Annotated in this window: 93 protein-coding genes and 1 other RNA gene (1 of these 94 running past the window's edge); 28 read left to right on the top strand and 66 right to left on the bottom strand. The window is 56.4% G+C overall.

The genetic code is table 11. The features are described from left to right. The 5 genes from ACODS3_RS20455 to gloB all read right to left on the bottom strand — a co-directional run. On the bottom strand, positions 1-755 hold the 5' portion of the coding sequence (locus ACODS3_RS20455; protein ID WP_201019790.1) for a microcin C ABC transporter permease YejB. It extends 319 nt beyond the left edge of the window; only the first 755 of its 1,074 coding nucleotides appear in the window; it begins with the start codon at positions 753-755; its stop codon lies beyond the left edge, outside the window. 1 nt (position 756) lies between these two features. Beyond that, positions 757-2,613 carry an extracellular solute-binding protein gene (locus tag ACODS3_RS20450; protein ID WP_489036009.1) on the bottom strand — a complete coding sequence of 619 codons (1,857 nt, stop codon included), beginning with the start codon at positions 2,611-2,613 and terminating at the stop codon, positions 757-759. Then, positions 2,610-4,439, bottom strand: a complete 1,830-nt coding sequence (locus ACODS3_RS20445; RefSeq protein WP_201019885.1) for an extracellular solute-binding protein — start codon at positions 4,437-4,439, stop codon at positions 2,610-2,612. The genes ACODS3_RS20450 and ACODS3_RS20445 overlap by 4 nt, the downstream gene beginning before the upstream one ends. Positions 4,440-4,576: 137 nt before the next feature. Further along, the gene (locus ACODS3_RS20440; protein WP_201019788.1) at positions 4,577-6,160 is read right to left on the bottom strand and encodes a lytic transglycosylase; all 1,584 of its coding nucleotides are present in this window, start codon (positions 6,158-6,160) and stop codon (positions 4,577-4,579) included. Positions 6,161-6,258: 98 nt separating this feature from the next. Further along, positions 6,259-7,038 carry a hydroxyacylglutathione hydrolase gene (gloB, locus tag ACODS3_RS20435; protein WP_201019787.1) on the bottom strand — a complete coding sequence of 260 codons (780 nt, stop codon included), beginning with the start codon at positions 7,036-7,038 and terminating at the stop codon, positions 6,259-6,261. An 80-nt stretch (positions 7,039-7,118) separates the two neighbouring features. On the opposite strand from gloB, the gene ACODS3_RS20430 reads away from it, so the two are divergent. From ACODS3_RS20430 to ACODS3_RS20415, 4 genes are all read left to right on the top strand, one after another. Then, positions 7,119-7,877 (top strand): class I SAM-dependent methyltransferase, encoded by a 759-nt coding sequence (locus tag ACODS3_RS20430; RefSeq protein ID WP_489036006.1) that lies wholly within the window; start codon positions 7,119-7,121, stop codon positions 7,875-7,877. 53 nt (positions 7,878-7,930) lie between these two features. Beyond that, a complete protein-coding gene (gene rnhA / locus ACODS3_RS20425; protein ID WP_025259238.1) occupies positions 7,931-8,383 on the top strand; it encodes a ribonuclease HI in 453 nt (150 codons plus the stop codon). Between the two features lie 79 nt (positions 8,384-8,462). Continuing rightward, positions 8,463-9,239 (top strand): DNA polymerase III subunit epsilon, encoded by a 777-nt coding sequence (dnaQ, locus tag ACODS3_RS20420; protein WP_489036004.1) that lies wholly within the window; start codon positions 8,463-8,465, stop codon positions 9,237-9,239. 36 nt (positions 9,240-9,275) lie between these two features. Then, on the top strand, positions 9,276-9,827 hold the full coding sequence (locus ACODS3_RS20415; protein ID WP_489036002.1) for a GNAT family N-acetyltransferase: 552 nt from the start codon (positions 9,276-9,278) through the stop codon (positions 9,825-9,827). 60 nt (positions 9,828-9,887) lie between these two features. On the opposite strand, the gene ACODS3_RS20410 is transcribed toward ACODS3_RS20415, so the two are convergent. Further along, positions 9,888-10,100 (bottom strand): hypothetical protein, encoded by a 213-nt coding sequence (locus ACODS3_RS20410; RefSeq protein ID WP_025259241.1) that lies wholly within the window; start codon positions 10,098-10,100, stop codon positions 9,888-9,890. A gap of 181 nt (positions 10,101-10,281) precedes the next feature. Here ACODS3_RS20410 and ACODS3_RS20405 point away from each other — a divergent pair, with 181 nt between their 5' ends. Beyond that, positions 10,282-10,851 carry an NADPH-dependent FMN reductase gene (locus ACODS3_RS20405; protein WP_304575238.1) on the top strand — a complete coding sequence of 190 codons (570 nt, stop codon included), beginning with the start codon at positions 10,282-10,284 and terminating at the stop codon, positions 10,849-10,851. Positions 10,852-10,996: 145 nt separating this feature from the next. Further along, entirely contained in the window at positions 10,997-16,177 is a 5,181-nt protein-coding gene (locus ACODS3_RS20400) for a dermonecrotic toxin domain-containing protein (protein ID WP_489035999.1), read from the top strand. Positions 16,178-16,186: 9 nt separating this feature from the next. Here ACODS3_RS20400 and ACODS3_RS20395 read toward each other — a convergent pair whose 3' ends face one another. Together ACODS3_RS20395 and ACODS3_RS20390 are read right to left on the bottom strand one after the other, a co-directional pair. Next, a complete protein-coding gene (locus ACODS3_RS20395; RefSeq protein WP_489035997.1) occupies positions 16,187-17,338 on the bottom strand; it encodes an acyl-CoA dehydrogenase family protein in 1,152 nt (383 codons plus the stop codon). A 3-nt stretch (positions 17,339-17,341) separates the two neighbouring features. Beyond that, positions 17,342-18,436 (bottom strand): enoyl-CoA hydratase/isomerase family protein, encoded by a 1,095-nt coding sequence (locus ACODS3_RS20390; RefSeq protein ID WP_201019782.1) that lies wholly within the window; start codon positions 18,434-18,436, stop codon positions 17,342-17,344. A 210-nt stretch (positions 18,437-18,646) separates the two neighbouring features. Here ACODS3_RS20390 and ACODS3_RS20385 point away from each other — a divergent pair, with 210 nt between their 5' ends. Together ACODS3_RS20385 and ACODS3_RS20380 are read left to right on the top strand one after the other, a co-directional pair. Continuing rightward, positions 18,647-20,326 (top strand): MFS transporter, encoded by a 1,680-nt coding sequence (locus ACODS3_RS20385; RefSeq protein WP_489035995.1) that lies wholly within the window; start codon positions 18,647-18,649, stop codon positions 20,324-20,326. Next, entirely contained in the window at positions 20,323-21,504 is a 1,182-nt protein-coding gene (locus tag ACODS3_RS20380) for an HlyD family secretion protein (protein ID WP_489035993.1), read from the top strand. Before ACODS3_RS20385 ends, ACODS3_RS20380 begins: the two co-directional genes overlap by 4 nt. Here the strand turns inward: ACODS3_RS20380 and ACODS3_RS20375 are convergent. The 3 genes from ACODS3_RS20375 to ACODS3_RS20365 form a co-directional block, all read right to left on the bottom strand. Further along, a complete protein-coding gene (locus ACODS3_RS20375; RefSeq protein ID WP_201019779.1) occupies positions 21,498-22,514 on the bottom strand; it encodes a transporter in 1,017 nt (338 codons plus the stop codon). The two genes, ACODS3_RS20380 and ACODS3_RS20375, sit on opposite strands and share 7 nt — an antisense overlap. A gap of 111 nt (positions 22,515-22,625) precedes the next feature. After that, entirely contained in the window at positions 22,626-23,447 is an 822-nt protein-coding gene (locus ACODS3_RS20370; RefSeq protein ID WP_304575244.1) for an aldo/keto reductase, read from the bottom strand. Positions 23,448-23,527: 80 nt separating this feature from the next. Further along, the gene (locus tag ACODS3_RS20365; protein WP_201004287.1) at positions 23,528-25,159 is read right to left on the bottom strand and encodes a methyl-accepting chemotaxis protein; all 1,632 of its coding nucleotides are present in this window, start codon (positions 25,157-25,159) and stop codon (positions 23,528-23,530) included. Positions 25,160-25,952: 793 nt separating this feature from the next. Here ACODS3_RS20365 and ACODS3_RS20360 point away from each other — a divergent pair. Then, positions 25,953-26,165 carry a DUF6124 family protein gene (locus tag ACODS3_RS20360; RefSeq protein WP_489035990.1) on the top strand — a complete coding sequence of 71 codons (213 nt, stop codon included), beginning with the start codon at positions 25,953-25,955 and terminating at the stop codon, positions 26,163-26,165. A 194-nt stretch (positions 26,166-26,359) separates the two neighbouring features. On the opposite strand, the gene ACODS3_RS20355 is transcribed toward ACODS3_RS20360, so the two are convergent. From ACODS3_RS20355 to ACODS3_RS20325, 7 genes are all read right to left on the bottom strand, one after another. After that, entirely contained in the window at positions 26,360-26,830 is a 471-nt protein-coding gene (locus ACODS3_RS20355; protein WP_489035988.1) for a hypothetical protein, read from the bottom strand. Further along, a complete protein-coding gene (locus ACODS3_RS20350; protein ID WP_489035986.1) occupies positions 26,827-31,809 on the bottom strand; it encodes an RHS repeat-associated core domain-containing protein in 4,983 nt (1,660 codons plus the stop codon). The genes ACODS3_RS20355 and ACODS3_RS20350 overlap by 4 nt, the downstream gene beginning before the upstream one ends. Next, positions 31,806-32,549, bottom strand: coding sequence for a DUF4123 domain-containing protein (locus ACODS3_RS20345; protein ID WP_489035985.1), 744 nt, complete (start codon positions 32,547-32,549; stop codon positions 31,806-31,808). The genes ACODS3_RS20350 and ACODS3_RS20345 overlap by 4 nt, the downstream gene beginning before the upstream one ends. Beyond that, positions 32,539-34,581: a type VI secretion system Vgr family protein gene (locus ACODS3_RS20340; protein WP_489035983.1), complete on the bottom strand. Its 2,043-nt coding sequence runs from the start codon at positions 34,579-34,581 to the stop codon at positions 32,539-32,541. The genes ACODS3_RS20345 and ACODS3_RS20340 overlap by 11 nt, the downstream gene beginning before the upstream one ends. Before the next feature lie 79 nt (positions 34,582-34,660). After that, on the bottom strand, positions 34,661-35,176 hold the full coding sequence (locus ACODS3_RS20335) for an Hcp family type VI secretion system effector (RefSeq protein WP_201007432.1): 516 nt from the start codon (positions 35,174-35,176) through the stop codon (positions 34,661-34,663). A gap of 512 nt (positions 35,177-35,688) precedes the next feature. Then, the gene (locus ACODS3_RS20330) at positions 35,689-36,294 is read right to left on the bottom strand and encodes a TetR/AcrR family transcriptional regulator (RefSeq protein ID WP_201019983.1); all 606 of its coding nucleotides are present in this window, start codon (positions 36,292-36,294) and stop codon (positions 35,689-35,691) included. Positions 36,295-36,423: 129 nt separating this feature from the next. Continuing rightward, positions 36,424-37,440 (bottom strand): 1-aminocyclopropane-1-carboxylate deaminase, encoded by a 1,017-nt coding sequence (locus tag ACODS3_RS20325; RefSeq protein WP_201019982.1) that lies wholly within the window; start codon positions 37,438-37,440, stop codon positions 36,424-36,426. 153 nt (positions 37,441-37,593) lie between these two features. On the opposite strand from ACODS3_RS20325, the gene ACODS3_RS20320 reads away from it, so the two are divergent. Further along, positions 37,594-38,100, top strand: coding sequence for an Lrp/AsnC family transcriptional regulator (locus ACODS3_RS20320; protein ID WP_201007386.1), 507 nt, complete (start codon positions 37,594-37,596; stop codon positions 38,098-38,100). A gap of 6 nt (positions 38,101-38,106) precedes the next feature. Here the strand turns inward: ACODS3_RS20320 and ACODS3_RS20315 are convergent, their stop codons facing one another. Continuing rightward, positions 38,107-38,586 (bottom strand): transketolase, encoded by a 480-nt coding sequence (locus ACODS3_RS20315; protein ID WP_201019981.1) that lies wholly within the window; start codon positions 38,584-38,586, stop codon positions 38,107-38,109. 224 nt (positions 38,587-38,810) lie between these two features. Here ACODS3_RS20315 and ACODS3_RS20310 point away from each other — a divergent pair, with 224 nt between their 5' ends. Beyond that, positions 38,811-39,611, top strand: a complete 801-nt coding sequence (locus tag ACODS3_RS20310; protein WP_201019980.1) for an AraC family transcriptional regulator — start codon at positions 38,811-38,813, stop codon at positions 39,609-39,611. Here ACODS3_RS20310 and ACODS3_RS20305 read toward each other — a convergent pair. Together ACODS3_RS20305 and ACODS3_RS20300 are read right to left on the bottom strand one after the other, a co-directional pair. Further along, positions 39,564-40,214: a LysE family translocator gene (locus ACODS3_RS20305; protein ID WP_201019979.1), complete on the bottom strand. Its 651-nt coding sequence runs from the start codon at positions 40,212-40,214 to the stop codon at positions 39,564-39,566. The two genes, ACODS3_RS20310 and ACODS3_RS20305, sit on opposite strands and share 48 nt — an antisense overlap. Further along, positions 40,215-41,504 (bottom strand): DUF8614 domain-containing protein, encoded by a 1,290-nt coding sequence (locus tag ACODS3_RS20300; protein WP_201019978.1) that lies wholly within the window; start codon positions 41,502-41,504, stop codon positions 40,215-40,217. It lies immediately after the preceding gene. 213 nt (positions 41,505-41,717) lie between these two features. Between ACODS3_RS20300 and ACODS3_RS20295 the strand changes: the two genes are divergently transcribed. Further along, positions 41,718-42,626: a DUF808 domain-containing protein gene (locus ACODS3_RS20295; RefSeq protein WP_201019977.1), complete on the top strand. Its 909-nt coding sequence runs from the start codon at positions 41,718-41,720 to the stop codon at positions 42,624-42,626. On the opposite strand, the gene ACODS3_RS20290 is transcribed toward ACODS3_RS20295, so the two are convergent. The 8 genes from ACODS3_RS20290 to puuE form a co-directional block, all read right to left on the bottom strand. Then, positions 42,556-43,392, bottom strand: a complete 837-nt coding sequence (locus tag ACODS3_RS20290) for a phosphatase PAP2 family protein (RefSeq protein ID WP_489036021.1) — start codon at positions 43,390-43,392, stop codon at positions 42,556-42,558. The two genes, ACODS3_RS20295 and ACODS3_RS20290, sit on opposite strands and share 71 nt — an antisense overlap. Before the next feature lie 51 nt (positions 43,393-43,443). Beyond that, complete coding sequence (gene pmrG, locus ACODS3_RS20285) at positions 43,444-44,133, bottom strand: lipopolysaccharide core heptose(II)-phosphate phosphatase PmrG (protein ID WP_489035977.1); 690 nt, start codon at positions 44,131-44,133, stop codon at positions 43,444-43,446. Positions 44,134-44,288: 155 nt separating this feature from the next. Beyond that, positions 44,289-45,074, bottom strand: coding sequence for an outer membrane protein OmpK (locus tag ACODS3_RS20280; protein WP_304575993.1), 786 nt, complete (start codon positions 45,072-45,074; stop codon positions 44,289-44,291). 506 nt (positions 45,075-45,580) lie between these two features. Beyond that, positions 45,581-46,876, bottom strand: a complete 1,296-nt coding sequence (locus tag ACODS3_RS20275; RefSeq protein ID WP_489035974.1) for a urate hydroxylase PuuD — start codon at positions 46,874-46,876, stop codon at positions 45,581-45,583. Between the two features lie 32 nt (positions 46,877-46,908). Beyond that, a complete protein-coding gene (locus ACODS3_RS20270; protein ID WP_025259262.1) occupies positions 46,909-47,412 on the bottom strand; it encodes an ureidoglycolate lyase in 504 nt (167 codons plus the stop codon). 89 nt (positions 47,413-47,501) lie between these two features. After that, positions 47,502-48,497 carry an allantoicase gene (gene alc, locus ACODS3_RS20265; protein ID WP_201019972.1) on the bottom strand — a complete coding sequence of 332 codons (996 nt, stop codon included), beginning with the start codon at positions 48,495-48,497 and terminating at the stop codon, positions 47,502-47,504. A gap of 52 nt (positions 48,498-48,549) precedes the next feature. Next, positions 48,550-49,065, bottom strand: coding sequence for a 2-oxo-4-hydroxy-4-carboxy-5-ureidoimidazoline decarboxylase (gene uraD, locus ACODS3_RS20260; RefSeq protein WP_489035971.1), 516 nt, complete (start codon positions 49,063-49,065; stop codon positions 48,550-48,552). Further along, positions 49,062-49,985 carry an allantoinase PuuE gene (gene puuE / locus ACODS3_RS20255; RefSeq protein WP_201019970.1) on the bottom strand — a complete coding sequence of 308 codons (924 nt, stop codon included), beginning with the start codon at positions 49,983-49,985 and terminating at the stop codon, positions 49,062-49,064. Before puuE ends, uraD begins: the two co-directional genes overlap by 4 nt. 367 nt (positions 49,986-50,352) lie before the next feature. On the opposite strand from puuE, the gene uraH reads away from it, so the two are divergent. Both uraH and ACODS3_RS20245 read left to right on the top strand, forming a co-directional pair. Continuing rightward, positions 50,353-50,706, top strand: a complete 354-nt coding sequence (gene uraH / locus ACODS3_RS20250) for a hydroxyisourate hydrolase (protein ID WP_201006107.1) — start codon at positions 50,353-50,355, stop codon at positions 50,704-50,706. 87 nt (positions 50,707-50,793) lie between these two features. Continuing rightward, positions 50,794-51,546 (top strand): GntR family transcriptional regulator, encoded by a 753-nt coding sequence (locus ACODS3_RS20245; protein WP_201019969.1) that lies wholly within the window; start codon positions 50,794-50,796, stop codon positions 51,544-51,546. A 129-nt stretch (positions 51,547-51,675) separates the two neighbouring features. On the opposite strand, the gene guaD is transcribed toward ACODS3_RS20245, so the two are convergent. From guaD to xdhA, 4 genes are all read right to left on the bottom strand, one after another. Further along, positions 51,676-52,995: a guanine deaminase gene (guaD, locus tag ACODS3_RS20240; RefSeq protein WP_489035969.1), complete on the bottom strand. Its 1,320-nt coding sequence runs from the start codon at positions 52,993-52,995 to the stop codon at positions 51,676-51,678. Positions 52,996-53,002: 7 nt separating this feature from the next. Continuing rightward, positions 53,003-53,842, bottom strand: a complete 840-nt coding sequence (gene xdhC, locus ACODS3_RS20235; RefSeq protein WP_489035967.1) for a xanthine dehydrogenase accessory protein XdhC — start codon at positions 53,840-53,842, stop codon at positions 53,003-53,005. Positions 53,843-53,963: 121 nt separating this feature from the next. Then, a complete protein-coding gene (gene xdhB / locus ACODS3_RS20230; RefSeq protein ID WP_489035965.1) occupies positions 53,964-56,318 on the bottom strand; it encodes a xanthine dehydrogenase molybdopterin binding subunit in 2,355 nt (784 codons plus the stop codon). Then, complete coding sequence (gene xdhA / locus ACODS3_RS20225) at positions 56,311-57,765, bottom strand: xanthine dehydrogenase small subunit (RefSeq protein ID WP_201019965.1); 1,455 nt, start codon at positions 57,763-57,765, stop codon at positions 56,311-56,313. Before xdhA ends, xdhB begins: the two co-directional genes overlap by 8 nt. Before the next feature lie 263 nt (positions 57,766-58,028). Between xdhA and ACODS3_RS20220 the strand changes: the two genes are divergently transcribed. The 5 genes from ACODS3_RS20220 (at position 58,029) to ACODS3_RS20200 (ending at position 67,194) form a co-directional block, all read left to right on the top strand. Beyond that, positions 58,029-58,688: a GntR family transcriptional regulator gene (locus tag ACODS3_RS20220; RefSeq protein WP_201019964.1), complete on the top strand. Its 660-nt coding sequence runs from the start codon at positions 58,029-58,031 to the stop codon at positions 58,686-58,688. 4 nt (positions 58,689-58,692) lie between these two features. Continuing rightward, entirely contained in the window at positions 58,693-62,181 is a 3,489-nt protein-coding gene (smc, locus tag ACODS3_RS20215) for a chromosome segregation protein SMC (RefSeq protein WP_489035962.1), read from the top strand. A 251-nt stretch (positions 62,182-62,432) separates the two neighbouring features. After that, positions 62,433-63,281 carry a cell division protein ZipA gene (zipA, locus tag ACODS3_RS20210; RefSeq protein WP_122320733.1) on the top strand — a complete coding sequence of 283 codons (849 nt, stop codon included), beginning with the start codon at positions 62,433-62,435 and terminating at the stop codon, positions 63,279-63,281. Positions 63,282-63,549: 268 nt separating this feature from the next. Continuing rightward, entirely contained in the window at positions 63,550-65,913 is a 2,364-nt protein-coding gene (ligA, locus tag ACODS3_RS20205; protein ID WP_489035959.1) for an NAD-dependent DNA ligase LigA, read from the top strand. A gap of 141 nt (positions 65,914-66,054) precedes the next feature. Further along, the gene (locus ACODS3_RS20200) at positions 66,055-67,194 is read left to right on the top strand and encodes a zinc-binding metallopeptidase family protein (RefSeq protein ID WP_489035957.1); all 1,140 of its coding nucleotides are present in this window, start codon (positions 66,055-66,057) and stop codon (positions 67,192-67,194) included. A 104-nt stretch (positions 67,195-67,298) separates the two neighbouring features. On the opposite strand, the gene ACODS3_RS20195 is transcribed toward ACODS3_RS20200, so the two are convergent. Beyond that, positions 67,299-67,574 (bottom strand): hypothetical protein, encoded by a 276-nt coding sequence (locus ACODS3_RS20195; RefSeq protein WP_122320727.1) that lies wholly within the window; start codon positions 67,572-67,574, stop codon positions 67,299-67,301. Between the two features lie 457 nt (positions 67,575-68,031). On the opposite strand from ACODS3_RS20195, the gene ffs reads away from it, so the two are divergent. The 3 genes from ffs to ACODS3_RS20180 all read left to right on the top strand — a co-directional run bounded on the left by ffs (position 68,032) and on the right by ACODS3_RS20180 (position 70,753). After that, an RNA gene (ffs, locus tag ACODS3_RS20190) (signal recognition particle sRNA small type) lies at positions 68,032-68,128 on the top strand. Between the two features lie 316 nt (positions 68,129-68,444). Beyond that, the gene (locus tag ACODS3_RS20185) at positions 68,445-69,710 is read left to right on the top strand and encodes a hypothetical protein (protein ID WP_463530999.1); all 1,266 of its coding nucleotides are present in this window, start codon (positions 68,445-68,447) and stop codon (positions 69,708-69,710) included. Further along, positions 69,710-70,753 (top strand): hypothetical protein, encoded by a 1,044-nt coding sequence (locus tag ACODS3_RS20180; protein ID WP_463530998.1) that lies wholly within the window; start codon positions 69,710-69,712, stop codon positions 70,751-70,753. The genes ACODS3_RS20185 and ACODS3_RS20180 overlap by 1 nt, the downstream gene beginning before the upstream one ends. Before the next feature lie 351 nt (positions 70,754-71,104). Here ACODS3_RS20180 and ACODS3_RS20175 read toward each other — a convergent pair whose 3' ends face one another. From ACODS3_RS20175 to ACODS3_RS20145, 7 genes are all read right to left on the bottom strand, one after another. After that, positions 71,105-71,626, bottom strand: a complete 522-nt coding sequence (locus ACODS3_RS20175; protein WP_463530997.1) for a hypothetical protein — start codon at positions 71,624-71,626, stop codon at positions 71,105-71,107. Between the two features lie 46 nt (positions 71,627-71,672). Continuing rightward, a complete protein-coding gene (locus ACODS3_RS20170; RefSeq protein ID WP_489035954.1) occupies positions 71,673-72,194 on the bottom strand; it encodes a hypothetical protein in 522 nt (173 codons plus the stop codon). A gap of 106 nt (positions 72,195-72,300) precedes the next feature. Continuing rightward, positions 72,301-72,825: a hypothetical protein gene (locus ACODS3_RS20165; RefSeq protein ID WP_025259281.1), complete on the bottom strand. Its 525-nt coding sequence runs from the start codon at positions 72,823-72,825 to the stop codon at positions 72,301-72,303. Next, positions 72,822-73,568, bottom strand: a complete 747-nt coding sequence (locus ACODS3_RS20160) for an alpha/beta hydrolase (RefSeq protein ID WP_489035951.1) — start codon at positions 73,566-73,568, stop codon at positions 72,822-72,824. The genes ACODS3_RS20165 and ACODS3_RS20160 overlap by 4 nt, the downstream gene beginning before the upstream one ends. Positions 73,569-73,570: 2 nt before the next feature. Then, positions 73,571-74,068 (bottom strand): PAAR domain-containing protein, encoded by a 498-nt coding sequence (locus ACODS3_RS20155; RefSeq protein WP_489035949.1) that lies wholly within the window; start codon positions 74,066-74,068, stop codon positions 73,571-73,573. Positions 74,069-74,359: 291 nt separating this feature from the next. Continuing rightward, the gene (locus ACODS3_RS20150; protein WP_147471842.1) at positions 74,360-76,162 is read right to left on the bottom strand and encodes a glycosyltransferase; all 1,803 of its coding nucleotides are present in this window, start codon (positions 76,160-76,162) and stop codon (positions 74,360-74,362) included. Between the two features lie 455 nt (positions 76,163-76,617). Then, a complete protein-coding gene (locus tag ACODS3_RS20145; protein WP_025259285.1) occupies positions 76,618-77,091 on the bottom strand; it encodes a hypothetical protein in 474 nt (157 codons plus the stop codon). A gap of 155 nt (positions 77,092-77,246) precedes the next feature. On the opposite strand from ACODS3_RS20145, the gene ACODS3_RS20140 reads away from it, so the two are divergent. Continuing rightward, positions 77,247-78,233 (top strand): helix-turn-helix domain-containing protein, encoded by a 987-nt coding sequence (locus tag ACODS3_RS20140; protein ID WP_489035945.1) that lies wholly within the window; start codon positions 77,247-77,249, stop codon positions 78,231-78,233. 289 nt (positions 78,234-78,522) lie between these two features. Here ACODS3_RS20140 and ACODS3_RS20135 read toward each other — a convergent pair whose 3' ends face one another. The 16 genes from ACODS3_RS20135 to ACODS3_RS20060 all read right to left on the bottom strand — a co-directional run bounded on the left by ACODS3_RS20135 (position 78,523) and on the right by ACODS3_RS20060 (position 100,309). Then, positions 78,523-81,849, bottom strand: a complete 3,327-nt coding sequence (locus ACODS3_RS20135) for a glycosyl hydrolase (protein WP_489035943.1) — start codon at positions 81,847-81,849, stop codon at positions 78,523-78,525. A 323-nt stretch (positions 81,850-82,172) separates the two neighbouring features. Then, entirely contained in the window at positions 82,173-82,646 is a 474-nt protein-coding gene (locus ACODS3_RS20130) for a hypothetical protein (protein WP_025259288.1), read from the bottom strand. Positions 82,647-83,121: 475 nt separating this feature from the next. Next, on the bottom strand, positions 83,122-84,492 hold the full coding sequence (locus ACODS3_RS20125) for a lipocalin/fatty acid-binding family protein (RefSeq protein WP_489035941.1): 1,371 nt from the start codon (positions 84,490-84,492) through the stop codon (positions 83,122-83,124). A 48-nt stretch (positions 84,493-84,540) separates the two neighbouring features. Beyond that, positions 84,541-85,566, bottom strand: coding sequence for an NAD-dependent epimerase/dehydratase family protein (locus ACODS3_RS20120; RefSeq protein ID WP_025259290.1), 1,026 nt, complete (start codon positions 85,564-85,566; stop codon positions 84,541-84,543). Next, entirely contained in the window at positions 85,563-86,738 is a 1,176-nt protein-coding gene (locus tag ACODS3_RS20115; protein WP_489035938.1) for a DegT/DnrJ/EryC1/StrS family aminotransferase, read from the bottom strand. Before ACODS3_RS20115 ends, ACODS3_RS20120 begins: the two co-directional genes overlap by 4 nt. Positions 86,739-86,790: 52 nt before the next feature. Further along, complete coding sequence (locus ACODS3_RS20110) at positions 86,791-88,671, bottom strand: glycosyltransferase family 2 protein (protein WP_489035936.1); 1,881 nt, start codon at positions 88,669-88,671, stop codon at positions 86,791-86,793. A gap of 64 nt (positions 88,672-88,735) precedes the next feature. Further along, complete coding sequence (locus ACODS3_RS20105) at positions 88,736-89,941, bottom strand: DUF1501 domain-containing protein (protein WP_489035934.1); 1,206 nt, start codon at positions 89,939-89,941, stop codon at positions 88,736-88,738. 14 nt (positions 89,942-89,955) lie between these two features. Continuing rightward, the gene (locus ACODS3_RS20100) at positions 89,956-91,878 is read right to left on the bottom strand and encodes a DUF1800 domain-containing protein (protein WP_025259292.1); all 1,923 of its coding nucleotides are present in this window, start codon (positions 91,876-91,878) and stop codon (positions 89,956-89,958) included. 636 nt (positions 91,879-92,514) lie between these two features. Then, the gene (argE, locus tag ACODS3_RS20095) at positions 92,515-93,663 is read right to left on the bottom strand and encodes an acetylornithine deacetylase (RefSeq protein WP_489035932.1); all 1,149 of its coding nucleotides are present in this window, start codon (positions 93,661-93,663) and stop codon (positions 92,515-92,517) included. Further along, positions 93,660-94,337: a DUF1028 domain-containing protein gene (locus tag ACODS3_RS20090; RefSeq protein ID WP_489035930.1), complete on the bottom strand. Its 678-nt coding sequence runs from the start codon at positions 94,335-94,337 to the stop codon at positions 93,660-93,662. The genes argE and ACODS3_RS20090 overlap by 4 nt, the downstream gene beginning before the upstream one ends. Before the next feature lie 11 nt (positions 94,338-94,348). Next, on the bottom strand, positions 94,349-94,765 hold the full coding sequence (locus ACODS3_RS20085) for a RidA family protein (RefSeq protein WP_025259295.1): 417 nt from the start codon (positions 94,763-94,765) through the stop codon (positions 94,349-94,351). Between the two features lie 40 nt (positions 94,766-94,805). Next, positions 94,806-96,107: a flavin-containing monooxygenase gene (locus tag ACODS3_RS20080; protein ID WP_489035927.1), complete on the bottom strand. Its 1,302-nt coding sequence runs from the start codon at positions 96,105-96,107 to the stop codon at positions 94,806-94,808. A 126-nt stretch (positions 96,108-96,233) separates the two neighbouring features. Then, positions 96,234-96,965 carry a class II aldolase and adducin N-terminal domain-containing protein gene (locus ACODS3_RS20075; RefSeq protein WP_025259297.1) on the bottom strand — a complete coding sequence of 244 codons (732 nt, stop codon included), beginning with the start codon at positions 96,963-96,965 and terminating at the stop codon, positions 96,234-96,236. A 58-nt stretch (positions 96,966-97,023) separates the two neighbouring features. After that, on the bottom strand, positions 97,024-97,857 hold the full coding sequence (locus ACODS3_RS20070; RefSeq protein ID WP_025259298.1) for a transporter substrate-binding domain-containing protein: 834 nt from the start codon (positions 97,855-97,857) through the stop codon (positions 97,024-97,026). A 27-nt stretch (positions 97,858-97,884) separates the two neighbouring features. Further along, positions 97,885-98,757 carry a phytanoyl-CoA dioxygenase family protein gene (locus ACODS3_RS20065; protein WP_025259299.1) on the bottom strand — a complete coding sequence of 291 codons (873 nt, stop codon included), beginning with the start codon at positions 98,755-98,757 and terminating at the stop codon, positions 97,885-97,887. A 31-nt stretch (positions 98,758-98,788) separates the two neighbouring features. Next, positions 98,789-100,309: an amino acid ABC transporter permease/ATP-binding protein gene (locus ACODS3_RS20060; protein WP_489035925.1), complete on the bottom strand. Its 1,521-nt coding sequence runs from the start codon at positions 100,307-100,309 to the stop codon at positions 98,789-98,791. Positions 100,310-100,828: 519 nt separating this feature from the next. Here ACODS3_RS20060 and ACODS3_RS20055 point away from each other — a divergent pair. Continuing rightward, positions 100,829-101,722: a LysR family transcriptional regulator gene (locus ACODS3_RS20055; RefSeq protein WP_256590479.1), complete on the top strand. Its 894-nt coding sequence runs from the start codon at positions 100,829-100,831 to the stop codon at positions 101,720-101,722. A 50-nt stretch (positions 101,723-101,772) separates the two neighbouring features. Here the strand turns inward: ACODS3_RS20055 and ACODS3_RS20050 are convergent, their stop codons facing one another. The 3 genes from ACODS3_RS20050 to ACODS3_RS20040 form a co-directional block, all read right to left on the bottom strand. Next, positions 101,773-102,270: an N-acetylmuramoyl-L-alanine amidase gene (locus tag ACODS3_RS20050; protein ID WP_304576146.1), complete on the bottom strand. Its 498-nt coding sequence runs from the start codon at positions 102,268-102,270 to the stop codon at positions 101,773-101,775. A 105-nt stretch (positions 102,271-102,375) separates the two neighbouring features. Further along, entirely contained in the window at positions 102,376-104,052 is a 1,677-nt protein-coding gene (locus tag ACODS3_RS20045) for an acid phosphatase (protein ID WP_489035922.1), read from the bottom strand. Positions 104,053-104,161: 109 nt separating this feature from the next. Continuing rightward, positions 104,162-104,914 (bottom strand): substrate-binding periplasmic protein, encoded by a 753-nt coding sequence (locus tag ACODS3_RS20040; RefSeq protein WP_489035920.1) that lies wholly within the window; start codon positions 104,912-104,914, stop codon positions 104,162-104,164. A 151-nt stretch (positions 104,915-105,065) separates the two neighbouring features. On the opposite strand from ACODS3_RS20040, the gene dnaX reads away from it, so the two are divergent. From dnaX to recR, 3 genes are all read left to right on the top strand, one after another. Then, on the top strand, positions 105,066-107,195 hold the full coding sequence (gene dnaX / locus ACODS3_RS20035; protein ID WP_201019952.1) for a DNA polymerase III subunit gamma/tau: 2,130 nt from the start codon (positions 105,066-105,068) through the stop codon (positions 107,193-107,195). A gap of 61 nt (positions 107,196-107,256) precedes the next feature. Further along, positions 107,257-107,583, top strand: coding sequence for a YbaB/EbfC family nucleoid-associated protein (locus tag ACODS3_RS20030; protein ID WP_025259308.1), 327 nt, complete (start codon positions 107,257-107,259; stop codon positions 107,581-107,583). A 200-nt stretch (positions 107,584-107,783) separates the two neighbouring features. Then, positions 107,784-108,386: a recombination mediator RecR gene (recR, locus tag ACODS3_RS20025; RefSeq protein WP_025259309.1), complete on the top strand. Its 603-nt coding sequence runs from the start codon at positions 107,784-107,786 to the stop codon at positions 108,384-108,386. Positions 108,387-108,447: 61 nt separating this feature from the next. Here the strand turns inward: recR and ACODS3_RS20020 are convergent, their stop codons facing one another. Both ACODS3_RS20020 and fnr read right to left on the bottom strand, forming a co-directional pair. Continuing rightward, a complete protein-coding gene (locus ACODS3_RS20020; RefSeq protein ID WP_201006163.1) occupies positions 108,448-108,996 on the bottom strand; it encodes an adenine phosphoribosyltransferase in 549 nt (182 codons plus the stop codon). 62 nt (positions 108,997-109,058) lie between these two features. Then, positions 109,059-109,793, bottom strand: a complete 735-nt coding sequence (gene fnr, locus ACODS3_RS20015; RefSeq protein WP_201006166.1) for a fumarate/nitrate reduction transcriptional regulator Fnr — start codon at positions 109,791-109,793, stop codon at positions 109,059-109,061. A gap of 151 nt (positions 109,794-109,944) precedes the next feature. On the opposite strand from fnr, the gene ACODS3_RS20010 reads away from it, so the two are divergent. After that, complete coding sequence (locus tag ACODS3_RS20010) at positions 109,945-110,409, top strand: chemotaxis protein (RefSeq protein WP_201006275.1); 465 nt, start codon at positions 109,945-109,947, stop codon at positions 110,407-110,409. A gap of 14 nt (positions 110,410-110,423) precedes the next feature. Here ACODS3_RS20010 and hemN read toward each other — a convergent pair whose 3' ends face one another. The 4 genes from hemN to ACODS3_RS19990 form a co-directional block, all read right to left on the bottom strand. Then, positions 110,424-111,806: an oxygen-independent coproporphyrinogen III oxidase gene (gene hemN, locus ACODS3_RS20005; RefSeq protein ID WP_489035915.1), complete on the bottom strand. Its 1,383-nt coding sequence runs from the start codon at positions 111,804-111,806 to the stop codon at positions 110,424-110,426. A gap of 130 nt (positions 111,807-111,936) precedes the next feature. Then, positions 111,937-112,620, bottom strand: coding sequence for a sulfite exporter TauE/SafE family protein (locus tag ACODS3_RS20000; protein ID WP_489035913.1), 684 nt, complete (start codon positions 112,618-112,620; stop codon positions 111,937-111,939). After that, positions 112,613-112,834, bottom strand: coding sequence for a cbb3-type cytochrome oxidase assembly protein CcoS (ccoS, locus tag ACODS3_RS19995; protein WP_201006172.1), 222 nt, complete (start codon positions 112,832-112,834; stop codon positions 112,613-112,615). The genes ACODS3_RS20000 and ccoS overlap by 8 nt, the downstream gene beginning before the upstream one ends. Next, a complete protein-coding gene (locus ACODS3_RS19990) occupies positions 112,813-115,278 on the bottom strand; it encodes a heavy metal translocating P-type ATPase (RefSeq protein WP_489035911.1) in 2,466 nt (821 codons plus the stop codon). Before ACODS3_RS19990 ends, ccoS begins: the two co-directional genes overlap by 22 nt. Positions 115,279-115,343 lie beyond the last annotated feature (65 nt).

Below are 115,343 nucleotides of genomic sequence, written 5' to 3'. Positions count from 1 at the left end.
ACTACGTATTGCTTGCTGATTTCGTCCAGGAAGCTGTTCTTGGTCAGCAGGGTCATGGTGGCGAAGTTGCCGATCACCAGCGCTGTCACCGGCAGCACCAGATGCCAGAAGTAATCGCCTATCTTGCCCAGCGTGCTCATCTCGTCGAAGCCATTGGACGTCAGGCCGCGCAGCGGGAACCAGTTGAAATAACTGCCACCGGCAAATACCACGATCAACAGGATGGCGAACAGGAACGCGGGAATTGCATAACCGACGATGATTGCCGAACTGGTCCAGACATCGAAATGGCTGCCATGGCGAGTGGCCTTGGCGATACCCAGCGGGATCGACACCAGATACATGATCAGGGTGCTCCATAGCCCGAGGGATATGGACACCGGCATCTTCTCGACAATCAGGTCGATCACTTTTGCATCGCGGAAGAAACTGTCACCGAAATCCAGCTGCGCGTAGTTCTTGATCATGATCCACAAGCGCTCCGGTGCCGACTTGTCGAAGCCGTACATGCGCTCGATTTCCTTGATCAGCGCCGGGTCCAGGCCCTGTGCGCCGCGGTAGTTGGAGCCTGCCACCGCGACTTCCGAGCCACCACCGGCGATGCGGCTGGTGGCACCGTCGAAACCTTCGATCTTGGCGATCATCTGTTCCACAGGTCCGCCGGGAGCGGCCTGGATGATGATGAAGTTGATGATCAGGATGCCGAACAGGGTCGGGATAATCAGCAGCAAGCGCCGGAGAATATAAGCCAGCATGTTATTGCTCCGTACTCGCAGGTTCAGCTTGCCCGTTGGCAGGCTGTGCGGGAATCGCCGGTTTTGCGTCCGGTTTCATCCACCAGGTCATGACGCCTATGTCCGACAGTGGCGGGGCCTTGGGGTGCGCGATATGGTCCCAGTAGGCCACGCGCCAGGTCTTGATGTGCCAGTTGGGCACCACATAGAAGCCCCACAGCAGGACGCGGTCCATGGCCTTGGTATGGGTGATCAGGTTCTGACGCGAGTCGGCATTGATCAGACCGTCCACCAAGGTATCGATGGCCGGGTCCTTGAGGCCCATGAAGTTGCGGCTGCCAGGGTTGTCGGCGCTGGAGGAGTGGAAGTAGATCCGCTGTTCGTTGCCCGGCGAGCTGGATTGCGGGTAGCTGCTGACGATCATCTCGTAGTCCCGCGAGCGCAGGCGGTTGATGTACTCCGAGACGTCCACCCGGCGAATGCTCAGCTCGATACCCAGATCGTTCAGGTTGCGCTTGTAGGGCAGCAGGACACGCTCAAATTCGGTCTGGGCCAGCAGAAACTCCAGTTTGACCGGGTTGCCCTGGGTATCCACCATCTTGTCGTTGACGATTTTCCAGCCCGCTTCCTGCAATAACTGGAAGGCGCGGCGCAATTGAGGACGGATCATGCCGCTGCCGTCGTTGACCGGCAGTTTGTATTCTTCGCTGAAGACCCGATCAGGGATCTTGCCGCGCAATGGTTCCAGGATGGCAAGTTCCTGTGCCGAAGGCAGGCCGCTGGAGCCCATTTCGGAGTTGTCGAAGTAGCTTTTGGTCCGGCTATAGGAGCCGTTGAACAGTTGCTTGTTGGTCCACTCGAAATCCAGCAGCAGAGTCAGGGCTTCACGGACCCTTATGTCCTGAAAGACCGGTTTGCGCAGGTTGAAGACGAAGCCCTGCATGCCGGTCGGGTTGCCGTTGGGCAACTCTTCCTTGATCAGGCGGCCATCGCGCACGGCGGGTGTGTTGTAGGCCGTGGCCCAGTTCTTGGCGCTGGTTTCCAGCCAGTAATCGAACTGCCCGGCCTTGCCGGCTTCCAGCGCGACCGTGTTGTCACGGTAATAATCAGTGGTCAGGAAGTCGAAGTTGTAGAGCCCTTTGTTGATCGCCAGATCCTTGGCCCAGTAATCCTTGACCCGCTCATAACGCACCGAGCGCCCGGCCTTGACCTCGGCCACCTTGTAAGGGCCGCTACCCAGCGGGACTTCCAGATTGCTCTTGCTGAAGTCGCGAGTGGCCCAGAAATGCTTGGGCAGTACCGGCAACTGGCCAATGATCAACGGCATTTCACGGTTGTTCTTGTGCTTGAACTTGAACAGAACGCGCAAAGGGTCTTCGGCAATCACCTGATCCACATCGGCGTAGTAGCCGCGATACATGGGCGAGCCATGTTTCATCAGGGTTTCAAAGCTGAACACCACGTCCTCGGCACGTATCGGATGCCCGTCATGGAAGCGCGCTTCAGGTCGCAGGTAGAAACGCACCCAGTCATTGTCCGGCGACTTTTCGATCTTGCCGGCGATCAGTCCGTACTCGGTGAAGGGTTCATCCAGGCTACGGCTGGTGAGGGTGTCGTAGATCAGGCTGACATCGTCAGCGGCCACGCCCTTGTTGATGAACGGGTTGAGGCTGTCGAAACTGCCGAAGCCTGCCTGACGAAATGTCCCGCCCTTGGGCGCGTCGGGGTTCACGTAATCGAAATGCTTGAAGTTGGCCGGGTATTTCGGGGCTTCGTCATACAGCGTCACGGCATGCTGGGGAGCCGCCTGGGCCGTGCAGACGATACCGGCCAGCAACAGGCCGCCAGCCTGCATGAACAGGGAACGCAGTGGGGTCATCGGGTCTTCTCCGGAGTCTTGAGCCACCACGCACGCAACCCCATGGTATAGGGCGGGGTGGTGACCATGGCGAATCGATTGCGATAGGCCAGGCGATGATTGTTCAGGTACCAGTTCGGAATGCTGTAATGCTGGGACAGCAATACGCGATCAAGTGCGCGTGCGGTTGCGACTTGTTCATCATGCGTCTGTGCGGCCAGCAGCTTGTTGAGCAGGCTGTCGACCACAGGATTGGCGACGCCCGCGTAGTTCTTGCTGCCATTGACCGTGGCCTGGCTGGAGTGGAAATACTGCCACTGTTCAAGGCCGGGGCTGAGTGTCTGTTGCAGGGTCATGAGGATCATGTCGAAGTCGAAATGATCAAGCCGCTGTTTGTACTGGGCGCGGTCCACCGTGCGCAGGCTCGCTTCGATCCCTATGCGGCGCAGGTCTTCTATGTAGGGTTGCAGGATGCGTTCGAGATTGGGGTTCACCAGCAGAATCTCGAAATGCAGCGGTTGTTGGTCCGCATTGAGCAGGCCTCGCTCCGACAGCGTCCAGCCTGCCTTGGCAAGCAGGCCCAGTGCCTTGCGCAGGGTTTCACGCGGAATGCCGCGGGCATCGGTCTTCGATGGGCTGAAGGGGGCGGTGAACAGGCTGGCGGGTAACTGGTCCCGGTAAGGCTCCAGCAGGGCCAGCTCGCGGCCGGTGGGCAGATCCGTCGCGGAAAACTCGCTGTTGGGGTAATAGCTGGTAGAGCGTGAGTAGGCATCACTGAACAGTGCGCGGTTGGTCCACTCGAAATTGAACATCAGCCCCAGTGCTTCACGCACCCGGATATCGGCAAAGGTGCCGCGCCGGGTATTCATGAACAGCCCCTGAGTCTGAGTCGGGATCTTGTGCGGGATCTGCGCCTTGATCACCTGCCCATTGGCGACCGCCGGGAAGTTGTAGCCATTGGCCCAGTTCTTGGCCTGATGTTCGATATAAATGTCGAATTCACCGGCCTTGAAGGCTTCAAACGCCACATCGCTGTCGCGGTAGAACTCCACTTCGACGCGATCGAAGTTGTATTTGCCGCGATTGACCGGCAAGTCCTTGCCCCAGTAATCCTTGACCCGCTCGAACACCAGTTGGCGTCCGGGCTGTACGCGGGTAATGCGATAGGGGCCGCTGCCCAGTGGCGGCTCGAAAGTCGTGGCCTTGAAGTCGCGGTCTTTCCAGTAATGCTGCGGCAGTACCGGCAGCTCACCCAGGCGCAGGATCAGTAGCGGATTGCCTGAGCGTTTGAAGACAAAGCGGATGCGATGGCGATTGAGAATGTCGACTCGCTGCACTTCCTGCAAGGCCGTGCGGTATTGCGGGTGACCGTCCTTGAGCAGTGTGCGATAGGAGAAGGCCACGTCATAGGCCGTGATCGGCTTGCCATCGTGAAAGCGCGCCTGGGGACGAAGATTGAACACCACCCAGCTGCGGTCCTCGCTGAACTCCACCGACTGTGCGATCAGCCCGTAACTGGATGTGGGCTCGTCGCCGGACGGGTCGTACTGGCCGGTGCCGACCATCAGGGGTTCGTTCAGCTCATTGACGCCGTATTGCAGGAAGTTGCCTGTCGACACAGGGCTGGTGCCCTTGAAGGTGTAAGGGTTGAGCGTGTCGAACGTGCCGAAGGCCATGATTCGCAAGGTGCCACCTTTCGGCGCCTCGGGATTGACCCAGTCGAAATGAGTGAAACTGGCCGGGTACTTGAGAACGCCAAATTGCGCATAGCCATTGCTTTCGCTGATGGCAGCGTTGGCACAGAAGCTCAAGACCAGACAGATGACTAGCAGGAAGGGACGTATCACGATCCAGACGGCTTGGGCTTTCGGGTCGCTAACAGTAACAGCTTGTCCCGGCTGGAAAAAGACCGCTGGCAATGCAGGATGGGTGGTCTGGACGACCACTTGCCCCGAGGTTGCTTCAGGGCAGGTGGCCGACGTCATCAATGAGGCAGGTAGACAGTCAGGGTCTGGCCGGGTTTAAGGGCCTGACCGGTACGTGGATTCCAGCGCTTGAGATGCTTCATCTCGACGTTGAAGCGCTTGGCGACCAGATACATCGAGTCGCCTTTCTGGATCTTGTACTGCATGGATTTCTTTTCGGGCTCGGCGCTGGCCGTTGCAGTGGCTGCTTTCTCGGCCTTGCCGCCCTGAACGATCAGCGTCTGGCCAATCTTGAGCTTGTTGCCGGACAGCTTGTTCCAGCGCTGCAACTCTTCGACATCAACCTTGTGGGCCTGAGCGATGCTCGACAGGTTGTCGCCATTCCTGACCTTGTAGCTGCGGCTGGTGGCCGGTTTGTCGTTGCTGGCCAGCTCCTCGAACACAGGCTGCGAAGACTTCATGCCCGGCTGGACCGGAATGCTCAAGGACTGACCGGCCTTGAGTTTGTTGCCAGCCAGCCTGTTGTTGCTCTTGATCGAGCTGACCGGCACCTGATAACGGCTGGCAAGGCTTTCGAGCGTATCGCCACGACGTACGCGGTAGGGTTGCCATGCGGTCAGTTCTTCGGACTTCATGGCCGACAGGCTTGCTGTCAGTATGTGCGCCTTTGAAGTCGGCACCAGCAAATGCTGAGGGCCATCAATGGTCAGGCGCTTCTTGAAGGCCGGGTTGAGCTGGATGAGTTCGTCTTCGTCGATATTGGCCAGGCTTGCGACCTTGGACAGATCGACACGCTTGTTGAGCTCGACGACTTCGAAATAGGGTTCGTTGGCAATCGGGTTCAGGTTGACGCCATAGGCATCCGGCGACAGAACCACCTGGGAAAGTGCCAGCAGCTTGGGCACATAGTCGCGTGTTTCCTGAGGCAGCGGCAGGTTCCAGTAGTCCGTTGGCAGGCCGAGCTTCTCGTTGCGTTCGATGGCGCGGCTGACTGTGCCTTCGCCCGCATTGTAGGCCGCCAGTGCCAACAGCCAGTCGCCGTTGAACATGTCATGCAGTTTGGTCAGGTAATCCATTGCCGCCACGGTGGACGCCTGGATATCGCGTCGACCGTCATAGAAGCTGGTCTGGCGCAGATTGAAGTAGCGCCCCGTGGACGGGATGAACTGCCACAGGCCTACAGCCTGGCTGCGGGAGATCGCCATCGGGTTGTAGGCGCTTTCGATCACTGGCAGCAGGGCCAGCTCAAGCGGCATGTTGCGTTCTTCCAGGCGCTCGACGATGTAGTGCATATAGAGGCTGCCGCGCTCGCCCGCGTTTTCAAGAAAGGACGGGTTGTTGGCGAACCACAGGCGCTGCTGATCGATACGGGGGTTCTGGTCGTTGTTCTGTTGCAACTGGAAACCCTGGCGCATCCGGTCCCAGATATCCTGGGGCGGGGCCGACTGGTTTGGCGTCTGGGTAATGAAGATGGGTTTTTGCTTGATGCCGGTGGACAGGTTGGGCGTGCGGTAAGTGCTGCTTGGCTCCACATGACTTGTGGTCTGGCAGCCTGCCAGTAGCGCACTCGCTGCTACAGCCACAGCCTGAGCCAACCGAGTCAATGCGTCCGAATTTAGGTGTTTGCGTGTAAGTGACGACATTGGCTGGGGGGGACTTCCAGGCGAAAATGTCGGGCGATTCTAGAAAGCGTCCCCCCAACGGTCAACCTTTCAGAATTTTCGTGCCGATTCCACGCGCTTTAGAACGTATCTTTCCAAGCCCTCAAGCTAGCAAAAACCTCGCTCGGCGAGCTGTTTTCACGGCCGGTCCGTTCGTCCGCTTTTTCTTTAACAGATGTTTCCCGGACCCTGAGGAAGGGGTTTGTGCGTCGTTCCAGAGCTAGATTGGAAGGCAGGCTGATACGATTTTCACTGCGCCATTGGCTGACTTGCGCCAGACGTTCGGCAATATCCCGATTTTCGGGTTCCACGGCCTGGGCGAAACGCAGGTTGCTTAGTGTGTATTCATGGGCGCAGTAGATCAGCGTGCTGTCGGGTAAGGCCGCCAGTCGGCTCAGGGAATCATGCATCTGCTGCGGCGTCCCTTCAAAAAGGCGTCCGCAGCCAGCGGCAAACAGGGTATCGCCACTGAACAGCACGGGAGCCGTCGCGTCATCGTGATAAAAGGCGATATGGCCAAGGGTATGGCCCGGGACGGCATGGACCGCGAAATCCAGGCCCAGAACGGATACCCTGTCGTTGTCCACCAGCGCGATGTCACGGGCGGGGATGTTTTCCGTGGCCGGGCCGAGCACTCTGGCGCCAGTGGCCTGCTTGAGCTGCACGACACCACCGACATGGTCGTTGTGATGATGAGTGATCAGGATATCGGTCAGTTGCCAGCCGGGATTGTGCTCCAGCCAGTCGAGTACTGGCTGCGCATCACCCGGATCGACCACTGCGCAGCGTTGAGTGGAAAGGTCTTGTAACAACCAGATGTAGTTATCGTTGAAAGCGTGCAGGGCGTGGATCTGTATCATGGCGCAGTTCGCACATCGGGAAACAATGGTGCATCTTAGTCTTTGATACGGCTGCAAGCGAACCCCCAAGGAGACCTCAAATGACCGATGAAGCGTTCGCCCAGGCCGATCCTGAATGGCTTGCTTTGATCCAGGCCGCCCGCAAGTGGCTGTCCGGGCCGTTGGGACAACTCCTGCTTGAGGAGGAGCGTCGGATTCTCGAAGACGAACTGGGGCGTTATTTCGGTGGTTATCTTGTGCATTACGGGCCATCTGCCGAAAACCCGCCCGTGGCGAAGCAGGTACAACGCAATGTCAGGCTTGGCGCGCCGCTGCCCGGCGTAGAGATCGTCTGCGAAGAAGAAGCCTGGCCATTGAGCGAGCATGCCGCCGATGTGGTGGTCCTGCAGCATGGCCTGGATTTCTGCCTTTCGCCCCATGGCCTGCTGCGCGAAGCCGCCAGCAGCGTCAGGCCGGGCGGGCACCTGCTGATTATCGGTATCAACCCCTGGAGCACCTGGGGTTTACGGCATGTCTTCGCTCGCGATGCCTTGCGCAAGGCGCGCTGCATTTCACCGTCCCGTGTCGCCGACTGGCTGAACCTGCTGGGGTTCGCACTGGAGAAGCGGCGCTTCGGGTGTTATCGTCCGCCCCTTTCTTCGGCAGCATGGCAGGCACGCCTCAGCGGTCTGGAAAGCCTCGGTGAGGGGCGGCAAAGTCCGGGCGGCGGCTTCTATCTATTGGTGGCGCGCAAACTGGTGGTTGGCTTGCGTCCCTTGCGTCAGGTCCGTCGCGAGCCGATGGGCAAGCTGATTCCGTTGCCGATGGCCAAGGTCAACCGCAACACGCCGCAACCTTGATGGTCTGGCCTGTCGTCCTGCCCGAATAATCCCTTGATTCTGGAACGGTCGTAATGAGCGAAAGCGTTGAACTCTTCACTGATGGCGCCTGCAAGGGCAACCCTGGCCCCGGCGGCTGGGGTGCATTGCTCATCTACAAGGGCGTCGAAAAGGAATTGTGGGGCGGCGAGGCCAATACCACCAATAACCGCATGGAGCTGACCGGTGCCATTCGCGGCCTGGAAGAACTCAAGCGTCCTTGCGAAGTGACCCTGGTGACGGACTCGCAATACGTCATGAAAGGCATCACCGAATGGATGGTCAACTGGAAGAAGCGCGGCTGGAAAACCGCTGCCAAGGAGCCGGTCAAGAATGCCGACCTCTGGCAGCAACTGGACGAACAGGTCAGCCGTCATACCGTGAAGTGGCAGTGGGTGCGTGGCCATATCGGCCATCCCGGCAACGAGCGTGCCGACCAGTTGGCCAACCGTGGTGTGGATGAGGTGCGCGGCATCAAGCAGGGCTGACCGTTTGCCCGATGAGCTGAACGGCTCATCCGGCCTTGCAGCGTGCTAATATCGCGGCCTGTAGACGAGGCAACAGTCAATGGCAGTGCAAAACACAGATAACAGGTCCGTAGTACTCGATACCGAAACCACCGGTATGCCTGTCACCGACGGGCACCGCATCATCGAGATCGGTTGCGTCGAGTTGATCGGCCGCCGCCTGACCGGGCGGCATTTTCACGTCTATCTGCAACCTGATCGCGAGAGCGATGAAGGTGCGATTGGCGTTCACGGTATCACCAACGAATTTCTGGTTGGCAAACCGCGCTTCAATGAAGTCGCCGAAGAATTCTTCGAGTTCATCAAGGGCGCCCGGCTGATCATCCATAACGCGGCGTTCGACGTTGGCTTCATCAACAACGAATTCGCGTTGATGGGCGCGCACGACAAGGCCGATATCACCCAGCATTGCTCGGTGCTCGATACGCTGTTGATGGCCCGTGAGCGTCACCCGGGCCAGCGCAACAGCCTCGATGCCTTGTGCAAACGCTATGGCGTAGACAACTCGGGCCGTGAGCTGCACGGCGCATTGCTCGACTCCGAGATCCTGGCCGATGTCTATCTGGCCATGACTGGTGGGCAGACCAGCCTGTCTCTGGCCGGTAACGCGAGCGATGACAATGGCTCCAGCGGCGGGAGTGCCAACCGCGGCAGCGAGATTCGCCGCCTGTCAGGCCGCCAGCCGTCGCGCATCATTCGTGCGACCGAAAGTGAACTGGCAGAGCACGAAGCACGCCTGGCCATTATTGCCAAGGCGGCCGGCGCGCCAGCGTTGTGGGCTCAGATGCAAGAGGCCAAGGCTCAGGCCCAGTCCTGACCGGGCAACGGTTTGCACCAACAGGGCAGTGGTGAAATGACTGTAGCGAACCCGTCACTGAGCATTCGTGTCGCAGACGAATGCTTCGAGGACTATATCCTCAACAGCGAGTTCACCTTTACGGTCCATGGCTACGCCCGGGTGGTCGTGGGGGAGAGTGTCGAGTCCTGGGTCATCGATTCGGTAGAGCCTTATCTCAAGAACTACGGCATCGACTCACAGGAATTCTGCGATTACCGCGACGCTGCCGACAGTACGGTGCTGGTTGCCTGGCTGGGAGAGCAGGCGGTCGGGCATATCGTGCTCAGTACCCACTGGAATGGTTTTGCCCATATCGATGAGCTGGCGGTCGACGAGTCGGCACGTCGTTGCGGGGTTGCCCGATCCTTGCTGGATGTGGCGCAGTTCTGGAGCCGCCAGCGCAATCTGCCGGGGATAATGCTCGAAACCCAGAACAATAATCTGGCGGCTTGCAGGCTGTATGAGCGGTGCGGGTATGTGGTGGGTGGTTTCGATCACATGCGTTACCGCAGCATCGACCCGCAGACTCGTGAGACAGCGATTTTCTGGTATCTGATATTTCCCTGAAGGGTGGGAGCGAAGAAATATCTTCCCGGATAAATCCGGTCCCACACCTGCACACGGATGTTATGGGATTCGGGTCATCTTCACGCCGGACTGGATCACTTCAAAATCATCCCCGCCCAAATGGTTGACCCTGTCTCCGATAGCCAGACGATACGTTTTGACAGGCTCCTTGCCGTCAGCCTCATCAGGCTGTGATTCCTGGAATTCATGCACCGGGTAGATACGGCCTGCCGCATCTCTTGCATGAAACTGTCCGACGAGAACTGAAGCCATCTGCTTTGTAACCTCTGAAACTGAAGATAACCGTTGGATTAAGAATCCACCGAGGCTTGTAGACCACTGATTCATAGGTGAGTTTGGCGGGCACGAAAAAATAGTGGGCTATTCCATTCGCCTCTTGAACATGACTTGGGCTATACCTGATGGTTCCTTGAATCAGATGACGGATATCTCCATGAGCCAGGTTCACTCCATCGCTGTATTGGTCGGCAGTCTGAGAAAAGACTCCATCAACCGTAAGATCGCGCTCGCATTGGCTGATCTGGCCCCTGACACACTGAAGCTGAACATCGTCGAGATCGGTGACCTGCCGCTGTACAACGAAGACATTGATGGCGCTTCGGCCCCGCAGGCCTACACGAGATTTCGCGAACAGCTTGCAGCCGCAGACGGCCTGTTGTTCGTTACCCCGGAATATAACCGTTCAGTGCCAGGCGCCCTGAAGAATGCCATTGACGTGGGCTCGCGGCCTTATGGCAAAAGTGCTTTCAGTGGCAAGCCGGGCGCGGTGATCAGTGCTTCACCCGGCGCGATCGGTGGTTTTGGTGCCAATCACCATTTGCGCCAGTCACTGGTGTTTCTGGACGTTCCTTGCCTGCAACAGCCCGAAGCCTATCTGGGCAATGCAGGTACCTTTTTCGACGAGGCCGGTACGCTGTCGGAGAAGACCCGGCCGTTCCTGCAAACCTTCATCAATGCCTACGCTGTCTGGGTAGAGAAAAACAGCAAGGTCACCGCCAACTGACATTGCTCGAGGCTTCATTTCAATATCCGGCAATCAATTGCTTTATGTAACGCAGCCATTTCGACGCCCTCCATAAGCTGTTTCTTTTCCTTGCCTGCGCCGGTCATCCGGCGTGTGGCGAGATTTCATGAAAAGGAAATGGCACATGTCATCACCCCCGTATTTTTTCAGCGAGTCGCTCAAAGTGCGATTCGAGCAGAGTATCAAGGCGGCAATCGACACATCCCGTATCCGGGGCGACGAGGGCAGATGGCTACAGCGACTGGTGGGCGAAACCGGCAAGTCGGACGTGCCTCCTCCCCGTGTCGACAGGCTGGTCATGGATGATGGCTCCACGCCCAACGCTGAGCTGGCCGGCGCATTATTGATAAGCGATACGCAGGACAGCAAAGCTCCGGTGTTCCTGAGTACCTTGTTGTTCGGTATCGAGCGTTTCAAGAGCAGGGCTGCGTTGCTCGTCAGCCTCAAGAAAAGGTTCGACGAGATCCGGGAAATGTCGCTGGAGGTCGATGCGCGCTTGATCGATGGCCCGCTGTTCGAGGTTCAGATGCAGTCTGTTGTCCAGCAACAGGTGCAGCATCTTGACCGGTTGTCCGAACGACTGCACGGCATGCCGTTCCTGCAGACTGCGCTCGGTAAAGCCTTGCAGCAAAGGCTTGCACAGCTTCTGCCCGGCAATGATATCGATGTCTTCCACCATCCCGTGCAAATCGTCGAGGAACGCTCATCCGAAAGCGTCATGACGACCAGTCTGGTGGCATGCACCCAGACACTGGTCGAGGTCGCGACCCATAAATATGCGGGTGAAGAGCCTGGAAAAGGGCTTGTCCTGAGATTTCTGGATGCTCAAGGCCGGATTCTGACCCCGGTCCAGGCGCAGCCATACGTCCAGGCGCTCGATGAGTTGAGGTCTATCGTCACCGATACGTACGAGCAGTTGCTGGATGAGTACTGGAGTCAGGTTACGAATGATGGCCGCACGCTACGAGATGTTGTCGCCCATGCCCTGGCCGAGTCCTTGCGCCAGACCTTGTTGACCGGTACAGAGCAAGGGGCACTGACGGTACACGAATGCCGCCATCTGAGTTCACTGCTGCCGTATCCCGGTGCGCCTGAGGATTTGAAATCGGTCACGGTCAGCAGGCTGGCTGTCAGTATCGGTGATCAGGAGCCGGTCAAGCTGGTCGGTGTATTCCTGATCGAGTTTCGGGTCGAGCAGTTACCGGTGCTGTATCTGTTTTCATCGTTGTACGGGTTCAGGCATTACGTTGACAGGAAGCAGATCAGCGAGCATTTCTCCAGTGTTCAGGGGCGAGCCGAACTGCTGAGTTTTTCCTCGCTGGACGATCACTCCCTGATCGACATGCAAGGCACGCTCAAGCTGCGTGTCGATGCACTGACTGTTCCGTGGTTTCCCGAGTTCATCAGGTCGATCATCGGCTTGCAGAAGCGAAATGTTCGCTATGCGCTGGGCCTGCCGGCAATCGCTTATCAAAAGGCATCGGTCCGGGTCGACGATGCACTCGATGTGCGTGGCTTGCTGGATGCCCGGTTGTTGCGCCTGCGTGATTCAGGACGCTGGCAGGCCGGGCAGATTGAATTCGAGCCGCTCTGGGATCACTTGCCTTCGGTCCCGACGGTCGATCAAGGGGATCACGATTACCCCGTACTGCAAGCCTGGGCTGACAGAATGATCAGCCTCGATGCGCGAATGGAGCGTCTGGCCACGCTGCATTCGGGAGTGGAGACGTGCATGCGTCATGCACTTGATCGCTATCTGGCACTGATCGGCGGTGAACCTCTGGATGCGCGTGAACTCTGGGTCGTGAGGGCCAGCTCCGGCGAGCCCGCGATTCGACTGGTTTCGCTGGCTCTTCAACGGGTCAGTCAACCAGGCCTTGTACCGCTCCTGGACGGGACGGTGGTGAAAGGGCAGGCCGCTGCGCTTCAGAATCAACCCGAGATCCGTTTGCCGCTGACGTTATTCGAGTCGATGCTCAAATGGATACTGCCCGATTTTGCAGAGCGTTATGACCGCCAGCAGCGAGACTTCTATTCTCTGCCGACTCGTCGACTCGATACGCAAATACACCCTGGCGTATGGGCGACTCATTCCCGTGAAGACGCTCTACGTCTGGAACTCTCTCTGGAACGGCATCTGGAAGTATTCGATACGAAGGTCCTGGATATGCTCCAGCAAGTGCTGGACAGACCGCTGCCGCACCTGCGCGAGGTACTGGGCGATGAGCGGGTCGAGGTCTGCATGCTGTCATTGCATTACGAGCCGGATCTGCCACCGATTCCACTGGCGAATGCTTTCGTGCTCTACAACCCCCGGCAACCCGGCTCCAATGTTCTGTGGACAATGTTGAACGGTCTGACGAAATTCGATTCTCGCCAGGCACTGGCAGACAATTTGCTGGCCTGCCTGAGACGTGTGGACAGGATCGATAATGTGCTTGAACTCTTGTCCGGGGCGGACAGGCATGCATTGCTCAAGTACCTTGAGCGACCTGGCGAATTGGGTATCCGTGTCATGTTCCAGGTGATTGAGGGGCATCTGGTTCACGCGCTACAGGAGGCTGAAAACCAGCGACAGCGGATGACCGTGAATTTTATCTACAACCGGGCGCAGACCTGGGGCCTGACCCCCGATCTGTTTGGCAAAGCGCTCGCGGTTACCGAGCGCGACGATGGAACCCGTCAGGCAGTGAATGATCTGGGCGCGGCTCTTCAGGTGTTGATCTATAAAGCCATTGCGCCGACCTGGGTGACCGAATCTTCGTTTGATGACCTGATTACGCTTACCAATCTGGTGCAGCGTTTTTATATCTCCAGCAGTACGCACGAAGATTTCCTGTTTGATATTCCCGATATTCGTGACCATGCAAAGGAAAAGCTGAGCGAGAGGCTTTCGGTCGATTTTCCGGGCGCGAATCTGGACTCCGATCAACTGATCGTGACCCTGACGCACTATGTACCCGCGATTGTTGCGACCGGCCAGACACCCCAAGGCATACCCGCAGCAACCCAGAAAATAAGCGAAACGCTCACCGATTTTTCCATCAACCGCTTTTCATCCATACAGGATGGCGTCATTTCCATTGCGCACAAGGACGGCAGCCCTTTGAGCGCGTCGTTGACCCCCGAATACATTCGAGACTTGTTGCAGTCGCTGGATGTCGCTACCGACTATCGGCAACTGGTCGATTCGGCGCTCGATAACCGTAGCCCTTCCCATCTTGTGCGCAAGAGTAACTTTGCCGAGCAGATTCCGGTTACAGAGGTCTTGAAGGCATTTGTACTCAAACTCAGGAACAAGCTGTCGGCTGAGGCATATGACTTTATCGAGTCTGTATTCAATATGCCTGACGGTATTGCCCGCTTGCCGGTCCGTGGGTGGGACGTGGTGCTGAGTCCCTTGCTGATCCTGCCCGCTCCCAAAGGCTGGGAGCCGACTCCGGTTCTTGGCGTTTACGTGATTACTCCTAAAGCTTCGCAGCAGCCGGGGCCCTGGGTGATCTATGCGCCGCTGTGCGAGCAGTGGACATTCAGAGAGTATGCCGACCAGGCAGCTCTGGTGACCGACCTGTGTACTTCCGGCAGTCTCCAGACGTATGTCCTTGACCGCATTGACCCGACCATGCGCCACATCTATGACCATGGTGGCTTTCACGAGCCACATCTGCCTTTCAGCATTGAAGACTCGATGGGCCTTCCCTTTGAGCGCCCGCTGCCGGTGACTTTCATGCTGGAGCCCTGCGAGGGGAATGCGCTGGAGTATCTGTTACCGGGGGTTCTTGAGGCTTTCAAGTTCGATATACGTCAGCAAAGCGTTACCAATGACGAGAACCGGCGCACCTCGTCAAAGTACTTGTTCGGCCTTGCGGTTGAACAAGTACTGGCATTCGTGCCGGGGCGTCTCGGTGCGTTGGTCGGTGTATGGCAGAGCCGCGATCTGTTTCACTCTTCGGCTGTTTCCATTGGCGAGCAGAGGTGGGGCAAGGCCGTATCGGAACTTGCAGCAGGTTTGAGCGTGCTGATTTCATCCCGGCAAGAACCACATAAAGGTCTTTTATCCGAAGAGGAGGTGACAGTCGGGTCTGCAGAGTCCACGTCCTTCCCTGAGTTTTCCTGGAGCACCAATGCGCTTACCGAGGAATTACGCAGCCGCCTGAGTGCGTTCGAGGTACATGACGTCGCTCTGAACGCGCTCCGCAAGGATGAAGTGCTCAACGTTTCCAGGGATGAGAATACGGGCAGGCAGTACGCCGCCGTCAATGGCAAGGTCTATCAGGTCCAGTCCAGCAAGGACGGTTGGTTTATCGTCATGCAGGACAAGGTCGGACCTTCCATCAAGCTTGATACTAACCAGCACTGGGCACTGCAATTGCAGGGTGGCCTCAAGGGCGGCGGTGGCGTTGTTACCCGCATGAAAAACAACCTGGTGGAAATGGAAGTCAGTGAGAGTCTGGTCGTCGATGCCCGCGGCATACACGAGATTCGTCAGATCTACCGTGACAGGGCGCAATGTATCGAGCAGGGGCATACTCAGGCTCGTCGTTACCTGGAAAACTGCCTTGATAATCTTAACCGGCGCTCTGCAGAGGGCACGCTCGATCCTCGTGTCGAACATATTGTCGCCAGCTTCTTTGATGCCAGGCATCCGGATACGCGCCTGTACGATGCGGTCAAGCAAGTCGTGACACCCATCTACGAAGAGCTGATTTCCCCGTCATTGTCGCCCATCAATTCGCAGCGTTATATCGTCGGATTCAATAAAAGAGGGAATGAGACATCCAGTGCCTTTGTCTTTTCCAAAGACCCTTTGAAAAGGATTTTTCTGACCGAGCAGTTTTTTCGTTTGCCCCGCTATCGCTTCAAGGTCAAGGTCATCAGGTCGGGCAGTTTCAACTATGGCGACCATTACCGTGCGACGATTCTGATTCATGAATTGTCCCATCTGGTTGCAGGTACCGAAGATATTGCCTACGTGGATTCCTATGCCCCCTTTGTCGACTTGCTGGAAGATGCTCCGGGCTATCGGCTACGCATCAAGAACGAACAGATCATCCAGCAACAGAAATCCCTGTCCTACCAGACCGATCGCAGCCAGTTGTTCAAGCAGATTGAAAATGATGACTGGAAGGATCTGAGGCGAGGGGATGCAAAGAACGCGATCCTGCGTATAACCGGCAAGAGAACCCTGGAGGAGGCCAGGGAAGTGTTCTATGCCGATATCCAGAAACGCACCGATGTCATGCTCAGTAATGCCGACTCGGTTACCTTGCTGATCTCCTTGCTGGGGCGACAGCGGTTCACCTGAGCGCCAGGCCTAAACCAGATAATGACGCAGCTCCCTGGCAATCAACAGGCGCTGAATTTCACTTGAACCTTCATAGATCTGGGTAATGCGGGCATCCCGGTAATAGCGCTCCACGGGATAGTCCTCCAGATAGCCATAGCCACCATGAACCTGTATCGCCTTGGAGCAGACCCACTCGGCCATTTCCGAGGCGAACAGCTTGGCCTGCGAGGCTTCGGACAGGCAGGGCAGACCTGCACTGCGCAAGCGGGCAGCATGCAGGACCAGCAGTCGTGTCGCGTTGATGTGTGTGTGCATGTCGGCGAGCATGTTTGACACGCTTTGATGCTCGATAATCGGTTTGTCGAACTGCACCCGCTCCCGGGCATAAGCCAGCGCGGCCTCGAATGCGGCGCGGGCTATCCCCAATGCCTGCGCGGCAATTCCGATACGCCCGCCTTCCAGGTTCGACAAGGCAATGGCCAGGCCCTTGCCGCGTTCGCCCAGCAGGTTGGCAGCGGGAATCCGGCAATCGTTGAGTGTCACGGCGCAGGTGTCCGAGGCGCGAATGCCCATCTTGTGTTCGCTGCGATCAACCACGAAGCCCGGGTTATCTGTGGGCACCAGAAAGGCTGACAGACCTTTCTTGCCCAGTTCGGGATTGGTTACGGCAAACACGATTGCCAGTTGCGCACGCTTGCCGTTGCTGACGAACTGCTTGGCACCGTTGATGACCCAGTGATCACCCTGCAACTCGGCGCGGGTGCGCAGGTTATGCGCTTCGGAACCGGCGTGGGGTTCGGTCAGGCAGAAACAACCGATAGCCTTGCCGCTGGCCAGTTTCGCCAGCCAGGTCTGCTTCTGTTCTTCATTGCCGTAATTGAGGATCGGGCCGCAGCCCACCGAACTGTGAACACTCATCAGCGTGCCGGTGGCGGCATCGGCGGCGGAGATTTCTTCGACCGCAAGGGCATAAGCCACGTAATCGATATAAGTCCCGCCCCATTGTTCGGGCACGATCATACCCAGCAAGCCCAGTTCTCCGAGCTTTTCGACCAGAGCATTGTCTATCCAGCCGGCCTTTTCCCAGGCCTGGGCATGTGGCGCTATCTCGTTTCGGGCGAAGTCTCGCGCCATGTCGCGGATCATCACCTGCTCTTCAGTGAGTTCGATATCGTGCATGATTCACGCCTCCAGACTGCTGAAGAAACCCTGCACATGCTCGGGATTCAGACCCTGCACGCTGGAAGGGTTCCATTGCGGCCTCCTGTCCTTGTCGATGATCAGGGCGCGTACGCCTTCGATCAGGTCTCCATGCTTGAACCACAGTCGATCCAGATGCAGCTCCATGGCAAAGCAGGATTGCAGTGACAGATGCCGACCGCGGCGGATCATCTCCAGGGTCACGGCCATCGCCAGGGGAGAGTGGTTCTGCATCAGCCGGACGGTTTCCAGTGCCCACTGATGAGTGTTGGCGACCGTAACCTGCTGCAATTGCTCGATGATGCTCGGTAAATCCGGCAATCCAAAGAAGTGGTCGATGGCTGGCCGCAAGGCTTCCAGTGGCGGAGAAGGCAGGCGCTGAGTGGCCAGCTTTGCCATGGCGCCCTGCAGATCCTTGAGAGGCGTGGACTTCCATTTCAGGTGGTCGAGCATATGGTCCAGTCGAGGCAGCATTTCGCTTTTCATGGACCAGTCGGCAAGGCCGCAATACAAGGCGTCGGCCGCTCCGATCTGGGTGCCGGTAAGCCCCAGGTAAGTCCCCAGCTCGCCGGGAAGGCGGGGCAGAAAATAACTGCCGCCGACGTCCGGAAAATAACCGATGGCCACTTCCGGCATGCCCAGCCGGCTGCGCTCGGTAACCACCCGCAGGTCGGCCCCCTGAACCAGCCCCATGCCACCGCCCAGTACCAGGCCATCCATCAGGGCCAGTACCGGTTTTCGGTAATCATGGATCGCCAGATCCAGCGCATACTCTTCGACGAAAAATGTCTGGTGCTGGTTCTGTCCGCTCTTGTAACTTTCATACAGCGAGCGGATATCTCCACCGGCACAAAACGCCTTGCTGCCCGCGCCACGCAATACCACGGCATATACCGTGGGGTCTTCGGCCCAGGTATCGAGCTGGCGTTGCAGGGTGCGAATCATTTCCAGGTCAATGGCGTTCAGGCTGGCGGGACGATTCAGAGTGAGATGGCCGATATGATTGCGCACCTCGACCAGAATCGGTTTCTGGCTGGGCTTGCGAACCGAGAGAGCGGGTGACACCTGTGAACTCATTCTGAACTCCTTGTTCGTTTGCTCTTCTTCTACTTATTATTTTTAGCGTGAAGCAGATCCTAACAGCGCCAATGAGCAAAACAAAATTGCGCTTAAGCATAGTCTGAAGCAGCAATTTGCCAGCTGTTGTTTGGACCTTTCGCGAATAAATTCGCTCCTACAGTGCTTGAACGGGCGCGAATTCATTCGCGAAACCCCAGAAAGGAATCCATGAACGATAAATACGCTCCCCGCCAATGGCAGCCCCATGAGCGGCCGACCATGCCGGGCTCGCCTTCCACGCCCCTGCACTCCACGCGCAGGCGTTGGGCCTTCGCACTGGTGGGTGTCATCGTTGCCCTGACCGGCGGACTGGGCAATGCGCTAGTGGTCGCCAACCTGCCTTATCTGCAAGGCGCACTGGGCGCTACTTCAGCGGACATTGCCTGGTTACCGGCGGCCTACGTCATGACCAACGTGTCCATGAACCTGCTGCTGGTGAAGTTTCGTCAGCAGTTTGGCCTGCGCGCCTTCACCGAGTTGTTCCTGGTGCTCTATTCGCTGGTGACTCTGGCCCACTTGTTCGTCAATGACATCGAGTCGGCGGTTGCGGTGCGTGCGGCCCATGGAATGGTGGGTGCCGCGCTCAGCACTCTCGGGCTGTATTACATGATCCAGGCCTTCCCCCAGAAGTGGCGGCTCAAGGCATTGGTACTCGGGCTCGGTACAGCGCAACTGGCGACGCCGCTGGCGCGACTGGTGTCCGAAGACCTGTTACAGATTGCCGAGTGGCGAGGTTTGTACCTGTTCGAGCTGGGCATGGCGCTGTTGTCGCTGGGCTGTGTGTTGATGCTCAAACTGCCGCCCGGTGATCGCTTCAAGGCGTTCGAGAAACTCGACTTCCTGACCTTTGGCCTGCTGGCCAGCGGTTTTGCCCTGTTGTGTGCGGTGCTGTCATTGGGGCGGATCGAGTGGTGGCTGGAAGCGCCCTGGATAGGCATCGCCTCTGCTGCTTCCATCGCGCTGATCTGTGCGGGGCTGGCCATCGAGCATAATCGCAGCAACCCTTTGCTGATTACCCGCTGGCTGGGCAGTGGCGCGATTCTGCGCCTGGGGTTGGCGGTGATCCTGTTTCGCATCGTGCTGTCGGAGCAGTCCACGGGGGCCGTGGGTTTCCTGCAGACGCTGAACATGGGCAGCGAGCAGTTGCATACCCTTTATCTGGTCATGCTACTGGGCAGCATTGCCGGTCTGGCGGTCAGCGCCCTGACCATCAACCCTGCACACCTGATCAAGCCGCTGCTGATTTCCCTGGCCATGATGGCGGTGGGAGCCTGGATGGACAGCGGCTCCACCAGCCTGACCCGGCAATCGAACATGTACCTCAGCCAGTTTCTGCTGGCGTTCGGCGGGACGTTTTTCCTGGGACCGACACTGGTGCTGGGCATCAGTGGCGTCATTGCCAACCCGCGCAACATGGTGAGTTTTTCCGTGCTGTTCGGGATCACCCAGAACATTGGCGGGCTGATCGGGTCTGCTGCTCTGGGCACTTTCCAGATCGTGCGCGAGAAATTCCATTCCAGCCATCTGGTCGAGCACCTGACCCTGATCGACCCGCTGGTGCAGTCCCGCCTGCAAAGCGCCGCTGCCGGTTATGCTTCGACAATTGCCGACCCCGCGTTGCGCACGACCCAGGGGATTCGCTCACTTTCGACACTGGCGACCCGCGAAGCCAATGTCCTGGCCTATAACGATGTATTCATGTTGATTGCAGTGATCGCCGTGCTGACGATGATCTGGATTTCAGCCCGCATGCTGTGGCTGAAAATGACCACCCGACCCATTGCACCGACGCCTGCTGCACCTGTCATTCCACCTTCCGTCCCTAGCCGTGGCGCCAACCTTTCATGAATGAACCGACCCAGCCAAAAGCACCGTCCCCCAACTCTCAGGACAATGATGAGGCCATTCAGGCGCCCGATACTCCGCCGCCTCCGGTAACCACGCCACCCACCACCGAACCGCGCTCAAGGCGCAAGCGCATCATCTCGTCGGCGATCTTTGCCGGCATCGCGTTGGCGGGCGTTCTGATCGTGCTGTATGCCTGGGAACTGCCGCCGTTCAAAAGCCCGATCCAGAGCACCGAAAACGCTCTGGTTCGCGGCCAGACGACCATCATCGGTCCGCAGTTGAGCGGTTATGTGCATGAAGTGCCGGTGCAGGACTTCCAGTTCGTCAAGGCAGGCGACTTGCTGGTGCGCCTGGATGACCGCATCTATCGCCGTAATCTGGAACAGGCCATGGCGCAACTGGCGGTGCAGAAAGCCGCATTGGCCAATAACCTGCAACAACGGCGCAGTGCCGAAGCGACCATTGCCCAGCGTCAGGCGGCCTTGCAGAGCAGCATCGCCCAAGGCAGCAAGAGCGCGGCGGACCTTCGTCGCAATCAGGCGCTGGTGACTGACGGCTCGGTATCGCGCAGCGAACTGGACGTCACCCGTGCTGCCGATGCCCAGGCCATTGCGGCAGTGGCCGAGGCCAGGGCCGCGTTGCAGATATCACGTGAGGACCTGCAAACAGTGATCGTCAATCGCGACTCGTTGCAGGCCTCGGTGGAAAGCGCCCAGGCAGCCATCGAGCTGGCGCGTATCGATCTGGACAATACCCGCATCCTGGCCCCCCGAGACGGGCAATTGGGGCAGATTGGCGTGCGTCTGGGCGCTTATGTGAACTCGGGTGCGCAATTGATGGCGCTGGTCCCCAACCGGTTGTGGATCATCGCCAACATGAAGGAAACCCAGATGGCCAATGTGCGTCTCGGCCAGTCGGTGAACTTTACCGTCGATGCCTTGAACAACACCCGGCTCACCGGGCGTGTACAACGTATCTCGCCTGCGGCCGGCTCGGAATTCAGCCTGCTGCCCGCCGACAACGCCACGGGCAACTTCGTGAAAATCTCCCAGCGCATACCGGTACGTATCATTGTCGACCCCGATCAACCAGCGGCCGAACGCCTGAGGCCGGGGATGTCGGTGGTGGTCAGTATCGATACCCAATCGCAAGGCGAGGTGCCAGCGGACCCTCAGTAATCCCCGCGCTTGCGAAAGGCCCAGCGACCGGCAATCAGGGTAAAGGTCGCAACCAGCGCCACCAGTATCCAGAATCCTTCTGGGTCCGAGGCCAGCGGGATACCGCCGACGTTCATGCCGAAGAAACCGGCGACGATGTTGATCGGCAAGGCCAGCACTGTGACCACGGTCAGGGTGAAGAGGGTGCGGCTGCTTTGCTCGTTGAGGTTGGCGGCGATCTCTTCCTGCAACAGTTTGATGCGCTCGCCCAGGGCCGTCAGGTCGCTGATGACCAGGGCCGACTCTTCCGTGGATTGACGCAACGCCTGCATGTCCTCTTCGCGCAGCCAGTGGGGAGGGCGGTGCAGCAGGCGCATCAGCGAACCGGGTTCCAGCGCCAGCAGACGTTGCAGACGCACCAGCACCCGGCGCATCGCTCCGAGTTCGGAGCGGTTGTTGCTCAGGCGCTGGGACAGCAATTGGTCTTCGATCTTGTCCACGCTGATGCTGGTCTTGCGCAGGAACTGGGTCAGCACCTCGCCCTGATCGCTCAGCAGATGGGCCAGCAACTCCAGTGGTGAGTGAAATTGCTCGCCACGCTTGACTGCGGAACGCAGCTTGTCGACGGAGCGCAAGGGTTGCAGGCGCGCTGTAATCATCAAGTGACTGCGGGTACAGACCCATAAGGTCGAGATATCGGTCGACAGCATGTTGAAGTCGAACACCACATCGTTGACCACCGCCAGCAGCGCTGAATCGATATGTTCGATCCGGGTCGAGCGCGAGCCTTCGTTCAACGCCTCGAAGAACTCGTCCGGCAGCTCCAGATGGGTTTTCATCCAGCGCTCGCAGGCCGCGTGAGACAGGTTCAGGTGCAGCCAGATGAAGTCGTCGTTGTCCGGGGTGTTTTGCAGGTAATCCATGACAGCGGCAGAATCGATTTCCCGACCCCGTTCACCCGGACAAAAACGAAAGCCATAGAGCAGGCCGAAAAGGTCTGAATCCTGATGCCGCGCAATGCTGTGGTTCATGGCTTTCCACGTGCAAGCCTGCCCGGAGCGGGGAGGTGAAGCGCGCATCATGACAAGCCGGTATTACATATTTGTGACGGAATATTGCTGGCTGTTTCCGGGGCTCTACGTCTAAACCATCGCCAATGGCCGCTTGCGGGTCGGCGTTGGCCAGGCCCTGTCCAGGTCGGCCAGATCCTGTGGCGTCAGGACGATTTTTTCGGCCTCGATATTCAGGCGAATGTGCTCAGGATTGGTCGCCTTGGGAATGGCAATCATGTTCGGCTGGCGCAGCACCCAGGCCAGGCTGATCTGTGCTGGCGTGGCGCTGTGACGATTGGCGACTTCGTGCAGTGCAGGGTGATAGAGCAGGTCGCCCGCCTGACCGATCGGGCAGTACGCCATGATCGGCAAATGCCGGTCATTGGCCCAGGGCAAAAGGTCGAACTCGATACCACGTTGCTCGGGGTTGTAGAGCACCTGATTGGTGGCGCAGCGTGGGTTGTCCAATTCCATCATGTCCGACACATCGAAGTTGGAAACGCCCCAACTGCCGATCTTGCCAGCCTCGCGCAGCCGCTCGAAAGCCTCGACGGTTTCGCCCAGCGGGTATTCGCCCGGCCAATGCAGCAGGTAGAGGTCGATGTAATCGGTATTCATTCGCCTGAGGCTGGCTTCGCAAGCCTTGGGAATGCCTTGGCGGCTGGCATTGAACGGGTAGACCTTGCTGACCACGAATACCTTGTCGCGTTGCCCGGCAATCGCTTGCCTGACCACTTCTTCGGCGCCGCCGTCGGCATACATCTCTGCCGTGTCGATCAGGGTCATGCCTTGCTCGATCCCCATGCACAGCGCAGCGATTTCCGCCGAGCGTTGATGGCTGACTTCGCCCATGTGCCAAGTGCCTTGACCCAGTACGGGGACGCTTTGACCTGCCAGTTCCAGTGTGCGCATACGACCCCCTGCAATAAATGGACAGGCCTCAGGCAACAAAGGCTGCACGAGGTTCCGTGCAGCCTGTCGAACACAACGAGTTAAACGCGGAATTGTTTCAGCAAGCCATTCAACTGTTCGCTCAATCCTCTCAGATGCTGGCTGGCAGCAGTGGACTGTTCAGCGGCAAGGGCCGTGCCTTGGGAGAGTTGCGCGGCTTGAGTGACGTTCTGGTTGATGTCATCGACCACATGGGATTGCTGCAGGGTGGCGCTGGCAATCGAGGCATTGAGGCTGTTGAGGTTGCGCAAGGCCTGGCTGATGGAGGTCAGGCTCTGGCCGGCCTGATTGGCCTGCTCGATGGTCAGTTGCGAGGAGCGGCTGCTGTCGCCGATCACCTTGACCGCTGCGTCGGAGTGACGTTGCAGGCGTTCGATCATGCCCTGAATCTCGGCTGTGGACTTCTGGGTCCGCTGGGCCAGCAGCCGCACTTCGTCTGCCACCACGGCAAAACCACGGCCCTGTTCCCCGGCCCGTGCGGCTTCAATGGCCGCGTTGAGTGCCAGCAGGTTGGTCTGCTCGGCAATCGAGCTGATGACTTCCAGCACGCCGCCAATCTGTGTGCTTTCGCTGGCCAGGGTTTGCATCACTTCCACGGCCTGGCCGATGGTGCCGGACAGATGGTCGATCTGGCGCAGGCTGTTGTCGATGTTGACCTGGCCCTGTTGCGCCTGGGACTCGGCATCGCGCATTTCGCTGGCCGCGTGCTCGGCGTTCTTGGCCACGTCCTGCACGCCATAGGTCACTTCATTGACGGCGGTGGCTACCAGATCCATTTGCTGGGATTGCTGCTGGCTACGCTCCTGAGCCTGCTCGGCACTGTGGCCGAGGTCTGTGGAGGCCTGGCCCAGCCCTACAGCCGAAGACTGCAACTCGATGACCACGCTGCGCAGCTTGGCGGTGAAAGCATTGAAGTGTTTGCCCAACTGGGTGATTTCATCGTTGCCCTGGGTTTCCAGAGTGCGGGTCAGGTCGCTTTCCCCGCTGGCGATGTTGGCCATGGCGCTGACAGTCAAGCGCAATGGCAGGACGATGCTGCGCAGAATCAGCGTCACCAGCAGCGTCAGGACCAGCACAATGCCTGCGCTGAACAGAACGGCATTCCACATTTGTTGCTTGAACTCGGCAGCCACGTCATCGACATACACGCCCGAGCCGATGATCCAGCCCCATGGCTGGAACAGTTGCACGTAAGAAGTCTTCTTCACCGGCTCGCTGGCACCCGGTTTTGGCCAGCGATAATGGATCAGGCCGGCACCCTTGCTCTTGGCCACTGCCACCATTTCATTGAACAGCGCAAAACCGTCCGGGTCTTTCACGCCCGACAGATCCTGGCCATCAAGCTTGGGGTTGGCGGGGTGCATGACCATTACCGGGCGCAGATCGTTGATCCAGAAATAATCGTTCTGGCCATAACGCAGGGCCTTGATGGTACTGAGAGCCTGCTGCTGCGCGGCTTCACGAGTCAGGGTGCCAGCGGCTTCCAGCCCCTGGTAGTAAGTGAGAATGCCGCTGGCTGTCTGGACCACATGCGTGGTTTTCTCGGCCTTGGCCAGATAGAGATCGTCATGGATCTGCTTGAGCATGGCGGCCGCGAGCACAAAGAGCATCAGCACAGAGACAATGAGAATCAGCCATAGACGGCGGCTGATAGATAAGCTGCGCATATTCATGATGTTCACCCTAATTCGTTGTTTTTTCTTTTTTTATGAGTCATCAGGCAGATCCTTGCACTGACTCTCAACGCTATCTTCATGATGTCGGCTTAACATGACTAAATCTGAGACAACAGTCACGCTTTTTTAGACGTCGGCGCCATATAGCCAAAGGCTTACACGAACAGGCGCGATTGGCTCTATCCCCAGCGTCGTGGCAAATGTAGGATCCAATTCAACAACTGCAGCGAAGGATCGATGCAGCGATAAGGGAAGATCGGCCATTGCCAGGAGGCTACTGACAGGATGTCGGGATGGTATTGTGTGCAAAACGACCCGCTTCGGCGGGTTTTTTGCTTTCTGGAGAACAGGATTGCGCCGCACGCCCGCTATGAATACACGTCTGTGGGAGGGGCCTTGGCCGCGACGACGGCATTGATGACGGTAAAGATCCATGGGGTGTACCGACCCCTCGCAAAATTTACGTCCGCTAACGAAAATCCTGTCACCTGACACCAAATCCGACACCCTTTTCCCTTTCCTCTGCATGAAGTTTCCGAGAAAATCCCGAGGCCTTGCGCATGTGAATTCCGACCTCTAGGCTGCGTCGGTCACTGGATATCAGTGATCGGGTTTAGCAGCCTGTCGCAGAGCACATATAGCGCAAGCTCCGTTTATGGCGGCTTTGCGTGGGGCATCTTCGGGTGCGCCGGGTCTTGTGTTCTCTACCGGTCTGCTAACCCGCGTCAAAGCTGCCACCTTTCATTCGTTTAGCAGCGAATCCTGGTGGCCTCAATACAGAGAGAACATCATGATCAATTCAACACCAGCTCCACCCCATCACCCTCTTGAAAAGTCACTGCTGCATGTGAGCGAGCTATTACGTTGTGCTGCCGCTACGGCCTATGAAACTGGAGATACCCTCAACGGCCCAAAACGTGATCTGGCTTTTTCGGTTGTGCATCTGATCGGCATGGCCAAAGCCGAGCTGGATCGGTCTTTGGAGCTTGTGGAAGTACGTTGATATCCCGTTCGGGCGGCGTGAATGTGCGGGTGAGCTCTGGCTTGCTCGCACATATTCTGGTCCTCAGACGTTGCTGGCAGATGCGACCACTCTGTCTTTCTTTTTGGCCGACAGGTTGGCCAACGAAATCCAGAGCGCTTTTCTCTATCGGGAGAATCACTCAGTACGACAACATTAGGTAAATGCGTAGTACTCTAAAGATTCTCTATGTCTTTAGGGCCACCATCGCCGATCAATTTTTCCATGTCTTGATTGAAAAGTTCTATCCCCTGAGTGTTGTTGGATCTGGTTAGCTCTTGTTTTAAAAATCGTATAGATTCGGATATTTTTCGACGTTGTGCGCTTGGTAAATTAAGAACTAAGTCAAATCCGTTTACGGATAAGGCGGGGACTTTTTTGCGCATGTAATAATAGCAGCCTATGTTTTCAAATAGATCTTCTGCATCTTTCAAACTGGTGGTCACTGTATCTAGATATTTGCTGAAAGCATTATTCAATATTAGGTCGGGCGTTTTGTGTGTTTTGAGAAAGCTGCAGAGTCCCGCCCAGTTTCTAATGTGCATTTGCGTGCCCCAGTCGGGATCTCCCTTGAAATAAACTCCAGACCCTCTGAAATACTCTGGGAACTCGTCTCTATTTAACGCTGTTTCAAAATTAGTTTTCACTGTAGTTGCTCCCAATCATCAAATTGGCTCAAGAGTTTGTTCATGTCTTTGCCGTGATCGATGCTTTCTGAACCAATGAGTGCTGCTTCTTTTGTTCCGCTTTTTGTTTCGCCGCCGGGTACCCACTCTTTCGGATAAGCTCCTGCTTCATTACCATTTGGGATCTCATATTTGAACCTAGGGTCGCCAGGCTTAATGTTAACCAGATAGATTTTGAAATCAGATAGGTCGTCGTCGCCAAGGTTTAACTCTCTGTTTAGCACCTCCCAGTTATTGCCGCTCGCTTTGTATTTGGCGATTACGGCATTCATTTCGGACGGTAGACCTACAAATTTTCTTGGCGGGAATGTCGGGTATTTAGATTTTTCAATCCATGAGTCGATAACAACAAACGAGCCTCCCTGCTGCTTGAAGGCTTCCTCGTGCAGATTCACATATTGTTCTGGCAGATATTCGCGAGTATCAGGGGGCCTATTTCCTCTTTCAAGGTTGATTACCTCATCGTATTTTTCCTGAGACATGGGTATATGATCAGGCTTCGTCGCATTTGCAGAGTTATTGGGACGCTTGGGTGTTGCACCGGGGCAGTCGACCGGAACGGTCGCCAACCCCAACGGATCCACCCACCCCGTAGGGTTAGGCACATACCGATAGTTATTCAACCCACCCGCCAGCTTGATCGGGTCTGGCGTCAAAAACCGTCCAGTCCCCGGATTGTAGTAGCGATGCCGGTTGTAATGTAAGCCCGTCTCCGCATCGAAATACTGACCTTGAAACCGCAGCGGGTTGTCGATTTCGGCGACGTCCAGCGTGGCGAGGTTGCCGTAGGCGCGGTATTTGGCGGACCACATGATCTCGCCGCTGTAGTCGGTGAGTTCCTGCGGGGTGCCGAGGTGGTCGAGCTGGTAGTAGAACGGCGTGGCCTTGCGTGGGCCTTCGCCGTCGAGCATGGCCAGTGGGCGGAAGCTGCCGGGTTCGTAGATGTAGCTGCGATAACGGTTGTCGGCGCTTTCGGCGACGAGGCGTTCGCCTTGCCAGAGGAATTCGGTGGTGTGGCCGTCGACGGTCTTGGCGATGCGGCGGCCAAAGGCGTCGTATTTGTAGCTGGCAGTGCTGCCGCCCGGCAGGCTGACGCCGATCAGGCGATGTTGGGCGTCGTAGCGGTATTCGGTGACGAGTTTCTGCCCGGCACCGCGGCGTTCGCGGATCTGGTTGCCGTAGGCGTCGTAGTCGTAATGGCGGTCGCCCTGCATCAGCAGGCGGTTGCCTTTGACGTTGGCCAGGTTGGCGGTTGGTAGATCGCCTTGGCCCAGCAGGTTACCGGCCGGGTCGTGGGCGAAGCTTTCCGGCGTGGCACCACGGACGTTGATCAGGCGGTCCAGCGGGTCGTAGTGAAAGCTGCGATTGCCCTTGCGGCTGTCATCGATCCCCGCCAGGTTGCCGTTGGCATCGTAGGCGTAGCGACGATGGAACAGGCTGCGATCCTGCTGGCTGACGCTGTGTGCCTGCAATCGACCTTGTTCGTCGTACTGATACTGGCTGAGCAACAGACCTTGCTGACGCTGCCGCTCCCGACCGCCACTGAACTGGTGAGCGGTCAGGCGCGAGCCGTTGAGGTCGATGCTGCTCAACTGACCGCCGCGCTGATGGTGGTAATCCAGCGTGCTGCCGTCGGGCAGGCGGCAGTGTTTGAGCTGGCCGACGCTGTCGTACTCGTAGCGCAGGGTGCCCCAGCCCTGGTGCTCGGTGATGAGGCGGTCTTGCAGGTCGTATTCGTAAGCCAGCGGCCAGTTGCCGTCGTCGACGTTGACCAGACGGCCAAGGGCGTCGTAGCTGTAGTGAATCTCTTCGCCGTCGGGCAGGGTCTTGACCAGCAGGCGGCCTGCGGCATCGCGCTGGTACTCGGTCACTAACTCGCTTTCGTCATCGCCGAATTCGGTTTTCTTCAGCAACTGGCCGTTGAGGTCGTACTCGTACGCGGTGCGACGACCGTCGAAGCCGGTTTCCTGCTGGATCAGGCCGTTGGCGTAGTAATCGAGGTGGTAATGCTCGCCACGTTCGTTCTCGATCTCGGTGAGCAGCAGGCGCGAGTTGTCGTAGCGGTAGCGCAACTGGCTGCCGTCGGGATTGATGCGGCGGCTGACCAGATGCAGGTTGTCGGCGTATTCGTAACGGGTGATGCGGCCCAGTTCATCGCGTTCGGCGGTGACGCGACCATACGGGTTGTAAGTGAAGGCGCGAGTGGCGCCGCCGGGCAGGGTGACCTGACTCAGGCGATTGACCGCGTCCCATTGGTAATGAGTGATGGCACCGGTTTCGTCCTGGCGGGTGATCTGCCGACCCAAGGCGTCATAACGGTACTTGCGCTGGCCGCCGTCAGGCAGACGTTCTTCCAGCAATTGGCCCAGACCGTTCCAGCCCAGTTGATGGAGGCTGCCATCGGGATGGCGGATTTCCAGCAGACGGCCCTGACGGTCGTAGCGGTAATGGGTTTCGTTGCCCTGAGGGTCGATCTGCTGAGTGATATCGCCTTGTTCATTGCGATCATATTGCCAGCGAGCCTTGCCACGCTTGACCTCGATCAGTTGCCCGTCGAAGTAGTTGTAACGGGTCGGTTCGTCTTCCGGCGGGATCACGGCCACCAGTCGCCCGGCTTCGCTGTACTGGTACTCGGTAATGGCCCCCAGCGGATCTTTTACGGCAATCAGGCGGCCTTTATCGTCATAGGCTTTCTGGGTTTCTGCGCCATCGGGAGTGGTTTCGCTGATCAGACGTGCATTTTCGTCATGCACATAGACCTGCTCGCTACCGTCAGCGTTATGGACGGTGACCGTGCCCTTGTCGTCCCACTCATAACGCGCTTCGAGTTGTGAGTAGTTGGCCCAGTGGCGCACGCACCGCGAGAACTTGCCTTCACGCTCCCATTCCCAGAAGAAGCTCGCACCACCGGCCATTTGCCGCTTCAGAATGACGTGCTGGTCGTTGTAGCGGTAATACTCGGTTTCACCGACCGCATTGGTTGCAGACACGAGTTGGTGAAGGGCGTTGTAGTCGTAGGTAACAAGGGTCTGGATGGTCAGCCACGGGTCCTGGCGCTCGCCACGCTCGTTATATTCCGGGCGTTGTTGCTGGTGATCCACGGCAACGATATGGCGGTCGTCGTAGCGCAGGAGCAGGGCGCGGCCAGCTCCGTTGTCGATGCGCTGAATACGGTCAACCAGGTCGTAAGTGATGTGAACCTGGTTTTCATACGGGTCGCTGATGGTGGTCAAGCGACCGGCCCGGAAATGATAGAAGCGTGCTTTTGGCCCGGCCTGGGTGAGGATCAGTTCGCCAGGAGCATCGCCCAGGTAAATGGCGGCCTGGGCAAGGCTGTTAGTGATGGCCGGACGTTGCTCGGTCGGCAGCGGGAAGCGGGTCTGACGGTTTTCATTGTCAGTCCAGAGCACGCCTTCGTCGTCCAGTTGCAGACGATGGGACAGGGAATGGCTCCAGCCGTAGCCAAGACGGCTATCGATTTCGACCGCACTGCTGCGGTACAGGCGCGTCCACTCCAGCGGCAGCAAACCACCGAGTTCGCCGTCGGTCAGGGTCAGCAGTTCTTCACCGGTCACCATCGATACCGGTTCACCGTTGGTGCAGGTCTTGTCTGCGCACTGGGCGGGCTGCTTGGCAGGAGTTTGCGATTGCTTGGCTGCGTCGTCGGTCTTTTCCGCCTGTTCGAGGCGCGTTGCGTTTTCCGTCTTGGCCCGTGCGCTAATCTGCGCATCCGTTTCAACGGTACCGCCTGTAATGGGCGGCTTGCGCTTGGGGGCCGTCGCGGTTTCGGCAGGTTTCGGAGGGGCTATTTCAACGCTGGTCTTGCGCGCCGGGTTCATTGGCGAGTTGCCATTGAGCAGCAGAGGCTTGGCGGTTTCTGCGTGACCGGTCGCGTTCTTCTTGCTGATATTCATCAGCATGGAGGTGAAGTCTTCGATCAGCTTGATGACCTTGCCGCCGTTTTTGGCGGCATTGAGGCCCTTGGCGCTAACCCGCACGGCCAGGCCGATGCCGCCCGTCAGGACGATACCGATCAGGATGTTCAGCAGGACTTCGGTGGTCAGTTCCGCCAGCACTTCCGTGCAGGTCTGCGGCGGCAGCATCTTGACCCAGGCCACGATGGCCGCGACGTAAATCCACATCAGTGGCTCATCACTGGCGATCAACAGAGCCGTCTGGATGGCTTCCTTGGAGGCGTTATAGATCTTCTTGATCTGTTCCTCGGTGAAGAACTTTTTCAGCTTTTCGTAGTTTTCACGAGGGTGAGCAACCAGGTCGTAGAGGTTCTTGATATCCCCCCACAAGCCCATGATCGCCTTGAGAAAGCCTTTCCAGGCAGACTCCAGTTGTTGCATCGCTTTGCCGGCCATGGAAGCGTTGGTGTGCGCTTGCCACAGAGGCAGGAAGTCGGTGCTCCATTCGGTTTGCAGCCAGCCGCTCAGATCACCGATGACGCCCTGGTAGGAGTTGAACAGACTGTCGATCTGCGCACGGGTAGGGTTCGGGAAAAAGGTGATCTTGTATTGCTGATTGGGCTTGAGGCCTGGAACCTCCAGAATCCCGCTTGGGCCGATTTTCAGATCAATTGCCTGGCCGACTTCGTTTTTGCCAAAGGCAAAACCATCTTCCACGGGCACCAGACGCACCGGCGTGTTGCCAATCGGCACAAAGCGCGCCGACTCGAAGCTGTGTACAAGCTTGAGCTTGCCGTTGGCCGGACAGTTGGCGTAAAGGGTGTTTTGCTGTTTGCTGTCCTTGTCCGCAGTGCCGACCTCGTCGCCCACTTTGAACTGTTGTTCGGCATCCAGCACGCCGCCGTACCAGGCTTCGGCATGCTCGCGATAATCCGCCAGGCACTTCTTGAAGTCGTTGATGATGGCCTGAGCATCAGGCTGTTTTGCCGTGAGGGCTCCGGTGATTCCGCCCATCAAAATGCTCATGCCGCCACCTCATTTTCCAGATAGGCCTTCAACAGCCCGGTAAAGTTTTCTTCCGTGAGCGGTGTACGCTTTACGAAACGCGCCACTTTTTCTTGCAGGTTGGATTCAGGGAACGAGAAGTACAGGTCGGCATGTTCATCCCGCAGCCACTGCATCATGTTGCCGATCACCGTGGATGGATTTTCAGCCATCAAACTCTCCAGCAAGTCCTTGGGCACCTCCCACCATGGCCAGTCCTTCGCTTTCGGCACTGTTCTTTGCCCGACTTCCAGAGTTCGGCCATTGATCAGGTAGCGCTCGAACATCGGCATCAGTTCACCCGCCGACTCGCCCAGCCCCTCAAGAATCGGGTAGATATGCCGCCCGTCCCAGAACCGGAAAAACACTTCGGCCCCGTCGGGCATCTTCACTTGCGTCAGGCTGCGCAGATGCTCGAACACGGTATTGGGCTCCGAGCGCGATACCGCGAGCCAGCCCCAGTCGAGTGCATCGGTTTCGGCGATCCATTGCAGAAAACCCGCAGTGGGTGTCAGCACGGAAAGATAGGGCATCACGGGCTGCCAGTCGGCGTAAGGTGTGCCACCCCAGATCGGAATCAGTTGCGGCGCCTGGCTTTGCTGGTAAAAGGCCTTGAGAGGTTCGGCGTCGCTGGCTGCACTGATGATCAGGTACAGGTGCTCGCCTTGTTGCAACGGCTGTTGTTCCAGCCAGGCCTGAGGGCTCAAAAGATCAGATCGCACAGGCACCGTCCTTGCACTTCTCGCACTCTTCACAGAAAGGCGCGTTGCGTTTAAGCGTATTGATTTGTGCCGGTGTCAGAACCGCACCGGCTCTGGCGGCATCGGCCTGTTTCAACAATCCGGGCAGCAACGCCGCTATGCCTGTCCCGACGCCTGGGCTGCCGCCTGTATTGACGTTGACCGCAGGGCCGCTCATTGTCACGCCGCCCGCGTCGATCTTGACGAAGCTGCCACCGGCCTTGAGGGTCAGTTCTGCGCCGGCTTCGAGCACGATTTTCAAACCGCTGCTCAGGTGGATTTCCTGACCCGCTTCGATGAACTGGCCAGTGCCTATCTTGACGTGTTGGGTTACGCCAACGCTCAGGTGGTCATCGGCGCGGGCTTCGACTTTGCGGTCGGCATAGACCGTACGATGCTCCTCAGCCTTGAACTCGCTGTAGCTGTTCTGCTCGACGGTGTCATGGCGTTCGTTGCCGACACGGATCTTCTGGTCGTTTTCGACGTTCTCGTCCCAGTCGCGTTGGGCGTGGAGGTAGATCTGTTCCTGGCCTTTCTTGTCTTCGATGCGCAACTCGTTGTAGCCGCCACCGCCCGGTGAGCTGAGGGTCTTGAAGGTGCTGCGGGTCTTGTTCGCAGGCAGCTCGTAGGGGACGACGTTTTCCTTGTGGTACAGGCAGCCGGTGATCAGCGGTTGGTCGGGGTCGCCTTCCAGGAAGGTGACGAGCACTTCCATGCCGATGCGCGGGATGGCGATGCCGCCGTACTGGGCTCCGGCCCAGGCGGAGGAGACGCGCAGCCAGCAACTGGTCTTGTCGTCGGCCTGGCCTTCACGGTCCCAATGGAACTGGACTTTGACGCGGCCGTATTGGTCGCAGTGGATCTCTTCACCCTTTGGCCCGGTGACCACGGCGCTCTGGCTGCCGAGGATGCGCGGCTTGGGGTGGCTCAGCGGCGGGCGGTTCGGCACGTCCCAGGGCGTGGCCTGGAAACGGTTGCGATAGCCCTGATGGAAGTCGTCCTTGAGCGTTGTCGTGTCACTGCTGACCGACTCTTCCAGCACTTGCGGCTGTTTGCCTTCGTGGAAGATTTCCGTCAGCAGCCACAGGTCGTTCCATTTGGCCTTGGGGTGTTGGGTCAGGGCAAGGAAGTGGCCGCTGACCAGCAGCGGCTGATCGCTTTTGCCTTCGGCGAGCTGGTAGTCGCTGCGATGCCTTTCGAGGGCGCGCCTGGCCAGGTGTTTACCACGCTCGCGGTCCACGAAACGGCCCGGATAGTCGTAGTCTTCAAGGTCGGGCAGGGCGTCGCCACGGTTTTCGCTTTCCAGCGTCAGGCGTGGTTTTTCAAAGTCGTAGTCGCGGCGGGTGGTGCGCGATGTGCGGGTTTCCAGGCGCATGTCGAAGCGCTTGATCACCGGGTCGTTGGCGACCATGCCGGAGTCTTGCTGATAGGCCACTGGCGCGAGTTTCGGGAACACCGTCTGGTCATCGCCGAACACTAGCTTGTGGCCCGTGCTGCTGTGCTGGAAGTGGTAGTGAATCCCTTCTTCCTCGCACAGGCGCTGGATGAAGTGCAGGTCCGATTCATCGTATTGAACGCAGTAGATGCGCTCGGGATAAACCGACCCGACTGTGAATGCGTAGGCGTTGCTCTGGATGCCATGCTCTTCAAGGACCTGGGCGATGATTTTCGGCACGCTGAGGTTCTGGAAGATACGTTGGTTGATGCGGTGCGCCAGGTAGGATAACTGCGGGCGCAGGGTCACCGAGTAGCGGGTCAGGCGTTTGCCGGAGTCACCCTGGGCGGCGCGGTAGACCTGGCCGTGAATGCCACTGCCGTCAGGCGAAAGTTGCAGGAAGGCAGGTTTGTGCAGGAGCGTTTCGAGGTCCAGGGACGGCTGCTCACTGACCAGTTCGACGTCGAACACGAACGGTTGGCTGATGGCTTCCCGGCCGGTGAGGGACAGGACCTGCAGGTCGCTGTTGAGTCCTTCTACGGTCAGGCTGAAGTGAGTCTGATTGGCCGGCGCGAACATCCCTTGTTCCTCAATTCTGGAAGAGCGTAAACAACATCGACCAGCAGAAGCTGGTCGATGCTTGAAGCGTCAGCCGTTATCAGGCGACAGGCGAGCGCCAGTCATCGGAGCCCGAAGTGCCGGAGACTTCGTGGGTCCAGGTGATTTTGCGGTAGGTCATTTCGATGTCTTCCAGGTGCGTGAAATGCGCGTTCGCAGGGTCCTGGCAGTTGTGCATGTAGTCCTTGGAGCTGACGAGGATGGCGTCTTCCAGAACGGTGGTGTAGTAGTGCTCTTGAGTACCTTGAGCGGAAGTGCGGAACCATTTGATTTCGACTTTGCTCAGGCGCTCGCCGGAAGTCAGGGCCGCTTGCAGCAGAGGCGAGGACTTGTCGAACACTTTGGTGATTTTCACCGGTTTGTGAACGCGCTGGCCGGTAGGCTGGCCGGACTGAGGGTCACGCGGGATGATCACGTCGTGATGGAAAGCCTGGACCATTACTTCGTCTTCGTGGCCTTCCTGATAGGTGTTGCCCACGGAGTCGGCGGTGAATGCGCCGGCAGTGATCAGGCCTTGTTTTTCGCCGGTGATGGACATGTACGCGGGTGTAGCCATGGGGGTGCTCTCCTTGCTGAAACATTGAGTGTCCCGGGAGGCGAATTCGCCAGGTGGGTGGCGATTACAGATCAAGCTTCGTGCCAGATAATATATTTACTATATAAATCAGATAGATAGGTGTTTTGTTGTCGGGTTTTCATGATTTTCACATGGAAAACCCCTTAAAAGTGCGCAAGAAGTTGCGCAGTGGTGCGCAACTTCTTGCGCACTCGTCTGTGAGCTTTTAATTACAAGGGTTGTAGAGGTCTATCCACAGGATATGCACAAAAAAGTGCGCAACTTCTTGCGCATAATGGCTATGTGGCATGCCTTCGCAGAAGACGGGATTTGACTGCTCTGAATGGCTGCCTGATGAGTTGATGCTCATCAGTCAAGGCACACACACTTGCAGGAGGCAGCTTGCTGGCGAAAATACCTGAAACCCGGCAGATATTCTGTGTCTGTACGCTGAAGTCACCAGCAAGCTGGCTCCCACAGAGTGATTCTGAGCGGCATTTCAGATCACGCGATCAATCCGGTTCGCAACCTTTGAGTACCAGCCTCAGGATGGTTTGCGTCGCCGCTTCGTAGTCGCTGTCTTCAAGCTTGTCCTTGCCGGTGACGGTAGATATCTGCCAGTCGAAGTCGGCATAGGTCTGGGTCGCGGCCCAGATGGTGAACATCAGGTGATGAGGGTCCAGGGGCGCAATCTGGCCACTGTCGATCCAGGCCTGGATGCACTCGATATTGTGTCTGGCCTGGCCGTTTAGCTGCTCGATCTGTTCGGGCGTCAGGTGCGGTGCGCCGTGCATTATTTCGCTGGCGAACACTTTCGAGGCGAAGGGCAGTTCGCGGGAAATCTGGATTTTCGAGCGGATGTAACTGCTGAGCACTTCCGTGGGAACGCCTTGGGGATTGAAGGGCGTCGAGGCACGCAGGATCGGCTCGATGATGCTTTCCAGCACCTCGCGATAGAGGTTTTCCTTGGACTTGAAGTAGTAATAGACGTTGGGCTTGGGCAGCCCGGCCTTGGCGGCGATGTCGCCGGTCTTGGTCGCGGCAAAACCCTTGTCGGCGAATTCTTCACTGGCGGCGCGCAGGATAAGTTCTTTGTTGCGCTCGCGAATACTGCTCATGACCAGATTCCTGCACGGCGGGTGCGCATGGTAGCACTGAGCTCGCGCAAGGCTCAATGATGAGCCTGGGACGGCGTAGGAGCGAATTCATTCGCGAATGAATTCGCTCCTACGATAAGTCATGTGCGATCAACCATCCTTGAACAGGAAGCTGTAGGCATTGAGTGCCGGTACGCCGCCCAGGTGTGCGTAAAGCACTTTCGAGCCCTCGGGGAATTCGCCGTTGCGGACCATGTCGATCATGCCGTGCATGGATTTGCCTTCGTAGACCGGGTCGGTCAGCACGCCTTCCAGACGGGCGCAGGTGCGGATCGCATCCAGGGTGCCTTCGTTTGGCAGGCCGTATTCCGGGTACGCATAACGAGTATCGAGGACCACGTCATCGGCGGTGATTTCACGGCCCAGATCCACCAGTTTTGCGGTGTTCTGAGCAATGCGCAGCACTTGCTCGCGGGTCTGATCCGGTTTTGCCGAGGCATCGATACCGATCACCCGCTGAGCACGGCCATCGGCAGCGAAACCGACCACCATCCCGGCGTGGGTACTGCCGGTGACCGAGCAGACGACGATGTAATCGAACTTGAAGCCCAGTTCTTCTTCCTGTTGGCGCACTTCATCGGCAAACCGCACGAAGCCCAGGCCGCCATAAGGGTGTTCCGAGCAGCCTGCCGGAATCGGGAACGGCTTGCCGCCACTCTCGACCACATCGGCCATGGCTTTTTCCCAGCTCGGGCGGATACCGATATCGAAGCCTGCGGAATCCAGACGCACATCAGCTCCCATGATGCGGGACATCTCGATATTGCCCACACGGTCGTACACCGCATCGGAGTAGTTCACCCAGTTCTCCTGGACCAGCACGCACTTCATGCCCAGGTGAGCGGCGACGGCTGCTACCTGACGAGTCTGGTTCGACTGGATACCGCCGATGGACACCAGGGTGTCATAACCGCCTTCGATGGCTTCGGGGATGAGGTATTCAAGCTTGCGCGTCTTGTTCCCGCCAAATGCCAGACCGCTGTTGCAGTCTTCGCGCTTGGCATACAGCTCGACCTTGCCGCCCAGATGCTCGCTGAGACGCTTGAGCGGAGTGATAGGCGAAGGGCCGAATGTCAGGGGATAGCGCTTGAATTTGGTCAGGTTCATATCGAGTCTCCAATGAGAGGAATCATTAACGTGCTGCGATGGGACCTATCATAGAAAATCGATCAATAATCGTGGTTGCAAAGAATTGTCTATTTAGGAAATGAAAGTTAGTCTCTGGAAATTGAAAATTAATTTTATTTCTAGAAAGTCCATATGAAAGCAATAAATGAACGAGGCAAAAAGCCGGACGCCGATATCACGCCGCTGCTCGACAGGATCGACCGGGCCATCCTCAAGACGTTGCAGCGTGATGCGTCCATTTCCAACGTGGCGCTGGCCGAAAAGGTCAAACTGAGCCCGCCGGCCTGCCTGAGGCGTGTCGAGCGGCTCAAGGACGCGGGTGTCATAAAAGGCGTGGTGGCGCTGCTCAACGGCGAAGCGCTGGAAGCGGGGATGGTGGTACTGATCGGCGTGGTACTGGATCGCTCGACCCCGGACTCATTCGCCCAGTTCGAGGAGGCTGCGCAGAAGGTTTCCGGCTGCATGGAGTTTCATGTGGTGACCGGGGAGTTCGACTATTTCATGTTGCTGCGCACCAAAGACAGCCAGAGCTTCAACCGGCTGCACGCCGAGCAACTGCTTTATCTGCCGGGCGTCAGGCAGATCCGCTCCTTCATGGGCTTGCGTCAGGTGCTTTCAACCACCCAGATCCCCATGTAGGCACGGTCAGGAGGGCGACATGAAATGATCCTGCAGGTAGTTCTTCACCAGATGCCGGGTCGCCGCCAGTATTTCTTCTACCTGTGAGTCCATCGAGGCCTTGGACGGGGTCTGTTCTTCCAGCTTCTCCAGCTCGAAAAAGTGCAGCTTGTGCCCGCACACCGAACCCAGCCAGGACAGATGCGCCCGATGGCTGGCTTCCACATCCAGCAGATGGCAGGTCTTGGGGATTGAACTCAGCAAGCCATTGGCTTCGCAGCTCGAAGGTTTTTGCGCACTGAAGGCCCGGTTTTCAGCATCGAGCCATTCCTCTTCCAGTTGGGTCGATTGCTTGATGACCAGATAAGCCACCTGTTCCCAGTCACTGATTTCGGTATTGAGTGTGTCGATGATGTATTGAGGCAGGTTTGCATTGGAAACGATGATGACGCCCGTCTCTTGAGAGGTCGGTTTCAACCATTGCGCTCGTTGCGAATCAGTGTGCATGACAGCCCCTTGTTGTTGGTGCAGCGATCAATAATCGGGTTTCGTGATGCAACACTCACGCCACAAGTCGGGAAGGGGGAGTTGCTCGCTTGAACCCCTGATACAAAAACGATACTGTGCGTTTGTAGGACAATCTCACTCAAGCGCCTGTATTTACTCGGCCGGCGCGGGCTCGATCTGGAGATCGGGGCAGGGACTTTCAGAGCAGTTAACGGAATAACACTATGACGCCGATCATCGAAGCCCTTTCAAAACGCCCGTTTGCCGAGTGCTCTCTGGTTTCAGCATGCAACGCTGAGTTTCCTCGCCATACCCATGAAGAATATGTGATCAGCGCCAATCTTTCCGGTCGCGAACGTATCTGGTATGACGGCCGCTCTCAGGAAGTGCTGCCCGGTCAGGTCACCCTCTATAACCCGATGACGGTCCAGTCTTCCCGATTCTGCTCGGCAGGTGCCAGGTTCATCAGTGTTCACCTGGATGCCGCTCACGTGGCGTCGGTCTTTGGCGATACCCAGGGGCCGCTGTTTGACGAAGGCGCGTTCATCGACGGTGCCCTGTTCAAGGCCATCGCTGCGCTGCACGCGGCCAATGACTCTTCCCGCCGCGAAGAGGCACCTTATGAACTGTTGGCCGAACTCTCCAGGTTTCGGGATCAAGGCAGCGTTATCGTCGAACTTGATGTGGTTTCCCGAGTTGTGGAATTCATGCTCGACAACCTTTACGAAGACATCGACCTGCAAGATATCAGTGCCATGGCAGGGCTCTCGAAGTTTCATCTGGTGCGCAGTTTCAAGATGGTGAAGTCTCTGGCGCCTATGCAGTTCCTGAAGCAGCTCAGGCTGATCGAAGTGCGCAAGAGACTTCGCCGGGGCGATGCGGCGGCAAGGGTTGCCACTGAACTGTACTTTTATGACCAGGGCCACATGTGCAATTCGTTCCGCCGGGTGATGGGCATATCCCCTAATCGCTATGCATCAATGTTCAATAACGGGCTGCGCACTGACGAACTCCATATAGCCTGAAATGACGACGTACAGGGTGAAGTAGGCAAATATCAGCGCCGATGCGATGTAGGTCCATCTGAGCATCTTTTCACCCAGCAGCTGGCCACCGTGGTAGGCCAGGGTACACAGCACCAGTGCCCAGAAAATACCTGCGCTGAAAAAGCCCGAGAGGAAGAGAACCGAGCTGTTCAGGTCCACGCCCTGTTTGGCGATGATTGCGCCGCCTACCGCAGCAAACCACAGGATCGCGCTGGGCGAGGACATCGCCAGAAAGATGCCCTTGGAGAAAAGCGCGAAATTCGTGTTGCCCCACTGCATTTCCGATCCGCTGACCCCAGCCTTGACCCGCATGGCGCTGGCAACCATCTTGAAGCACAGGTAAGCCAGTACCGCCGAGCCACCCAGCCATAGCGCCCAGCGAACCGCCTCGTACTGAAGCAGCACCGCCATGCCCGCCAGAGCGAGAATGGCGTAGACCAGGTCGCCGATGCAGGTGCCTACGCCCAGCCAGACGCCCTGTCTGAACCCGCGCTGCATCGACAACGTGATCATGGCCATGTTGGCCAGACCGATCTCCAGGCACAGTGAAAGGCTCAATAGAAAGCCGTTGTAAAACTCCACTTATGTGTTCTCCAGCAAGGACTGTTCATAGAAAAGGGTGGTTTCACAGACGGGCAGCCCGAACAGCAGATCCGCGCCTTGGGCAAGGTGGGCGCCATAGTTTTTCAGGAAGCCGTCGAAAGCCTGGATATCATCGGACATGACTGCGGTGAGCAGCGTGCGGGTGATATGGGCCATGGCCTGCGGGAACGCTTCGGAGTCTATGGCGATGGTGCCCGGTTTGAGCACCGACAAGACGCCGGCTTCTTCCAGCATTTTCAGTTGGACGTAAGCGGCGCCAGCGTCCGGGAACTGCTCTGGCCCGCGCCGCAGGTAACGGAACAGCTCCAGCACATAGAGCCGCATCATCATGACCGGGTCCAGTTCAAGCCTTTCAGCAATCGCCGGGTCCATTGCCAACATGAAACCAAACACATCGGCCACGGTTTCCTGGGCAATCATCGAGCCCCAGCGGTCATGGCGACTCAGCTTTCGGTAATCGGTGTTCTTGAGCACGATCGAGTGGCCAAGGTCATGCCCGCGGAACCAGCCGATCAGGTAACGCTCGGCGTCCTGTTCTGCTGGCAGATCAGCATCCGTCCAGCCAAAGATACCCTTCTGCTCCAGCGCGATTTGCCGGTAGAGGTTCAGGTACGTGTTGGCGAACACCACCGTGCGCTTGAACGGCGCGTATTTGATGCCCTGATCTTCGGGCATGAAATAAGCGAAATGCTTGGGGAAGGTATCGGCCTCACCGGCAATCGCACACAGATCGATGATCTTGTAAGAACAGGCTGGCAGCCGCTGAAGTTCGACGTCAAAACGCTCGGAAAGCCTGGCCACGCTGCTCTCGAAGTGATGGTCGATCACATCCGAGACCGCCTGGAGCTTCTGGTTCGGCGTTCCGAAAAATGCCGAAAACCCTGTTTCCCGTGACTTGCCCAGCCATGTCGACAGCGGCCCGACGTAACCCACCAGTTCATTCTCATTCAGTGCTGCCAGCGCGGGGCCGGCATTTTCGAGAGCCATGCACCCCATCAGCCCTTCTGCAAGCAGGCCCATGGCTTGTCTTGAAGCTTCATCCGTCAGTTGGCCGGAGGCGGTCGCCAGATGATTGGCAATCGACAGCACGATGTTTTTCACCAGCACTGAGTCTTTGCTGCCAGCGCGTTCGAGCTCCCGGATGGCATTGGACATTCGAGTGATGTTTTTCAAGGAGTCGAGCAGTTCGGGTGGGAACGTGTCGGGCTTGGCAAGCTGGACGGATCGGATCAGGTGCTGTTTTCGCCTAGGCCAGAAAATGCTGTTCATGATGGCTCCCGGTGGATGAGGGGGCCAATCAAAGCAGTCGGGACGGAGCGGGTATTGGAAATAATTGCTGTTGTGTGACAGTCGTGAATGTGGGCAAAACGTTGTGAGTCGGCGCGGGTCAGATGATTCTGAAGCATAGGGTCATACGATTGACTGTAGCCTGTGATTCAATAAGCGCCGTTTTGTTTTTCTATTTGTTCAAGGATATTGATTGTGGCTGCTGGAAGCTTGCTGACCCTGCTCGATGACATTGCAACCCTGCTCGACGATGTGGCACTGGCCACCAAAAAGACGGCGGGTGTGCTGGGCGATGACCTGGCCCTCAATGCGCAACAAGTCACGGGCGTCTCGGCCGACCGGGAGTTGCCGGTAGTGTGGGCGGTGGCCAAGGGCTCATTGCTCAACAAGGCGATTCTGGTGCCTGCCGCATTGCTTATCAGCGCCTTTGCGCCATGGGCGATCCTGCCTTTGCTGATGATCGGCGGTGCCTACCTGTGTTTCGAGGGGGCTGAAAAGATTGTCCACAAATGGCTGCATTCCGATGCAGGTCAAGAACACGAAGAGCGTAAACAGGCTGCTGGCGATGCATCAGTGGACATGGTTGCGTTCGAGAAGGAACGGATCAAAGGCGCCATCCGCACGGACTTCATCCTTTCGGCAGAAATCATCGTCCTGGCACTGGGCGTGGTTTCAAGCCGGCCGTTCCTTGATCAGGTTGGCGTACTGGTGATAGTCGCGGTGCTGATTACAGTCGGCGTATATGGTTTGGTGGCCGGTATCGTGAAACTCGACGACCTGGGCCTGCACCTGAAAAAGAGCGCCAGCTCCGCTTCGCAAAGCATAGGCAATGGCTTGCTCTGGCTGGCTCCGGTCTTGATGAAAGCGCTGTCTATCCTTGGCACCGCCGCCATGTTCATGGTCGGCGGCGGCATTCTGGTGCATGGCTTGCCGTTCGCCCATCACTGGGTCGATGGCATCACCGAAAGCGCGACCAGTGCTGTCGGCGGCTTCTCCATCGTAGTCCCGACCCTGATGGATGCCATTGCCGGAATCATTGCCGGTGCGGCACTGGTGGTCGTGGTGACGCTGGCGGGTAAGGTGTGGAAGTCGGCAAGGGGTTGAGCCTGTCGTTGCCCGGCTCAAGTGATGCCTGAAGTGCTGGTCGTCCATAGAAGAACAGGGCGGTCAGCAGTATCGTTAGCCATACCAGAATCCCGGACCAGAAGGTGTGGGACATGAAGTGCCAGCCTTGCAGGACGCGGGTCGTGCCATACACCATGCCCAGCAGCATAACCCAGCCCAACAGCTTGCGAGCATGTCGCCAGCGGTAGCGGCGGGCGACGAAGTACAGCGCCAACAGGGTAAAACCGCTTGAGGCGTGACCACCGGGCCAGCAGCGTCCTTTTCCGGCTTCATGCAGCAGGTTGAAGTTCTCGAACCATTCTTTCTTTTCCTGAGTACCGCCATACAGGGTTGTTTCGACCGGGCAGTAAACACTGGTGTGGCTTTTGAAGTAATGAACCATGCCAGTGGTTATCGCGAAGGCAACGACAACGAAGATAAAGTCACGGCGGTGACGGGCAAGAAACTTGAGCGCCCTGGCGATACGAAGTCTTTCCAGAGTGGCAATCAGGCGCTGATGTTTGTCGGCCTTCAACCTGGGCCATACAAATGAAAGCACTGCTCCGATGATTGCCAGCTCACCTGTCCAGTCCGGAATGATCCGTGGCCAGCGATGTGTCAGGTTTTCAAAAAGCCTGTCGTGCTGGAACGGGAATACCTGGGTAACAGGGTCGTACAACAGATTGCTGAGGGTGACATCCAGTTCGGTCAGGTCGAAGACGACAAAGACCAGAGCCGCCAGCAATAAAGGTATGCCGACATTCATCAAGTAGAAGCGATTTTTTAGAGTATTCACGCGGCCGGGTTTCCTGATGGCTTATGGATGTTGCGGCATGACGGACTTCCAGTCCTGGGCATCGAGAAAGCCCAGAATCCTGGTGCTGTGATCTTTGGGGTTAACAGCCACGAACAGGGCGCTGCCATAGTCGGGCACGGTGCGTGCCGAAACTTTCAGCGACTTCTCCAGTTGGTTGAAACACTCGCTGTGAGTGACCAGCACCATGTTGCGTTGATCGACTTTGTGCTGCTGCATGTCTTCCAGCATCGTGTGGCGACAGTTGCCCAACCAGTCCTGAGGAATGCTTGCGCCTTTGAACGCAAAGCCTGCGGTCTGGGCCGTACGCAGCAGGGGGCTGTTGAAAATGTCCGTGTGGCTCAGATCAAGGGCTCTGAACGAATTGCCCAGTTCCTGTGCTACTAACTGACCTTTACGGGTAATGCCGTCGGGTGGTCCAAGACAGGGATTGGTCGAGTGATCGCAACGCTCGGCATGGCGCACCAGAATGACCAGATCACCTTCGGCCCAGTGGGCAAGCACGCCGGCCTTGCGCAGGTTGTGGCCCAGTGAGAGATCGAGTGGGCCAGAGGGCGTCAACAGCGAGGTGCCCAGCCATATAGCGGCCAGCATCAGCGGCAGTAGCCACAGCGCTTTTGGATAATGGGTAAGGTTTCTGTAGCCAGCGTGACTGGCAATGGCCAACTGGTCGTAGAGCGATTGGGTATTCAAGGCTGGTCGCCGTCACAAGAGGAGGACTGGACCGCAGACTAGGGCGCGACAGGTCAATGACCGGTCAACGAGATGTGAAAAAACAATTGAGAAAGAGGGTGTTCAGTACTGGCGAGGCGGCACCGCAGTGCAACCTCGCCCGATGCTGCCTGTGATCAGAAGAACACTTTGACCAGCAGGCTTGCAGTGTTCTGGTCGGTATCAAAGGATGAAGTGTCCTTGATGCCGTACTTGTTGCTCCAGTAGTCGTATTCGATACCGACGTAGAGTTGTTTCTCAGGGAAGTTCAACGCCTTGCCCAGGTCGTACTTGATCTGTGGGTTGATGTGCAGGTTGGCGTGGTAGGTGCCACGGGCGTTCTTGTCGTTATCCACGACCCAGTCGATGAAGCCGTCGACCACCACATCGGATTTGCCCATTGGAATGGTGTAGGACCATACCGGCGTGATCTGCCATACGCCGTCGCCCGGACGATTGCCTTCGGTCTGGCGCTGGTAGAAGTTCAACTGGAAGTAATCGAAGCCCGGGATGTTCAGGTCAAAGCCTGGACCGATCAGGTACGACTCGTTATCGCCTTCTCCGAACTCATAAGTGGCGGCCAGCAGCACGTCCGAGATAGGCCCCAGCTCAAACTTCTGGCCGAAGATCTTGCCCATCGACAGGCGTGGCGAGAACTCACCGTAGTAAGTGTTCGGGCCGCTGTTCGCGTCTTTCTTGCCGTTGTAGAAGATCTTGTCGACGAAGAAGAAGTTGTCGCCGTATTTCCAGCCATCCGCATGTTCGAAGGTAAAGGTCTGTTGTATTTCCGGGTTGACCGTGAAGTCCCGACCGTTGAGGTAGGTCAGGCTGTTGGTCTGCCATTGCAACAGATCGCCGGCCATGGCCGAGCCTGCGGCCAGCAGACTACCGGCCAGTAACAGGCTGGAAAAAGTACGGTTCATGCGGTTGCTCCCTTGAGGTTAGATAGCTGTTCTTGAGGTGGGCGTTCTGTTTGTGACGCCTTTGCTCTGGTTGTAATAAATTGTCTACGTGGTCAGCTTCGTGATTTAGCAAAAGCTGAGCCAACCCTGTGAAAAAGCCACGCGGATACCTGAAACACTCGGCAATGGCCGGTTTCCGATGATTTTTACGGGATGCAGGACCTGACTGAACGGACAATTTCAGTTCAGGCCTGGCAATTGGCGGCTTGTAAAGCGGCGGCGGAGAATACTGGGTGGCGAGTGCCAGCTCAAGTGCTCCAGAGCGGAGCATGACAGGCGAAAGTGGGGCGTTTTTCCTCTTGAGGTCACAAATCACTTTGTGGGAGGCAGCTTGCTGGCGACTTCAGCGACGACGCAGAATATCTGCCAGTTTCAGGCTTTTTTCGCCAGCAAGCTGCCTCCCACAAGTGTTGTTTGTGCCTTAACTGATCGGCATTAACCTGTGCGGATTCATCCGCGAAGAGTGTTCAATGAACACTGGCCCCTTGATCGATCCATGCGCCCACAAGGTCCCGTTCCTCCTGGGTCATCTGGGTGATGTTGCCCAAAGGCATGATCGGTGTGGTGATGGCCTGGGCCTTGATGCGCGGGGCCAGTTGCTGGATCTGTTCTGGCGTATCGAACATCACGCCCGCAGGCGCGGCGCTGAACAGGTTGCTGGTGGGGTTGGCCGAATGGCAAACGGTGCAACGTTGCTGGATGACCTCATGAACCCTGGCGAACTCTATCCCTGCAACCTTGGCGGTTTCAGCCGGTGCGGGCGCAGCAACCGGTTCGGGGCGTTTTTCGTCGGCCCTGTAGCCGCCCACGGCTGTGCCGGGAAGCGGCTGATACTCGATTTTTGCCGCAGCGTCGTGGGGCTTCTGCGGTTGCGCGGGGCCGGTGACGTAGGCCAGACAAATCATGCCCAGCGCCGCGAACGGCAAGGTCCAGAAGAATCTGTGGCTGTCATGTCGGGTATTGAAGTAATGGCGTACCAGCACCGCCAGCAAGGCAATCACCGCCAGGATCAGCCAGTTGTACTGGCTGCCATACGTGCTGGGAAAGTGGTTGCTGATCATGATGAACAGCACCGGCAGGGTGAAGTAGTTGTTGTGCCGTGAACGCAGCAGGCCTTTGGCGGGCAGAGCCGGGTCCGGCGTACGGTTCTCGGCGATGGCCGCCACCAGGGCGCGCTGCGCCGGCATGATGATACGGAACACGTTGCCGACCATGATGGTGCCCATGATGGCGCCCACATGCAGATACGCTCCACGCCCGCTGAACACCTGGCTCAAGGCGAAGGCCGCCGCGACCAGCAGCACGAACAGGATCACACCCAGCAGCGCAGGGCGTTTGCCCAGTGCCGAGTCGCACAGAAAGCTGTACACGAACCAGCCGACAAACAAGGAGCCAAGGCCGATATGCACGCCAGCGGCAGGCGAAAGGCTACTGCCCGGAGCCAGCAGATAAAGTGTCGGGTTGGCGTAGAACACCACACACAGCAGAGCGACCCCGGACAGCCAGGTCGAATAGGCTTCCCATTTGAACCAGTGCAGGTTCTCGGGCATGGTCGGCGGCGCGAGCTTGTACTTTTCCAGGTGATAGATGCCACCACCGTGGATGGCCCACAAGTCACCCGACAAACCGTCACGCGGGTTTGAGCGATTGAGGTTGTTTTCCAGCCAGACAAAGTAGAAAGAGGCGCCGATCCACGCCACGCCCACAATCATGTGAATCCAGCGCACGCCCAGATTCAGCCATTCCATCAGATGTGCCAGCACGGTATTTCCTTTTGCCTGGGGGCCAGGCCTTCCTATTGGTTTGGATCGAGCACCATCAACTGGCTCTCTTCAAAAAAATGCTCATCGCAGTTATTGCCGGTTCCACTGCGATCAACCACCAGGAAGTCATCCCGCTTTTCGATCGTCAGCACCGGATGGTGCCAGACGCCGCGATGGTAATTTACACCCTGCCTGCCGTTGGACACGAAGGCGCGGGTCAGCTCTGGATCAGGTACATCGCCAAGTGGCGCGACCACGATCAGAAAAGGGTTGCCGAGCAGCGGTATGAAAGCCTGGCTGCCCAGCGGGTGACGCTCCAGCATGGCAATGGTCAACGGCATCTCCAGCGCTTCGGCGCGGAAGATGCTGATGATTGCCTTGTCGTCAGGCGAGGCGGTTTCGACCTCGGCCAGACGATGAAAGCGCTGGGTCGAGCCGTTGTTGATCATGAAGTGAGCGCTGCCATCGGTTTCGATCACATCACCGAACGGGGCAAAGGCTTCTTTGGTCAACGGCTCGATAATCAGTTTGCGCATTACAGTCTCTCTGGGCCTGTAGGAGCGACTTCAGTCGCGAATGGCCATCGCCGATTCACGAATGAATTCGCTCCTGCGGGAGGGTGTGTTTATTTGGTTATTTTGCCCAATACTCGCAAGCGACTCACGCCGCCATCCGGGAATACATTCAGACGGATATGGGTGATCGGGCCGATAGCCTTGATCTGCTCGGCGAAGTCATGTTCGGCGTGCATGCTCAGTTTCTGGCTGGGCAGCAGTTCGCGCCAGAACAGGCTTTGGGTTTCGATCTGGCTGTCGGTGCCGCCTTTGACGAAGGCGCCCTGGATCGAGCAGCTGTCCGGGTAGTTGCCTTTGAAGTGCAGTGTATCGACGATGACTCTTTCCACTTCGCCCGGATGCCCCAGCGCGACGATGACCCAGTCATTGCCCGGCGTGCGGCGGCGTGCGGTTTCCCAGCCGTCGCCCATGTTCACACCGCGACCTGGGTTCAGAATGTTGCTCATGCTGCCGTAGTGCTCGTCGGAGCAGGCAATCGCACGGCCGCCATTAAGGGCTGCGACCAGATCGATCTGCTCGCTGTCGCTGACTTCTGTCCAGTCACGGAAGGGGATGCCGTGTACGCGCAGGCGTGCCACGCCGCCATCGGGGTAGATATTGAAACGCAGGTGACTGAACGCTTGATCGTTGCTGATGGCGTGGTAGTGATGGCTATTGCCTTGCAGCTCTACCGACGGCAGCACTTCAACCCATTGAGTGTTTTCATCAGGGTCGCCCGATGCCAGGAAGCAGGCTTCCAGCGAGGCGGAAGGCGGGAAGTTGCCGGTAAAGAACGAGGTGTCGATATCCACGCCCTTGATGGTGCCCGCCACGCCCAGGCGGATCACCGCGCTGTCATAACCTTCAAAACGCTTGCGCCGCGATTCCCAGCCGTCCATCCATTTGCCGTTGTCATCGAACACGCCTTCTTTCCAGACCGCAGGGGTCGGCTGGAACAGGCGGTTGGCATCGGCGAACCAGTCATCGGTGACGGACAGGACTTTGGTCCCCAGGCGTGCGTCGGCCAGATTGACGAACTTCTCGAACGGTGCGGCGTAAACTTTCATTCTTTTTGTCTGCCTTTCTCGATGGGCTTGGAAGGAATGGGCTTGGTAGTGTCTACAGGGTCAGCAAGCGAAACAGGGCAATCTTGTTGATCTCGGCCAGCGCGCAGGCGAACTCGACTTCTGCCGAGTGATGGATACGCTGCTCGAAGGCCGCCAGGATCTTGTGCCGGTCGCTTCCCTTGACCGCCATGATGAACGGGAAGCCGAACCTGGCCTTGTAGGCCTGATTCAACTCGGTAAAACGCTGGAACTCCTCGGCTGTGCATTGATGAATGCCGGCACCGGCCTGTTCGCTGGTGCTGGCTTCGGTCAGTTCACCCTGGATGGCGGCTTTGCCTGCCAGATCCGGGTGAGCGTTGATCAGCGCCAGTTGCCGCTCATGATCGGCGTTGAGCAGGATTTCGCTCATGCGCGCATGCAGGCTTTCGACCTGATCCAGCTCAGGGCTCACGCCCAGTTCATAGGTCTTTTCAGCGACCCATGGCGAGTGTTCGTAGATATCGGCAAAGGCTGCAATGAACGCTTCACGGCTCAGAGACGAGGGCTTCAGTGTCTGGAACTGGCTCATTGCGCGGCCTTGAAAGGATGTTGAGTGTGCCAGTGGCGAGCGATATCGACACGGCGGGTAAACCAGACCTGTTCGTGGCTCTTGGCGTACTCGATGAAGCGCTTGAGTGCAGCGAGGCGGGCAGGGCGACCGATCAGGCGGCAATGCAGGCCGATGGAAAGCATTTTCGGGGCCTCTGCACCTTCGGCGTAAAGCACGTCGAAAGCATCCTTGAGGTACTGGAAAAACTGCTCGCCATTGTTGAAGCCCTGCACCTGAGTGAAGCGCATGTCATTGGTGTCCAGCGTGTAGGGAATCACCAGATGCGGCTTGCCTGTCGGGTTGTTCGGCTCCCAGTAGGGCAGGTCGTCATCGTAGGTGTCGCAATCGTAGAGAAAGCCGCCTTCCTCCATCACCAGGCGACGGGTATTGGGGCCGGTGCGGCCGGTGTACCAGCCCAGCGGGCGTTCGCCGGTGATTTCGGTCAGGATGCGAATGGCCTGGAGCATGTGCTCGCGCTCCTGGGCTTCATCCATATTCTGGTAGTCGATCCAGCGATAGCCGTGGCTGCAGATTTCATGACCGTCAGCGACCATGGCGCGGATCACATCCGGGTGACGCTGGGCAGCCATGGCCACGGCAAAGATGGTCAGCGGGATATCGAATTGCCTGAACAGCTTGAGAATGCGCCACACACCGGCACGGCTGCCGTATTCGTACAGCGACTCCATGCTCATGTTGCGCTGGCCTTGCAGCGGTTGCGCCGCGACCATCTCGGACAGGAAGGCTTCGGATTCCTTGTCGCCATGCAGAATGTTGCGCTCGCCACCTTCTTCGTAATTGAGGACGAAGGAGAGGGCGATACGCGCATTGCCGGGCCAATGAGGATGGGGAGGATTGCTGCCGTAACCGATCAGGTCGCGTGGATAGTCAGCGCTCACTGCAAGCTTCCTTTAGGTGCGTGAAATCTGGTGCGGTACAAGCCCTGTGGCAGAAAACCGCGCTGCGCCGATTGTATACAAAATAATATCAACTTTGTAACCCGTAAAATTTCGCACGCTAGCGCTTTGAGTCATGCAATAAACTTGCCTGAGTGGTCAGCTTAAAATGAAAAACCTTAATGCTTTCCTTTGCTTCAGTGTTTTCGGGACTAAACCTCTGCTCAGAAATTTCAGGACTCACGGACGCAGGTTTTATTGTGTACAAGTTTTTTTAAAAGTGTCTTAATCGATCTCTGTCTACGATTGGCAAGCACCCTGATGGTGCATCATGCCCGCAATTCAACCATTCAACGAGGTGCTGATATCAATGGGACGATTAACCACGCATGTGCTGGACGCCGCGCACGGTTGCCCCGGCAACGGCATCCACATCGAACTTTACCGGGTTGAAGGCGAGCGTCTTGAACGAGTCGCCACGGCGGTCACCAACAGTGATGGTCGTTGCGATGCTCCCTTGCTCCAGGGCGAAGCTTACCGCACAGGTGTCTATCAGCTTCAGTTTCATGCGGGCGATTACTACCGCGGGCGTGGCGTGACGCTGCCTGAGCCGGCCTTTCTCGATGTGGTGGTGCTGCGCTTCGGGATTGATGCAGGCCAGGAGCACTATCACGTGCCGCTGCTGGTTTCGCCTTACAGCTACTCGACCTATCGTGGCAGTTGATTGCACAGCGCGAGGCGCGCCCTTGTGCTGGCGCACTGTGTACAATGCGTCCGTCCTACGCCGTAAACCACTTGCACACGAGTGCCCATGAACGAACAGTCCCTGCCCCTGAAGAAACAGCCACGCGCGGTCAAGTCAGCCCGTAATGCAACCCAGGACGATATCGTCTATGCGCATATCTTCGAGGCGATCCTTGAGCAGCGTCTGGCGCCGGGCACCAAGCTGAGCGAAGAGGCGCTGGGCGAAATCTTTGGCGTGAGTCGCACCATCATTCGTCGTGCCCTGTCGCGCCTGGCTCATGAAGGTGTCGTGCTGTTGCGGCCCAACCGGGGGGCGGTGGTCGCCAGCCCCAGCGTCGAGGACGCGCGTCAGGTGTTCTTCGCCCGGCGCATGGTGGAAAAGGCCATTACCGAGCTTGCGGTCGAACACGCGACCGCCGAGCAACTGGCCGAATTGCGGCAGATGGTCAGCGACGAGCGCGACAGCTTTGCCAGAGGGGATCGTGGCGCCGGGATTCGCCTGTCTGGCGAGTTCCACCTGCAACTGGCAGTGGCCGCCCGTAACGCACCGCTGATCAGCTTTCAGCGCAGCCTGGTGTCGCAGACCTCATTGATCATCGCTCAATACGAAAACGGCAATCGCACCCATTGTTCCTACGATGAACACACCCAGTTGATCGACGCCATCGAAGCCCGCGATGCCGCATTGGCCGTGGAACTGATGATGCATCACATGGACCACATCGACAGCAAGCTCAACCTCGACGACGACGGCGCGTCCGATGATTTGCATGCGGTGTTTTCGCACCTGATGGGCAAGAAGAAACCGGGCAAGGGGTAATGCCTGGTAGTCAAGGCGTACAGGTCTCTGTGGGAGGGGCCTTGGCCGCGACAACTTGCTGACAGGCAACACATCTTCAGCGCACTTCACATTGCTCTCGCGGCCAAGGCCCCTCCCACGAGTTGTGATTCAACCATCGCGCTCATGCACCAACTCCCCGGCCGCCCAAGTCTGTTGCACCGTGCGGTCATCGCCTAATGTCATCAGCACAAACAGGATCTCTGCAATATCCTTGGCCTGCTTGAGCCGATAGGCCAGCAGCGGCGTAGCGTTGTAGTCCAGCACCACAAAGTCAGCTTCGTTGCCGGGCTTCAGGCTGCCTATCCGGTCGTCCAGCCGCAGCGCCCGTGCGCCACCCAATGTGGCCAGATACAGTGATTTGAAAGGGCTGAGCCTCGCGCCCTGCATCTGCATGACCTTGTAGGCTTCGTTCAGGGTTTGCAGGATCGAGAAACTGGTGCCGCCGCCCACATCGGTCCCCAGCCCGACATTGATCCCGTGCTTTTCAGCCCTCGGCAGATTGAACAGGCCGCTGCCCAGAAACAGGTTGGAGGTCGGGCAGAACGCGATGGCCGATCCGGTTTCTGCCAGCCGCGCACACTGTTCGTCACACAGATGCACGCCATGGGCGAACACCGAGCGCTCGCCCAGCAGGTTGAAGTGGTCGTACACGTCCAGATAGTTTTTGCGCTCCGGGAACAGGGCCTTGACCCATTCGATTTCCTGCAGGTTTTCGCTGATATGCGTCTGCATGTACAGGCCGGGATACTCGCTCAGCAGCTTGCCTGCCAGGGTCAACTGCTCCGGCGTGCTGGTGGGCGCAAAGCGCGGGGTGACGGCGTAGCTCAGGCGGCCCTGGCCATGCCAGCGCTCGATCAGCGCCTTGCTGTCCGCATAGCTGGACTCGGGGGTATCCACCAGATAGTCCGGTGCATTGCGGTCCATCATCACCTTGCCGGCGATCAGGCGCAGGTCCAGCTTTTGAGCGGCGCTGAACAGTGCGTCTACCGACTCCTTGTGAACGCTGCCGAACACCAGCGCCGTGGTGGTGCCGTTGCGCAGCAGCTCCTTGAGAAAGATATCGGCCACTTCAGCGGCATGCACCGGGTCGGCAAACTGGCTCTCGCAAGGGAAGGTGTACGTGTCGAGCCAGTCCAGCAACTGCTCGCCATACGAGCCGATCATGCCGGTCTGCGGCAAGTGAATGTGGGTGTCGATAAAGCCCGGAGTAATCAGCGCGTCCTGATACTCGATCAGTTCCACATCGCTGCCCAGGCTACCCAGCAGGTCAGCGGCATTGCCGACGGCGGTGATCCTGCCGTCTTCGACCAGCATCAGGCCGTCGGGAAAATATTCATAAGACGCCTCGACCCCGACTTGGGCGGGGTCGGCAATGCTGTGCACGATACTGGCGCGGTAGGCTTTCTTGTTGCTTGAAACGAGGGTCATGGGCATCTCATTGCGACTGGCTGCGCCGCGAGGCGGGCAGCAGTTTGGCGACAGGTTCGGCGCTGGCACTGTGTTGGCCAAAGCTGGCGTTGTAGGTAGCGATTATTTCGGCGGCGATGGAAATGGCGATCTCGACGGGCAGCTTGCCTTTGACCTGCGCCAGACCCATGGGGCAGCGCATGCGTTGCAGCAAGGCGGGTTCAAAACCACGTTCCTTCAGGCGATGCTCGAACTTGACGCGCTTGGTCCGGGAGCCGATCAGCCCGAAATAGCCAAAGTCGCCGCGCTTGAGGATCGCGGCTGTCAGTTCCAGATCCAGTTGATGGTTGTGAGTCATGACAATGCAGTAACTGCCTTTGGGCAGTTGCGCGACCTCATCGACAGGCTCGTCGTTGACGATTTTCAGCACGGACTCGGGCAAGTGTTCCGGGAACTCCTGCTTACGAGAATCGATCCAGCGCACCCGGCAGGGCAGGCTGGCCAACAGCGGCACCAGCGCCCGGCCGACATGGCCTGCACCGAACACCGCGATCTGCGCCTGTGGCTGCCCCATGGGCTCGAACAGCAGGACATTCACGCCGCCGCAGCACTGGCCGAGGCTGGCGCCGAGGTTGAAGCGCTCCAGGCGCGTCTGCTGGCTGCCGCTGGCCAGCATGTCACGGGCGATTTCCATGGCCTTGTATTCCAGATGCCCGCCGCCGATGGTGTCGTGGATCCCCTGCGCCGTGACCACCATCTTGGAGCCCGCATTGCGTGGCGTCGAGCCAAGCTCCTCGATGATAGTGACCAGAACGCTCGGCTCACCTTGGGCCTGTAGCCTGGCCAGGGCGCTGATCCAGTCGTTCATGTGTGCCTCTGAGTTGACGGACCCGGTAGGAGCGAATTCATTCGCGAAGACGTCAGCACATCCACCGTCAATGGCACTTTCACATGCCGCTTCGCGAATGAATTCGCTCCCACGGGGATGTTCATTGAAGGTGTCTCATCTGTTCACACCCCCACAAAACCCGCTCCGGCGTTGCCGGTGCATCGATGTCGGGCTGATGCCGATAATCCCCCAGGCTCGCCACCGCATCCTTGATCGCACACCACGCCGCAATCCCCAGCATGAAGGGCGGTTCGCCCACGGCCTTGGAATGGAACACCGTGTCTTCCGGGTTCTTGCGGTTTTCCACCAGGGTGACCCGCAAATCCAGTGGCAAGTCCGCCACCGCCGGGATCTTGTAGGACGCCGGGCCGTTGGTCAGCAATTTGCCTTTGTCGTTCCACACCAGCTCTTCGGTGGTCAGCCAGCCTGCGCCCTGAATGTAGCCGCCTTCGACCTGACCGATATCGATGGCCGGGTTCAGTGAGGCGCCGACGTCATGCAGGATGTCCGTGCGCAGCATCTTGTACTCGCCGGTCAGGGTGTCGACGATCACCTCGGCGCAGGCGGCGCCAAAGGCGAAATAGTAAAAAGGTCGACCCCGCGCCTGGCTGCGGTCGTAGAAAATCTTCGGCGTCTTGTAATAGCCCGTGCTGGACAGCGACACCTGGCCCATCCACGCCTGATGCGCCAGCTCGGCGAAGGACAGCACCTGCTCGCCGATACGCACATGCCCATTGCGAAACACCACATCGGCCTCGGTCACTTGATACTTCAGCGCCGCAAATTCCACCAGCCGCTGCTTGAGGATTTCAGCGGCATTCTGCGCGGCCTTGCCATTGAGGTCCGTGCCGCTGGACGCCGCAGTCGGTGAGGTGTTCGGCACCTTGTCAGTGTTGGTCGCGGTGATCTGGATACGCTCGATATCCACCTGAAACACCTCGGCCACCACCTGGGCGACCTTGACGTTCAAGCCCTGGCCCATCTCCGTGCCGCCATGGTTCAGATGGATGCTGCCATCGGTGTAGATATGGATCAGCGCACCCGCCTGATTGAGAAAGCTGGCGGTAAACGAAATCCCGAATTTGACCGGTGTCAGCGCCAGGCCTTTTTTCAGAATCGGGCTGCTGGCGTTGAAGGCCTTGATCGCTTCGCGACGCTCTGCGTACTGGCTGCTTTGCTCCAGATCGGCGGTCATTTCTTCCAGCAGGTTGTGCTCGACGGTCTGGTAGTAATGCGTGACGTTGCGCTCGGTCTTGCCGTAGTAATTGACCTTGCGAACTGCCAGCGGGTCTTTGCCCAGATAGCGGGCGATGCTGTCCATCACTTCCTCGATGGCCACCATGCCTTGTGGGCCGCCGAAGCCTCGATAGGCCGTGTTGGACGCGGTGTTGGTCTTGCAGCGATGGCCGTTGATGGTTGCATCGCCCAGGTAATACGAGTTATCGGCATGGAACATGGCGCGGTCGACAATCGAGGCCGACAGGTCCGGCGAATAACCGCAGTTGCCCGCCAGTTCCAGCTCGATGCCCTGCAGGCGTCCGCTGTCGTCAAAACCCACGTCGTACTCGATATAGAACGGGTGGCGCTTGCCGGTCATCAGCATGTCTTCAACCCTTGGCAGGCGCATCTTGGTTGGTTGCCCGGTGAGGTGGGCAATCACGGCGCACAGGCATGCCGGGCTGGCTGCCTGGGTTTCCTTGCCGCCAAAGCCGCCGCCCATGCGCCGCATGTCGACCACGATGCGGTTCATCGAAACGCCCAGCACCTCGGCCACCAGCTTCTGGATTTCCGTAGGGTTCTGGGTCGAGCAATAGACGATCATCCCGCCGTCTTCGGTGGGCATCACCGACGATACCTGGGTTTCCAGATAGAAATGCTCCTGGCCACCGATATGCAGGCTGCCCTGCAAACGATGCGGTGCGCCTTGCAGGGCGCTGGCCGAGTCGCCACGCTTGTGGGTATGACTGTCGACCACGAAATGCTTCTGGCGCAAGGCCTGAACCACATCCAGCACTGGCTCCAGGTCTTCATATTCAATGACCGCCGCCATCGCCGCCTTGCGTGCGGTTTCCAGGTCGCGGGCCGCCACGGCCAGCACCGGCTGGCCGACGAACTCCACCTTGTCGATGGCCAGCAACGGGTCGCCGGGCAGCAACGGGCCGATGTCTTTCAGGCCGGGAATGTCTTGATGGGTAATGACGATCCGCACCCCGTCGAAAGCAAGGCACGGAGCCGTGTCGACGCTGACGATCCGCGCATGGGCGCGGTCCGAGAGGCGTGCATACACATGCAGTTGATTGGGAAACTCCAGGCGGTCATCGATATAGATGGCTTCGCCACTGACGTGCTTGTCGGCGCTGTCATGCTTGACGCTGCGGCCAACGCCGGTGGTCAGGTCCTGCTGGAACAGCGCGACCAGTTCGGCCTGGGTCTTGGGCGGTAGATGATTAGACATAGTCGGTCACCCGCGTCACAAGAGTGGGGGTTTGCAGCTCGATAAAATATTTGCGCAGCAGGTTTTGCGCGCTGAGCAGACGGTATTCCTTGCTGGCGCGAAAATCCGACAGCGGCGTGAAATCTTCGGCCAGTGCGCTGCAAGCCAGTTCGATGGACGCCGATGTCCAGGGCTGACCGATCAAGGCCCGCTCGCAGGCCGCGGCACGTTTGGGAATGGCTGCCATGCCGCCGAACGCAATGCGCGCATCGGCAATCTGGCCGTCTTCAAGATGCAGGCAAAAAGCCGCGCAGACCGCCGAGATATCGTCATCCAGCCGCTTGGACACCTTGTAGGCGCGGAATACATGGCCAGCCTTGGCGGTCGGCACAATGATCTTCTCGATGAACTCGCTTTCCTGACGTGCCGTCACCCGGTAATCGATGAAGTAATCTTCCAGCGCCAGGGTGCGTTGAGTGTCGCCCTTGCGCAGCACGATCCGTGCGCCCAGGGCGATCAACAGCGGCGGGGCGTCGCCGATGGGTGAGGCGTTGCCGATATTGCCGCCCAGCGTGCCCTGATTGCGGATCTGCAACGAAGCGAAGCGTTGCAGCAACTCGCCGAAATCCGGGTATTCAGCCTTGAGAGCTGCATGGCAGTCGGTCAGCGAGGCGGCGGCACCAATCTCCAGCCGGTCCTCGAAACGCTCGATGCGCTTCATTTCGGCAATATGGCCAACATGAATCATCACCGGCAGCGGCTTGTGAAACTGAGTGACTTCCAGCGCCAGATCGGTCCCGCCTGCCAGCAATCTGGCTTGTGGGTGCGCGCTGTACAGGTCGGCCAGATCGGCCACGGTCAGCGGCACCAGAGAACGCTTTTCGCCGTCGTTCAGTTCGCCGGTTGTCTTGGGGGCGATGCTGCGCAAGCGGGCGATGGTCTGGGCCTGACGCTGATCGAACTGGTCGGGTTGATGCTGGCCGCAGGCTTGCGCTGCAGCGTCCAGAATCGGGCGATAACCGGTGCAGCGGCAAAGATTGCCCGCCAGGGCTTCGTGGGCCTGATGGGTGTTGGCCTGAGGGCTGTTCTTTTGCAGGGCGAACAGCGACATCACAAAGCCTGGCGTACAGAAGCCGCATTGCGAGCCATGGCAGTCGACCATGGCCTTTTGCACGCTATGCAGTTGCCCTTGATGCTTGAGGTCTTCGACGCTGATCAATTGCTTGCCGTGCAGCGACGCCACGAAGGTCAGGCACGAATTGAGGCTGCGATAACGCAATTGCTCAGTGCCATGGCTGTCGGTTTCCAGCTCACCGAGCACAACGGTACAAGCGCCGCAGTCACCGCTGGCGCAGCCTTCCTTGGTGCCCGTCTTGTGCGCATGCCCGCGCAGGTAATTGAGCACGGTGAGGTTCGGGTCCAGGGTGTGCTCGGTTTTGAGCTCCTGGTTCAAAAGGAACTGGATCACGGTGCTACACCCTCGATTTCTTGTAATCGGATATGTCGATGAATTTATCAGCTTTGCTTATCGGGTCAATTTTTTTCTGACTGTAAAGTCAGGAAATTCCGTTGCCAGTCGATAAGTCACGCAACACATAAGCGACAATAAGTCTGTCACATCAATGATTTGCTTAATTCGTGCCAGTTTCACGGCCATGGCCCTGCGCCATGCCCAAAGGTTGCGATACACTCCTTCTCTTAATAAGTAGAACTGCTGCTGAAAGGAAAGACATGACGTTCAAGGCATCGGACAGCCTCGCCGAGCAAGTCGCTCAGCACATTGCCGAGCGGATCATCCGTGGCGAGCTGAAACCTGGAGAGCGGATCCAGGAACAAAAGGTCACGCAGGCGCTGAGTGTCAGTCGCGGTACAGTGCGCGAAGCTCTCTTGATTCTGGAGCGCAGGCATCTGGTGGTGATCTTGCCGCGTCGTGGTGCGCAGGTGACTGTGCTGGATGCCCATAATGTGGTCGGCCTGTGCTCGCTGATGGCCGAGTTGTATATCCTGCTCGCCACGGCGGTTGCCGAACGCTGGCAGCGCGAGTCGGATCTGGCACCGTTCATGCAGATCCAGCAACGTCTCAAGAACAGTTATGAGCGTGAGGATGTCACGGTATTCGTTGAAGAAAGCTTCAACGTCATGCGCGCCGCCTATCCGTTTGCCGACAACCCGTACCTGCAAGAGACCGTCGAGAACCTGCAACCGTCCATGAGCCGCAGCTATTACCTGGCGCTTGAACAGCGCAAGGCCGAACTGGGCGATTATCTGACGCTGTTCTCACAAATGCTTGAAGCCGTTGTGGCCCGGGACCTGCCACAGATTCGCGTAATCCTTACTCATTATTGCCAACGCAGCTGCAGGCTGGTGCTGGCTGCTTTGTCCACAGGCTGAAACCATGCGTCTGAAGTGCATCAAGCTGGCGGGGTTCAAATCCTTCGTCGACCCCACCACGGTGAACTTCCCCAGTAACATGGCGGCCGTTGTCGGCCCCAATGGGTGCGGCAAGTCCAACATCATCGACGCCGTGCGTTGGGTGATGGGCGAAAGCTCTGCCAAGAACCTGCGCGGCGAGTCGATGACCGACGTCATCTTCAACGGCTCCACCAGCCGCAAGCCCGTGAGTCAGGCGAGCATCGAACTGGTGTTCGACAACTCCGATGCCACGCTGGTGGGCGAATACGCCAGCTACGCGGAAATCTCCATTCGCCGCAAAGTGACCCGCGACAGCCAGAACACTTATTACCTCAACGGCACCAAATGCCGTCGGCGCGATATCACCGATATCTTCCTGGGCACCGGCCTTGGGCCGCGCAGCTATTCGATCATCGAGCAGGGCATGATCTCCAAGCTGATCGAAGCCAAGCCCGAGGACCTGCGCAACTTCATCGAAGAAGCGGCCGGCATCTCCAAGTACAAGGAGCGCCGCCGGGAAACCGAAAACCGCATTCGTCGCACCCATGAAAACCTCGCACGCCTGACGGACCTGCGCGAAGAGCTGGAACGCCAGCTTGAGCGCTTGCATCGGCAGGCACAGGCCGCCGAGAAGTATCAGGAATACAAGGCCGAAGAGCGTCAGCTCAAGGCTCAGTTGTCGGCTCTGCGCTGGCAGGCGCTGAACGAGCAGGTCGGCCAGCGCGAGGCAGTGATCGGCAATCAGGAAATCGGTTTCGAGGCCTTGGTGGCTGACCAGCGCAGTGCCGATGCCAGCATCGAGCGACTGCGGGACGGTCATCACGACCTGTCCGAGCGTTTCAATCTGGTGCAGGGACGTTTCTATTCCGTGGGTGGCGACATCGCCCGTGTCGAGCAGAGCATTCAGCACGGCCAGCAGCGCTTGCGTCAGTTGCAGGACGACCTGCGCGAAGCCGAGCGTGCCCGACAGGAAACCGAATCGCACCTGGGCCACGACACCACCTTGCTGGCGACCCTGGGCGAAGAGCTGGAAATGCTCGAACCGGAACAGGAAATGACCAGCGCTGCCGCCGAGGAATCGGCCATTGCCCTGGAAGACGCCGAAGCCACGATGCAGGGCTGGCAGGAAAAGTGGGACACCTTCAACCAGCAATCGGCCGAGCCGCAACGTCAGGCTCAGGTGCAGCAGTCGCGCATTCAGCAACTGGAACAAAGCATCGAGCGTCTGGCCGAGCGTCAGCGTCGTTTGAACGAAGAGCGCCAATTGTTGGCCTCTGACCCCGAAGACGCGGCCATTCTTGAACTGAGCGAAGACCTGGCCACCCGTGAAATGACCATCGACGACCTGCACCTGAACGAAGGGCAGGTCGTCGAGCAACTGGAGCAGTTGCGCGATCAATTGCAACAGGCCAATCAGGCCCAGCAGCAGGCCCAGGGCGAACTGCAACGCTTGAATGGCCGATTGGCCTCGCTTGAAGCCTTGCAACAGGCAGCCCTCGACCCGGACACCGGCACTGCCGAGTGGCTGCGTGACCAGCAACTGGCCGAGCGCCCGCGTCTGGCTGAAGGGCTGAGTGTCGAAGCAGGCTGGGAACTGGCGGTGGAAACCGTGCTGGGTGCCGACCTGCAAGCGGTGCTGGTGGATGATTTTGCCGGGCTGGATCTGGCCGGTTTCCAGCAGGGCGACTTGCGCCTGCTGAGCCCCGGAGCCGATACCAGTCGCCTGCCGGGCAGCCTGCTGGACAAGGTCGAAAGCCCGGTCGACCTGTCGGCCTGGCTGGGGCAGGTCATGCCGGTGCAAACCCTCGACGAAGCCTTGGCCCGACGTGGGCAGTTGAGTGCCGGGCAAAGTTTTATCAGCCGCGATGGCTATTGGGTCGGGCGTCACTTCTTGCGCGTGCGCCGCGCCAGTGAAGCCCAGAGCGGCGTTCTGGCCCGTGGTCAGGAACTGCAACGGCTTGGGCTGGAGCGTGACGAACTCGAAGCGGCACTGGCGGCCCGTGAAGAACAACTGCTGTCGCTGCGTGAGCAACAGACGCAACAGGAAGAAACCCGCGAACAACTGCGTCGCCGCCTGCAAGACGAAACCCGTCAGCAGGGCGAACTCAAGGCCCAGCTGTCGGCGGCCAAGGCCAAGGTCGAGCAGTTGACCCTGCGCCGTACCCGTCTTGATGAAGAGCTCATCGAAGTGGGCGAGCAGCGTGCCATGGAGCATGAGCACCTGGGTGAATCCCGCGTGCAACTGCAAGACGCCCTGGACGCCATGGCCCAGGACACCGAGCAGCGCGAGCTGCTGCAAGCCCAGCGCGACAGCCTGCGCGAGCGTCTGGACCGGATTCGTCAGGAGGCGCGTCAGCACAAGGATCGCAGCCATCAACTGGCAGTGCGTATCGGCTCGATCAAAGCGCAGCACGACTCCACGCGCCAGGCCCTTGAACGCCTGAAGATGCAGTCCGAGCGGCTGTCCGAAAAAAGCGAGCAACTGGGCCTGAACCTGGAAGAAGGGCAGGCCCCGCTTGAAGAACTGCGCCTCAAGCTCGAAGAATTGCTGGAAAAACGCATGGTCGTCGACGACGAAATGCGTATCGCCAAAATCGCTCTGGAAGATGCCGACCGTGAGCTGCGCGACGCCGAGAAGCGTCGCACCCAGGCCGAGCAACAATCGCAACTGTTGCGTGGCCAGCTGGAGCAGCAGCGCCTGGAGTGGCAATCCCTGACGGTGCGGCGCAAGGCCTTGCAGGACCAGTTGCAGGAAGACGGCTATGACCTTCACGGCGTGCTGGCGACCTTGAGCCCCGAAGCCAGCGAGGCGAGTGCCGAGCAACAACTTGAAAACATTGCGGGGCGCATCCAGCGCCTGGGCGCGATCAACCTCGCGGCCATCGACGAATACCAGCAACAGTCCGAGCGCAAGCGTTACCTCGATGCCCAGAACGCTGATCTGGTGGAGGCTCTGGAGACGCTGGAAAACGTGATCCGCAAGATCGACAAGGAAACCCGCAATCGTTTCAAGGAGACCTTCGATCAGATAAACAGCGGAATTCAGGCGCTGTTTCCGAAAGTTTTCGGTGGCGGCTCCGCTTATTTGGAACTGACGGGCGAAGATTTACTCGATACAGGGGTGACAATCATGGCGCGTCCACCCGGCAAGAAGAACAGCACGATTCATTTGCTGTCCGGTGGGGAAAAAGCCCTGACTGCATTGGCACTGGTTTTTGCCATTTTCAAACTCAACCCGGCACCGTTCTGCATGCTCGACGAAGTCGATGCACCCCTGGATGACGCCAACGTGGGACGTTATGCACGCTTGGTGAAAGAAATGTCACAAACAGTGCAATTCATCTACATCACCCACAACAAGATCGCCATGGAAATGGCCGACCAGCTGATGGGCGTAACCATGCATGAACCCGGCTGTTCGCGCCTTGTAGCGGTGGATGTCGAGGAGGCGATGGCCCTTGTGGATGCGTGATCTGTAACGTGATTTCGCGGGGAAATGGCTTTTTAGTGGCTCAAATATGTGAAGCGGTAGCGATAGATACTACCCTCAGGGCCAAACAGGTGTAACAGACGGTGTAAAGTTACCTTTGGTCGTGCTAGTTTAGTGACCACTTTTTTATTTCGGCGTGGGCAAAATGCCAGTTAGAACATAGACTTGGCACCACGTATTAAAGGGGTTTAGGCCCTTATTTTGAAAATTCTTCATTAGAGGCACTGGATTACATGGAAATCGGTCTGCGCGAGTGGCTGATCGTCATCGGCATTATTGTCATTGCCGGTATTCTCTTCGATGGCTGGCGCCGTATGCGCGGCGGCAAGGGGAAACTGAAATTCAGGCTCGACCGAAGCTTCTCCAATCTGCCGGACGACGATGAAACCACGTCCGCAGAATTGCTGGGCCCACCCCGCGTGCTGGATACCCACAAGGAACCTCAACTGGACGAGCAGGACCTGCCGTCGTTGAGTGCGACCCCGCGTGAGAGCAAACGCAGCAACAGCGACAAGAAGCGCAAGGACGAGCCGCAACAGGGCGACTTGAACCTGGATATGGACGGCCCTAGCCTGTTCACCGATCGCAACGACGATTTCCCGGACGACAAGCCGGCCCAGCGCATCACCGAAGACAAGGACCTGCCGCCTGTCGAAGAAGTGCTGGTCATCAGCGTGATCTGCCGTGACGAAAGCGGTTTCAAAGGGCCTGCACTGCTGCAGAACATCCTGGAAAGCGGCCTGCGTTTCGGCGAAATGGACATCTTCCACCGTCACGAAAGCATGGCCGGCAATGGCGAAGTCCTGTTCTCCATGGCCAACGCCGTGAAGCCGGGCGTGTTCGACCTGGACGACATCGACCATTTCAGCACCCGTGCCGTCAGCTTCTTCCTGGGCTTGCCTGGGCCGCGTCATCCGAAGCAGGCGTTCGACGTCATGGTCGCCGCAGCCCGCAAGCTGGCCCATGAACTCAACGGCGAACTGAAAGACGACCAACGCAGCGTCATGACCGCTCAAACCATTGAGCATTACCGCCAGCGCATTGTCGAATTCGAGCGCCGCGCATTAACCCAGCGCCGCTGACAGTAGGAGCGGATGAATCCGCTCCATGCTAATGACGATCAGTTAAGAGGCTGATTTCAAAAGTCGGGGGGCTGGAATCAAAATCCGTGGGAGGGGCCTTGGCCGCGACAGCCCGGTTTCAGGCGCTGAAAATGTGTTGCCTGTAAGCAGGTCGTCGCGGCCAAGGCCCCTCCCACAGGTGACTGTATGCCTTAACTGATCGGCATCTGCTCCTACATGCCACATCAAGCAGCCAAGGCTGCTTTTTTGCTTTTTGAGAGAACATTGTATGAAGGCCGTCGAAACCCGAATCCTGGAACTGCGCGCAGAGCTGGACCAGCACAACTACCGCTACCACGTGCTGGACGAACCCAGCATCCCGGATGCCGAGTACGATCGCCTGTTTCACGAACTCAAGGCCCTTGAGGCTGAAAACCCGCATCTGGTCACCCCGGATTCCCCGACCCAGCGCGTGGGCAGCGCCGCGCTGTCGGCCTTCACTCAAGTGCGTCATGAAGTCCCCATGCTCAGCCTGGGCAACGCCTTTGAAGAAACCGACATGCGCGAGTTCAATAAGCGTGTGATCCAGGTACTTGGCCTGCCAGCAGGCGACCTGTTTGGTGGCGATGCCAAAGTGCAATACAGTTGCGAGCCCAAGCTGGACGGCCTTGCGGTGAGCTTGCTGTATCGCGACGGTGCGCTGGTGCGCGGGGCCACCCGTGGTGATGGCACCACCGGCGAAGACATCAGCGTCAACGTGCGAACCGTGCGTAACATTCCCCTCAAACTGAAAGGTAAGGGCTGGCCTGAAGTACTTGAGGTGCGGGGTGAAGTCTTCATGTCCAAGGCCGGTTTCGAGCGGCTCAATGCCAGCCAGATGGAAATCGGCGGCAAGACCTTCGCCAACCCGCGCAATGCCGCAGCTGGCAGCCTGCGCCAGCTAGACTCGAAGATCACCGCCAATCGCCCACTGGAGTTTTGCTGCTATGGCTTAGGTCAGGTTTCTACCGAAATTTCCGACACCCATGTAGGCATGCTGAACCAGCTCAAAAAATGGGGCATGCCTATCAGTCCTGAGCTGAAACTGGCGGACGGGATTGAAGAGTGTCTGGCGTATTACCACGACATTGGCGAGCGCCGCCTCAAGTTGGCGTATGAAATCGACGGCGTGGTATTCAAGGTCAATGACCTCTCATTCCAGAGTGCAATGGGATTTCGTGCGCGTACTCCGCGCTGGGCCATCGCCCATAAATTCCCGGCCATGGAAGAACTGACCGAGCTGTTGAACGTCGAATTCCAGGTCGGGCGCACGGGGGCAGTCACGCCGGTCGCACGCCTCAAGCAGGTCAAGGTCGCAGGCGTCATGGTGTCCAACGCCACATTGCACAACATGGACGAAGTCGCACGCCTGGGCGTGATGATCGGCGATACCGTCATCATCCGCCGTGCCGGTGACGTCATCCCGCAAGTGGTGCAAGTGGTGGCCGAACGCCGCCCGGAAAACGCCCGCCCGGTGGAGGTGCCGAAAACCTGCCCTGTCTGCGGCTCCCACGTAGAACGCACGCAACTGGTCAAGCGCAGCAAAGGCAAGGAAACCATCAGCGAAGGTGCGGTCTATCGCTGCGTCGGCCGTCTGGCCTGTGGCGCGCAGCTCAAGCAGGCGATCATCCACTACGTCTCGCGTCGAGCCATGGACATCGAAGGCCTGGGCGACAAGACCATCGAGCAACTGGTGGACGAAAAGCTCATCGGCTCGCCCGCAGACCTCTACAAACTGCAATACGAACAGATCATCGACCTGGAAGGCTTTGCCGAAGTCTCCAGCAACAAACTGCTCAAGGCCATTGCCGACAGCCGCAAGCCGACCCTGGCGCGCTTCATCTACGCGCTGGGCATTCCCGATGTGGGCGAAGAAACCGCCAAGGTGCTGGCCCGCTCGCTGGCGTCCCTGGCGCGGGTTCGCAAGGCCTTGCCGGAAGTGCTCACCTACCTGCCGGATATCGGCCTGGAAGTCGCTCACGAAATTCACAGCTTCTTCGAGGACAGCCACAACCGCGAAGTCATCGATGCCTTGCTGGGCGAGAGCGGCCTGCAATTGCAGGATGAAGGCGAGCTGGGTGCCGAATTTGCAGCCAGCACCACCCTGGGCAGCCTGATCGACAAACTGCACATCTTCTCGGTAGGGCCGGGCGGCGCGCAGAAACTGGCCGACAAGTTCGGCACGCTGGAAAACGTCATCAGCGCCGACTGGCTGGACATGCGTCAGGCGCTGCCGGAGAAACAGGCCAAGGCCGTGCGCGAGTTCTTTGATGACGCCGCCAACGCCGAGCGAGCGCGGGCCATCGAAGCGCAGCTCAAGGAATTCGGCATGCACTGGCGCAGCGAGAAGAAAACCGTCGAAGGCCTGCCGTTGGCTGGCCAGACCTGGGTCCTGACTGGCTCGCTGGAACGCATGAGCCGCGACATCGCCAAGGAAAAACTCGAAAGCCTGGGTGCCAAGGTATCCGGCTCCGTCTCGGCCAAAACCCACACCGTCGTCGCCGGCCCCGGCGCAGGCTCCAAACTCACCAAGGCCAACGAACTGGGCCTGGAAGTACTGGATGAAGAAGCCTTTGTGGCATTCCTGAGCGGGCAGGGCATTGAAGTGGATTGATGCCCTTCGCGAATGAATTCGCACCTGCGCCGGCCTCCGTAGGAGCGAATTCATTCGCGAAAACCACCACCCGAGAAAATCCATGGAACCCCTGCACCTCGCCCATGATCTAGTCTGTTCACGGACCCCAGGGAAACCACCATGTACCGCTTTTTCGAACAACTCAGTTCAAGGATCGCTGCCCCCTTCATCAGCGAAACAAAGCGCAACAGCAAGGTCTGGCAGTGCCGCTGCGGCCAATCGGTGTTCTTTCCCAACTCCCAGTGCCTGGCCTGCTCGGCGGCATTGGGCTATCTACCGGAACAGGAACGCATCGCCACAATCGAAGCCGCCGCCGAGCCCGATACCTGGCGCCTGAGCGAAGACCCCGGCGCAGGCCTCTACCGACGCTGCGCCAACCTGCACACGCCAGCCGCCTGCAACTGGCTGTTTCCGGCCCATAATGCAGGTGAATACTGCATCGCCTGTAGCCTGAATCGCACTATCCCGGACCTCTCCGTCCCGGAAAACCCCGAGCGCTGGCGCAAGGTCGAAACCGCCAAGCGGCGCTTGGTGGCGCAACTGATTTCCCTCGGGCTGGAAGTCATCCCCAAAACCAGCGACGAAGACACCGGGCTGGCCTTTGATTTTGTCGGCATCGACCTGGAAGGCAAACCACCGACCACCGGCCACGCCAACGGCCTGATCACCCTCAATATCGAAGAAGCCGACGACGCCCACCGCGAAGCCGTGCGCGTACAGATGCACGAGCCTTATCGCACCTTACTGGGGCATTTCCGCCATGAAGTGGGGCACTATTACTGGGACAGGCTGATTGCCGACACCTACTGGCTGCACGGCTTTCGCAACCTGTTCGGCGACGAACGCGCCAGCTATGCCGACGCGCTGGAGAACCACTACCAGAACGGCGCCCCGGAAGGCTGGCAGCAACAGTTCGTCAGCGCCTACGCAACCATGCACCCGTGGGAAGACTGGGCAGAAACCTGGGCGCATTACCTGCACATGATGGATGCCGTCGACACCGCGCTGGGCCTGGGCATGAGCGCCCGAGAGATGGAGCTGGACTACCAGCCGTTCCCGCTGGAAGCCCTCTACGACCCCCAACACCCCGACGGCCCGGCCTTCCTCTCATTCATCAACGCCTGGATAGAACTGGCCAGTATGCTTAACGAACTGTCACGCAGCATGGGCCAACCCGACTTCTACCCCTTCGTCCTGCCCGCACCGGCCATCGCCAAACTGCACTTCATCCACCTGGTAATCCAGGGTTCCACCCCGTAGGAGCGAATTCATTCGCGAACAAACCGTGAAATACCGATCAATCAGGCATACATCTCACTTGTGGGAGGGGCCTTGGCTGCGACGGCACCCAGGCCCCCAATCTGCTAATGCCTGACCACAGCCCTGTCCAACCCAGGCCGAAACACCTGCTTCTCCACCAGATCCAGCGCATCACAGCCATCGCTCAACAGCATCAGCGCCGCATTGGCCATATACCGCACATCAGCGTCATCTGCCCCGTCCAGACATTCCAAGAGGCGACGAGCCATACGAATACGCCGGTCAGCACTGGCAAACAGAAAATCCAGTGGGGCCTGACTGTCGATATGCATCACAGGGTTATCAGTGTTATTGCTTTTGAGCGGGACAAAGCGGGTCATGCTGCACCTCCGCAAGGCGTGAGGGCAGGGGGATTTGGTGTGATTTTGAACATGGCTAAACTTCCTTTGTTTCATTAAAAGGACTGCCACGGCTCACTTCCACATGAGTTGGGTGGCAGCTGTGCGTGGGTGTGGAAGACCGGTCAAAGGAACCCGGTGCACCCGAAGGTGCCCCAGCACACAGCCGCCATAGCGCAGCCATCCGAAACATTTAGAGTCTCAGATTGCTGATATAGCTTCTGTGTCCTTTGAACAGCCGGGCTTCCACCCCCGATCACTGACAGGCAGCGACCGCGCGACTATAAGCCCCGAATCCGCTCCCTGCAACCCGCCGAGCCCTTGTGACACAAGTGCTTGAGCAATCTCGAATTTTTATCCTGGATTACGGGTTGTAACTTCGCGCCAGACCGGTACAATGGCACGGCTCGCCGACTGGCGAGTGTCGTTATGGTGACCCCATCGGTCCCCCCGCAACGATTACCCGTCAACCTGGTCAGGCCCGGAAGGGAGCAGCCATAGCGGGAACATTGTGTGCCGGGGTGTGGCTGGTGGGGTTGCCACCTTTCTTTTGAATCCTTGTGGTTTGCAGGGGTTTTCCAGTACTTAGATATATCTACACAATATTTTCCTCTCTTAATCTTGAGTGTGCGTAGGTTTGTGCTTTAACCAAACGTTAGGCGCAGCGGAGTTACGATTGGGCATCGGGTGTGGAGTCTGATGGCTATAGGTATGCTAAGAATGTTGTAAGTTTCTCCGAGACCGAATACCTTTGCTATGCATGATTCAACGAGTCATATAAACATGCATTTTTAGTGATGAGCTTGCTCATGTGGCAGTTCATCAAAGGGTTGTAAATGTCAAGGACGGTTTATGGACAAGAAGACTGCTGGCTCGTGGTTGATTCATCATACGAATAAGCTCCAAGGTGTTAACAGCCAACTCGGCTATGAAAAAACGTTCGCAGCTGGGAAGGCGGGTATTTTGCTGTCTGCAATTTCCGCAGATGGGAACCTTAAGGTTTCTCCTGATAGACTTAATGCTTTAGCTAGGGCCTCTAACATTAATACTATGTTTGAGCTGCCATCTCTCGTAAAACTACTTAAAGAAAACGAATATTTAGATGACTCTCGGTCTGGAGAGCTTCTTGTGTACGGTGTTACATCTGCGTCGGTCTTGAGTCATACAGCTGACATATTTAGTAAGCTCTCTCCCGAGCGAAATGAGTTAGCAGCTATAGAGCTGGCCGAGATTGCGTCTGTGGCCCCGGCTAAAGTATCCGAAGTTTCAGAGTATATCGGCGATTTAAATAAGTTGCCTAAGGCTGAGGTCAAGCAGTTGTTGGTCGAGGCAAGCCAAATAGGTTTTGTTGAGGTTGAAAAATTAAGTGCTGATGAAGAATTGGTTTTTAATGGAAATCTCTTTCGTCGTGATGTTACACGAAAAATTAAGCTAGTATTGGATTCTTTAAGTTCAAAAGAGCAGGCTCTTCTGCAAGACTTTAATGACGTTCTTAGGAAAAAAGCCTGCGTCGATGTTGAGTCTGCTGAAAGGATTCTTGGTGGAGCATTGTTTAGTAAGGTTTTTTCTATTGGCTTGTTTGATGTGAGTGTTGTAAGTAATGGGGATAGTAATACCGGGTTTGTGACGCTTCCGTCTGCATTTTCTAAGTTTGATAGTAATTCTATGGTAGATGATGCTTTTGACTTGGCTAAAGCGTTTTTGAGTTCCTTGACATATGGTATTACTAAAAGTAATTATGCAAGAGGAGCGATTCGCATGGTGGATGCGCTGCTGTCTGCACTTATTCGAGGTGAAAGTGTTGGGCCAGTAAGTGCTATTGGTCAAGATTATAAAGTGCTAGAGTTGAAAGGTGTAGTGAAGGTTTATAATGGAAGTAAGAATGGTCGTTCAGGACCAATGCTGAAGCTTCTAAAGCGAGAAATTGGCAAGCTTGCTCTGCAGGTTATCAGAGAGGGTGATGTGAGTGAGTATTCGCTGACAATATTGCCCGGGGCTGCCTTAACTGGTTACCAAGGACCTGAGGTGAACAGAATGGTTGAGCGTCGGAATCAGTTAAAGAGTAGTCCGAAAGCTACGAATGATATGTTATCCGCATTGCGGACGGGAGCTTTCTAATGGCTAAGGCTCTTCCTTTGGCAAAAGGCTATTTGGCTGAAGAAATGTTGAGAGCATATTTTTCTCGGGCAGGATATTTCGTGGTTCGAGGTGTGCCATTCTGCTATGAAGGATTTGATGTAACAGATATTGATCTATGGTTGTACAGCAGATCGTCTTCGGTTTCTCGCGAGATTGCTATTGTCGATGCAAAGAATAAAAAGACACCTCAAGCTATTGAGAGGATCTTTTGGATAAAAGGTCTACAAAAGGCGGTAGGAGCTTCAAAAGCAATTGTTGCTACAAACGATCGACGTCCAGAAGTAAAAGAGTTTGGTAAAGAGTTGGATGTGGTTGTTCTTGATGGCTCTTTCCTGTCTCGACTCGGTAGTCCGGATGGGTATAACCCTAGCCGACTGAGTGATGAGGAGTTTTTTCAAGAGATAGCAGATTACGCACTGGGAAAACTTGATGGCGATTGGAAGGGAAGAGTTCGTCTCTGTAAGGGACTGCTGTCTAAAGGACTTACCTTTGATAACTGCAATGCTTGGCTCGGGCATGCAAAATTTTTCGCATTGGGTTCGATAGAAAATCAGCGGCAGCGAGTATTGGCTCTACGCTGTCTATATCTGATTTGTTCCTTTGTTGCGTTAGCAATAGATTATGTTCTTGAGGAGCTCGCTTTTGTGGAACAGACTGAGCGCTCAGCCATGCTAAAAGAAGGATTTACATATGGTTCTCGCGGGCGCTCTGGATTAAAAAAAGTTCTTGAAATTGCTCTAGGTTTGGTAGAGCAGCATGCTGAAGACGGGGCACTTACTTCTAGGCAAGTAAGGTCAAGTGTAGAGAATCAACTGGAAAGTCTTCAGGTTGACATACTTGCAGAGTATTTTTCTCGACCGGGAGTTGGGAGAGGGCTTTTCACGGTAGCAAAAGAGTTTGAACAGCTTTCTATGGAAAGGCAATTTGTTAGTCATTTAGGCGCGTCGCCTGAATTAAAGAGTATGCTATATTGTTTGATGGATCATTGGTCGCTCGATAGGTCATTGTTGTCTGAAAAATAAGGATCTATATATTTGTTTTTGTAGTCGTTGGATGACAGTTTTTCTTTAATTCTTGGGGGGATAAATAGTGTGTCGATGTGATACGCTTTTTATCTTCGCGAAGCAAAGTGTACTTTGCTATGGGGTTGCGTTTGTGTTGGGGGTGGTCGTTAAGGTTAAATGGGCGCCATATATGATGTGTTAGTGAAAGAGTGGCCAAAAAATAAATTTGCATAGTCTATAAAAACTATATTGCGGTATTTGCTCGTTGGGTAAATGTCTTTAGTGATTCGATATTGATTTTTGTGCGTACATAAAATTTGCGTGCTTGGATGTGAAGTCAAATGTATGTGGTGGTAGTCGTTGGGGAGATTATCGTTCTCTCATTTTCTCCAATATTATCGTCGATGGGATAAAGAACGTATTGGTGTAGTAATTTCTATATCCCCATGAAGGAGCGATACGGACTTTGCAAGGGATCGATACTTGGTCCTCAATCAATATTCTTATTTCGTCGTACCCATCTAGGCTGCTTTCGCTACCGTTTGGATTGGAGTAGGAGAAAGATACTTCTGAAATAAAGTCGCGGTTGAGTCTGCTTTGATCTTTGGCTTTTACTGAGCCTCTGGCTTTTATTTTAATAACATGGTCTGTTGAAAAGTTTGTGTCGTGATCCAGAGAACATGTCAGTACCGGGTTTTGTTGGTTGCTGTTTTCGTAATTGTTGAAGGCGCGCATCAGGTCAATGCTTGAGGTGAAGTTAACCGTATAATGGTTGTTAGGGCTTCTCTCAAAAGACGATAACCTAAGCTCGGCGCGTGGGATGTTTGGCGTTTTTGCGCAGGCGGTACATAAGAGTACGGCTAAGAAAATAAAGGTTTGATATGTCTTCATTTTCTTTGCGTCATGGGGTTGGATGGAATAGAACTATTTGTGATACTCACTTGTTCATCTGCTCTAGAATTAGAGTAGAGGGGATAAAAAGTAGGTTGGTGTAGTAGGCTTTATATCCATACGCCGTTATGAATACTCTGCAAGGGATTGACTCCTGTGCCTCGAGTAGTGGTTTAAAAGCCTCGAAATCGTTTAAGTCTCGTTGAGTGCCATCGGGATTGTTAAAGCGAAAGATAAGCTCGGAGGTAAAGATGTAGTTTGGTCTTGTTGAGCTTTTTATCTCTACTCGTCCTGTAGCACCTATGTTGATGGGGGCTTCTACTGTAAGTTTTGCATCAGGATCCAGGGAGCAGATGAAGCTGGGGTTTAATTGGTTGCTATTTTCGTAGTCGTTGAATGCATGCTGCAGATCCACGCTTGAGGTGAACGTGACTGTATAAGGGTATTTGGGGGCTGGTCCGAATGATAAAAGATTAAGGTCAGCTACCGGTATTTGTGCTGTTTTTACGCATGCTGTGCACAAAATTACTGTCAGGTAAATGAGGCAGTGAAGTGCTTTAGTTTTCATAAGTGTCATTTATAAGTTCGATATAAATTTACGCTCACTGCTATGAGTTCAGGTTGCAGTGAGCGCTTAAATACATTGGTAGCGCATGTGATTCAGGTAGTTATGTTTATGATTTTGTGGTGTTCAATTTTTCCAGCATTAGTTTTGCTGGTATAAGTAATGTTTTGCTGTAGTAAGCTTTGAATCCGTAATAAGTGATGCGTGCTTTGCAAGGAATTGAATCTTGAGCTAAAAGCAGAGGTTTTATCGCATCATAGTCATTATCGTTACGCTGTGTTCCATCCGGGTTGGTATAGTAAAAGATCAGCGATGCAATATAGTTATGATTAAGTTTGCTTTCTTTTTTTGCCTTTACCACGCCTTCGGCTTTTATGGCGATAGCATGATCTGCCGAAAATTTGGTATCGCGATTCAGGGAGCAGATCAGCATGGGGGGCAGCTGGTTGCTGTTTTCGTAGTCCTGAAAAGCTGTCAGTAAATTAATGTTGGAGGTGAAGTCGACAATGTAAAAATTGTTGGGTCCTCGCTCAAAAGACAATAGTGTCAGCTCGGCCTGTGGCACGCGAGGTGTTTTTGCACAGGCTGCGCACAGTAACACTGCCAAAAGAATGAGGCTGCGATATATATTCATTGGCCAAAAAATCCGGTAATCGACTCGAAAATAAGATCACGTGCGGATTTTGCTCCTTGCACGGGCTCTATGAACATCTGGCCTGCCGAAGCATGGTGGATATTGGCAGTTTTATTTATTGTCGGACATGAGGTCATGATCCATTGCTCTCCAAAATCTGCGACGCTATCCGAGGCGTCTGGATTAGTGGATTCAGCAAGAATGTTGATCCAGGTTTCGGCAACAGGAGAGGGCTCTGAAAAATAAATGTCCGAGCCCAGCCATACCAGAAAACCCTCACCTACAGGGTCCAGCGTGACTAGAAACTTAACGGTATAACCTTTTTCTGACAGTGTTCTTGACAGGTGCGCTCCATTCCATCCACCTAAGCTATGCCCGACGATATAAACCGCACAGGATTTATTAGGTATATTGTTGATGAAGTGAGTCTCTATATCACTGACCCCCTTTGCGTCGTTATAGCTTTTTGACAACATCCTAGTTTTTTCAAACGCAATTTTATTTGTGCCGAGCGTTTCTGCGAGTTCTTTTTTTGCATAGTCAACGTTATAATTCGGCCCCTGAAAATAATACGACTCCTGATCCGCCGCCCCCCCAATAAAAAACACCACCGCCTTCTTCTCTGCCACCGGCACCGTTTTAACTACGGCATCATTAACCGCCGTCAACGTATGCGTCGTCGCCACACACGCTCTCTTCCCGTTTGAAAGCACAATCTCTTCTGCTTGTTGTTCAGCGGCCATTTTCAATCTTCCACAAACAGTTTGATGTTTTCAGCCAGATGCGAGCTGATCATGTGGGTGAAGCCCTGTGCATCGCTGACGCCTTCTTCGATGCTGCCGTCGGCGCGCTGGATGGCGTAGCCGTGGTTGGCCATGGGTTCGCCGGTGGTTTCGTTGATGAGTTTGAGCTTGTCGCTGAAATGCACGGGCATTGGCAGCAGGCCGCTGAAGGGGGCAGGGACGAAGGTGTCGCCGATGATGACCGTGCCGGACCCGCCAATGATGATGTTGCCGTGTGCGCCGGTGCTGTCGATGGTCGCGGCGTTAAGGCCGTTGATGAAGACAGTTGAGCTGACGCCGCCGGTGATGGGGCTGCCGCAGGCGGATTTGTCGCTCATGCGGGCGGCGGGCAGGCCGTCGAAGTTTACATCGGGGGAGCCGCTGGCGATCGGGTTGGTGCCGTGCCCAGGCAGTGGGCAGCTGGTGGGGTCGCCAAGGCGGGCAGCAGGTTTGCCACTCATGCGAAATTCCATTTCAAAGTGTCGGATAGGTCTGACTGGCAAGCCGGATCGTTCACAGCTTGTCAGCGATGGCATTTTAAGTGCGTACCCGACGTTCAGCAATGGATGACGTCTGTCTTCCTGGAGCATGTGCGACGCCAGTAGCGGATCACTTCCCGGTTCGTTGGGGGCTCACCAGGCTCACGGAGATCATACAAGGCCTCCGCCGTTACCCATTACGAAAGCAGTTGAGTGATTGAGGTTTGTCAATAACTCAACTGCTGACTCGGTGCAGTGTATGGGCTGGTTAAGTCATAAATTTTTCGGTAGTGATTTTTCGGAAAGATAAGCCGCCCACCCCGCTCCTAGAAAGGTTGTAGCGGTCCAGAGCCCAGCCATTCCTGCCAAGGTTATTAAATTAGGTAACTCGTCATAATAATTAATGAGTCCTCCCATCGTCAGGGCAACAAAAAATATGCCAACCTTGAGTTCGGTTGCGACCGAACGCAACATCCGTCCTGATTCTCGTGCTTTAGGGAATTTCTCGGTTCTGTTCCATGGAAGGGAAATTTTCACGAGCGGTGCCAGGAAGCCGCACATGTTTGTCCATCTCAAGGCATTCTCGATAAGGATACTATTCAAGAAGTCTTTGACCCGTACGCCGCCCATCATCTGGAATGTAATCCATTTGTCACCATAAAGCAGTGCCACGCGGGCCGCACTGAATATGATGGATGAAACCAGTATACTGAAAGGGATGTCCGACTCGGCCCATGCGGGGAAAACCGTTATCGCCAATACGACGATAAGCATGTTCAAGGGTATTGCGAAGCGGTGTAGATGGGTACGCATGATCAAAATGAAAGTATTCCATTTCATTTGTCCTAGGGTCAGCGCGGATAAATAGCCTCGCCAATGATGCAGTAACTGTTGTGTCGGGCCTGCTGCCCAGCGAAAAATCTGTTTCTTAACGGCTTCAAATGTTTCAGGCAACAGTCCGCGTCCTGCCGTATCGCCCAACACATTTCCCTTATAGCCCGCCAGCCCCATTCTTATTGTGAGTTCAGAGTCCTCTGTCAAGCACCACTCACCCCATCCGCCTATTTCAGTAATAACGTCGCGACGGAACAGGCACATGGTTCCAATCGATAGGCCAGCGTCATATTCATCCAGCGCAGGCAATACCATTTTGGGGTAGGGCGTATAGGTGTAGTAAGACCCCGCCAAAAAAACGTTTTCTTCGTAGCTATGATAGTCATGACTGAGTTGGACATAGCTGATATCCGGGTCCGTGAAAAGCTTTTGATACTCCTCAAAGTAAGCTGACTCCACGATGTAATCTGCGTCCACAACGGCAATAAATTCTGTATGAGACGGTGACTGGCGAAGCGCATAGTTCAACGCACCTGCTTTGGCACCCGTGATTCCTTCGACATGCCTGAATGATACGGACTCGCCCTTGACTTCACAGTGCGCTTCCAACGGTTGCCAGATCTGCTCATCTTTAGTGTTATTGTCGATGACCAAAAGATGTGACTGTCTCCCCAAGTTGTTTGCAATGGCATCAATAGACATTTTGACGACTTCGGGAGGTTCTGAATAAGAGGGCAGATGGACGCACACGCTGTCGAAATCACTGCGCTCTGCCAACCGCTCGCGAGCGCGTGTCATTTTCGGGAAGTGCATGTTGAATTGAGGAACATTTAACAGAGGCTTGAAGGGGGCCGTGAGCATCATATAAATAAATGAAAATAGTATTCCGACAACAATTGATCCCTCTATTTCAAGGGAGGCATAATGGATGACGAGGGCTGTCAGCATTAAGAAAAAGGGCAGATACTCTACGGTCGTGACTGCTATGCCCATTGTATTGGTTAAAGGTAAAAACCATTTTCGTGTTTGAATTGCCAGGGTCAGTGAGACCGATGTGCCTATTAAAATAAACATCGCCTCTTTAAAGGGTAGAAACGCGCTGGGTGCAATGACGATGATGAGCCATAGGAGAGAAATGTTGACTTCACCTGTTCCCCTGACGTGATGGGCTAAGCGTTTAATTGTCAGGACGAGTGTTGCCCAAGCCGCGAATAATAATCCGACTGTTATATGATATTCCACGTTGTGCTCCCACAATGATTTTGGATGCGTAAAGGAAATGAATCAATATCTATCAGGGTGTTGGCTGTTTATGCAGACGCTCATCAGTGTCAATTGACTGTTGCCGCAGCGTGTATCGAACACGCCTTGTTTCAGGGCGAACATTGTCTTTTATAGAGAACTGCCCAGTTTTACTTATGGCTCAGGGTTTATTTTGATCCGTTCGTTATCGGCTTTTTGGGCGTTATCGAGGCTGCCGGCATCGAACCGAAGTGCAAGTGTGTTTGCATATGCTTCTGTTTTTCTGAAGCAGGCACCCCTGTATTCAGGCCGTTTCACGGGTATTTATTTATTGATTTCAATGGGTTAGTGCGCAACTGATCATCGTCGAACTTCCCTGGGCTCCTTGATAAATCAAAACGATGGAACCGTTCCACCTAGGCAGGCAGATTACGATCGGTGGATATTTATTTTCGTTAGCTGACGGTGTGTTTAAGTAGTTCTCTGTGGGCGAGATTGCGGAGGTGGCGTTCAGTGACTCCAAAACAATTGGCAATTTTCTGCGCAGGCATGTCTTCTGTAATTGCCTGTTGTATAGCCACTTTTCTAAACGCATTAAAGATACCCCAGGCAGAGGGTATATCAAGGCTGCCACTGGCACCGACATGAGTAATGAATTGTTTGTGTGTTTTTTCTGAAATAATAATTTCTATCTTTTTTAAAAAATCTTGATGGGATTTATTTATGTACAAACGACTTCCTCCATAACGTCGGATAAAACAGGACATTGTCAGAATGCCGTCATTTTCGGCCAGCTCGGCAGCCAGCCAGGGCAGGGTGCATAATAACGCATGTCGATGCACTAAATAGAATCTCTCTATTTGCGAAAAGCGATCGTCATCCCGGTCTGGTAAGCCAGAGAAGAGCGTATAGAAGTCTATGTCGGCCATGCATCAATCCTTGTCGTATCAAGAGAAAGTAAGAAGCCAGGTGTGATGTCTTAAACGTCTTGGTACATCTTATCTATGAGCACGGTGTTCTGGCTTGTCTGAACAGGTCAAAGAATTGATTGTGCGAGCCATGGTTCGGTCAAATAGGAGTTAAAATGAACAAGGCATCTGTGTGGGCGTCGGAATTTTCTCCGGAGCAACGTGTTTTTCAATGGTTTTATATGTTTAATGAGAATGTCTGTAATTTTCCCACGGACCTCTGGGAGAAGAGCTTCAAGATTCATGGTGTGACGGAGGGTTTCAACGCTCATTTCTACGCTCAGCAGTTCGGTGAATTCAATGTAACCTCGCTGCGTTCTACGCCATGGAAGATTGGTTGTAGTGGATTGCCTGAGACGCACTCGCTTCCTGCAAGGAGGTTTTTGGTTTTTCAGCGTAAAGGAAGCAGTCAGTACATTCAGAATAATAAAGTGGTCACATTGCAATCCGGTGATTGGGGGTTATTTAATCTCGGGGTCGAAACTGAAGTTGTTCTTCATGAGGACGTGCACTTGATCATGATGACCTTTCCGGCAAGTCAAATAGATTCGATACTGTCGTTGGTCGAGATGCAACTGCCTTTCCGTTTTGATAGCACACGTGAAAAGAAATCACAGTTGTTTTACAACTCTGTATTGACACTCATTTGCGACGAGTTGACATACGGGGCGGAGACAGGAGAGCGTATACTGCAAGCATTGATTTATTTGCTGAAGGAGACTATCGAGAGCTATAGCATCGTGCCCTTTGATTTGGCGAAGTCAAAAAATAGTCATTACAGGGATTTGAGTATCCAGTATTTGAGTGCGCATTTGGATGATATGTCTTTTTCGGTCAGTAAAATGGCGAAAGCATTGAGGTTTAGCGTGAGGACGCTCAATCGAGTGATGAGGGATGTGCACGGGGAAAGTGTAGAAAAGCTGTTGTGGAAAATGAGGCTCGAACAGGCAAGTCAGGCGTTGAAATTGCGCAGCAATGATCGCTTAAGCCTCACGGATATCGCGTATTCATGTGGTTTTAGCAGTGCTTCGCATTTTTGTAGAAAGTTTAAAGAGTGCTGGGGCGTTACACCAAGCCAGTTCAGGATGCAGCACAGGTGTTAATGAAGTTAATCAGTCTCACTTTAGAGCTCTGTGAAGGACCGCCGGACAAGCCGCAAGCGGATGGCATCGTGACCTGAAATTTTATCGAACTTTTCACGATATAGTCTCCCTGTCTACTCAGTAAGGCCGGTGTGGAGCCTATTGTCAGTGTTTGCAGCCAAGCCACGTTGCTCTATTGTCCGTCTTTCCTGGTTAAGTCCCGTGCCGCATCGGACTGATAGGCCGCGAGACTTTCAAGAAAAATTGCTGGCAGCTTGGCTGCAGTTCTTATCCGTTAGTGATCGGCTTTTCAGAGCCCTGCCATAGGCACGAATACGCCAGGCTTGTGCTGCTCTTTCTCCGAGGTCGGCTCTCGTAAATTGGGATGCCATCCGGTTGCATCGATACCAGGTTGAATCAGAAGTTGAAAGCCGTCCGAGAAAAAGGCATCGACAGGTTCCTTTCCGGGATTGAAGGCCCAATAGTTGCGCTTGCCATTTTTCTCGAAGACGGCATAGAACGGCAGATTACAGGTTATGGATTCCACCGGTTCACCGAGTTTGGCAAGCGTTGCAATCCATAATTGTACAGTGCCGGGGTGTAACGACCACTCTGTCAGTTCCGATTCAGAAAGACGATCAATAGTCGCCTGTGCGGCCGAGGCATTGGTCAATGCCTGAGTCATCGCCATTACGTTTCCCCAGCGCGGCCCGTTGTGATCCCAGTCAGCATAAATTTTGTTTAGCACAGCCTGTAAATGCGGATTACCATATAAATAAGTCGAACTTGCCTGGATCGGCAGGAGATTGACACCCAGGGCTTCGGTCGGACGAACATCAAACCAGGACCTGCAGCTTGCTCCACTTGACCATAACATTCCAACAAAAGGCTGCGCAAAATTGTCGGGAAAACTATCGTCCCAGCGATTGAACCAGTAATCGAGTGTTGTTTCGCATTCGGCGGTATAGAGCATGATGCCAAGATCTTGAATTTTTTGATCTTCCAGTAAACCGCCTAGCAGTGCTACCGATGCGGCAAAATTGATCGATTCGCTTGATGGCTCGGCGTTAAGTCCTTGGGAATAGGCACCACTGCCATTACCCCAAGAGTGACCCGAATAGGCATCAAAGCACCGCATGAACGGAAAGAGGGTGCTGTCACGCTCAGGGTTGGCCACATCGCCTATTATTTTTAACAAAACAGTTTTGATTTCAGGACGATTAATCCAGGCGCGATCGTGCAGTCCTACGGCGGCGGCCGCTCTTAAAAAATAACCATAATAATAGATATGATCATTCATGTGCTCAGCCACTCCGTGTACCGAGCAGGGCGTAAATAACAACGTCGTCCACTGTTTGTCGTAGTAAAAGCCTGTTTGGTCGCGCATTTCAAAATAGCTTTCCAGCTTGTATTTGATGGTTTCTATAAAATGCTGAACAGCTGAGTCATGGCCAACGTACCGAGCAGTGTTCGCCATGTCTGCCAGGCGAACAAGTGCTTTACCGGCCCAATATCCATCGTCTGATGAATACCCTTCCAAGGGACGTTGCCATAAGGCTGTTGTTGCGGATGCAGTGTGGGCATCGTCGATCAATTGATAGGTGTGAGCTGTCGCATCGACGATCGGTGGAAGGTAGGGCAGGAAGCTGCGCTTTTTCATGTCTACCGAGAATTCAGTTACATCAACAAGGGTCATGAGTCCGCGTGCAGAGGCATAATGACCAAGGGCGACAAGCCCGCTGCTTCGACGCCACTGATGCGGTAACAGCGCTTGCAGAAAGCCGCCACTTTGAGATTCATCATCATTGTGCATCGCGAAATGCATCTGAACGCGTTTCTCTGAATGATCCACTTCCCACTCGAAGCCTTTGTCCACTGGTCTTCTTGTCCCCTGAAGAAGGAAGTGCTTTAGCAGTGTTCCCTCTAGATCGGGAAGAACGTGTATGGTCACGGCGGAGTCGTGTTTGACACCCCGGACGCCCAGCGTTTTATTATCTTTGCACTCCCAAGAGCAACCTTTGTAGCAAATCAAATACTGCACGTCTTTGGAAGTTGCAATAATCGCCTGGTCATCAGGGCAGGCAGAAAAGTGGGTGGTGTGTTCAAAAGAGATGTCCAGATGTGAAGGGCCCTCAAACCAGAAATGAACAGAGGGACAACCCTGAACAGCTCGCATGGTCATGCGCTGGTTTTTCCCCTCCCAAACAACATCCACTGTTCTGTCGGAGTAATCCTGTACGCCGAAGCTTACTGCCTCATCCTCTGCCAAGCGAAGGGTCAGGTCATGTAAAAAAGGCAGTTCAAATGTTCGGTTATCTGGTGTGATTTGCACGGCTCTTGGATAGCCGATTTTCATGCCGCTCTTCGTCGCCTGGAAACATAGCGGCAAGGCATACATCCTTTCGCAAAACTGCTTTTCTTCTGCTTGCCACAACATAGGAGTCCACCATTTATGTGTAGTGGGCAGCTTTTGCATTAAACCTGCGATCCGAGGACGGGCAGGCTGCATACGTCCAGAGCGAGATTGGGTTGCGGGAACAGGTTGTCTCTGGCTTTGCTCATCATCCCACAGGTACTCCTGAACCCTGTCCAGAGCCCAAAGATCATTGCCGGAAATTGACTTCAAGTCGCCGCAATCTTCATTGGAGAACGTTTGGAGTGCGTAAATGGTTCTCAACTCTTCGGTCAGAATACCGCTTGAATCCTGGCGTGCGGTCAACAAAATAGCAGCGGCTTCATGCGGCTTCATTCCTTGTTGTACACGCCGGTAGAGATGAGCCTCCAGTGTTCTATGCTTTTCGCAGAAATAGTTGAGATTGATGTTTGCCTGGTGCATTCGTTCGGCTTTCGCCTCACGTAATCCTGCATCGCCGAGTTTGTGTATTTGGTGATAGTTTACAGCCGAATTTTCAAAGCTAATGTGTCGTCCCTGCTGGATAAGATTTAAGCAAAAGTCAACATCTTCAACACCCCAGCCCTTATAGGTTTCGTCAAAGACGGCTTCTTTGCCATAGCGTCTGTCAAAAGACATATTGGCTGTTGTCCCCCAAATCCAGGGCATCAACTCAGCACACAAAGAGGGCTCTCCTGGTGAGTTGTCAATTTCATCCCCCATCACCCATAATTTCAGGAACTCATCAAAATCATTCATGATTTGTCTGGGCGAAATGAGTGCCTGCCATGTGTCATCGGGTAAGTATGGAAATGAGAATCCGGCAGAAACGCTAAGGCGTTCATAATCAGTTGGTATCAGGGGCAGAGCGTTCCGCCAAATGGTCAAGGCTCGTTTCTTCCATCCAATGCAGATCACGGAGGGGTCACGCTGCAACGCTGCACGATGCTGCTCGACAAAATCAGGTGCGGCGATTCGGTCATCATCACAAAGAATAATTAAATCTCCTGTGGCTTCTTCCAGGCCTGCATTACGTGCGGCTGCGCGGCCACCACACGCCTGAGATCGAACCCGAATCGGCAGTCTATCGATATAGTTCCGAATAACATCAAGTGTATGATCACTTGATCCATCATTAATGATGACAATCTCATCCGGCGCCTCAGTTTGAGAAACCAGAGAGGCGAGCACAAGATTAAGGTATTCTGCTTTGTTATGGGTTGGGATGATGACAGACGTTCGCAAGGTATTCTCCTCGATAGTGTTGACGTGGTTTTGTTTAGGCTGCGCGAAGGCAGACAGTCGCTATTCAGCGATGCCGTTTTGTGTTCGAGACTGCTGTCAAAGCAGGTGTCTTATTTGTAATTGGGTGGCAATACGTGCCCATCAATTAAAATAGAAATCCCTACCGCGGTACCCTGGGTATTGCATAAGTTAACAACTTGCAGGTGACTTTTTCAGCGTTTCCTTGCACAGATCTGCATGGTTTTCAGGGTTTAAATGGTTAGAGCTTAAGCATCGTGGCACTTCCCTGTGGCCTTGATGAATCCCCCTGTTGGGCCGCAGAATTAAATGGCAGCGCGTTTAAGTAGTTCTTTATGAGCGAGATTTCGGAGATGGCGTTCAGTGACACCAAAACAATTGGCGATTTTCTGTGCAGGCATATCTTCTGTAATGGCCTGCTGTATGGCTACCTTTCTCAAGGCGCTGAATATTCCCCATGCAGAGGGAATATCAATGCTTCCACTGGCACCTGCGTGAGTGAGCAGTTGTTTATAAGTTTTTTCTGAAATAATTATTTCTATTTTTTCTAAAAAATCGTGATGTGATTTGTTTATATATAAGCGACTTCCTCCATACCGGCGGATAAAACAGGACATTGCCAGAATTCCGTCATTTTCAGCCAGCTCAGCAGCGAGCCAAGGCAGCGTGCATAATAGCGTAACCCTATGCTGTGAATAGAAACTCTCTATTTGCGAAAAGCGGTGATCATGACTTTCAGGCAAGCCGGAGAAAAGCGTATAGAAATCTATGTCGGCCATACAGCTATCCTTGTCGCACTAAGAGAAAGTAAGCATTCAAAATGCCATGTCTTAATCGTCTTGGTAAAGCTTATCTAAGGGCGCAGGGGGCTGGCTTGTCTGAACAGGACAATGAGTTGATTGTGCGGGCCATTGATCGTTTAGCCAGGCAATAAAAGGAACACGCCGTCTGTGCGAACATCCGGTTTTTACCCTGGGGTTCTGAAGGCGTGTGTTTCAAGGTTCCGGTATTGTGGCGGGTTCAGCGCTCATTGACATCCCCCGCCTTTCGGTGAGGTTTATGTGATTTTTCTGAGTTTTAATTCAAGAGGGATTGCTTGAGATGAATAAACTTCCCTGCACTTTTTTCGGTCATTAATGGCGGAGTATTGAGGTTTAGCGTGAGGACACTCAGTAGAGTGATGAGGAGAGGCGGCGTTACACCAAGCCCATTCAGAAAGCCGCGCAGGAATGGATGGTTTTCATCAGGCTCACGTCAGAGAAATTTTAAAGGAACGCTGACGGACAGAATGGATTCGTTGCTCTTGAGTGGAATGCTGGAATAGCCTGATTGTTGGGGTGATCCATTGGCGCTGTTCCGGTATCGTATGTGGCGAAAGTCGAATTGTGTGTAACGATCGCTTCCCGTGCGCAGCTTGTAAGCGATGCTGTATCGCCAAGCCTGTTCTGTGAGTGATGTCTGTTGTTGAATGTCGATAGACCCGGCAGGGCGGGCATTCCAGGCGTAAGTGTGGGCAATACCGACTGTCAGTCCTCGCTCTTCCTTACTCAATTTGTATGTGATGCCTGTATACAGGGCGCGCTCGCCATGTGCATTGAAGTCTGAACGGCTATCCCACCCTATATCCATGCGACCGTTGGATGATCCATAAGCGGGTGTCATGCGTGGTGTGAAATATCCCATCGATCCTTCTGCTTTCACGGAGGTAGCCTCTATCCGCCACCCCAGTGAGCCTTGGGTGGAACCAATAGTCAGGGCTTGCAGCCACGCCAGGTCGGTATACTGTGCGTCTTCCTGTTTCTGGTCTCGTGCAGCATAGAACTGATAGGTCATGAGTGCCGGCATGAGCGTGATATTGACAGGCCGTGAGACTTTAAAGAAAAACTGCTGACGGTAACCTTGTGCTTGTCCCCATGCGGCTTCAACTGAGTAGTCTTTGTCATCTTGATATTTTAATCCCAGAGTGTGCAAGTAATGTATTCGGGTTCTCCCATCGCCTTGTAAAAAAGAGTCTGTCTTTGTATACCAGGGTGCTTTGTATTGATCACTCCAAAAATAAGACATTTCAAGAACACCTGACGGCTGTGGCAGTTTTACGCCGGCTTCCAAACCGCGATAGGTTCCAGGTACGAAGCTCCAGTTTGTCGCCAATAAGCCTTGACCGTGGGGTTGTAAATACCCAAGTCGAGCCCAGAACGGGCCTGATCTCCATTTGCCGGCAGCCTTGTAGTAGCTCCAGCCTGCCCTGTCCCCTGAGTAGCGTTCTTCGGACAACTGTTTTTCTTGAGACAGTCCCATTGTGTTGGGATGAATACTGCCTTGGCTTGCCGTCAAGGGCGCGCTGCTGAAAAGGCCTATATCCAGCCCTAGGGTATTTAGAGCATACCCTGATGTAATGTCTATATGTTGTGCAAGAACAGCTTGTTTCAATGTGCTTTTGACGTCGCTGTTCTGTGCCGTAGCGTCCCATTCATGACGTGTACGTTGCCAGTAATTAAGGTGGCTTGTTACTTGAGTCTGCTCATAAAAACCTTCCTCGGTTGTCTTGCACTCTGCTATTTTTCCCCACGCGCTTAGGCCCATAAATAGCACTGAGCTTATTGCCTTGTTCATGCGTTTAAACATTGTGAGGCTCCTCCTATCACTGACGAGCAGGCGTCAGTGATTCAGCAATCAGAGAATTCGGCCTCGTAAGCTCAGTCTTGTCAGTCGCTCTTCCCACTCCATCAGATTTTTATACCAAGGTGCGGTAAAGCAGGAAGGATCACCCGGCATATTTGACTGCGTGGTCAGTTCGGTGACGATTTCTTTGATTCCAGCCTCAATGTCGATTGAGGGTGTGAATTTTAATTGTTTCCGAGCTCGATTAAAGTTCAAGCAGTAGTCACGGCTGTCTGCGTTGTTAGGGGCAATGATGATCTGTGCAGAACTTACTTGTTGTGCAACGCACTCGGCAATTTGTTTAATGGTGTAATTCAGCGTATCGCCGCCCACATTGAATATGCGTTCGGGCACTAACTCTGTGTCAAGCTCAAGTGCCAGCAGCACAGCCCGTGCGACATCCCGAACATGAATGAAGGGTCTTTGCTGGCAACCATCACCGTCGATTCTTATCACGCCTTCACGCATCGCCATATGCGTCATGGTGTTGACGACCAGGTCATAACGCATGCGTGGAGCGAGGCCAAACACCGTTGCATTGCGCAGCATGACAGGTTGAAAGTGTGTGTCGCCCAGCGCTAACAGGCTATTTTCCACCTTAAGTTTCAGTTCCGCATAAAGGCTTTGAGGAACGCAGGTCGCTTCTTCTTGCAAAGGTTCATTTCCGGACCGCCCATAAACAGAGGCCGAACTCATGTAAACGTAGTTTTTGACTCCGGCTTCCTTGGCCGTCCGGGCCAGATGGCAGGCACCCTCGTAGTTGATCGAATACGTTGCATGACGTGAGATCAAGGCTGCCGGGTCGTTGCTGAGTCCGGCCAGGTCCACCACGGCATCGACATGCTCAAGCAGAGAGGCCTCTATTTCGCGTATATCTCCCCGGATTACCAGAGTTGACGAAAGCTCAAAATCACCATTGCGCCTTCCGAAAAAGAAACGGTCAAACGCGATGACTTCATAACCGCTTTTAACCAGAAGCTGGCATAAGACAATACCGATATAACCGCCAGCGCCTGCTACCAGGATTTTTTTACTCATGATGCGACCCCTTGATGATCCACCACTGGAAGTCCTGATAAATAAAGCGTGTATAGCAATGCGACTATCCGATCGCATTCGGCTTCGCTCATGTCGTTATAGATAGGCAGTGCCAGGACACTGCAGGCGAGTTCCTCTGTCAGTTTCAGATCGGTTTGCTGGGGTGAGGCATACGCCGGCATCAAGTGGCACGCTGGCGAGTAATACTTGCGAACCATCACATTGGCCGTTGCCATAGTGTGTTGTAGTTCATCCCGATTCATTCCATAGTGTTCAGGGTCTACGCGTACCGGGAGGTATTGCCAGACCGGTTCCTGTTCCCCTGTCGGCTGGCATACATTCAGGCCAGGTATGCCTTCCAAACCCTGAATCAGACGCGCAGCAGCTTGGCGTCGGCATTTGAGTTGCAACTCCAGAGATGGCAACTGAGCCAAGCCGACAATCGCATTGATTTCACTCATCTTCCCGTTGAGCCCTACATATAGGCATTCGCCCTGATCGCTTTGACCAAAGTTGCGAATTGCCGCTACGCGGCTCATCAGTTCAGCGTCATTAGTGCATACGCAACCGCCTTCCAGAGTGTTGAATGGCTTGGTCGCGTGAAAGCTGAAAATCTGCCCATCGCCGAATCCACCAATGCGCTGACCCTGATAAAGGCTGCCAAATGCCGGCGCGCTATCGATGAACAACCGCAGCCCGTTCTGTTTAGCAAGTTTCTCCAGAGACTTGTAGTCGTTGGCATAACCGTAGACATCCACTGCTAGAATGGCTCCAGTGTTTTCGGTTATTTTTCGTTCTATGTCGCTCAGATCCGCGAGGGGGCAATCGAGGCTCTGGATTTCTGCGAACACAGGGATGGCACCTGCAATAACAATGGCATGCACCGAGCCGACAAAGGTAAAGGAGGGAACGATGACTTCCTTGCCTTTGAGATCAGCGGCCATCAGCAGCGCGATCAACGCCTGTTCTCCGTTGCAGAACGCCAGAGTCGGTACCGATAGATAGTCGCTCAGTCGAGCTTCAAATGTTTTGAGTTGAGGACCTCCATTGGTGACGACGCCACTGTCCATGCTTGATTTGAAACGGGGGGCAAGAATTTCAAAAGGAGCAAAAGTGGGTCGTACTATTCCCAGGCGTTTATCGGTCTCAGGTTTCAGCGTATAGGGATTCATGGTCATGACTCCAGTTAATGGATATTAAGTGCAGAATTAATAACGGGAAGGGTCAGGTTCTTTGACGTACCGCGTCGTAAGCCTGAGTGCATACACTTATAAAGGCCGCGATCCCGATGCGGACGAAAAATAATGAAAGAAGTTGTACGCAGACCATCCAGGATGACATCGGAACAGCAAGTAGAATCAAACTGGACAGCGCGACACTTGACAGAATCCAGATCCATAGCAATTGGTCACGTGTTCTCGACCAGCGTCGAGCCCTGTCAGGCGCTGCATGTTTTGATACCAGTCCCTTGGTGCCCCAACTGATGTCACTGATATTTGCCAGTGAATAAGAAGTCATATAAAGGTTGAAGACGGGCAGCAGTACAAGATAGAGACCAAACCAGCGGCCGACCTGTCTCAGGTGTCCCCAGGATTGGGCGACGATGGCGATGATCACGAACAGGAGTGTGGCACCTATGAAGTAAAGGCTTTGCAATGTGCTTCCCCAGAGTGTCAATGCCCAGCCGGACACCATGACAATCCCCAAGGTACAGATAGCGGTGATATGCCACCGTTCCCCTCTGCGACTTCCGATATTAATTTGTCGACTGATGAGCAATACACTGGCCCATAACAACAGGAATCCCGTGGCTGCCCAATAGCCGTTCGATTCGGCGACGTGCGCGGCAGTACCGATTTTCGTGCTGGTGTAGGCAACGCCTGTAGCCATTAATACCGTAATAAACACAGGCATCATCAGTTGTGTTGCAAACTGCATCAGCCCCCAACACAATGACAGTAATACTCCAGGAATACGCTGTGTTGAGATGCTGTGCTGCTTCATCATTTTCGGTAGTTGTTTTGCCGAACTCAGGCGGGCCGCCACCGTGCTATTGATCCAGCGCCTGCGTTGCCTGATAAGTTCGCCAAAGTCAGGACACAAGTCCGTTTCTACCTGCGCCTGCGGGCAATAACGGACGGTACTGCTATGTTGTAGGTTCTTGACCAGCTCAAAACCCATGACTCGATCTTCGGCCAAGAACAAATTGCACTCGAGTAGTCCTTGGGGTTCCAACCCTCTTAAATACTCATCAATGGGGGCCCGCTCCTGACTTTCAGGCTCACAGAAACTCTCCCAGCGAATCAGGCTGCATTGTCCTGGGACCACCTCCAGATAGCGGCACAGATTACCTACGGGCCAATCGCTGACTTTTTCCCAGATATAATCGGCGTATTGCCAGTTTTGCTGGAGGTTCATGTTTTCAGGCACAGGGGTCAGAATGCAGGTGGTTACCGCACCGCACTCAGGTTCGTCGTGCATGTGTTGCAATAAGTGCTTAAAACAATCTGGAGCGGGAATAGACCCTGCATCCAGTTGCATTGCGAAGCGTGCCTTGACCTTGCTGCCAATGCCCCAGAAGAACCAGGCATGGCTGTCGAGTTTGCTGGCATTATGCAGCTTGGTAGCCAGTAATACGGTGATCGATGCACTGGACTGCTCGCCGACCCAGTCTTTCCCACAACGTTCGAGTAACTCATTGGCAGGCAGGTTTTTGCCTTGAAGTATTATCCTGTTTTCAGCTTCTGCCAGTGCTTCATCCATTGGTTGACGCCGGGGGGAGAGCCCCAGACTTTCAAGCAGCAGGGTGGTCGAAGCATCTACGCAGTGCATACCATCAAGTACTATACACACCACGATCCTTGGGACCGGTGCGGCCATGTATCTGGCAAGTTGAATCTGATTGCGTGCCACCCCTGCCAGCGTGTCAGCCACGGCTTGGGCTTGTTCGTTGTAAAGCGTCAGGCACACCAGAATATCGGCATCAGTGGTGGGTAATTCGCCAGCGATAATAGTATTCTGGCTGCAGAACGTCTTGCGCTGGAAGTGTCTTTTCCAACGTTCCACTTCTTCATTATGTTGTGGCTCGACAGCGGTTAGTTGCATATGAGGTTCCTCGGTTTTACGCCGACGCTTATCAGGCGCGTGGGCAGAAATGGCACGATTAAGTTCAGAGTTTTATGCCCAGTGCCGCGATAGAATCGGGAGCATTACTACTGGCCGACAGCCCCCAAAAGTTTTGAATGATAGAAGCGTAAATGGCACGAAAATCGGTGGTGAATTTTAGGTTTCCATCGCTATCAAGATCTTGCAGCGAACTTTGCTGCCCCCATAAGCCTCCCGATACACTGCCTCCGCATAGCAGCACTAAACCACTGGTGCCATGGTCGGTGCCTGCCGAGGCGTTTTCCTGTGGACGACGACCGAACTCGGAATGCACCAGAATCAGGCTGTCCTTCCATGCACTCATTTCCATAAGTCCCTTGCGCAATGACAGCAGCAGGGTTTGCACTTTACCGAGTAAGCGCTCATGTTCGCCGCGCAGACCCGAATGTAAGTCGAAGCCGGATAGACTGAGTTTGAACAAAGGGGCGTTGATGTCGTTTTCAATCAGCCATAACAGTAGCGCCGCCTGCATGTTTTGAGGTTCCGTATAACCATCCTTTGTGAACCACGCATTAAAACGATTAGGTGTTTTAATTTTGCGACGTATCCGTTCCCGCAGAGTTGCACTTTGATCCAGCAATTGTTCAAGGTGGTGTGCTGCCGGGTTCTGAGTTCCGAGGGTTGTCGATATCACAGGCCGTGTCTGCGCACTGAGAAACGATTTGCTGTCTTGCAAGGTCAAGACTTGGGCACCCCTGCTTTGCATCAGGTCCTGATTGCCCGAAAGAATGATGCCGTCAGCATCTTGAGCGCTCATGTGGATACGGTGGGTCGAGATCACTTGGCCAGCCCATCCGGAATGTTGACCTGCTTCCAGAGATCCCGATGCCCATATCGCCGCAGAGCCGAAATGAGACAAGTTGGGCTGCGGATAACCGACGTCCTGAACGATTGCCAGTTCTCCACGTTGGAAAACCTCGGCGATATCCTTCCATGCCGCATTCAAAGCCAGCTCTGTCGACAACGGAACGATGTCACGGTTGTTTAACGCCAGGTTGGGTCGATAGCGTTTGTAGAGAGGATCCGTGTAGGGAACCAAGGTGTTGAGCGAATCATTACCGCCAAACAACTCAATCACAATGAGTCGTTTGTGGGGGGGGAACTTCTGGTTTTCGGTTGCCGACAACGATAACGGTAATGCGATTCCCGCCATTCCCAAGGTCAGACTTTTTAACAACAGACGTCGAGAAAACAAACAAGAGTCAGACATTAAGCCCCCTTTAGCTATTTCAGGTTGTAGGCCGGGTCGAGAGTCAGTGCTTTGACTGCTTGTAGGCCGGACTCCAGCAATGGCAGTTCGATTCGTAATGGCGCGCTTGCCAACACTGAGTTGAAAGATATGTTTCCGGCTGATGTCTTGAGGTTTGGAATGCGTGCGGCAGCTATTGGAAGGCAAGGTGTTACACGGCACTGGAGCTGTTGTCGTCCGGTACCATATTCAAGGTTTGAGTTGAGTGGGGCATGGCGGTCTTCCAGAGTTGCCTGTTCTGCTTGAATGGGATGACTGACTTCGAACACCAGGCTCAGATTGCAGTAGAACGAGCCCAGCGGTGAGTCAGCCTGGCAACCTGAGCCGGCGGTAGTGGACCAGCGAGCTTTTTGGGGGGAAAAGCGATAACCATCCAGAGCTATCCAGTTGACGAAAAGATTACTGCCGGTACTTTGTACGTCCATAGTCACTGTTACTGTATGGATATTTTCAGGCAGCTCTTTGCGTGGAATACTCACCCATTCCCACATGGGTTTCAGGTTTCCAGGTTCATTTGAACTCAATTCATGTTGGGTATTAGCACCGAGTTTCGCTTCAAAGGTCTTGATGATCTGATTGTTGACCGACACTTTAAAGCGCACAGGTGTGGTGGTGTATTCGGACGCAAAGCGCACCTGCAAGGCGTCGGCTTGTGGACGCTGTTCAAGGGTTTGCACCGCTTGCCAGAGGCGCTGTATGACACGTTCTCGATCAGTGAGAGTCTTGCTGCTCAACCACTCCAGCCCACCACGCCAGCCCTCGACTGAGGGTGCCATGAACGGTGCTTGTCCCAGGGCAGCAGAGTAATCGACCAGAATCTGCTGATCCGGTAGTACCAGTTCAAATGTGCGAGCGAAACCTATCACCAGTTCCAGTGGGGACTTAAGCAGTACGCCGCGATTGCGTTCATCCCAAAAAGCCGGACTCAATAATAGATCCTGAAGCAGAGCCCGAATGTCATAGTCGCTGTCGCGCAGAACCTGAGCCAGACGCTCGACCTCCTGCGGAGCTGGAGTCAAGGAGACGAATTCGTTATAAAACCGTTGTGCCAGACGTTTGGCCGTTTGTGGTTGTTGGAGCAGGATATCGACCAACTCGTCCAGCTCTTTGTCACTGTTGCCATTTATAGTTTGGCCGAGCACACGTTTTTCGGCACGGTCTGCTGTCTTTTCATCAAACCGATAACGCCATTGTTGTTCAAACGCAACACCATGTCCGGCCAAGACTCGGGCTACTTGTCTTACGTCCTCTTGGCTGTAAGTGCCAATTCCCAACGTGAATAGTTCAAGGAGTTCGCGTCCCAGATTTTCATTAGGACGGTGCTTTGTATTATGAACATTATCTAATCCGCTTAGCATCATTGGGTCTTGCAGTACTTGACGTGTCAGGCTGCGAAAGTTGCGATTGCCTGTATCCCGGAATAGCATTAACTGTTCTAGGAATGGTGCGGTGATGTGGGTTTTGTCGAAGCGTGAAACAAAAAGGTTATGCCAAAACAGGGTCATTCGATCCGCGAAAGGTGAGGGCGTTACAACCATTTCCTGTAACCACCACGCTTGCAGTTGATTAATTTCGTTGATACGTAGAAATGTGGTTTCGCGATCTTGCCATCCCTCGGCCCAATAGTTTGGGTGGGGTTGGCGTGTGAAGGCTGGTGGTTGTGTCCATAATGGAGCATCCAGAGACTCAAGCAAGCGTTCTACTGCCTGTTCGCGACTCAAGTGCTGATAGAGTTCCCTGTCGGAAGGGCTGGCACCAAAGCCGGTGCGACCCAGCAGGTGGGTTGTTTCATCTGGCGTCAGTGCATGAGCATTGCAGGCTATGATTGAAAGCAGGGTCGACAGAGCGACGGAGAATTTTTGTCCCGAAAGTGCTTTTGGTATGGAGAAGAAAGACATGGTGTTCCCCTGCTGTCTGGGATCTGCTGACGGGGAACATGGTTAAACTTATCGCGGCTTACAACAACTCGGAACGGTTCCCTAGAGTACGCATTGCTTGTTTTTAGTCGAAGTTGAAATTGAAAAAAAACGCTATCGGCTGGATTTTTCTCAAAAAATCAATTTGAAACAAGAGATTTCGTTCTTTTTATTTTTAATGAGGGTCTGACGAAAAATCCCAAAGGTTATTGAGATATTGACTTCGCTTTACTTGAGGGGCTTAAGTATTTTTGGCTGGCTTGTTTGGGCCTTCTTCAAAGGGTGCGAAGTTAAGGTCGGCTAGTGAGAGGTTTGAAATTTTTGCACAAGCGGTACACTAGGTGGCTATTAAAAATGCAAAGCTACGGTGCGTGTTCATTTGCCAGAAAATACCATTGATAGACTCGGTAATGAGATCGCACGCAGACTTTTTCCTGTACGGGGTCTATAAAAATCCCGTCCGCCGAAGCATGGTGAATGTTAACGGTTTTGTTTGTCGTTGGTCCCTTAGCGATGATCCAGCGCTCTCCAAATTCGGCAACAGGCGAGGGCGTAGAGAGATAGATATTTGAGCCTGGCCATACCCATAACCCCTCACCCAAAAAGTTATTGATGACCTTAACGCTGTGCAAACACCAGCACTTGCCTCAGCATCTCATCACACGCCTCAAGCTGTTCAACACTGATGAATTCATCCGGCTTATGCCCTTGTTCCATGCTCCCAGGCCCGCAGACCACGGCCGGGATTCCTGCTTGGTCGAACAATCCGCCTTCGGTGCCGAAGGCGACGGTGCCGAATGCTCGGGAGCCGCAGAACTGTGCAATCAACTCCGCTGCGTGGCTTTGCATCGGTGTGTCCAGGCCTGGGTAGCTCGACAGTTCGGTGAATTGGATGTCGCTCTGTCCGCTCACTGCTCGCATGGCTGGTAGCAGGTTGTGTTGGGCGTAGGTGTGCATGGCGGTGACGATCTGGCGTGGGTCCAGTGTCGGGAGCGAGCGGACTTCAAAGTCGAAGTGGCACTGTGCGGGGACGATGTTCAAGGCGGTGCCTCCGCCGATCACGCCTGTCTGCACGGTGGAGAAGGGCGGGTCAAAACGCGGGTCCTGTGTATCGGCTTTTAATGCCTCCCCAAGACGACCCAGTTCGCAGATCAGCTTTGCGGCGTATTCGATGGCGTTGACGCCGCTGGGTGCATGGGCCGAATGGCAGGCGGCTCCGTGGACTTCGCAGCGCACGGCGACTTTGCCTTTGTGCCCAAGCACCGGTTTGAGCTCCGTGGGTTCGCCGATCACGCACAGCAGCGGTTTTACTGGGCGGGTATGGAGCGTTTCAAGCAATGAGCGCACGCCCAGGCAACCGATTTCTTCATCGTAGGACAGCGCAATGTGTACCGGCAGGCGCAGCGAAGCTTGTGCCAGCGCCGGGACCATTGCCAGCACGCAGGCAATGTAGCCTTTCATGTCGGCCGTGCCGCGACCGTAAAGTCTGCCGCCATCTTCGCTCAGCTCGAACGGCGGGAAGGTCCAGGCCTGGCCGTCCACCGGCACGACATCGGTATGCCCGGACAAGACGATGCCCGGCACGTCGGCCGGGCCGATTGTGGCAAACAGATTGGCCTTGGTCTTTTGCGCGTTGTAGATCACCTCGCAGGCGACCCCGAAGCTGTCGAGGTAATCACGAACAAAATCGATCAGGGCCAGGTTGGACAGGCGGCTGGTGGTGTCGAAGGCAACCAGTCGCGCCAACAGCTCGCGGCTGGTACTCATCGATCATCCCCCGGTACGCCGTAACCCGGTGCGCTGGCGGGGTTCAGGGCGCGGTCGATGTAGTCCTGCATTTGTGGCCGGTAGGCTTGCCACAGGTTGTTCAGTGCTTCGATGGGGTCGTGGTCGGTCCAGTCCACGCGCAGGTCCACGATGGGCCAGGAAGGTTCGCCCACCACTTTTACTGCCGCCGAGTGTACCGGCCCGGCTTCGCCGCCTGCCGCCAGACCTGCACGCATCGCTTGCAGCAGACGTTCGGCCAATGGCCCTGTGGTTTCCTCGAAAGCCTTGATCATGGTGTCGATGACTTCAGGGCTTGCGAGCATATTGCCAGCCACCACGCACTGATTCCCGCTGCGTGCGTTATTGATGCCCAGCGTTTCGCTGCCGCTGAAGTGCGCGGTTCGTCCCAGGTGGTCGATGGCTGTAATTTGCCGATACTCGCTGAAGGCGTTGCCCGCCAATGCCTGTTCCAACGCCTCGGCTGGCAGCAGGCCTTGCTCGATCAGCTCCAGTGTTTGAGGTCCCAGTGCGGGCAGGGTGATGTTCTGCGAGGACACGGCCCCAACGCCAGCGCGCAACCAGGGGCAGCGTGCGCCCACGGCAATGCTCGATGAGCTGATGGCGATGCCCAACTGGCCGGTTTCTGCGCAGCGTGCAGCGATGGAAAAGGTCATGGTGGCGCTCCTTATTCAGGGATTACGGCGATCACGTCGATTTCCATCAGCCATTGCGGCTGACCCAATGCCGATACCACCAGCCCTGTGGAAATGGGGAAGACGCCTTTGAGCCATTTGCCGACTTCGTGATAGACCGGCTCGCGGTAGCGCGGGTCGATGATGTAGGTGGTGGTCTTGACGATGTGCGACAGGTCGCTGCCTGCTTCTTCGAGCAGTTGCTTGACGTTTTTCATCGCCTGATTCGCCTGTGCGGCGGGGTCGCCAAGGCCGATCAGGTTGCCGTCGAAATCGGTGCCGACCTGGCCGCGCACGTACACGGTGTTGCCGGCACGCACGGCCTGGCACAGGTCGTTGTTCAGGCTTTGGTTGGGGTAGGTGTCCTTGGTGTTGAACATGCGGATGCGAGTGTGAGTCGGGGTGCTCATGTGAAACTCCTGGGGAGCGATTCGCGCTCCGATAAAGTGATCAGCCGTTGACGTTGCGCAACTGGACGACAGGGGAGGGCATGACACGTTTGCACTGGTCGTACGATCGGTATTTGTGTTGAGTGGCGATCTGGTCAGCCACATGTTTGGCGTCGTGCCACACGCCCCAGATAAAGGCGGAGCCGCGTCGCGATAGCCACGGCAGGCCGACGAAGTACAGGCCTTGCTCGCTGGACACGCCACGTTGATGGCGAGGTTTGCCCTTGGCGTCGAAGGCATCGAGTTGCAGCCAGCTGTAATCCTGGGAATAGCCCGTGGCCCAGATGATCGAGGTGACACCGGCGGTGGCCAGGTCCAGTTCCTGCAACGGGTGAGTGATGCAGTCGGCATCGGCCACTCGCTCGCGGGCCGAGGGCTCCAGTGGCAGGTCCAGGCCGTTGCGCTGCGCATAGGCATCGGCAGCATCGAGCAGTGACAGGTAGTTCTCGTCGCCTCGGTCGAGGTTGTCGACCAGATCGTTCTGGAAGCGCACCTTGCCATCGGCAAAGCTTTCGGTCAGGCCGGTCAGGGTCATGCCGGCCTGTGCCAGACGACGGAAGTCCACGGTGTAACCGCCACGCGCACCGCTGACCGCAATGGTCACGTGTTCCTTGCCGGGCTGTACGGTTTCGCTGTCCCACAGGCCCAGCACGCCCAGCCACCAGCAGAAGTCTCGGCCACGGTAGGCGCGTGGCGGACGGTCGTGGGGGCCGACCGACAGATAGACCTGACGGCCAGCGAGCAGCAGTTCTTCGGCGATCTGTACGCCGGAAGAGCCAGCGCCGACTACCAGCACTGCGCCCTCCGGCAGTTGTTGGGGGTTGAAGTAGTGGGCCGAGTGAATCTGGTGCAGGGCGTCATCCTTGGGGGCAATTGCCGGGATGACGGGCTTCTGGAACGGGCCGGTCGCTGATACCAGGTGGTTGACCACGTAGGTGCCTGCGATGGTTTCGACGGTGAAGCCTGCGCGTTGCCGGTTTCGGGTAACGCGCTTGACCTCTACGCCGGTCTTGATGGGCGCATCGAATTTGCGTGCATAGCGCTCGAAGTAATCGGCGACCTGTTCCTTGCCGGCGAACCCATCCGGGTCCATGTCGAATTCAAGGCCTGGAAAGCGGTCATGCCAGGCCGGGCCGTTGGCGACCAGCGAATCCCAGCGGCCACTGCGCCAGGCTTCTGCAACGCGGTGTTTTTCCAGTACCAGATGCTCGATGCCAAGGCGGCTCAAGTGCTCGCTCATGGCTATGCCAGCCTGGCCCGCGCCCACGACGAGTGTGTCGATTTCTGTGATTTTCTCGGTCATCCTGGCCTCCTTCAACAGGCCGTTTTCGACGTGTTGGTGCCGTAAAAAAGTAGCGAAACGTCAGGGCGCAGGCGCAAAGAGTCCTACGGCATCCGCAGACGTGTATCGAGTCAGTAACGGGTGTTGTCAGTCGACCAGCGAAGGGTCCTGCTGAATCATCAGCAGCTTCATTTCTTCAAAATGCTGGTGAGAGAAATCGGTGATTTTTTCCCAGTCACGGGCGGTTTTCTCCGCGACGTCGTCTGGCAGAATTTTCAGCGGCTGGCCTGTGGACCATGCCGTTACCAGAATCTGGCAGGCGCGCTCCAGGGTCCAGATGTCGTCGAAGGCTTCGCCTACGGTCGGAGCAATGACGATCACGCCATGGTTGCCCATCAGCAGACGGTTCTTGCCTTCCAGCAAGCCGGTCAGGCGTGCGCCTTCGGCTGTGGTGTCGGCCATGCCGCCGTAAAGCTCATCCACTGCTACGCGGTTGAAGTAGCGGGCGGTGTTCTGGTCGATTGCCGGAATGTGCGGCTTGGCCAGGCACGCCACGGCGGTGGTGTAGACCGGGTGCAAGTGCAACACCACGCGGGCATCCGGCAGGCGCTGGTGGATCTGCCCATGGATGGACCAGGCGGTGGCATCTACATCGGGCCGGTGGGCGGCTTCGGCATCATCGGCATCCAGCAGCAACAGGTCGCTGGCGCGCAGCCGCGAGAAATGTTTCCACTTGGGGTTGAGCAGAAACTTTTTGCCGTCGGCTGACAGGGCGGCGCTGAAATGGTTGGCAACGGCTTCGTGCATGCCCAGGTGGGCGATGATGCGAAAGGTCGCCGCCAGGTCGATGCGCGTCTGTTCTTCGAAGTTGAGGGCCATGGTTATTGCACTCCGGTAGAGCGTGCCCGCAGTGACTGCCGGGCACGTTCATGGGCTATCAGGGTTTTGGCATCAGCGTGGCGATGTCGTCGGCAGTCGGGGCCTGGAACTTGTATTTCTCCAGCAACGCGGCGTATTCCGGGGTCTTGCTGTATTTTTCAAGGCCTTCGATCAGGGCGTTCTTGACCACATCGTTGCCCTTTTTCACGCCGAAGCCGTTGAGCACCGGGTAGATCAGGGTTTCGGAGGAGATCACCACCCGGTTGCCGAGTTTCTCCACCACGCCGCGAGCCACGGCCGCGTCGGTGATCTGTGCTTCAACCGCGTGGGCCAGCATGGCCTGGGTCGTTTGCGGGTCGGTGCCGTATTCGCTGATCGCGATAGGTGGCAGGCCGTTTTTCACGCAGTACTCGGTGGAGAGTTTTTGCAGTTGTTGCAGCCAGGAGGTTGCAGCCATGGAGCCGATCTTGTGGCCACAGAAGTCTTCCGGGGTCTTGGGCTGATAGGCGCTGCCCTTGACCGCCAGGATGGACTCGCCGCTTTTGAGGTAGGGAATCATGTCGATGACTTTCAGGCGGTCGGCGGTGATGTACATCGACGAGTTGGTGATATCGAATTTGCCGCCCTGCAGGCCACCGATCAGGTTGGGAAAGCGGGTGTCGATGTTCTCTGCCGTCATCCCCATCACTTTCGCCAGCCCGTCGAGAAACTCGATGTCGAAGCCGGCTGGTTTGTTCTTGTCCATGTATTCATAGGGGAAGAACGTCATGTCGGAACCGGCGATGATCTTGCCCGGCTGCTGGAAAGCCGAGGCCATCGATGCGGACATGGCAAGCGCAGCGCCCAATACAGCCAGCGCAACGGGACGAACAATCAGGCTTGAAAGCTTCATGGGTATTCCTCGCAGAGTGGGTAGGGTTCAGGCAGTGGCGACGTCGTTTCCGGCTTGCTGCACGAAAAACGAAGCGCCCTTGGGTTTCTGTGGCAGGCGAATCTGGTGCACGGTGCTGCGAATCAGGCCGCTTTCCTCGCCCGCCACCATCAAGCCGGTGTGCTCGCTGGGCAGCGGGTTTTCACCGAAGGGCAAGGCGTCTTCGGCGGCATAGACGCTGATGAACAGGGTGCGTGGGAATTCGGTTTCATTGGGGCTTGAGGCGTGCAGCAAGCGGGTGTGCATGAAGCACACCGAGCCCGACGGGCCATAGCAGGCGACCGGTTGCTGGCAGTGCTCTTCAATGACGGTTTCTTCAACCGCACCGGTAAAGCGGCCGTTCTGCCAATGGGACCAGAGCTCTCCCTTGTGGCTGCCCGGCACTACGTTGAGCGGGCCGTTTTCCGGGGTCACGTCGCTGACCATCAGCAGGGCTGTCACCAGGTCGTCGTTGCTGTGTGGCGTGAACAGGAAGTCTTGATGCCACTTCACCTGCGTGGCGGTGTGAGGCAGTTTGGAGTTGATCTTGCTGTGATGAAAACGGGTGCCGCTGCCGCCGATCAGTTGCGCGGCAATGGTTGCCATGCGCGATTGAAATGCCGTCTGGTAGTACGCCTGCGAGATTTCCGTGGGTGAGGTCACGCGGCGCAGCGACGGGTGATCGGGGCGATGGTCGCTTTCCAGATCGAAACGTGGTCGACCATCCAGGGTCTGCCCCCAGGCCTTGTCCTGGCTGCGGCTGTTCTCTACCCACTGGTCGAAGTCTTGCTGTAGCGCGGCCACTTCATGGGCGTTCAGCACGTTTTCCACCACGAGAAAGCCCTGTTCGTGAAACTGGTCTATCTGCCATTGCTCGATCATGTTCTTTTCCCATCAAACAAAACGTTAAGGTTCAAGCCAACGAGACATCTTTCAGAAAAGCTTCAACACGCGGGTGCTGGCCGTTGCGCAGCGCCTGTGGGTTGTCGTCGCACACCACGCGGCCCTTCTCCATGAACACGATGCGATCGGAGACCTTGAAGGCGAAGTTCATCTCATGGGTCACGATGACCATGGTGATGCCCTCTTGCGCCAGGGTTTCGATGACCTGCAGCACCTCGTTGACCTTTTCCGGGTCCAGTGCCGAAGTGGGTTCGTCGAACAGCATGATTTGCGGACGCATCATCAAGGCACGGGCAATCGCCACTCGTTGCTGCTGGCCGCCGGACAACTGATGCGGGTATTTCCAGGTGTGTTCCAGCATGCCGACCTTGTGCAGCAGCTCGTAGGCCTGTTGCTTGAGCTCATTTGTCGGGGCCAGGCGGTGGTAACGCGGGGCCAGTAGCAGGTTGTCGAGCACGGTCAGGTGCGGGAACAGGTTGAAGCTCTGGAACACCATGCCGATCTTCATGCGGTGCTCGGTGTGTTCCACGTAACGCGGTTTCTGTGCGCCCTGGCGGGTCAGGTGAATGAAGGGCTGGCCATTGACCTTGATGTCGCCGTTATCAATCTGCTCAAGACCGTTGAGCAGGCGGATCAATGTGGTCTTGCCCGAGCCCGACGGCCCGATCACCGACACCACTTCACCGGGCTGGATCTGCAGGTTGACGGCCCCCAGCACTTCGATGTCGTTGTAAGCCTTGTGCAGCCGGGTCGCCTGGAGTGCAGGGCCTTTGAAGTCTGAGACGGGGCGGTCAATGGCGGTGCGCTGTTGGGTAGCGAGCTTGAGCATGTCGGCGTCCGGTTCGCGCACGACCTTGCGCTGCGTCACGTCCAGGTAGCGTTCAAGGCGTTTGAGCAGGAAGTCGAACACAGTAACGATCAGCACGTAGTAGAAGGCCACTGCCGCCATGGTTTCCATGACCAGGAAGTTCTGCGAGTAGAGGCGCTGGCCTACCATCAGGATCTCGGTCAGGGAGATCACCGACACCAGCGAGCTGAGTTTGACGATGGAGATGTATTCGTTGGTCAGCGACGGCAGCGCGACACGAAGCGCCTGGGGAATCACGATCCGCCATTGAGTGCCGACAAAGCTCAGCCCCAAGGCTCTGGCCGCTTCACTTTGCCCTTTGGCGATGGAGAGCAGGCCGCCGCGATGGATTTCTGCGACGTAAGCGGTTTCGCATATCACCAGGGCGATGAGGCCTGCCCAGAACGGGTTGGCCAGCACGGCCGAGGTGGCTGGCACGACCTGCGGCAAGTTATAAATGAATATCAGCAGGACCAGTAAAGGCAAACTACGAAATAGCCAGATATAGGCCCGGGCTGGCAAGTTGATCAGGGGCTGGGATGATTGTTTGGCCAGCGCCAGAACAAACCCCAGAACAATACTTATTACCCACGTCAATACACTGAGCTGAATGACGGTCCAGCTCGCCCTCCAGAACTCGGTATCGCTGAGCAGACTAAACATGTATTTCCAGTCAAACGTCATCGTCAGTTCGCTCGGCAAGTGAATAGTGATGGGCGACGTCCTGTCGAAGTTGATAGTGAACGCTCTCTGTTCTCCCTTCTGTGGCCATCATGATTGATGCCAAGTCCACTCGCCAAATAGTAAGTTTTGGCCCATAGCATAGGAAAATCCTAAGCAGATACTAGGCTGATAATGACAAGCGCCTCAGGGCTCTGAAGTTCGGAGCCTGAATAGCGGATTTTATGCATCTGAAGTGCGCACTTTTAGGGCGGTCAATCAAGCGCTCGGGCACGACTGCGCGCATTCAGTGCGCCGTCTGTCGTGCTGCGAGGCCCGTCATTGCTGGGGTTTATCAGCGCGTAGCAGGCTGGGTTATCGGTAACAGGCGATGTGATTAACGAATTGACGCAAAACCTGGCCGCTGGCATGGTCTTCGCTAGGGTATAGGTAAAAGCTATTCAGGCAATGCGGTACAAAGCGGGGTAAGCAGTGACTCACTTTACATTGAAACAGCTCAAGTATTTTGTCACTGCGGTTGAAATGGACAGTATTGCCGAAGCCTCGCGACAGTTGCATATTTCTCAGCCTTCCATTTCAGTGGCTATCAAGAATCTCGAAGAGGCATTTGAACAGCCTTTGTTTGTACGCCACCATGCGCAAGGTGTTTCCCTGACGTCAGGTGGCGGGAAAGTATATGAGAAAGCTAAAGAACTCTTGCGACTTTCCGAAGAACTTGAACAGAACTCGCGCGCGGATAACAAACATGTCCGTGGCACTATCGCTATTGGTTGCTTTGAATCGGCTGCGCCACTTTATATGCCCCGGCTGGTTGCAGGTTTCAAGCGTTTATACCCCGATGTCACTATTCAACTGTGTGATGGCGAGCAACACGAATTGATGCACGGGCTGCACCGTGGCCGTTTCGATCTGGCGTTTCTGTACGATCTGGAGCTGGGCGCCACCATCAATAAAGAAGAGTTGAACGCGCCGCACAAGCCTTATGCGTTGCTGCCGGCAGCTCATCCTCTGGCACAGAAAAAAACCGTCACGCTGCACGAGCTGAGCCAGGAGCCGATGATCCTGCTGGATGCCGTACCCAGCAGAACCTACTTCATCGATATCTTTACGGAAAAGGGCTATTCGCCCGTGGTTGCGTACAGTTCACCGTCGATTGAAATGGTGCGCTGCATGGTCGGCCAGGGGTTGGGTTTTTCGGTATTGGTCACTCGGCCCTGCACCAACATGACTTACGACGGCGAGCTACTGGCCCAACTGGATATTGAAGATGATATGCCAGCGTCGACGCTGGTCATGGCCTATCTGCGCAACAACCAGCCAACACGCGCTACCCGGCTGTTTATGGATTATTGCCGCACTGTCGAGCTGGCCCCGCCTGCCAATGTTGCCGCGAGGGTGATCGAACCCTGTGCATGAGGCAAGCAGGTGCTTGCCTCATGCAGCGGTAAGAGCTTTGCACTGATTGCTTAACGAGCGTCAGCTCGACTCGCCCACCATTCGCTTACATCAAACGAAGGACACGCCTTGATGAACTCGTCAGGCGTGATCTTGCCGTCGCCATTGCGATCAGGCGACAGGTCGCGGTGGCCGAGGATACGTGCAACTGGGTAGCGGCCCTTGAGTTGCTGTAACAGGGTTTCCAGGGTCGCAAACTGTGCGGGGGTGAAGTTGTTTTCCGGTTTGTTGCTGGCATCGACGCCGCCTGCCAGGCAAACACCGATGGAGTTGCTGTTATGGCCACGTACATGGGCGCCGATGGTGCTTTCTGCGCGTCCGGTTTCCAGTTCGCCATTGCGGCGGATGACGTAGTGATAGCCCACGGTGTCGAAGCCGCGCTGGATATGCCATTGGGTGATTTCACGCACGCCGATGTCTGCCGTGGCGCGAGTGGCGGAGCAATGGACGACGATGAGGTCGGTGCTGGTCCGATCCTTGAGGGTCGAAGGGGTTGAGGTCTGGTTCATGGGCTGCATTCCTTGCAAGGTGATTGGAGCCTTGTAAGGAATACGAGAGCGACATCTGTCTCAAGTCAGCCGCTGCGTACAGCGGCTGACAGGCTTTTCGGTCATTCAGGTGGGAAATTGCAGTGCATTGGTCAGGTCGCCCATGGGTGCCTGGCCACGGGCAGCCATGGCGTCGTCGCGACGCTTGAGGCCATCGAGCTTTTCCAGGCCATGAATGCGGGTGATCAGGCGCAGGATCGAGGCGGTGTCGTAGACGGTGTGGTCCACGGTGCCTTTACGGGCCAAGGGTGAGACGACTATTGCCGGGATGCGTGTGCCGGGGCCGAAGCGGTCACCTTTGGGTGGCGCGACGTGGTCCCACCAGCCGCCGTTTTCGTCCACGGTGATGACGATCACCATGTTTTCCCACTGCGGGCTGTTGCGCAGCACTTTGATGACCCGGTCGATATGCCGGTCGCCGGAAGCGACGTCGGCGTAACCGGCGTGCAGGTTCAGGTTGCCTTGAGGTTTGTAGAAGGTCACGGCCGGCAGATTGCCGGCTTCGGCATCGGCCAGGAACCTGTTGGTGCTCGACTCATCGCCAAGACCGCCATCGCGCAGGCGCTTCTTGCGCTCGGCCGGGTTTTGCGGGCCTTGTTGCTTGAAGTAGTTGAACGGCTGATGGTGGTACTGGAAGTTGGGGATTTTCGGGATGCCGGTGGAGTCCTTGAACTCGTCGAGGGTGACTTGCCAGGCACCTGCATACCAGGCCCATTCGATGCCTTGCTTCGACAGTTTGTCGCCGATGTGGTCGTGGCTCTGGGGCACCAGCACGTTGGCCAGGTCCGGTTTTGAGTAATCCGGGTTCTGCGGGTCGCGCAGCCAGGTCGGCCAGTAGGGCGGGGCCAGGGTGTTGACCGCGTAGCCGTCTGGCGTGAGGGCGCTGGGGCCGAATTGTGGCGGACCTTCCATGGCGCTGGCCGGGGATTTTTCCAGTGGCTTGAGGCGCGGGTCCAGCGGGTCGTCGCTTTGCAGGGTGGCGATCTGGGCCTTGGCGGCAGAGTTGGCGGCGTCCGGGTAGAACGGCGCGGTGGCCGAGATCAGGTATTGGTGGTTGAGGAACGAACCGCCGAAAGCGCCCTGGAAGAAGTTGTCACACAGCACGAATTCCTTGGCGACGTCCCACAGACGTAGCGAATACTGGCTTTGCGGGTAAGTGCCCATGGTCAGCCCGCCGGCATCGGCCCAGGCCACGAAGCGATCATTCTTGCCTTCGTTGATCTGCATCTGGTTCTGGTAGAACACGTGCCACAGGTCGCGGGTCACCAGGCTCAGCGGCAGGTCTTCGCCATGCGGGCCTTTGAGCGGGAAGGGCGCGTTGGGCAGGTTTTCCTGGTATTGCACGCCAGCCGGGTAGGTGACGCCATCGACCGTCTGCGGCCCGACCTGCAATACGCCGCCCCAGGCGGGTGGCAGGGTTTTCAGCAGGGTGCCGTCGCGGTCGTGTTGCTGATAGTCGGCAGGCTTGAGGGCCGACAGCGGCTTTTCGACGCCGGGGAAGTCTGCGAACAGGTTATTGAAGCTGCGGTTCTCGGCGTAGATGACGACGACGGTCTTGATGTTCTTCTTGAGTGCCTTGTCCAGCTCGGCGCCAGTCAGGTGTCTTTCAGTGCCAGAGGCGTTTTTTTCGCTGGCTGTGGCGTAACCGCCGAGGGTGACGCCTGCGCCCAGTGCCGCCATTCCTCCCAGAAAACGGCGACGGCTGGGGTTGGTCTGTGAGTCGTCGTCTGGTTTGTCGCTCATGCGGATTACCTGCTCGCTTTAATTGTTACTAAAGATTTCCGTGAGCGTATCGAGGCTATATGACGATATTGCTACAGGAATGAGTGCCGCAAGCAGGGTAGACGATTCTTCATGGAGCGCGCGGCGCGGTATAGCGATCGATGATCTGCTGGATTTCGCCGGAGACTTGCATGCGCACCAGTGTGCGGAGGATTTTCTGTACGGGGATGTCGGGGTCATTGCGCACGATGCAGCCCGCGGGCTGTTCACTGATCAGTGAAACGGCCTTCAGGCGTTTGTGGTCGGGCAGGTCGCGATTGATCCAGTCCATGATCAACTGGCTGGCGATGGCATAGTTGTAGCGGCCCGCGATGAGTTTGCGCAGCGCGTGCTCCTGGCTGCGTGCGTCTTCGCGGACCAGTTTGTGATTGTTGAACAGATGCTCCATGGTCGGGTAGTTGTAGCCGAGTACGGTGCCGATGGTTTCGTGATCGAACTGATCCGGGTAAGGCCCGGCAGCGGTTTCAGCCGATGCGATCAGCAAATCGCGCTGATACAGGATCGGCAGGCTCCAGAGATAATCCCCCGACAGGTTCGGCACCCAGGCCTGGGCGGTGTAGCAGCGGATATCCACTTCGCCGCGATCCAGTGCCGGCTGGACACGCAGGCGCGGCAGCACGTGGTACTCGGCACTACGTCCCACCTGACGGGCCAGGCTCTGCATGATGTCGAACAGAATGCCGGAAGTGGGCTGGTGGTTTTCAATGCGAATCAAGGGCATTGACCAGCTTTCGGCTACGGAAAAGCGCAGCGGTGCTTCGGCGGCAACGCTGAACGGGCTGAATAAGAGGAGAGCGATCACCATGATCGGACTTCGGCGCATGCAGGGCCTCTCTACTACATAGGGCCTTTATAGAGGTCTTGATGCATTCATTTGTTCAGCTTAGTCAGATTAACCTGGGACACCAGATGCAATTTTGCCCTTGCTCCGCTAGCATTAGCGGTCTTCCGCTTCCCAGTTGCGACGGTTTTCAATGAGTTATCAGGTTCTTGCACGTAAATGGCGTCCGCGCTCGTTCCGCGAAATGGTCGGCCAGACTCATGTGCTGAAGGCCCTGATCAATGCGCTGGACAGCCAGCGGTTGCACCATGCCTATCTGTTCACCGGCACCCGTGGCGTCGGCAAGACGACCATTGCGCGGATCATCGCCAAGTGCCTGAACTGCGAAACCGGCATTACTTCAACGCCTTGCGGCACGTGTTCGGTCTGTCAGGAAATCGACGAGGGTCGTTTTGTCGACCTGATCGAGATCGACGCCGCGAGCCGGACCAAGGTCGAGGACACCCGCGAGTTGCTGGATAACGTCCAGTACGCACCGAGCCGCGGACGCTTCAAGGTCTACCTGATCGACGAAGTACACATGCTGTCCAGCCACTCGTTCAACGCGCTGCTGAAAACCCTTGAAGAGCCGCCGCCCTACGTCAAGTTCATCCTGGCGACCACCGACCCGCAGAAGCTGCCTGCCACGATTCTGTCGCGCTGCCTGCAGTTTTCGCTGAAAAACATGACCCCCGAGCGCGTCGTCGAGCACTTGAGCCATGTGCTGGGTGTCGAGAATGTGCCGTTCGAGGACGACGCACTCTGGCTGTTGGGCCGTGCAGCCGATGGTTCGATGCGCGATGCCATGAGCCTCACCGATCAGGCCATTGCTTTCGGCGAAGGCAAGGTCATGGCCGCCGATGTGCGGGCGATGCTGGGCACGCTGGATCATGGTCAGGTTTTCGATGTGCTGACTGCCTTGCTTGAGGGCGATGCACGCGGGCTGCTGGAGGCCGTGCGTCATCTGGCCGAGCAGGGGCCGGACTGGAATGGCGTGCTGTCGGAGATTCTTAACGTCCTGCATCGTGTGGCGATTGCCCAGGCGTTGCCCGAGGGCGTCGATAATGGCCACGGTGATCGTGACCGCGTATTGGCCCTGGCTCAGGCATTGCCTGCCGAGGACGTACAGTTTTACTACCAGATGGGCCTGATCGGACGTCGCGATCTTCCTCTGGCGCCTGACCCTCGCGGCGGCTTTGAGATGGTGCTGCTGCGAATGCTGGCCTTCCGTCCTGCCGAGAGCGCCGATGCGCCGAGACAGCCGCTAAAGCCAGTGGGGATCAACCAGGCCGCAGTTGATTCCCGACCTCCGGTGGCTGGTGCGACTGCTGTTGCACCGGTCGCGCCTGTAGCGCCTGTTGCAGCCGCGCCCGCACCGGTTGTCGCGCCTGTGCCTGTGGCTGAAAAGCCCGTGCCAGTGCCACCGCCTGTTCAAGAGGCAGCTCCACCTGCGCCGGTCGAGGAAATCGATCTGCCATGGAACGAGCCCAAGGCGCCTGTTGCCGAGCCCGTGCCTGAGCCGGTCGCGCAGCCAGAGCCCGAACCGGTGCTTGAAACCGTGGCCGAACAGCCCGAGCTGACCCCGATGCCAACGCCCGAGCCTGCCAGCCCGGTGCCGGACGCGCCGCAGGTCCAGCATCCCGAGCCGGTTGCCGAGCAGCAGGTCACGCCGGGCATGCTTGAAGCCATCCCGGACTCGGCGTATCTGTCTGCGCCGATGGATCGCGACGACGAGCCGCCTGTGGATGACGACTATGTGGAGCCGGATATCGATATCGATCCCGCTTCCTATAGCTATCTCGATGAGTTGGCCCACGAAAGCGTCACCGAAGCCGAAGCGCCAGAACCCGAGCCTGCACCGGCCGCGATGCCGGCCACGGGCCTTGCGCTGCAATGGCTGGAAATGTTCCCGCAATTGCCTATCTCCGGCATGACAGGCAGCATCGCCGCCAACTGCACGCTGATCAAGGCCGAAGGCGATAACTGGCTGCTGCACCTGGACCCGGCTCACAGTGCCTTGTTCAATTCGACTCAACAACGCCGTCTCAATGAAGCGTTGAACCAGTTCCATGGTCGTACGATCAATTTGAGTATCGAGCTGATCAAGCCCGAGCAGGAAACACCTGCCCAGGCCGCGTCCCGCCTGCGTGCCGAGCGTCAGCGCCAGGCCGAGGCTTCGATTCACGCTGATCCGTTCATCCAGCAGATGTTGCAACAGTTTGGCGCAGTGATTCGAGAGGATACGATCAAGCCCGTGGACGCTCCCGTAGCGCAGGCTCATTAACTGACGGCTCGACGCTTGTGGCGTCGCGCAAACGAACCATCCATTTTCGAGGAGATATCCCATGATGAAAGGTGGCATGGCTGGCCTGATGAAGCAGGCCCAGCAAATGCAGGAAAAAATGGCCAAGATGCAGGAAGAACTGGCCAATGCTGAAGTGACCGGCCAGTCGGGCGCAGGCCTGGTGAGCGTGGTGATGACCGGTCGTCATGACGTCAAGCGCATCACTCTGGATGACAGCCTGATGCAGGAAGACAAGGAAGTGCTGGAAGACCTGGTTGCCGCCGCCGTCAACGACGCCGTGCGCAAGATCGAGCAGGCCAGCCAGGAAAAGACTGCCAGCATGACTGCGGGCATGCAGTTGCCGCCGGGCATGAAACTGCCTTTCTAAGGCCGGCTCTCTGTACCGATAAATGCCAGGCCCAGTGCCTGGCATTTTTTTGCGTGCCTTTCGCGAATGAATTCGCTCCTGCTGTGGGAGCGAATTCATTCGCGAAGAGTCCCGGGACGGCATCTGTGGCAGGTGTGGTTGACGCTTACTGCAAGGCGCGGGTATAAACCGCGTCTTGTGTTTTCGTCGGACCTTTCTCCATGAGCTTCAGCCCCCTGATTCGCCAATTGATCGATGCCTTTCGCGTCCTGCCGGGTGTCGGTCAGAAAACCGCTCAGCGCATGGCGTTGCAGTTGCTGGAGCGTGATCGCAGTGGCGGTTCTCGTCTTGCGCTGGCATTGAGTCAGGCCATGGAAGGTGTCGGTCACTGCCGCTCATGCCGCACGCTGACCGAAGAAGATCTGTGCCCACAATGCGCGGACCCTCGTCGCGACGACACGCTGCTGTGCGTGGTCGAAGGGCCGACGGATGTCTATGCAGTCGAGCAGACGGGCTATCGCGGTCGTTACTTCGTGCTCAAGGGGCACTTGTCGCCACTCGATGGTCTTGGGCCTGAAGCCATCGGCATTCCACAATTGCTGGAACGCATCAACGAGCAGGGCACTTTCACTGAAGTCATTCTGGCCACCAACCCGACAGTGGAAGGTGAAGCCACAGCGCATTACATTGCCCAGTTGCTCAACGACAAAGGCCTGATCGCCTCACGCATCGCCCATGGCGTGCCCTTGGGTGGCGAGCTGGATCTGGTGGATGGCGGGACACTGGCCCATTCGTTTGCAGGGCGCAAGCCGATAGCCCTGTGATAGGTCGTTCGCGGCCAAGGCCCCCCACGGATTATGTAGGAGGGGCCTTGGCCGCGACTGTTTACTGCTCGTTCAACGCAAAGTTGGTCAGGCAGAAGGTCGGGATATTCATGTCTACCAGACGCTGAGAACCACCCAGTTCCGGCAGGTCGATGATCGCTGCGGCTTCGTGGATGTGCGCACCCATGCGGCGGATCAGGTTCGCGGCTGCAATCAGAGTGCCGCCCGTGGCGATCAAGTCATCGAACATCACCACTGAGTCGCCATCGCACAGGCTGTCGGCGTGTACTTCCAGGTAGGCTTCGCCGTATTCGGTCTGATACGCCTCTGAGAGTACGTCAGCCGGCAGTTTGCCTTGCTTGCGGAACAGGATCAGCGGCTTGTTCAGTTCATAGGCCACGACCGAGCCGATCAGAAAACCACGGGCGTCCATGACGCCGACATGGCTGAAGTCGGCATCGATGTAACGCTGCACGAAGCTGTCGATCACCTGGCGGGTGGCCTTGGGCGACTGGAAGAGCGGGGTGATGTCGCGAAAGACTACGCCGGGCTTGGGGAAGTCTACGACCGGGCGAATCAGGGATTTGAAGCTCAATTCATCGAAAATCATTGCGTATGATCCGGGGCGAGTTTGGCCGGTAGTTTAAGCCGACCAGCCCCGGATCGCACGTCTCAGCTTTCCATTGCCCCGCCCGCCAGGGCACAGAGCTGGATCGGGTCCAGGATATGGATTTCCTTGCCTTCGGCTGCAATCAGCTGATTCTGCTGGAAGCGGGTAAACACGCGGGATACGGTTTCCACGGCCAGGCCCAGGTGATTGCCGATCTCGTTGCGGGACATGCTCAGGCGGAACTGATTGGCCGAGAAGCCGCGTGCCCGGAAGCGTGCCGAAAGGTTGATCAGGAAGGTCGCAATACGCTCGTCAGCGGTCTTTTTCGACAGCAGCAGCATCATTTGCTGGTCGTCGCGGATCTCACGGCTCATGACACGCATCAGTTGCCGACGCAGTTGTGGAAGCTGTACGGACAACTCGTCAAGGCGCTCGAAGGGGATCTCGCACACTGAGGTGGTTTCCAGTGCCTGGGCCGACACCGGGTAAGCCTCGGAGTCCATCCCGGACATGCCGACCAGTTCGCTGGGCAGGTGGAAGCCGGTGAGCTGTTCTTCACCGGCGTCACTGATACTGAAGGTTTTCAGGGCGCCGGAACGCACGGCATAGACAGAGGAGAAGGTATCGCCCTGGCGAAACAGGAATTCGCCCTTTTTCATCGGGCGACCACGTTTGACGATCTCGTCGAGGGCATCCATGTCTTCCAGGTTCAACGACAGCGGCAGACAGAGCGGCGCGAGGCTACAGTCCTTGCAATGGGCCTGGCTGTGAGCACGCACTTTGACTGGCTCGGACATCACTTAATTCCTTGTGGGAAATCACACATAGGTCGTAAGGGTAACTCACGCACAGTGGCTTAGACCAGTGTGCAAAGTGTTCTCTGGTATCAAGGTTATTTCAAATGTGTCGATAAACTTACACAGTTTTAAACTTCAAGCAGGTCTTGCCATGTCATTGTCAGGCTCAATCATCGGCGCCATCAGTATTCGCACTCCTGCCGCCCAGACACCTGTCGCTTCTGTTCAGCCCGAAGCTGTAGCACCTGTAAAGGAAACGAAGGGCATTCAGGTAGATTTATCGAGTGCAGGCAAGGCTGCGGCGTCTTCGTCGTCGAAAAACTCGGATATCGAGCAAAGCGGTCTTCCCGAGTCGGTGCAGAAAATTCTCAAGGCCATACGCGAACTGCAAAGAAAGATCGCGGAAACCCTGGAGAGAATTCAGGAAGTACTCAACGACAAGAGCCTCAGTTACGACGAGCGGCAGACCCAGGCCACAGCCCTGCAAACGGTGTTGGGCATGTTGCAGCGGCAGGTGAGCAATTCCACCGCTGATATGGCCAATCTCATGAACCAGATGCATGCCAGCGATTCTGACAAGATCAAGGCCGGTATTCTGGTGATGGCCAAGATGTAAGCATCAACGGCGGTTCATATCACCCGCGAAAACCGCTGACGGTTCTGCTGGTTCAAATAGTTGTCGAACACCATGCACACCGAACGCACCAGCAGACGACCGGCTGGCAGGATGTTGATGCCGCTTGTGCCCAGCTCGATCAGCCCGTCCTTTGCCATTTCCGCCAACTGCGGCCACTGCTCATCGAAGTAGCTTCTGAATTCGATGTTGAAGGCTGTTTCGATCTCGCTGAAATCGAGGTCGAAATGGCAGATCAGTTGCTGGATCACGGCGCGTCTGATCCGGTCATCTTCTATGCAGACCAGCCCTCGCTTGGTTGCCAGTTGGTCGCTGGCCAGCAGTCCCTGATAGTCGTTCAAGTCGCTGCTGTTCTGGCAATACAGATCACCGATCTGGCTGATCGCCGAGACGCCCAGGCCAATCAGATCGCAATGGCCGTGGGTGGTGTAACCCTGAAAGTTGCGTTGCAGGGTCAGTTCTTCCTGGGCGACGGCCAGTTCGTCATCGGGCAGGGCGAAATGGTCCATGCCGATATAGCGATAACCGGCCTTGGTCAGTTGCTCGATGGTGCGTTCCAGCATCAGCAACTTGGTTTCCGGGCTGGGCAGGTCGGCGTTATCGATGCGCCGCTGGGGCATGAAACGCTCGGGCAAGTGGGCGTAGTTGAACACCGACAAGCGATCGGGTTGCAGGCTGATGATTTCGTTGACGGTATGGGTAAAGGCTTCGAGGGATTGCTTGGGCAGCCCGTAGATCAGGTCGATATTCACCGAGCGAAATTGCAGGGTGCGTGCGGCTTCGACGATGGCACGGGTTTCTTCCAGGCTTTGCAGGCGATTGACGGCACGCTGGACGGCCGGGTCCAGGTCCTGCACTCCCAGGCTGACACGGTTGAAACCCAGCTCACGCAGCAGACCCATGGTGGACCAGTCGGCTTCGCGAGGGTCGATCTCTATGCCGTAGTCGCCGGAGTCGTCATCGAGCAGGTTGAAATGCGTGCGCAGTTTCGCCATCAACTGACGCAGTTCGTCATGGCTGAGAAAGGTCGGCGTACCGCCACCAAAGTGCAGTTGCTCGACCACCTGACCGGGAGCGAGATGGCTGGCCAGCATCTGGATTTCCTGTTCGAGCCGTTGCAGATAAGTGTGGGCGCGACCACGATCCTTGGTGACGACTTTGTTGCAGGCGCAGTAGTAGCAGATGTTCGCGCAGAACGGGATATGAACGTACAGCGATAGAGGACGCAGGGCCTTGCGGCTGTCACGCAGGGCATGAAGCAGGTCGAAGGCACCGACTTGTGTGTGAAATTGCACTGCGGTTGGGTAGGACGTGTAGCGCGGTCCTGCCAGGTCGTAGCGGCGGATCAGATCTGAATCCCAACGAATGGCGTCGAGCATGCGGGCATTCCCCCGGATAGGCTGGCAATGCAGGTGAGTCTACGGAGCTGATTGTGGAAGGGTGTTGATGTGCGTCAAATACGCGCGGAGGGTGGTCATGAAACTGTCTGCTCGATGTGCAAACAGATTCTCAATGTCCCATGAGCCAATGCTGATGCGGGCCGGGCAGGGTCCACAGGCCGAACAGGATCACCAGCAGGCCACCGGCCATGCGAATGCCGCGTTTGCGCAGCAGGGCCGTGGTGCGTTCGGCGGCCAGCCCGGTGGCGAGCAGCACAGGCCAGGTCCCAAGGCCGAAGGCGAGCATGAGCAAGGCGCTATCGATGGCATTGCCCTGGCTGGCCGACCACAGCAGTGTGCTGTAGACCAGCCCGCAAGGCAGCCAGCCCCACAGTGCGCCCAGCAGCAAGGCGCGTGGCAGGCTCGATACTGGTAGCAGGCGGGTCGCAACGGGTTGAATGTGGCGCCAAAGGCCGCGCCCCAGGTGTTCGATGCGTGTCAGGCCGCTCCACCACCCCGCGAGATACAGGCCCATGGCAATCAGCAGCAGGGCGGCGATGACCCGCATTGCCATGGCCAGCGGGCTGTTGGCAACGGCCCAGCCTGCCAGCCCGAGTAACAGGCCTGCGCTGGCATAGCTGAAGATGCGCCCCAGGTTGTAGGCCAGCAACAGGCGAAAGCGGAGACTGCGTTGCTCCTTGGGGATGGCCAGGGTCAAGGCGCCCATCAGGCCGCCACACATGCCCAGGCAATGACCGCCGCCCAGCAGGCCAAGTATCAGGGCGGAAAGCAGCAGGGGGGCGAGTTCAAGCATCGGGCTCTATCTCGTCCTTCTTCTGTGGCGGGCTCTTGCGTGAAGCTTCATCCAGAGCGGCTTGATGGTTGGGGTCCTGATCGTCGAACAGGATGCTGTGGGCCGGGCCTTCCATGTCGTCGTATTGCCCGCTGTCCACGGCCCAGAAAAAGACATAGATCGCGATGGCGACCAGCAGCAGCGCTGCGGGAATCATGATGTAGAGCGCGGGCATAAAGCCTCCGGAACCGACTGCCGAATGACGGGCGCTGGTGCCTTGATGACGGGCAGACGGGTCAGGCGCAGGGCGTTGAGCACAACCGTCAGCGAGCTGATGGACATGCCGACGGCTGCCCAGACAGGTGTGATCCAGCCCAGCGCTGCGAACGGCAGCATGAGCCCATTGTACAAACCGGCCCACAGCAGGTTTTCGATGATCACCCGGCGTGTGCGCCGCGCCAGACTGAAGGCCTGTACCAGTGTCTGCAAGCGGTTGGACAACAGGACCGCATCGGCACTGGTTTTTGCCAGGTCTGTGGCTGACCCCATGGCGATGCTGATATCGGCGGCAGCCAGTACGGGCACGTCATTGACGCCATCGCCCAGCATCAGCACCTTGCGGCCTTGTTTGTGCAGGTTTTGCAGCATGGCCAGTTTGTCGTCCGGGCGCAGACCGGCGTGGGCTTCGTCGATGCCCAGTTCGGCGGCAACGCTGGCGACCATGGGTGAGCTGTCACCAGACAGCAGCAGGGTTTTCCAGCCTCGCGCCTTGCAGGCCTGCAAAAGCTGGCTGGCATCTGCGCGCAAGCGGTCGTCCAGAACCAGCCACGCCAGTGGGGCTCTGGCATCGCCCAGCAACAGCCACTGGCCGGGCTCATTGGGGATGGAAGGAGCCTCACTGGCACTCAATGCGCAGACGAACCCCGGCTGGCCGATGCGCAGGCGATAGCTGCCGACAGTGCCTTCCAGGCCAAGGCCCGGTGTGCTGTGAACGTCTTCGGCGGCAAGTGGGGCGCGCCCGAATGCTCGGGCGATGGGATGTTCCGAGCGGTTTTCCAGTGCCGCGGCCAGGCTCAGGCAGGTATCGGCATCCAGTGTGCCAAGCGGCTTGATGCTGCGCAGGGTGAGACGGCCTTCGGTGAGGGTGCCGGTCTTGTCGAAAATCACGGTGTCGATCTGGTTCAGCCCTTCAAGCACGTGGCCACGGGTCAGCAGCAGGCCGAGTTTGTGCAAGGTGCCGGTTGCGGCGGTCAGGGCGGTGGGTGTCGCCAGCGACAGGGCGCAGGGGCAGGTTGCGACCAGCATTGCCAGGACAATCCAGAAGGCGCGGGTCGAATCGATCTGCCACCAGCACAGGCCGATGACTGCGGCAGCGATCAGCGACCCGAGCAGGAACCATTGGGCTGCGCGGTCGGCTATTTCTGCCAGACGGGGTTTTTCCGTCTGGGCGCGCTCCAGCAGACGCACGATGGCCGAAAGGCGGGTTTCATGGCCCAGCGCCTGGACATGAATCGTAAGCGCGCCTTCGACATTGAGCGTACCGGCAGTCACGCTATCGCCTGTGCTGCGTGGCTGCGGCAGGTATTCGCCGGTCAGCAGCGACTCGTCGACGCTGGACTGGCCCTCCAGCACCTTGCCATCGGCTGGTATGACTGCGCCGGGATGCACCAGTATTCGGTCATTCAGGTGCAGCTCGCTGAGCAGGATTCGTTGGGGCTGGCCGTTATCGTCCAGTCGCAGACAGGAGGCTGGCAGCAGGTTGACCAGTTGTGCGGTGGCAGCGGCGGTACGTTCCCGTGCGCGTCGCTCCAGATAACGGCCAGCCAGCAGAAACAGCGCAAACATGCCGACCGCATCGAAATACAGCTCGCCGGTGCCGGTGATGGCGGTCCAGATTCCGGCCAGATAGGCGCCGCCTATGGCCAGCGACACGGACACATCCATGGTTAGGTGGCGAGTACGCAGGTCGCGCAGGGCTCCCCGAAAGAAGGGCGCGCAACTGTAGAAAATGATGGGCGTGGTCAGGAACAGCGCGACCCAGCGCAGGATGGCATGCATCTCGGGGCTGAGGTCGATATTGAATTCCGGCCACGTAGCCATGGTCGCCATCATCGCCTGAAACCACAGCAGCCCTGCGACCCCCAGTTGACGCAGGGCCAGTCGGTTTTCCCTGGCCAGTTGTTCGGTGGCGCGATCGGCCTGATAAGGGTGAGCGGCGTAGCCGATGCTGCGCAGTTCGCTCAGCAACTGGCTCAACGGTAACTGGCTGTCTGCCCAGCGCACATGCAGGCGATGGCTGGACAGATTGAGCTGAGCTTCGGCGACGGCGGGCAGGCTGCGCAGATGGCGTTCGATCAACCAGCCACAGGCCGCGCAACTGATGCCTTCCATCAAGAGCGTGGTTTCGGACAGTTCGCCTTCATGACGTACGAACGCTGCCTGCACATCGGGGCGGTCGTACAGTTCCAGCTCATCCACCAGTTGTGCGGGCAGGCTGTCTGGGTTGATCGAGGTTTCGCTGCGGTGACTGTAGTAACTTTCCAGCCCGCCAGCGACGATGGCCTGCGCCACTGCCTGGCATCCCGGGCAGCACAGTTCGCGGGTTTCCCCGAGCACGATGGTGGTGAATCGGCTGCTGGATGGAACGGGCAGCGCGCAGTGGTAGCAGGGTGTGGTCATGGTCTTTTAAGTGTTGCCAAGTCAGTTTGGTACCTGTGGGAGGCAGCTTGCTGGCGCCTGGGCCC

The sequence above is a fragment of the Pseudomonas sp. FG43 genome (assembly GCF_057809175.1).
Note: the sequence above shows the minus strand (reverse complement) of the source record. Positions and strands in the feature narration are given on the sequence as shown.

What these genes read in the sequence shown, in the direction of transcription:
- ACODS3_RS20380 (WP_489035993.1), top strand. Translation starts at nt 20,323, where the DNA reads ATGAATGAACCGACCCAGCCAAAAGCACCGTCCCCCAACTCTCAGGAC.
- ACODS3_RS20290 (WP_489036021.1), bottom strand. Translation starts at nt 43,392, where the DNA reads ATGAATGTCGGCATACCTTTATTGCTGGCGGCTCTGGTCTTTGTCGTC.
- ACODS3_RS20065 (WP_025259299.1), bottom strand. Translation starts at nt 98,757, where the DNA reads ATGATCGAGCAATGGCAGATAGACCAGTTTCACGAACAGGGCTTTCTC.
- ACODS3_RS20440 (WP_201019788.1), bottom strand. Translation starts at nt 6,160, where the DNA reads ATGTCGTCACTTACACGCAAACACCTAAATTCGGACGCATTGACTCGG.
- ACODS3_RS20080 (WP_489035927.1), bottom strand. Translation starts at nt 96,107, where the DNA reads ATGACCGAGAAAATCACAGAAATCGACACACTCGTCGTGGGCGCGGGC.
- ACODS3_RS20090 (WP_489035930.1), bottom strand. Translation starts at nt 94,337, where the DNA reads ATGACCTTTTCCATCGCTGCACGCTGCGCAGAAACCGGCCAGTTGGGC.
- ACODS3_RS20385 (WP_489035995.1), top strand. Translation starts at nt 18,647, where the DNA reads ATGAACGATAAATACGCTCCCCGCCAATGGCAGCCCCATGAGCGGCCG.
- ACODS3_RS20220 (WP_201019964.1), top strand. Translation starts at nt 58,029, where the DNA reads ATGACGTTCAAGGCATCGGACAGCCTCGCCGAGCAAGTCGCTCAGCAC.
- ACODS3_RS20050 (WP_304576146.1), bottom strand. Translation starts at nt 102,270, where the DNA reads ATGAACCAGACCTCAACCCCTTCGACCCTCAAGGATCGGACCAGCACC.
- ACODS3_RS20400 (WP_489035999.1), top strand. Translation starts at nt 10,997, where the DNA reads ATGTCATCACCCCCGTATTTTTTCAGCGAGTCGCTCAAAGTGCGATTC.
- rnhA (WP_025259238.1), top strand. Translation starts at nt 7,931, where the DNA reads ATGAGCGAAAGCGTTGAACTCTTCACTGATGGCGCCTGCAAGGGCAAC.
- ACODS3_RS20325 (WP_201019982.1), bottom strand. Translation starts at nt 37,440, where the DNA reads ATGAACCTGACCAAATTCAAGCGCTATCCCCTGACATTCGGCCCTTCG.
- ACODS3_RS19990 (WP_489035911.1), bottom strand. Translation starts at nt 115,278, where the DNA reads ATGACCACACCCTGCTACCACTGCGCGCTGCCCGTTCCATCCAGCAGC.
- recR (WP_025259309.1), top strand. Translation starts at nt 107,784, where the DNA reads ATGAGCTTCAGCCCCCTGATTCGCCAATTGATCGATGCCTTTCGCGTC.
- ACODS3_RS20045 (WP_489035922.1), bottom strand. Translation starts at nt 104,052, where the DNA reads ATGAGCGACAAACCAGACGACGACTCACAGACCAACCCCAGCCGTCGC.
- zipA (WP_122320733.1), top strand. Translation starts at nt 62,433, where the DNA reads ATGGAAATCGGTCTGCGCGAGTGGCTGATCGTCATCGGCATTATTGTC.
- dnaX (WP_201019952.1), top strand. Translation starts at nt 105,066, where the DNA reads ATGAGTTATCAGGTTCTTGCACGTAAATGGCGTCCGCGCTCGTTCCGC.
- ccoS (WP_201006172.1), bottom strand. Translation starts at nt 112,834, where the DNA reads ATGCCCGCGCTCTACATCATGATTCCCGCAGCGCTGCTGCTGGTCGCC.
- ACODS3_RS20115 (WP_489035938.1), bottom strand. Translation starts at nt 86,738, where the DNA reads ATGAATCCCTATACGCTGAAACCTGAGACCGATAAACGCCTGGGAATA.
- ACODS3_RS20010 (WP_201006275.1), top strand. Translation starts at nt 109,945, where the DNA reads ATGTCATTGTCAGGCTCAATCATCGGCGCCATCAGTATTCGCACTCCT.
- ACODS3_RS20360 (WP_489035990.1), top strand. Translation starts at nt 25,953, where the DNA reads ATGATCAATTCAACACCAGCTCCACCCCATCACCCTCTTGAAAAGTCA.
- ACODS3_RS20410 (WP_025259241.1), bottom strand. Translation starts at nt 10,100, where the DNA reads ATGGCTTCAGTTCTCGTCGGACAGTTTCATGCAAGAGATGCGGCAGGC.
- ACODS3_RS20300 (WP_201019978.1), bottom strand. Translation starts at nt 41,504, where the DNA reads ATGAACAGCATTTTCTGGCCTAGGCGAAAACAGCACCTGATCCGATCC.
- ACODS3_RS20415 (WP_489036002.1), top strand. Translation starts at nt 9,276, where the DNA reads ATGACTGTAGCGAACCCGTCACTGAGCATTCGTGTCGCAGACGAATGC.
- ACODS3_RS20110 (WP_489035936.1), bottom strand. Translation starts at nt 88,671, where the DNA reads ATGCAACTAACCGCTGTCGAGCCACAACATAATGAAGAAGTGGAACGT.
- ACODS3_RS20195 (WP_122320727.1), bottom strand. Translation starts at nt 67,574, where the DNA reads ATGACCCGCTTTGTCCCGCTCAAAAGCAATAACACTGATAACCCTGTG.
- ACODS3_RS20270 (WP_025259262.1), bottom strand. Translation starts at nt 47,412, where the DNA reads ATGCGCAAACTGATTATCGAGCCGTTGACCAAAGAAGCCTTTGCCCCG.
- ACODS3_RS20340 (WP_489035983.1), bottom strand. Translation starts at nt 34,581, where the DNA reads ATGTTCGCGCCGGCCAATCAGACTCACTTCAGCCTGACCGTAGAAGGA.
- ACODS3_RS20280 (WP_304575993.1), bottom strand. Translation starts at nt 45,074, where the DNA reads ATGAACCGTACTTTTTCCAGCCTGTTACTGGCCGGTAGTCTGCTGGCC.
- ACODS3_RS20450 (WP_489036009.1), bottom strand. Translation starts at nt 2,613, where the DNA reads ATGACCCCACTGCGTTCCCTGTTCATGCAGGCTGGCGGCCTGTTGCTG.
- fnr (WP_201006166.1), bottom strand. Translation starts at nt 109,793, where the DNA reads ATGTCCGAGCCAGTCAAAGTGCGTGCTCACAGCCAGGCCCATTGCAAG.
- xdhC (WP_489035967.1), bottom strand. Translation starts at nt 53,842, where the DNA reads ATGAACGACTGGATCAGCGCCCTGGCCAGGCTACAGGCCCAAGGTGAG.
- ACODS3_RS20120 (WP_025259290.1), bottom strand. Translation starts at nt 85,566, where the DNA reads ATGAGTAAAAAAATCCTGGTAGCAGGCGCTGGCGGTTATATCGGTATT.
- ACODS3_RS20430 (WP_489036006.1), top strand. Translation starts at nt 7,119, where the DNA reads ATGACCGATGAAGCGTTCGCCCAGGCCGATCCTGAATGGCTTGCTTTG.
- ACODS3_RS20245 (WP_201019969.1), top strand. Translation starts at nt 50,794, where the DNA reads ATGAACGAACAGTCCCTGCCCCTGAAGAAACAGCCACGCGCGGTCAAG.
- ACODS3_RS20185 (WP_463530999.1), top strand. Translation starts at nt 68,445, where the DNA reads ATGGACAAGAAGACTGCTGGCTCGTGGTTGATTCATCATACGAATAAG.
- hemN (WP_489035915.1), bottom strand. Translation starts at nt 111,806, where the DNA reads ATGCTCGACGCCATTCGTTGGGATTCAGATCTGATCCGCCGCTACGAC.
- ACODS3_RS20165 (WP_025259281.1), bottom strand. Translation starts at nt 72,825, where the DNA reads ATGAATATATATCGCAGCCTCATTCTTTTGGCAGTGTTACTGTGCGCA.
- ACODS3_RS20370 (WP_304575244.1), bottom strand. Translation starts at nt 23,447, where the DNA reads ATGCGCACACTGGAACTGGCAGGTCAAAGCGTCCCCGTACTGGGTCAA.
- ACODS3_RS20315 (WP_201019981.1), bottom strand. Translation starts at nt 38,586, where the DNA reads ATGCACACTGATTCGCAACGAGCGCAATGGTTGAAACCGACCTCTCAA.
- ACODS3_RS20145 (WP_025259285.1), bottom strand. Translation starts at nt 77,091, where the DNA reads ATGGCCGACATAGACTTCTATACGCTCTTCTCTGGCTTACCAGACCGG.
- ACODS3_RS20075 (WP_025259297.1), bottom strand. Translation starts at nt 96,965, where the DNA reads ATGGCCCTCAACTTCGAAGAACAGACGCGCATCGACCTGGCGGCGACC.
- ACODS3_RS20175 (WP_463530997.1), bottom strand. Translation starts at nt 71,626, where the DNA reads ATGAAGACATATCAAACCTTTATTTTCTTAGCCGTACTCTTATGTACC.
- ACODS3_RS20350 (WP_489035986.1), bottom strand. Translation starts at nt 31,809, where the DNA reads ATGAGCATTTTGATGGGCGGAATCACCGGAGCCCTCACGGCAAAACAG.
- ACODS3_RS20060 (WP_489035925.1), bottom strand. Translation starts at nt 100,309, where the DNA reads ATGACGTTTGACTGGAAATACATGTTTAGTCTGCTCAGCGATACCGAG.
- ACODS3_RS20405 (WP_304575238.1), top strand. Translation starts at nt 10,282, where the DNA reads ATGAGCCAGGTTCACTCCATCGCTGTATTGGTCGGCAGTCTGAGAAAA.
- smc (WP_489035962.1), top strand. Translation starts at nt 58,693, where the DNA reads ATGCGTCTGAAGTGCATCAAGCTGGCGGGGTTCAAATCCTTCGTCGAC.
- gloB (WP_201019787.1), bottom strand. Translation starts at nt 7,038, where the DNA reads ATGATACAGATCCACGCCCTGCACGCTTTCAACGATAACTACATCTGG.
- ACODS3_RS20395 (WP_489035997.1), bottom strand. Translation starts at nt 17,338, where the DNA reads ATGCACGATATCGAACTCACTGAAGAGCAGGTGATGATCCGCGACATG.
- ACODS3_RS20375 (WP_201019779.1), bottom strand. Translation starts at nt 22,514, where the DNA reads ATGAACCACAGCATTGCGCGGCATCAGGATTCAGACCTTTTCGGCCTG.
- ACODS3_RS20030 (WP_025259308.1), top strand. Translation starts at nt 107,257, where the DNA reads ATGATGAAAGGTGGCATGGCTGGCCTGATGAAGCAGGCCCAGCAAATG.
- ACODS3_RS20170 (WP_489035954.1), bottom strand. Translation starts at nt 72,194, where the DNA reads ATGAAAACTAAAGCACTTCACTGCCTCATTTACCTGACAGTAATTTTG.
- ACODS3_RS20125 (WP_489035941.1), bottom strand. Translation starts at nt 84,492, where the DNA reads ATGTTTAAACGCATGAACAAGGCAATAAGCTCAGTGCTATTTATGGGC.
- ACODS3_RS20130 (WP_025259288.1), bottom strand. Translation starts at nt 82,646, where the DNA reads ATGGCCGACATAGATTTCTATACGCTTTTCTCCGGCTTGCCTGAAAGT.
- uraD (WP_489035971.1), bottom strand. Translation starts at nt 49,065, where the DNA reads ATGAGCCAGTTCCAGACACTGAAGCCCTCGTCTCTGAGCCGTGAAGCG.
- xdhB (WP_489035965.1), bottom strand. Translation starts at nt 56,318, where the DNA reads ATGTCTAATCATCTACCGCCCAAGACCCAGGCCGAACTGGTCGCGCTG.
- ACODS3_RS20320 (WP_201007386.1), top strand. Translation starts at nt 37,594, where the DNA reads ATGAAAGCAATAAATGAACGAGGCAAAAAGCCGGACGCCGATATCACG.
- ACODS3_RS20330 (WP_201019983.1), bottom strand. Translation starts at nt 36,294, where the DNA reads ATGAGCAGTATTCGCGAGCGCAACAAAGAACTTATCCTGCGCGCCGCC.
- ACODS3_RS20140 (WP_489035945.1), top strand. Translation starts at nt 77,247, where the DNA reads ATGAACAAGGCATCTGTGTGGGCGTCGGAATTTTCTCCGGAGCAACGT.
- ACODS3_RS20000 (WP_489035913.1), bottom strand. Translation starts at nt 112,620, where the DNA reads ATGCTTGAACTCGCCCCCCTGCTGCTTTCCGCCCTGATACTTGGCCTG.
- dnaQ (WP_489036004.1), top strand. Translation starts at nt 8,463, where the DNA reads ATGGCAGTGCAAAACACAGATAACAGGTCCGTAGTACTCGATACCGAA.
- ACODS3_RS20365 (WP_201004287.1), bottom strand. Translation starts at nt 25,159, where the DNA reads ATGAATATGCGCAGCTTATCTATCAGCCGCCGTCTATGGCTGATTCTC.
- ACODS3_RS20105 (WP_489035934.1), bottom strand. Translation starts at nt 89,941, where the DNA reads ATGTCTGACTCTTGTTTGTTTTCTCGACGTCTGTTGTTAAAAAGTCTG.
- ACODS3_RS20200 (WP_489035957.1), top strand. Translation starts at nt 66,055, where the DNA reads ATGTACCGCTTTTTCGAACAACTCAGTTCAAGGATCGCTGCCCCCTTC.
- ACODS3_RS20310 (WP_201019980.1), top strand. Translation starts at nt 38,811, where the DNA reads ATGACGCCGATCATCGAAGCCCTTTCAAAACGCCCGTTTGCCGAGTGC.
- ACODS3_RS20160 (WP_489035951.1), bottom strand. Translation starts at nt 73,568, where the DNA reads ATGGCCGCTGAACAACAAGCAGAAGAGATTGTGCTTTCAAACGGGAAG.
- argE (WP_489035932.1), bottom strand. Translation starts at nt 93,663, where the DNA reads ATGAGTACCAGCCGCGAGCTGTTGGCGCGACTGGTTGCCTTCGACACC.
- ACODS3_RS20055 (WP_256590479.1), top strand. Translation starts at nt 100,829, where the DNA reads ATGGACAGTATTGCCGAAGCCTCGCGACAGTTGCATATTTCTCAGCCT.
- ACODS3_RS20335 (WP_201007432.1), bottom strand. Translation starts at nt 35,176, where the DNA reads ATGGCTACACCCGCGTACATGTCCATCACCGGCGAAAAACAAGGCCTG.
- alc (WP_201019972.1), bottom strand. Translation starts at nt 48,497, where the DNA reads ATGAAAGTTTACGCCGCACCGTTCGAGAAGTTCGTCAATCTGGCCGAC.
- ACODS3_RS20020 (WP_201006163.1), bottom strand. Translation starts at nt 108,996, where the DNA reads ATGATTTTCGATGAATTGAGCTTCAAATCCCTGATTCGCCCGGTCGTA.
- ACODS3_RS20085 (WP_025259295.1), bottom strand. Translation starts at nt 94,765, where the DNA reads ATGAGCACCCCGACTCACACTCGCATCCGCATGTTCAACACCAAGGAC.
- ACODS3_RS20390 (WP_201019782.1), bottom strand. Translation starts at nt 18,436, where the DNA reads ATGAGTTCACAGGTGTCACCCGCTCTCTCGGTTCGCAAGCCCAGCCAG.
- ACODS3_RS20180 (WP_463530998.1), top strand. Translation starts at nt 69,710, where the DNA reads ATGGCTAAGGCTCTTCCTTTGGCAAAAGGCTATTTGGCTGAAGAAATG.
- guaD (WP_489035969.1), bottom strand. Translation starts at nt 52,995, where the DNA reads ATGACCCTCGTTTCAAGCAACAAGAAAGCCTACCGCGCCAGTATCGTG.
- ACODS3_RS20155 (WP_489035949.1), bottom strand. Translation starts at nt 74,068, where the DNA reads ATGAGTGGCAAACCTGCTGCCCGCCTTGGCGACCCCACCAGCTGCCCA.
- ACODS3_RS20100 (WP_025259292.1), bottom strand. Translation starts at nt 91,878, where the DNA reads ATGTCTTTCTTCTCCATACCAAAAGCACTTTCGGGACAAAAATTCTCC.
- uraH (WP_201006107.1), top strand. Translation starts at nt 50,353, where the DNA reads ATGGGACGATTAACCACGCATGTGCTGGACGCCGCGCACGGTTGCCCC.
- ligA (WP_489035959.1), top strand. Translation starts at nt 63,550, where the DNA reads ATGAAGGCCGTCGAAACCCGAATCCTGGAACTGCGCGCAGAGCTGGAC.
- ACODS3_RS20070 (WP_025259298.1), bottom strand. Translation starts at nt 97,857, where the DNA reads ATGAAGCTTTCAAGCCTGATTGTTCGTCCCGTTGCGCTGGCTGTATTG.
- ACODS3_RS20040 (WP_489035920.1), bottom strand. Translation starts at nt 104,914, where the DNA reads ATGCGCCGAAGTCCGATCATGGTGATCGCTCTCCTCTTATTCAGCCCG.